Annotated in this window: 109 protein-coding genes and 2 pseudogenes (2 of these 111 running past the window's edge); 63 read left to right on the plus strand and 48 right to left on the minus strand. The window is 40.6% G+C overall.

All coding sequences use genetic code 11. The features are described from left to right. On the minus strand, positions 1-30 hold the start of the coding sequence (locus EHS11_RS00890) for a pirin family protein (protein ID WP_135762529.1). It extends 678 nt beyond the left edge of the window; only the first 30 of its 708 coding nucleotides appear in the window; its start codon is at positions 28-30; the stop codon falls past the left edge of the window. A 203-nt stretch (positions 31-233) separates the two neighbouring features. Here EHS11_RS00890 and EHS11_RS00895 point away from each other — a divergent pair, with 203 nt between their 5' ends. The 4 genes from EHS11_RS00895 to EHS11_RS00910 are packed head-to-tail and all read left to right on the plus strand — an operon-like array spanning position 234 to position 5,833. After that, on the plus strand, positions 234-1,802 hold the full coding sequence (locus tag EHS11_RS00895; RefSeq protein ID WP_135762530.1) for a methyl-accepting chemotaxis protein: 1,569 nt from the start codon (positions 234-236) through the stop codon (positions 1,800-1,802). A 9-nt stretch (positions 1,803-1,811) separates the two neighbouring features. After that, a complete protein-coding gene (locus EHS11_RS00900) occupies positions 1,812-2,498 on the plus strand; it encodes a hypothetical protein (RefSeq protein WP_135762531.1) in 687 nt (228 codons plus the stop codon). A 13-nt stretch (positions 2,499-2,511) separates the two neighbouring features. Continuing rightward, on the plus strand, positions 2,512-5,169 hold the full coding sequence (locus EHS11_RS00905; protein ID WP_135762532.1) for a TonB-dependent receptor: 2,658 nt from the start codon (positions 2,512-2,514) through the stop codon (positions 5,167-5,169). A gap of 1 nt (position 5,170) precedes the next feature. Then, positions 5,171-5,833 carry a hypothetical protein gene (locus EHS11_RS00910; protein ID WP_135762533.1) on the plus strand — a complete coding sequence of 221 codons (663 nt, stop codon included), beginning with the start codon at positions 5,171-5,173 and terminating at the stop codon, positions 5,831-5,833. 229 nt (positions 5,834-6,062) lie between these two features. Here EHS11_RS00910 and EHS11_RS00915 read toward each other — a convergent pair whose 3' ends face one another. The 7 genes from EHS11_RS00915 to EHS11_RS00945 are packed head-to-tail and all read right to left on the minus strand — an operon-like array spanning position 6,063 to position 13,334. Further along, positions 6,063-6,419, minus strand: coding sequence for a nucleotide pyrophosphohydrolase (locus tag EHS11_RS00915; protein WP_135762534.1), 357 nt, complete (start codon positions 6,417-6,419; stop codon positions 6,063-6,065). Next, positions 6,406-7,551: an SGNH/GDSL hydrolase family protein gene (locus EHS11_RS00920; RefSeq protein WP_135762535.1), complete on the minus strand. Its 1,146-nt coding sequence runs from the start codon at positions 7,549-7,551 to the stop codon at positions 6,406-6,408. The genes EHS11_RS00915 and EHS11_RS00920 overlap by 14 nt, the downstream gene beginning before the upstream one ends. A 5-nt stretch (positions 7,552-7,556) precedes the next feature. Beyond that, complete coding sequence (locus tag EHS11_RS00925) at positions 7,557-9,053, minus strand: MBOAT family O-acyltransferase (RefSeq protein ID WP_135762536.1); 1,497 nt, start codon at positions 9,051-9,053, stop codon at positions 7,557-7,559. Positions 9,054-9,059: 6 nt separating this feature from the next. Continuing rightward, the gene (locus EHS11_RS00930) at positions 9,060-10,346 is read right to left on the minus strand and encodes a hypothetical protein (protein ID WP_135762537.1); all 1,287 of its coding nucleotides are present in this window, start codon (positions 10,344-10,346) and stop codon (positions 9,060-9,062) included. 36 nt (positions 10,347-10,382) lie between these two features. Continuing rightward, positions 10,383-10,976, minus strand: coding sequence for an LIMLP_18675 family protein (locus tag EHS11_RS00935; protein ID WP_135762538.1), 594 nt, complete (start codon positions 10,974-10,976; stop codon positions 10,383-10,385). Then, positions 10,973-12,061, minus strand: a complete 1,089-nt coding sequence (locus tag EHS11_RS00940) for a glycosyltransferase family 4 protein (protein WP_135762539.1) — start codon at positions 12,059-12,061, stop codon at positions 10,973-10,975. The genes EHS11_RS00935 and EHS11_RS00940 overlap by 4 nt, the downstream gene beginning before the upstream one ends. After that, positions 12,045-13,334, minus strand: a complete 1,290-nt coding sequence (locus EHS11_RS00945) for a glycosyltransferase family 87 protein (RefSeq protein ID WP_135762540.1) — start codon at positions 13,332-13,334, stop codon at positions 12,045-12,047. Before EHS11_RS00945 ends, EHS11_RS00940 begins: the two co-directional genes overlap by 17 nt. A 61-nt stretch (positions 13,335-13,395) precedes the next feature. Here EHS11_RS00945 and queA point away from each other — a divergent pair, with 61 nt between their 5' ends. From queA to EHS11_RS00975, 6 genes are all read left to right on the plus strand, one after another. Continuing rightward, a complete protein-coding gene (queA, locus tag EHS11_RS00950; RefSeq protein ID WP_135762541.1) occupies positions 13,396-14,439 on the plus strand; it encodes a tRNA preQ1(34) S-adenosylmethionine ribosyltransferase-isomerase QueA in 1,044 nt (347 codons plus the stop codon). Positions 14,440-14,501: 62 nt separating this feature from the next. Next, a complete protein-coding gene (locus EHS11_RS00955) occupies positions 14,502-15,827 on the plus strand; it encodes a hypothetical protein (RefSeq protein WP_135762542.1) in 1,326 nt (441 codons plus the stop codon). Continuing rightward, positions 15,817-16,308: a FlgO family outer membrane protein gene (locus tag EHS11_RS00960; RefSeq protein WP_167884303.1), complete on the plus strand. Its 492-nt coding sequence runs from the start codon at positions 15,817-15,819 to the stop codon at positions 16,306-16,308. Before EHS11_RS00955 ends, EHS11_RS00960 begins: the two co-directional genes overlap by 11 nt. 89 nt (positions 16,309-16,397) lie before the next feature. After that, positions 16,398-18,653, plus strand: a complete 2,256-nt coding sequence (locus EHS11_RS00965; RefSeq protein ID WP_135762543.1) for an aconitate hydratase — start codon at positions 16,398-16,400, stop codon at positions 18,651-18,653. A 190-nt stretch (positions 18,654-18,843) separates the two neighbouring features. Then, positions 18,844-20,445: a lactonase family protein gene (locus tag EHS11_RS00970; protein WP_135762544.1), complete on the plus strand. Its 1,602-nt coding sequence runs from the start codon at positions 18,844-18,846 to the stop codon at positions 20,443-20,445. A 22-nt stretch (positions 20,446-20,467) separates the two neighbouring features. Continuing rightward, positions 20,468-21,952 carry a hypothetical protein gene (locus EHS11_RS00975; RefSeq protein ID WP_167884304.1) on the plus strand — a complete coding sequence of 495 codons (1,485 nt, stop codon included), beginning with the start codon at positions 20,468-20,470 and terminating at the stop codon, positions 21,950-21,952. Here EHS11_RS00975 and EHS11_RS00980 read toward each other — a convergent pair. Continuing rightward, entirely contained in the window at positions 21,835-23,934 is a 2,100-nt protein-coding gene (locus EHS11_RS00980; protein WP_135762546.1) for a hypothetical protein, read from the minus strand. The two genes, EHS11_RS00975 and EHS11_RS00980, sit on opposite strands and share 118 nt — an antisense overlap. 147 nt (positions 23,935-24,081) lie before the next feature. On the opposite strand from EHS11_RS00980, the gene EHS11_RS00985 reads away from it, so the two are divergent. From EHS11_RS00985 to pnuC, 4 genes are all read left to right on the plus strand, one after another. Then, positions 24,082-24,759 carry a class I SAM-dependent methyltransferase gene (locus tag EHS11_RS00985; RefSeq protein ID WP_135762547.1) on the plus strand — a complete coding sequence of 226 codons (678 nt, stop codon included), beginning with the start codon at positions 24,082-24,084 and terminating at the stop codon, positions 24,757-24,759. Positions 24,760-24,962: 203 nt separating this feature from the next. Next, complete coding sequence (locus tag EHS11_RS00990; protein WP_135762548.1) at positions 24,963-28,658, plus strand: LamG-like jellyroll fold domain-containing protein; 3,696 nt, start codon at positions 24,963-24,965, stop codon at positions 28,656-28,658. Positions 28,659-29,303: 645 nt separating this feature from the next. Then, entirely contained in the window at positions 29,304-30,500 is a 1,197-nt protein-coding gene (locus EHS11_RS00995) for a metallophosphoesterase (protein ID WP_135762549.1), read from the plus strand. 38 nt (positions 30,501-30,538) lie between these two features. After that, positions 30,539-31,183: a nicotinamide riboside transporter PnuC gene (gene pnuC / locus EHS11_RS01000; RefSeq protein ID WP_342775406.1), complete on the plus strand. Its 645-nt coding sequence runs from the start codon at positions 30,539-30,541 to the stop codon at positions 31,181-31,183. A gap of 136 nt (positions 31,184-31,319) precedes the next feature. Here the strand turns inward: pnuC and EHS11_RS20440 are convergent. The 8 genes and pseudogenes from EHS11_RS20440 to EHS11_RS01040 form a co-directional block, all read right to left on the minus strand. Then, a pseudogene (locus EHS11_RS20440) lies at positions 31,320-31,454 on the minus strand (nucleotidyltransferase family protein); the annotation flags it as partial. A gap of 12 nt (positions 31,455-31,466) precedes the next feature. Further along, the gene (gene cutA, locus EHS11_RS01010; protein ID WP_135762551.1) at positions 31,467-31,799 is read right to left on the minus strand and encodes a divalent-cation tolerance protein CutA; all 333 of its coding nucleotides are present in this window, start codon (positions 31,797-31,799) and stop codon (positions 31,467-31,469) included. A gap of 28 nt (positions 31,800-31,827) precedes the next feature. After that, complete coding sequence (locus tag EHS11_RS01015) at positions 31,828-34,326, minus strand: C1 family peptidase (protein WP_135762552.1); 2,499 nt, start codon at positions 34,324-34,326, stop codon at positions 31,828-31,830. Next, positions 34,323-34,868 carry a hypothetical protein gene (locus tag EHS11_RS01020; RefSeq protein WP_135762553.1) on the minus strand — a complete coding sequence of 182 codons (546 nt, stop codon included), beginning with the start codon at positions 34,866-34,868 and terminating at the stop codon, positions 34,323-34,325. Before EHS11_RS01020 ends, EHS11_RS01015 begins: the two co-directional genes overlap by 4 nt. Positions 34,869-34,964: 96 nt before the next feature. Continuing rightward, positions 34,965-35,216 carry a hypothetical protein gene (locus EHS11_RS01025; RefSeq protein WP_135762554.1) on the minus strand — a complete coding sequence of 84 codons (252 nt, stop codon included), beginning with the start codon at positions 35,214-35,216 and terminating at the stop codon, positions 34,965-34,967. A gap of 12 nt (positions 35,217-35,228) precedes the next feature. Beyond that, a complete protein-coding gene (locus EHS11_RS01030) occupies positions 35,229-35,591 on the minus strand; it encodes an LBF_4227 family protein (protein ID WP_135762555.1) in 363 nt (120 codons plus the stop codon). 3 nt (positions 35,592-35,594) lie between these two features. Continuing rightward, the gene (locus EHS11_RS01035; protein ID WP_135762556.1) at positions 35,595-35,879 is read right to left on the minus strand and encodes a DUF883 family protein; all 285 of its coding nucleotides are present in this window, start codon (positions 35,877-35,879) and stop codon (positions 35,595-35,597) included. 2 nt (positions 35,880-35,881) lie between these two features. Then, on the minus strand, positions 35,882-36,607 hold the full coding sequence (locus EHS11_RS01040; RefSeq protein ID WP_135762557.1) for a response regulator transcription factor: 726 nt from the start codon (positions 36,605-36,607) through the stop codon (positions 35,882-35,884). A 64-nt stretch (positions 36,608-36,671) separates the two neighbouring features. On the opposite strand from EHS11_RS01040, the gene EHS11_RS01045 reads away from it, so the two are divergent. Continuing rightward, positions 36,672-37,085, plus strand: coding sequence for a DUF4279 domain-containing protein (locus EHS11_RS01045; protein ID WP_135762558.1), 414 nt, complete (start codon positions 36,672-36,674; stop codon positions 37,083-37,085). Here EHS11_RS01045 and EHS11_RS01050 read toward each other — a convergent pair. Then, a complete protein-coding gene (locus EHS11_RS01050) occupies positions 37,039-37,401 on the minus strand; it encodes an STAS domain-containing protein (protein WP_246047488.1) in 363 nt (120 codons plus the stop codon). The genes EHS11_RS01045 and EHS11_RS01050 overlap by 47 nt on opposite strands. A gap of 150 nt (positions 37,402-37,551) precedes the next feature. Here EHS11_RS01050 and EHS11_RS01055 point away from each other — a divergent pair, with 150 nt between their 5' ends. Next, on the plus strand, positions 37,552-38,520 hold the full coding sequence (locus EHS11_RS01055) for an amino acid--tRNA ligase-related protein (RefSeq protein ID WP_135762560.1): 969 nt from the start codon (positions 37,552-37,554) through the stop codon (positions 38,518-38,520). A gap of 468 nt (positions 38,521-38,988) precedes the next feature. On the opposite strand, the gene EHS11_RS01065 is transcribed toward EHS11_RS01055, so the two are convergent. Then, on the minus strand, positions 38,989-39,630 hold the full coding sequence (locus tag EHS11_RS01065) for a hypothetical protein (protein WP_135762561.1): 642 nt from the start codon (positions 39,628-39,630) through the stop codon (positions 38,989-38,991). Positions 39,631-39,731: 101 nt separating this feature from the next. Between EHS11_RS01065 and EHS11_RS01070 the strand changes: the two genes are divergently transcribed. The 4 genes from EHS11_RS01070 (at position 39,732) to EHS11_RS01085 (ending at position 42,168) form a co-directional block, all read left to right on the plus strand. Then, positions 39,732-40,319, plus strand: a complete 588-nt coding sequence (locus EHS11_RS01070) for a DUF6935 domain-containing protein (RefSeq protein WP_135762562.1) — start codon at positions 39,732-39,734, stop codon at positions 40,317-40,319. A 7-nt stretch (positions 40,320-40,326) separates the two neighbouring features. Then, complete coding sequence (locus EHS11_RS01075; protein WP_135762563.1) at positions 40,327-41,268, plus strand: hypothetical protein; 942 nt, start codon at positions 40,327-40,329, stop codon at positions 41,266-41,268. A 163-nt stretch (positions 41,269-41,431) separates the two neighbouring features. Then, complete coding sequence (locus tag EHS11_RS01080; RefSeq protein WP_135762564.1) at positions 41,432-41,707, plus strand: hypothetical protein; 276 nt, start codon at positions 41,432-41,434, stop codon at positions 41,705-41,707. Positions 41,708-41,781: 74 nt separating this feature from the next. Continuing rightward, positions 41,782-42,168: a hypothetical protein gene (locus EHS11_RS01085; RefSeq protein WP_135762565.1), complete on the plus strand. Its 387-nt coding sequence runs from the start codon at positions 41,782-41,784 to the stop codon at positions 42,166-42,168. Here the strand turns inward: EHS11_RS01085 and EHS11_RS01090 are convergent. After that, the gene (locus EHS11_RS01090; protein WP_135762566.1) at positions 42,165-43,196 is read right to left on the minus strand and encodes a zinc-dependent alcohol dehydrogenase family protein; all 1,032 of its coding nucleotides are present in this window, start codon (positions 43,194-43,196) and stop codon (positions 42,165-42,167) included. The genes EHS11_RS01085 and EHS11_RS01090 overlap by 4 nt on opposite strands. Positions 43,197-43,283: 87 nt before the next feature. Between EHS11_RS01090 and EHS11_RS01095 the strand changes: the two genes are divergently transcribed. The 3 genes from EHS11_RS01095 to EHS11_RS01105 all read left to right on the plus strand — a co-directional run bounded on the left by EHS11_RS01095 (position 43,284) and on the right by EHS11_RS01105 (position 46,005). Further along, positions 43,284-44,087, plus strand: a complete 804-nt coding sequence (locus tag EHS11_RS01095; protein ID WP_135762567.1) for an SDR family NAD(P)-dependent oxidoreductase — start codon at positions 43,284-43,286, stop codon at positions 44,085-44,087. 88 nt (positions 44,088-44,175) lie between these two features. Continuing rightward, entirely contained in the window at positions 44,176-44,931 is a 756-nt protein-coding gene (locus EHS11_RS01100; protein ID WP_246047489.1) for a DUF1295 domain-containing protein, read from the plus strand. A gap of 51 nt (positions 44,932-44,982) precedes the next feature. Then, entirely contained in the window at positions 44,983-46,005 is a 1,023-nt protein-coding gene (locus EHS11_RS01105; protein WP_425460523.1) for an SAM-dependent methyltransferase, read from the plus strand. Here EHS11_RS01105 and EHS11_RS01110 read toward each other — a convergent pair. Beyond that, positions 45,984-47,522, minus strand: coding sequence for a DEAD/DEAH box helicase (locus EHS11_RS01110; RefSeq protein ID WP_135762570.1), 1,539 nt, complete (start codon positions 47,520-47,522; stop codon positions 45,984-45,986). The two genes, EHS11_RS01105 and EHS11_RS01110, sit on opposite strands and share 22 nt — an antisense overlap. A 103-nt stretch (positions 47,523-47,625) precedes the next feature. Here EHS11_RS01110 and msrA point away from each other — a divergent pair. Together msrA and msrB are read left to right on the plus strand one after the other, a co-directional pair. Beyond that, positions 47,626-48,228, plus strand: a pseudogene (gene msrA, locus EHS11_RS20370) (peptide-methionine (S)-S-oxide reductase MsrA); the annotation flags it as partial. Then, positions 48,217-48,711 (plus strand): peptide-methionine (R)-S-oxide reductase MsrB, encoded by a 495-nt coding sequence (gene msrB, locus EHS11_RS20375; RefSeq protein WP_210413606.1) that lies wholly within the window; start codon positions 48,217-48,219, stop codon positions 48,709-48,711. The pseudogene msrA and the gene msrB, both read left to right, overlap by 12 nt. A 39-nt stretch (positions 48,712-48,750) precedes the next feature. Here msrB and EHS11_RS01120 read toward each other — a convergent pair whose 3' ends face one another. Next, on the minus strand, positions 48,751-49,536 hold the full coding sequence (locus EHS11_RS01120) for a hypothetical protein (protein ID WP_135762572.1): 786 nt from the start codon (positions 49,534-49,536) through the stop codon (positions 48,751-48,753). Between the two features lie 6 nt (positions 49,537-49,542). Continuing rightward, positions 49,543-49,749, minus strand: coding sequence for a hypothetical protein (locus EHS11_RS01125; protein WP_109022266.1), 207 nt, complete (start codon positions 49,747-49,749; stop codon positions 49,543-49,545). Positions 49,750-50,055: 306 nt separating this feature from the next. Here EHS11_RS01125 and EHS11_RS01130 point away from each other — a divergent pair, with 306 nt between their 5' ends. Continuing rightward, entirely contained in the window at positions 50,056-50,427 is a 372-nt protein-coding gene (locus EHS11_RS01130; protein WP_167884306.1) for a DUF1564 family protein, read from the plus strand. 44 nt (positions 50,428-50,471) lie between these two features. Here EHS11_RS01130 and EHS11_RS01135 read toward each other — a convergent pair whose 3' ends face one another. Together EHS11_RS01135 and EHS11_RS01140 are read right to left on the minus strand one after the other, a co-directional pair. After that, on the minus strand, positions 50,472-51,050 hold the full coding sequence (locus tag EHS11_RS01135; protein ID WP_135762574.1) for a hypothetical protein: 579 nt from the start codon (positions 51,048-51,050) through the stop codon (positions 50,472-50,474). Then, entirely contained in the window at positions 51,034-52,098 is a 1,065-nt protein-coding gene (locus tag EHS11_RS01140; RefSeq protein ID WP_135762575.1) for a KamA family radical SAM protein, read from the minus strand. Before EHS11_RS01140 ends, EHS11_RS01135 begins: the two co-directional genes overlap by 17 nt. Before the next feature lie 66 nt (positions 52,099-52,164). Here EHS11_RS01140 and efp point away from each other — a divergent pair, with 66 nt between their 5' ends. From efp to EHS11_RS01165, 5 genes are read left to right on the plus strand one after another with little or no spacing between them, the layout of a single operon-like run. Continuing rightward, on the plus strand, positions 52,165-52,731 hold the full coding sequence (efp, locus tag EHS11_RS01145) for an elongation factor P (RefSeq protein ID WP_135762670.1): 567 nt from the start codon (positions 52,165-52,167) through the stop codon (positions 52,729-52,731). A 2-nt stretch (positions 52,732-52,733) separates the two neighbouring features. Next, positions 52,734-53,360 carry a methylthioribulose 1-phosphate dehydratase gene (gene mtnB, locus EHS11_RS01150; RefSeq protein ID WP_135762576.1) on the plus strand — a complete coding sequence of 209 codons (627 nt, stop codon included), beginning with the start codon at positions 52,734-52,736 and terminating at the stop codon, positions 53,358-53,360. Further along, a complete protein-coding gene (locus EHS11_RS01155; protein ID WP_135762577.1) occupies positions 53,357-54,085 on the plus strand; it encodes an SDR family NAD(P)-dependent oxidoreductase in 729 nt (242 codons plus the stop codon). Before mtnB ends, EHS11_RS01155 begins: the two co-directional genes overlap by 4 nt. Positions 54,086-54,087: 2 nt before the next feature. Further along, positions 54,088-54,825 carry an SDR family NAD(P)-dependent oxidoreductase gene (locus tag EHS11_RS01160; RefSeq protein ID WP_135762578.1) on the plus strand — a complete coding sequence of 246 codons (738 nt, stop codon included), beginning with the start codon at positions 54,088-54,090 and terminating at the stop codon, positions 54,823-54,825. Positions 54,826-54,828: 3 nt separating this feature from the next. Then, a complete protein-coding gene (locus EHS11_RS01165; protein WP_135762579.1) occupies positions 54,829-56,664 on the plus strand; it encodes a hypothetical protein in 1,836 nt (611 codons plus the stop codon). A 6-nt stretch (positions 56,665-56,670) separates the two neighbouring features. On the opposite strand, the gene corA is transcribed toward EHS11_RS01165, so the two are convergent. From corA to EHS11_RS01180, 3 genes are all read right to left on the minus strand, one after another. Beyond that, a complete protein-coding gene (gene corA / locus EHS11_RS01170) occupies positions 56,671-57,627 on the minus strand; it encodes a magnesium/cobalt transporter CorA (RefSeq protein WP_135762580.1) in 957 nt (318 codons plus the stop codon). 3 nt (positions 57,628-57,630) lie between these two features. Next, positions 57,631-59,406, minus strand: coding sequence for a M61 family metallopeptidase (locus EHS11_RS01175; protein ID WP_246047491.1), 1,776 nt, complete (start codon positions 59,404-59,406; stop codon positions 57,631-57,633). A gap of 139 nt (positions 59,407-59,545) precedes the next feature. Then, positions 59,546-59,890 (minus strand): VOC family protein, encoded by a 345-nt coding sequence (locus EHS11_RS01180; RefSeq protein ID WP_135762672.1) that lies wholly within the window; start codon positions 59,888-59,890, stop codon positions 59,546-59,548. 66 nt (positions 59,891-59,956) lie between these two features. Between EHS11_RS01180 and EHS11_RS01185 the strand changes: the two genes are divergently transcribed. Next, positions 59,957-60,235 carry a TIGR04454 family lipoprotein gene (locus EHS11_RS01185; protein ID WP_135762581.1) on the plus strand — a complete coding sequence of 93 codons (279 nt, stop codon included), beginning with the start codon at positions 59,957-59,959 and terminating at the stop codon, positions 60,233-60,235. 35 nt (positions 60,236-60,270) lie between these two features. Here the strand turns inward: EHS11_RS01185 and EHS11_RS01190 are convergent, their stop codons facing one another. Continuing rightward, positions 60,271-60,495, minus strand: a complete 225-nt coding sequence (locus tag EHS11_RS01190; protein ID WP_246047502.1) for a hypothetical protein — start codon at positions 60,493-60,495, stop codon at positions 60,271-60,273. Positions 60,496-60,600: 105 nt separating this feature from the next. Here EHS11_RS01190 and EHS11_RS01195 point away from each other — a divergent pair, with 105 nt between their 5' ends. From EHS11_RS01195 to EHS11_RS01240, 10 genes are all read left to right on the plus strand, one after another. Then, complete coding sequence (locus EHS11_RS01195; RefSeq protein WP_135762583.1) at positions 60,601-61,527, plus strand: DMT family transporter; 927 nt, start codon at positions 60,601-60,603, stop codon at positions 61,525-61,527. Between the two features lie 84 nt (positions 61,528-61,611). After that, the gene (locus tag EHS11_RS01200; protein WP_135762584.1) at positions 61,612-62,739 is read left to right on the plus strand and encodes an Lsa36 family surface (lipo)protein; all 1,128 of its coding nucleotides are present in this window, start codon (positions 61,612-61,614) and stop codon (positions 62,737-62,739) included. Positions 62,740-62,830: 91 nt separating this feature from the next. Then, positions 62,831-65,383 carry a methyl-accepting chemotaxis protein gene (locus tag EHS11_RS01205; protein WP_135762585.1) on the plus strand — a complete coding sequence of 851 codons (2,553 nt, stop codon included), beginning with the start codon at positions 62,831-62,833 and terminating at the stop codon, positions 65,381-65,383. Between the two features lie 102 nt (positions 65,384-65,485). Beyond that, positions 65,486-68,035, plus strand: a complete 2,550-nt coding sequence (locus EHS11_RS01210) for a methyl-accepting chemotaxis protein (RefSeq protein ID WP_135762586.1) — start codon at positions 65,486-65,488, stop codon at positions 68,033-68,035. A gap of 57 nt (positions 68,036-68,092) precedes the next feature. Next, a complete protein-coding gene (locus EHS11_RS01215; protein ID WP_135762587.1) occupies positions 68,093-68,614 on the plus strand; it encodes an SRPBCC family protein in 522 nt (173 codons plus the stop codon). Between the two features lie 66 nt (positions 68,615-68,680). Then, positions 68,681-69,688, plus strand: coding sequence for an ArsR/SmtB family transcription factor (locus EHS11_RS01220; RefSeq protein ID WP_135762588.1), 1,008 nt, complete (start codon positions 68,681-68,683; stop codon positions 69,686-69,688). Continuing rightward, positions 69,672-70,991, plus strand: coding sequence for an adenosylhomocysteinase (gene ahcY / locus EHS11_RS01225; protein ID WP_135762589.1), 1,320 nt, complete (start codon positions 69,672-69,674; stop codon positions 70,989-70,991). The genes EHS11_RS01220 and ahcY overlap by 17 nt, the downstream gene beginning before the upstream one ends. A gap of 64 nt (positions 70,992-71,055) precedes the next feature. Beyond that, complete coding sequence (locus EHS11_RS01230) at positions 71,056-71,355, plus strand: indolepyruvate ferredoxin oxidoreductase subunit alpha (protein ID WP_135762590.1); 300 nt, start codon at positions 71,056-71,058, stop codon at positions 71,353-71,355. Between the two features lie 62 nt (positions 71,356-71,417). Continuing rightward, positions 71,418-75,143 (plus strand): methionine synthase, encoded by a 3,726-nt coding sequence (gene metH / locus EHS11_RS01235; protein WP_135762591.1) that lies wholly within the window; start codon positions 71,418-71,420, stop codon positions 75,141-75,143. 8 nt (positions 75,144-75,151) lie between these two features. After that, entirely contained in the window at positions 75,152-75,439 is a 288-nt protein-coding gene (locus tag EHS11_RS01240) for a hypothetical protein (RefSeq protein WP_135762592.1), read from the plus strand. On the opposite strand, the gene EHS11_RS01245 is transcribed toward EHS11_RS01240, so the two are convergent. Continuing rightward, complete coding sequence (locus EHS11_RS01245; RefSeq protein WP_135762593.1) at positions 75,436-76,269, minus strand: hypothetical protein; 834 nt, start codon at positions 76,267-76,269, stop codon at positions 75,436-75,438. The genes EHS11_RS01240 and EHS11_RS01245 overlap by 4 nt on opposite strands. Before the next feature lie 83 nt (positions 76,270-76,352). On the opposite strand from EHS11_RS01245, the gene EHS11_RS01250 reads away from it, so the two are divergent. Further along, positions 76,353-77,660, plus strand: a complete 1,308-nt coding sequence (locus tag EHS11_RS01250; RefSeq protein ID WP_135762594.1) for an ATP-dependent 6-phosphofructokinase — start codon at positions 76,353-76,355, stop codon at positions 77,658-77,660. Here the strand turns inward: EHS11_RS01250 and EHS11_RS01255 are convergent, their stop codons facing one another. The 3 genes from EHS11_RS01255 to argB are packed head-to-tail and all read right to left on the minus strand — an operon-like array spanning position 77,661 to position 80,901. Next, positions 77,661-78,257 (minus strand): hypothetical protein, encoded by a 597-nt coding sequence (locus EHS11_RS01255; RefSeq protein WP_135762595.1) that lies wholly within the window; start codon positions 78,255-78,257, stop codon positions 77,661-77,663. A gap of 12 nt (positions 78,258-78,269) precedes the next feature. Next, positions 78,270-80,015: a SpoIIE family protein phosphatase gene (locus EHS11_RS01260; protein WP_135762596.1), complete on the minus strand. Its 1,746-nt coding sequence runs from the start codon at positions 80,013-80,015 to the stop codon at positions 78,270-78,272. A 13-nt stretch (positions 80,016-80,028) separates the two neighbouring features. Next, positions 80,029-80,901 (minus strand): acetylglutamate kinase, encoded by an 873-nt coding sequence (gene argB, locus EHS11_RS01265; protein ID WP_135762597.1) that lies wholly within the window; start codon positions 80,899-80,901, stop codon positions 80,029-80,031. A 56-nt stretch (positions 80,902-80,957) separates the two neighbouring features. Here argB and EHS11_RS01270 point away from each other — a divergent pair, with 56 nt between their 5' ends. Then, positions 80,958-81,776: a carbon-nitrogen hydrolase family protein gene (locus EHS11_RS01270; protein WP_135762598.1), complete on the plus strand. Its 819-nt coding sequence runs from the start codon at positions 80,958-80,960 to the stop codon at positions 81,774-81,776. On the opposite strand, the gene EHS11_RS01275 is transcribed toward EHS11_RS01270, so the two are convergent. Continuing rightward, positions 81,754-82,662: a LysR substrate-binding domain-containing protein gene (locus EHS11_RS01275; protein ID WP_135762599.1), complete on the minus strand. Its 909-nt coding sequence runs from the start codon at positions 82,660-82,662 to the stop codon at positions 81,754-81,756. The genes EHS11_RS01270 and EHS11_RS01275 overlap by 23 nt on opposite strands. A gap of 71 nt (positions 82,663-82,733) precedes the next feature. Between EHS11_RS01275 and EHS11_RS01280 the strand changes: the two genes are divergently transcribed. Continuing rightward, positions 82,734-83,747, plus strand: coding sequence for a YeiH family protein (locus EHS11_RS01280; RefSeq protein WP_135762600.1), 1,014 nt, complete (start codon positions 82,734-82,736; stop codon positions 83,745-83,747). Between the two features lie 40 nt (positions 83,748-83,787). Here the strand turns inward: EHS11_RS01280 and EHS11_RS01285 are convergent, their stop codons facing one another. Together EHS11_RS01285 and alr are read right to left on the minus strand one after the other, a co-directional pair. After that, positions 83,788-84,681, minus strand: coding sequence for an alpha/beta fold hydrolase (locus tag EHS11_RS01285; RefSeq protein WP_135762601.1), 894 nt, complete (start codon positions 84,679-84,681; stop codon positions 83,788-83,790). Between the two features lie 8 nt (positions 84,682-84,689). After that, positions 84,690-85,820, minus strand: a complete 1,131-nt coding sequence (alr, locus tag EHS11_RS01290) for an alanine racemase (protein WP_135762602.1) — start codon at positions 85,818-85,820, stop codon at positions 84,690-84,692. Positions 85,821-85,878: 58 nt separating this feature from the next. Here alr and EHS11_RS01295 point away from each other — a divergent pair, with 58 nt between their 5' ends. The 6 genes from EHS11_RS01295 (at position 85,879) to EHS11_RS01320 (ending at position 92,352) form a co-directional block, all read left to right on the plus strand. Continuing rightward, complete coding sequence (locus EHS11_RS01295) at positions 85,879-87,075, plus strand: aminotransferase class V-fold PLP-dependent enzyme (protein WP_135762603.1); 1,197 nt, start codon at positions 85,879-85,881, stop codon at positions 87,073-87,075. Further along, positions 87,072-87,992: a bile acid:sodium symporter family protein gene (locus EHS11_RS01300; protein WP_135762604.1), complete on the plus strand. Its 921-nt coding sequence runs from the start codon at positions 87,072-87,074 to the stop codon at positions 87,990-87,992. Before EHS11_RS01295 ends, EHS11_RS01300 begins: the two co-directional genes overlap by 4 nt. Positions 87,993-88,051: 59 nt before the next feature. After that, entirely contained in the window at positions 88,052-88,213 is a 162-nt protein-coding gene (gene rpmG / locus EHS11_RS01305; RefSeq protein WP_135762605.1) for a 50S ribosomal protein L33, read from the plus strand. 9 nt (positions 88,214-88,222) lie between these two features. After that, positions 88,223-88,690, plus strand: coding sequence for a TraR/DksA family transcriptional regulator (locus EHS11_RS01310; protein WP_109022300.1), 468 nt, complete (start codon positions 88,223-88,225; stop codon positions 88,688-88,690). Positions 88,691-88,907: 217 nt separating this feature from the next. Beyond that, positions 88,908-90,857: a hypothetical protein gene (locus EHS11_RS01315; RefSeq protein ID WP_167884307.1), complete on the plus strand. Its 1,950-nt coding sequence runs from the start codon at positions 88,908-88,910 to the stop codon at positions 90,855-90,857. A gap of 148 nt (positions 90,858-91,005) precedes the next feature. After that, positions 91,006-92,352, plus strand: coding sequence for a hypothetical protein (locus tag EHS11_RS01320; RefSeq protein WP_167884308.1), 1,347 nt, complete (start codon positions 91,006-91,008; stop codon positions 92,350-92,352). 172 nt (positions 92,353-92,524) lie between these two features. Here the strand turns inward: EHS11_RS01320 and EHS11_RS01325 are convergent, their stop codons facing one another. From EHS11_RS01325 to EHS11_RS01340, 4 genes are all read right to left on the minus strand, one after another. Beyond that, the gene (locus tag EHS11_RS01325; RefSeq protein WP_135762608.1) at positions 92,525-94,423 is read right to left on the minus strand and encodes an LruC domain-containing protein; all 1,899 of its coding nucleotides are present in this window, start codon (positions 94,421-94,423) and stop codon (positions 92,525-92,527) included. Positions 94,424-94,593: 170 nt separating this feature from the next. Then, a complete protein-coding gene (locus tag EHS11_RS01330; RefSeq protein WP_135762609.1) occupies positions 94,594-95,298 on the minus strand; it encodes a DUF4842 domain-containing protein in 705 nt (234 codons plus the stop codon). After that, complete coding sequence (locus EHS11_RS01335; protein WP_135762610.1) at positions 95,295-96,404, minus strand: hypothetical protein; 1,110 nt, start codon at positions 96,402-96,404, stop codon at positions 95,295-95,297. Before EHS11_RS01335 ends, EHS11_RS01330 begins: the two co-directional genes overlap by 4 nt. 387 nt (positions 96,405-96,791) lie before the next feature. Then, positions 96,792-97,517 carry a ubiquinone/menaquinone biosynthesis methyltransferase gene (locus tag EHS11_RS01340; protein ID WP_135762673.1) on the minus strand — a complete coding sequence of 242 codons (726 nt, stop codon included), beginning with the start codon at positions 97,515-97,517 and terminating at the stop codon, positions 96,792-96,794. A 16-nt stretch (positions 97,518-97,533) separates the two neighbouring features. Between EHS11_RS01340 and EHS11_RS01345 the strand changes: the two genes are divergently transcribed. Both EHS11_RS01345 and EHS11_RS01350 read left to right on the plus strand, forming a co-directional pair. Further along, the gene (locus tag EHS11_RS01345) at positions 97,534-97,989 is read left to right on the plus strand and encodes a MotA/TolQ/ExbB proton channel family protein (RefSeq protein WP_135762611.1); all 456 of its coding nucleotides are present in this window, start codon (positions 97,534-97,536) and stop codon (positions 97,987-97,989) included. Positions 97,990-97,993: 4 nt separating this feature from the next. After that, positions 97,994-98,398 carry an ExbD/TolR family protein gene (locus tag EHS11_RS01350; protein WP_135762612.1) on the plus strand — a complete coding sequence of 135 codons (405 nt, stop codon included), beginning with the start codon at positions 97,994-97,996 and terminating at the stop codon, positions 98,396-98,398. A 5-nt stretch (positions 98,399-98,403) separates the two neighbouring features. Here the strand turns inward: EHS11_RS01350 and EHS11_RS01355 are convergent, their stop codons facing one another. After that, positions 98,404-100,398: a PAS domain-containing sensor histidine kinase gene (locus EHS11_RS01355; protein WP_135762613.1), complete on the minus strand. Its 1,995-nt coding sequence runs from the start codon at positions 100,396-100,398 to the stop codon at positions 98,404-98,406. Continuing rightward, positions 100,395-101,522 (minus strand): PP2C family protein-serine/threonine phosphatase, encoded by a 1,128-nt coding sequence (locus EHS11_RS01360; protein ID WP_135762614.1) that lies wholly within the window; start codon positions 101,520-101,522, stop codon positions 100,395-100,397. Before EHS11_RS01360 ends, EHS11_RS01355 begins: the two co-directional genes overlap by 4 nt. Before the next feature lie 82 nt (positions 101,523-101,604). Here EHS11_RS01360 and dinB point away from each other — a divergent pair, with 82 nt between their 5' ends. The 3 genes from dinB (at position 101,605) to EHS11_RS01375 (ending at position 104,314) form a co-directional block, all read left to right on the plus strand. Further along, entirely contained in the window at positions 101,605-102,693 is a 1,089-nt protein-coding gene (gene dinB, locus EHS11_RS01365) for a DNA polymerase IV (protein WP_135762615.1), read from the plus strand. Between the two features lie 4 nt (positions 102,694-102,697). After that, the gene (locus EHS11_RS01370; protein WP_135762616.1) at positions 102,698-103,402 is read left to right on the plus strand and encodes an alpha/beta hydrolase; all 705 of its coding nucleotides are present in this window, start codon (positions 102,698-102,700) and stop codon (positions 103,400-103,402) included. 150 nt (positions 103,403-103,552) lie between these two features. Further along, positions 103,553-104,314, plus strand: a complete 762-nt coding sequence (locus tag EHS11_RS01375) for a DUF547 domain-containing protein (RefSeq protein ID WP_210413602.1) — start codon at positions 103,553-103,555, stop codon at positions 104,312-104,314. 6 nt (positions 104,315-104,320) lie between these two features. Here EHS11_RS01375 and EHS11_RS01380 read toward each other — a convergent pair whose 3' ends face one another. The 3 genes from EHS11_RS01380 to EHS11_RS01390 all read right to left on the minus strand — a co-directional run bounded on the left by EHS11_RS01380 (position 104,321) and on the right by EHS11_RS01390 (position 105,817). Beyond that, entirely contained in the window at positions 104,321-104,734 is a 414-nt protein-coding gene (locus EHS11_RS01380; protein WP_135762617.1) for an OsmC family protein, read from the minus strand. Between the two features lie 88 nt (positions 104,735-104,822). Continuing rightward, positions 104,823-105,458, minus strand: a complete 636-nt coding sequence (locus EHS11_RS01385; RefSeq protein ID WP_135762618.1) for a peroxiredoxin — start codon at positions 105,456-105,458, stop codon at positions 104,823-104,825. A 152-nt stretch (positions 105,459-105,610) separates the two neighbouring features. After that, positions 105,611-105,817 (minus strand): copper-binding protein, encoded by a 207-nt coding sequence (locus tag EHS11_RS01390; RefSeq protein ID WP_135762619.1) that lies wholly within the window; start codon positions 105,815-105,817, stop codon positions 105,611-105,613. A 219-nt stretch (positions 105,818-106,036) separates the two neighbouring features. Here EHS11_RS01390 and sthA point away from each other — a divergent pair, with 219 nt between their 5' ends. The 6 genes from sthA (at position 106,037) to EHS11_RS01420 (ending at position 111,430) form a co-directional block, all read left to right on the plus strand. After that, positions 106,037-107,440 carry a Si-specific NAD(P)(+) transhydrogenase gene (gene sthA / locus EHS11_RS01395; protein ID WP_135762620.1) on the plus strand — a complete coding sequence of 468 codons (1,404 nt, stop codon included), beginning with the start codon at positions 106,037-106,039 and terminating at the stop codon, positions 107,438-107,440. A gap of 122 nt (positions 107,441-107,562) precedes the next feature. Next, the gene (locus EHS11_RS01400; protein ID WP_135762621.1) at positions 107,563-108,060 is read left to right on the plus strand and encodes an RNA polymerase sigma factor; all 498 of its coding nucleotides are present in this window, start codon (positions 107,563-107,565) and stop codon (positions 108,058-108,060) included. A gap of 3 nt (positions 108,061-108,063) precedes the next feature. Next, a complete protein-coding gene (locus EHS11_RS01405; protein WP_135762622.1) occupies positions 108,064-109,137 on the plus strand; it encodes a FecR family protein in 1,074 nt (357 codons plus the stop codon). An 83-nt stretch (positions 109,138-109,220) separates the two neighbouring features. Further along, positions 109,221-109,781: a HAMP domain-containing protein gene (locus EHS11_RS01410; protein ID WP_135762623.1), complete on the plus strand. Its 561-nt coding sequence runs from the start codon at positions 109,221-109,223 to the stop codon at positions 109,779-109,781. A 115-nt stretch (positions 109,782-109,896) separates the two neighbouring features. After that, positions 109,897-110,739: a PIG-L family deacetylase gene (locus EHS11_RS01415; protein ID WP_135762624.1), complete on the plus strand. Its 843-nt coding sequence runs from the start codon at positions 109,897-109,899 to the stop codon at positions 110,737-110,739. A gap of 190 nt (positions 110,740-110,929) precedes the next feature. Further along, entirely contained in the window at positions 110,930-111,430 is a 501-nt protein-coding gene (locus tag EHS11_RS01420) for an anthrone oxygenase family protein (RefSeq protein WP_135762625.1), read from the plus strand. A gap of 40 nt (positions 111,431-111,470) precedes the next feature. Here EHS11_RS01420 and EHS11_RS01425 read toward each other — a convergent pair whose 3' ends face one another. Genes EHS11_RS01425 through EHS11_RS01435 form a run of 3 tightly spaced genes read right to left on the minus strand, consistent with a single transcriptional unit; the run spans position 111,471 to position 112,940 of the window. Then, the gene (locus EHS11_RS01425; protein WP_135762626.1) at positions 111,471-112,397 is read right to left on the minus strand and encodes a HipA domain-containing protein; all 927 of its coding nucleotides are present in this window, start codon (positions 112,395-112,397) and stop codon (positions 111,471-111,473) included. 4 nt (positions 112,398-112,401) lie between these two features. Then, positions 112,402-112,719, minus strand: coding sequence for a HipA N-terminal domain-containing protein (locus EHS11_RS01430; protein ID WP_135762627.1), 318 nt, complete (start codon positions 112,717-112,719; stop codon positions 112,402-112,404). After that, positions 112,716-112,940 (minus strand): helix-turn-helix transcriptional regulator, encoded by a 225-nt coding sequence (locus tag EHS11_RS01435; protein WP_135762628.1) that lies wholly within the window; start codon positions 112,938-112,940, stop codon positions 112,716-112,718. The genes EHS11_RS01430 and EHS11_RS01435 overlap by 4 nt, the downstream gene beginning before the upstream one ends. A 196-nt stretch (positions 112,941-113,136) precedes the next feature. Between EHS11_RS01435 and hrpB the strand changes: the two genes are divergently transcribed. After that, positions 113,137-115,343 carry the 5' portion of an ATP-dependent helicase HrpB gene (gene hrpB, locus EHS11_RS01440; protein WP_135762629.1) on the plus strand. 286 nt of this gene lie beyond the right edge of the window, so only the first 2,207 of its 2,493 coding nucleotides appear in the window; its start codon is at positions 113,137-113,139; its stop codon lies off the right edge, out of view.

Genomic DNA, 115,343 nt, shown 5'->3' on the forward strand with positions numbered 1-115,343 from the left:
TTCTTTCCCTAAATGTAGTATTTGTTTCATATTTTTGTCCTCAAATGGTTAGACATTAAATAATTTAATACTTAACTATTTTTTGTCAAGCAAATCCTTTAGATTTATTTCGGTAATTATTCGACAGGTAATAAAACTAACGAATGTTAAATTTGTTTTCTGGCTCGGACAATTAATAAATTGACGTCTCATTGTGATACGGTGGATTACTCTTAGAGACAGCTTTGCCAATAATGAAAGAACAAGAAAAACAAAAGATAAAAGACTGGTCGTTACTCGGCCCGGTTTATGTAAATCGTGTACGGTTTTCACTCGCATCTTTTTATATAGTTGCAGTGATCGGATCTTATCAAACGGCGACTGCCTTGCAAAACGCCATTTATTTTGTTGGAATCACTGCCATGTTCATTTATGGATCCATTCAAGCTTCCTTGTTCAATAAAGGAAAACTGAATAAGATCTTTCCTCGAATGTTTTTGTTCTTTGATATCTCCGTTTTGTTTGCCGTAACTGCTTCCGGACTTTTCACTGGAAAAGAAAATGCTGCAGATTTGATCAAGGCCCCTACTTTGTACGCTTTGTACTATTTTTATATAACTTATTCTGCTTTCCTTTTTTCCAAGAAGACTCTTCTCGCTTGTACATATTTTTCCGCGCTTTGTCTGGTTGCTCTACTTGCGATTTGTTTTTCCGTAGGTGTTGAGTTTAAAGAAGCGATCGGAGTCCAAAGTATGAAGGGAACCATTGCCATTTCCAATGAAATATTCAAGATTTTGTTTCTAATTGCATTCGGTTATTTGGCAGGTTCCGTTCTGGATCTGTTAAATCGAATGAGGGAAGAAGCGGATGTAAAAACCCATGAGTCAAATCGTCAAAGAGTGACAATGGAAAATAAAAATACCATTTTAAAATCCGTTGGTGAGATGCTTGCAGGATCGGTTTCCGTTATCAATGGCGTTGTTCAGAACTTTAACACTCAAATTTCAAATCAAGCATTGAGTATCAAGGAAATGTCCGAACTTATGTTATCCTTTTCCGATAGCATTCAAACTTCCGTTGGAAATATAAACAACCAAGATGATCAGATTAAAACTGCAAATGCCAATTCGGATTCTTTAAAAGCAAATTTAATCTCTGTTAGTGATTCTTGCTCTACTTTGTTTAATAAGATGAGTGATTTTAGAATTTTGGGCGATTCTTTGTCCGAATCCGTAAGAGATCTTGATCAAAGGTTGATTTCTGTGAGCGAGTCTCAAAAACAAGTCAGTGAAGTGAATCAAATTATGGCTGAGATTGCTGATCGTACGAATTTACTTGCATTGAACGCTTCGATTGAGGCTGCAAGAGCAGGGGAACATGGTCGCGGATTTGCAGTTGTTGCGCAGGAAGTTGCCAAACTTGCGGACAACTCGAATGAGAATGCCACAAAAATCAAAAATATCATTCAAAAATCAAACAAATTCATTCAAGAAGGCGTTGAACTGGCGTTAAAGTCTAGAAATCAGTCCAGTGAGCTCCAGAAAGGATATCATGAATTATCTTCTGTACTTTCGAATTTAAAGGATAAAATCGAGATTCAGAAAAATACCAATTTGGAAATGTTGAGTTCTCTTACAAAAATCAGCGAACTTTCGAAAAGAATTGCGGAAGAAGCCAAATTGCTTTCCAGCGACAAAGATGATATGTTAGGTGTTGTTGCAAATATGGAAGCTAGTGTTGCTGAAGTTGTTAAGAATGCGGATATTATTCGTGAAAATATTTATAAATTAGAAAAGCAAGCAAATAACCTAGCAGAAGATTGAGTTTGCTAAATGCCTGTTCGTGATGGAAAACCCTATGGAAGCTTTCGTAAGATGCTTGTTCCCAGAGGGGAATTGCCAAAGGAAGCTATCCGTTTAAAAGAAAAATTGGAAACTCTTCGAACTAACTTTGCGAATGATACGTTGGCTCATTCGGAGATATTGATTCGCTTTGTTCTTATGTACATGGAAGAACGAAAAGGAAGACTTTCTTTTTTAAAAACAGGAAGACCTTTGCCCGACAGGTCGGACTTAAATTCTTTTCTTATGGAAGTTCGGTTTTACGGGATGCCCGATACTGTAAGGCAAACTTTATTGAATTGGAATCTGGGAAATTGGGATTTGCGTTTGATTGATAGACTTCCTTCTTCATTTGAAATGCTGACTTCCCAAGCGGAAGGTTACCGGTTTGTTACTATCGATTGGGATAAGGCATTGCAAGGGGAAATGATAGAAGACATTAGAGATGTTTGGGAGCATGTACTTCATGATTTGGCTCATGCCTTTATGTTCTTCCGGGAAGAATATGAACATGAAGGCCAGGTTCTTTTTTTCAAGGAAGTGTTGTCCGATTATCCTATTTACGAAGAGAGAACGAAACGAGACGAAGTTTTCCGTTCTAAATTCGAATATTGTATTTCCGATATGAATTCTCATCCGGCACATTTGCGCTTGTATCTGCGAGCTATCCTGCGTTAAATCAATCTACTGCATGAAAAAGACTAAATTCATTCTTATCTTGTTTTTTGTCTTTTTCTACTTCCAAGAAATTTATGGTGAAAAGCAGCTAGATATAAAGTTCCAATTGGTTCGATCTTCTTCCGGGCGTCCGATCGCAAATGCCACTGTAGTCGCAAAATATGCAAAAGCCAGCGGAATCACCGATGGGGAAGGAACTGCGGTTCTTTCGTTTCCCAGCCCGGGGTTTTATGAGATTAGAATTGTTGCTGGCGATCGGATAGAGACTTCTACAAAGGAAATTAGATACTCGGGCCAGGTTATTCTGATTTCTATTCGGGAACAGGAATCAGGTGGAATCATTGTTAGTGGGGAAAGGGATAAAACTCCGCTTTCCAGATACGGATTGCAACAAGACGAGATCAAACGAATTCCAGGAGTTGCGGGAGATTCTTTAAAAGCACTACAGACTATACCGGGTGTGGTGATCGGCGTTCCTGTCGGAGTACTTCCTACCGCCTTTACCAATGTAGGTGCAAATGCAGTGTCCGGGGTTCCTTATTCGAATAGCGAAAGAGGAGATCTTTCTTTAAGAGGCGGTGGTACCAGACAGAATCAGTATTTTTTTGACGGGTTTCCGTTATCTTATCCTTTTCACTTAGGCAATCAGTCTTCCGTATTGAATAATAATTTAATCCGTTCTTTTGATGTTTATACCGGTGCATTCCCGTCTAGGTACGGTTTTGCGACAGGGGGCATTATTTCAGTTGAGGGAACCGACCGGGTAGAGCAGAACAAAACAATTGTTAATATGAATTTCTTTCTTACTGATGCTTATAACCAGACCAAAATATCTCCTTCCATATCGATGATTACATCCGGGAGAAAAAATTATCCGAATTTTGTTTTATTGAAAACTTATCCGGACGCTATTCCGCAGGATGCTAAATTTGCAGAATACCATGATTTTCAATGGAAAATGATTTGGGATATCAGTAATGAACAAAGATTGTCAGTCCAAACCTTCGGAGGAAGAGACAGACAGGCATATACAAAACAACAGGCAAGTTATGAGAGAGATGGTGCTGACCCGAGACCTCCGACGGGACTTGACAGATTGTTTCGGACAGACGGGATTCGCCATATCTGGAAGGGAAAAAGCTTCAGAAATACATTGTCTTATTCCAGAACCGAGTTTCGTGAATTCTTCGAGTTAAGAATTACGAATCCGGCTACGGCGGAAAATATTTTCGGACTTCAAAATAGAACCAGTGATTATCTTACCTTTGCAGAAGAACGTTTGGAATTGGATGTTCTGGAAGATTATATAAAGTTTGAAGGAGGAGTGCAATTTCGCTCCAAAGAAACAAACTTGAAAGGTGAAAATATAACATCTACTAATCGACTGTTCAGCCAAATCTTCGACAATCTAATCAATTCGAGTCCTCAATTTCGTTCCATTATAGATGGGGATCGCATTCGTTATCATGAAGCGGCAGGGTTCGCCGAATTCCAAGGGAAGTGGCATGGCTTTCGATTGAATCCCGGAGGAAGGGTTGATACATACAGTGGCAGCGGAGAAGTAAATCTTTCGCCAAGGATTACCGGTGGTTATGTGTTTGAATCGACCAAAACTTCTATTTTAGCAGGACATGGTATTCATTATAATTCGCCTGTTTCCGTCGAACAACTTTCCAAACGTGCCGGAAATCCGAATTTATTTATGGAGAGGTCGGAACATAACTCACTGGGTGTTGCCCAAGAACTGCCAAAAGGATGGAGTTTAAAATTAGAGGTATTTCATAATATATTTCAAAATATAATCGTGGCCGATTCTTATGCAATCGATCCTTATTCTCTCAACAATGACTTACGTCTTTTTGTCCGTGATCCTTCGAATGCGATTAACTCTCCTTTAACACCACGTAATTTAAATTATTCCAATTCAGGTTATGGGTTTTCGGAAGGGATAGAGTTCTTTGTCAAAAAGACAAAGGATCCTAGGGAGGAGTCGGGGGCATTTGGTTGGATTTCATATACCAATTCGCTTACCAAACGAAATAACAACCAAGCTCGTTTATCATCCGATGAGCAAAGAGATAGATCACTTGAAAACAGCCAAAGGACAATTCTCGCTCAAACAAAAATCGGGACGAATTACCTTAATTATTATGATAACAATACAACCGAATTTATTTTTAATAATGATCGGATGGAACTCTATGATTTGCATAGATCCCATATTCTGAACATTGTGTTCGGATATAAATTCAGTCCTGAATGGCAAATTGGAGGAAGATATCGTTATTTTTCCGGTTCTCCTTTTACTCCCATCACTGGTGCGAATCGATTAAACCAAGCAGCCACTTTCGGTGCGAATTTGTACATTCCTGAGTATTCAAAAGCATATAATAGCGATGTCTATGCTCCTTTTCATCAGTTCGATTTAAGATTTGATAAGTTTGATAATTACAGTTGGGGATATATCAATGTGTATCTTGAGTTTGTAAATTTTTATGGAAGAAGAAACCAATCAGGACAGAACTTTGATAATTTGCGTGCTTATGAAAGAGGGGTAAATCCCGCTCCCGTTTACGATACGGTAAACTCTCCTTATGTGCAATCGGAGGATCCTCGGGGACGTATTGTATATTTGCCGATTGTGAATCTTGGAATGGAAGTTAGGTTCTAAGATGCTGCAAAAGTACCGTTTATGTTTTTTAATTTTTATTTTATCTGGTCCTTCCTTTTATTGCGGTGAAGAGGGAGAAGTTAAAGGGAAAGAAAGAAACCAAACCCAGACTCAATTTTTGATTCTTATATCTGCGTTTCGTGCCGAAGGAAATTGTATAAAAACAACCAAACAATCATCAGTTGAAATTGTCACTTGTAGCAGAAAACAAAGAGGTATTTGCAATATCAATCTGTCGCTAGTGACTCAATCAGAAGTGACATTTCTATTAAACGAAACAAAAAAAATCTCAGACCGCACTACTGATTGCCAAGAGAGTATCTTACAATCTGGTTTATTATTTTTAAAACCCACTACGCAAGAGGAGGAATCCAGCATAAAAAATCTAATTAGCTATCAAACTATTGATTCTTGTGAAACCTCGGGATTTTCTCTTTCGCTGGCTTCGCAAAGATTGGCTACTTATGAGGAATTGGTTTTTATGGATTCATCCGGAGGAAGAATCGGACTTGCCGCCGCAAAAATTTCCGCTAACGGATTTTTACCAAAAGTAAATAGAGATTTTGCAAACAGTTGTTTGGAGAAAGAGTTTACTGCCGAGGAACGAGAGTTATTTGGTCTTGTAAGAAACGGAACGGTAATCTTGGAAATAGAAAAGAGATAAATTACTGCAAAAAGGCGAACTTTAGTAAGAAAATTTTTTAAAGATTCGAATGAGAGGTGGAAGGAATGGATAGATTGTGATAGGGGGGTTTTGTTGCGAGCCCACGAACCAACACCCCCAACCCCCCGCGCCTTACCTTAAGATCAGCTTTTTGCTGATGATTCTTCGAATACTTCTTCGCTTCTATTGGCACAGAAGAAGGGGCCTTTATCACCCTTGCGTGAAAATATTATGTCTTATCCTTTGATTGCAACTTTTCGTTTTCTTTATGTCTGTTTCCATCCCGAAGAGTATTTTTCTCTAACGTTTTTTCGATGCAATCTTGCAAAGACAGCCCCATCTGGTTGGCAAGACATGTGAGAACAAATAAAATGTCGCCGATTTCGGAAGGGATATGTTCTTTGGATTCTCCTTTCTTAAAAGACTGATCTCCGTATGTTCGTGCCATAAGTCTTGAAAATTCTCCGACCTCTTCAACTAACACTGCCAAGTTGGTGAGCTCTGAAAAATAACGAACTCCGATGGACTGAATCCAATCGTCGACTGTCTTTTGCATTTGGTTTAATGTAAGTTCATTTTTTCCCAAGATGCACCGCCAATTTTTTGCTAAGCGCAAGGGAAAAATTTTCCATTCCCAATCGGTTCAAATGGATTAAATCAAAACAATATTTTCCATTGTCTCCCGTTCCCAAGCTGTCTTGCATATCGATTTGATCTAGTTTTTGATAAGGAGCAAGCGCATGATTCAGTCCGTTTTGCCAGACAGTCATTCTTCCTGTTTCATTGAGTGCGCGGATTGCATTTGAATAAGGGGCGAAGATATCAATGATATGAATATTTCTTTTGGCGACTAGTTCATACATTTTTTGCAATCTTCGAAAGTATCGTTGTGTGCTCTCGGTTTCTTCCGATGACTTTGGAACTGAATTTGCGACAGAACATGTCTCAAAGATCATTCTTTTATGATCCGGATTGGATTCTTTGGGAAGAGGGAAAGAGGAATCCGGTTTTGTTTTGGCGAGGCAATCTTCTATACTGCTGACCTGGTAAGGTCCGAGAGATTCAATAGTTCCGTTTTCATAGTCCCATGGATTTAGATTGGGATTTTTACTCCTGCGGGAAATGGATTTGATCCTTTCGTTGAAATTGATAAATAGATCTCCCAAATCTTTTCTATAAGCAACAGACTTGAATGCCAGATAAACATAATTTGATCTGGCAGGGGTATATTCGAATTCTTTGATCAAAGATATTGCACGGAAATTACCAAGTTCGGATAACATCGCGAGAGTGGGATCTACTGTTTCAGTTCTATCCACCCAAGCCATGCCAGGTTCCAGAATATGAAGTACATATTTTACATTTTTAAATTCATTCAGATATTTTTCCAAGATACGGTGTTGAACAACCAATTCGGAGCCTCGGATGGCAATGGATTGAACTTTCCATCCTTCTTCTTTTAGTTGCTCATTCAGAATTCTTACACTCAAACCTTCAAATGCGACTGACGTACCTACGATCAGAATGTCGGGATTCAAAACTTCTCGATTGCCTAACACATGTTCTGTGACTCTGTTGATATTTGCTGCGTAGGAATTTTTCTTCAATAAAGGTTTATAAACACCCAGTTGGAACAGGACTTCGATGAATAGGAGGATTCCTAAAGCCAGAAGGAGTCGTTTATCAATGAGAAATGCTTTTAGTTCTTTTAGATTCATAGGTTTTAAAATTGAAAGTATAAGAAATTCTGACTTTCAGTGACTCCGAATAATAAGAGTAGATAGATATTGACAATAACGAATGCGGTGAATTTGAACGGATTGCCCTTTAAGATAGAAGGGATTTGTCTTTTGGAAAATACGTAGCTTGCAATGAAACAAATTAAAAGTAAAATACCGTAATGGTAATTGTCCCAACGCCATAGAGGCTGTTCTGAATTTTGAATGAATACTAAGCTCTTCATCATGCTAACCGCTTTTTCCATGGATTCTGCACGGAACATGATAAATCCAAACGCCAAACAGAACATTGTAAATACTCGAGCGAATAGGTCGTAAGCCTTCCCTCCTTTTTCATTTAAGGTTGCAGCGACGCCAGTTCCGCTGTAAAATTTATGTCCAAGCAACATAACGCCTTGCCAAACTCCCCATGCCACATAATGGTAGGCGGCTCCATGCCAAAGTCCTGCAAATAACCATGTAATCATAATATTGCGAATGTACGTATATATGGAACCTCTTGAACCTCCCAAAGGTATATAGATATAATCCCGAATCCATGTAGAAAAGGAGATATGCCATTTGGACCAATGGTCCGCAATATTTCTGCAGGACATGGGAAAGTTGAAGTTGGGGTTGAATTGGAATCCGAATAATCTCGCCACACCGATTGCTATATCCGTATAACCCGCAAAATCAAAATAAATCTGCCAGCCGAAAGCAAGAGCGCCCGTCCAAATTTCGATCGGATTTAAGTTTGCATAATTGCTGAAAGTGGAGTCTACCACCTTAGCTAAGTTATCTGCAAAAACGATTTTACGGGTAAGCCCGATCAGAATCAGACAGAACGCTTCTTCGATATTGGATTTGTAGACGATAAGTCTGTGGTCCAAATCCCGAAAGAATGTTTCCGCACGAACGATCGGACCTGCAACCAGTTGAGGAAAGAAAGCAACATAAAGTGAAAAATCCAAAAAGGATTTTCTCGCTTCCGTTTTTCCGTTGAATACATCAATGGTATAGCTCATCGATTGGAATGTATAAAAAGAAATCCCAACCGGAAGTATAATGTTTTGATTTTCAAATCGGAAATCATTCCAAACATTGATATCGTTGATAAGTCCAAGTAAAAAATTCGTATATTTGAAAAAACCCAATGTTCCCAGATTTACCAATAATGAGATAACCAGATAAATTTTTCTTTTGAAATGACCCGCCTCCGATTTTTCAATCAACCTTGCGGCAAAGTAATCCACCACGGTTGAAAAAAGCAAAATGGAGACGTAGGCATTGATTTTATAATCACAGAAAAGAGTATCGACCCAATATCCGAGTCCTGTTGTTTCGCGGGCATCGCATTTAATGGAACTTGGTTGCCAAGCCATATAAAAATAATAGCTGGCCAATAGAAAAAACAATCTTTGCCATCGGTTTTTCAACAGATTTCCTATAATGATTGTTATGGGGAAAAAAATTAAAAATTCAAAAGAATTAAATAACATTGATATTTACCTATTATAGATCTTTTCTTCTGCTAATTTCAAAACGGGTCCTTGGATCCCTTCCACATAGCCGAATTTGGGACCGATGGAGCGGGGGAGAGTGGAATAAGTGAAGTTCGTCAAAAAGTAAAATCCGCATAATAATGCATAGGTGCAATGCAGTACGGAGCGGGAAAAATAAGGTAGCCTCGGGAAACTTAAGGATTTCAGAATATAATAATTGAATATCCATAATCCTATGGTAGTGCCTACCCAGAATTCGAAAAAATAACCTTCCCACCAAGTATAAAATCCGATCGAAGGCATTAACCAGAATATCATAATTAAAATTTCAGTTCGAAACTGGCTCCACAAAGTACGGAAATTCAAAAATCCGATACCCAAACTAAAAATCCAGAACAAAAGATGAAAGTTGAAAGCAGCGGATTGTTTGGCCCATAAATTGGAAAAATCCACTCGAAACTTGGGAATCACAGTTTGAAAGACCAAAAAAGCATCTCCGATTCCCCGATAAAAATAATGAATATAATTTTTATCACCCACAGATGTTCCCCACCTGTCAATCGCCGCATACAAAAACATCCAAAAAGAAAAATGAGACTCATTGGGGTTTCCAAGGCCTTTTTTCAAAATGACGAATCCCACGAAAAGATATGAGATGATCGTTGCGGCACCTAACGTGAATAAGTAGATGAAAATGGTCCGCATCTTCTGGCCGAAATATCGGTTCTCTGTAATCAATATAGCCATTGGAACCATTCCGAAATGGATCACATTGGATTGGTGGAAATAGATGGAAGAGAGCTGCAGAAACCATAGAAAGAACAAATGCCCGGTTTTTAACCCTTTCCTGATAAAATAAACCGTGAATAAAAACAGAAGTGCCATTAGGCAGGAATGGATCATCGGCGTGTCGTTGTGAAGACTGTAAAACCAAAATGCCTGGCTGAATTGAATCACCAAAGCTAGAATGACGGCCAATAGGAAATCATCATATAATTTGTAAAAGAGCCAGATGAAGGCACCTAAGAAAAATAAGGCGAAACTTAAAATACGAAGTCGGAGAAAAAACATAATATCCGTCGTAGGATAAATGTATTGGAGCAGCTTCCAATAGAGAAGTCCCGAAGATTCAAAACCGAGATGATGCGGATTGTAAAAAGCGGACTCCAGGCGATTTCGTTGGATATTCAAAGCGTAAACGCAGGAATCCCAATCAAAAAATTGGGACAAATACCTCAGATGAAAGAGTGCGAGCACAATCAGAATGAGTATAACGGATATTTTACGCAAAATTTTTTGTTCCGGTATTAAAATTCAAATTTGGATTTAAGCTCTTTTCAGGATTTGGTCTAAGATTTGTTTGTTTTTCCCATAGGGAAAAAAATAAGGTGAATACCCTAAAGTCTGTCCGTTTTTTTTCCAAACGATCCGATTGAGTCCGAGTATGTTGAGAAGCCCGGAGTGATTCCATTCCAAATTCAGATTTTCGGACTTGGTTGTGAACTTGATTAACTTTTTTCCGAATCCTGAATTTTGAATCATCCATACTTCATCTTTTACAAGCACCAAACGTACGTTCCATCGGGATAACAAAACACCTAAGTCCCAAAGAAGGGAAAGAGAAAGATACAAAAAAACAAAAACGGATAAGTATTGATAATATTTCACATTATCCAGAAAACTGATCTTTAAAATTTTCGTTATCTCGAGAAGTCCTACGAACCAATACAAAAAATCATTCAGATAATGTACGTTCTTTGCAAAAAAGTATAAGAAAATTCCTGAGCAGAGGAGAATCAGAATGTTTGGAATCGGATTGGAATTTATTTCTTCGTAAATCGAAGTTCCGAAAAAACGATTTTGTCTTCGGATCAGATATTCACTGATTTTGAATTTTAGTCTTTTTAACTTATATTTCATTTTAATAAAACCTCTTCGAGTAATTTGGCTGTATGATCCCAAGACCATTTTGTTTTTGAAAATTTCGGAGATCTGGATCCCATTTTAAGATTGGAAAACAGTTGAAAAGCATTGGTCCAACCTTCCGGAGAAGAAGAAGGCACATATAAGTCGGACGAGTCGGAAAGAATCTCACGAAAGACGGGAATATCCGAGGCAACACAACGTTTGTCTTCAATCATCGCTTCCAAAAGAGGTAGCCCGAATCCTTCGTGATGGGAAGGAAAGAAGAACGCCTTGCATTCGTTAATTGCCTGTCCGAGTACGTCATCACTCGGATTTTCCATAAACTGAATTTGGTATTTTTCCAAAGATCCGTCGGTGAGTGTTTGAAAGAGTTTGTCGCCTTCTTCTCCCCAACCTTTTCGCCCGAGTATCAATAAAGAATGTTTATCTTTCGGATTTGTTTCTTTGAATTTCAGGAATGCATCTATCAGTCGTTTTATATTTTTTCGCGGTTCCAAAGTCCCGACCGTAAGAAAAAAAGATTTAGGTAAGAGTCCTTTTTTCGTTTTGAAATTCCGTTTTGAAACTCCCGGATATACAACCAAACACTTATTGGCCGCCTCTGGCATGTAGGAAGAGATTTCGTTTTTCGTATTCTTTGACAAACAAAAGATTTTATCTGCATTCTTCAAAGTATATTTGGAAAGCAATTTGTGTTGCCAAAAATTCCACTTTGCCATCGTTTCCGGTGCGGAAATAAAATTCAAATCATGATAATTTACAAAACCGGGAATGGGAAGTTTGCGTATGGGTAACATTTGCAAGGTTCCCCAAAACCGGTCCATATTGTGTTCTTTGATTCGTTTTGGCAATATAAAATTCAGGTAGATCGGTCCGGGATAGGACTTTGATTCATAGATCGTTTTTACGTTCGGGAAGTTTAGAATATCGTTGAAAACGGGATGGACCGGCTTATTGGAAAAAAGATAAAAATGGACTTTGGAATTTCTTTTTACAATGATCCGCAAAACTTCCGCTAAATAGCGGGAATTGCCGGTGATTCCGTAAGCAAGAGGCCTTGCATCAATTCCTAGATTCATAATCCCTTAATGATATGGATATGATGAAAAGATAAAGACTTACACCTAAGTAGAAAAGAATGGAATACATCAAAAGTATATTTTCCATAAGTCCTCCCACAAAGGATCTATGAGTGAGAAGTACAAGCGCAATTGTAATCAGAAACCAAATTTTTTCCGCCCTCGTCCATCTATGGTTCTGCTTGTGAAGAATCAAAAAATAAATGGGAAAGATACAAATCACAAAACTATGAATCCAACTGATTCCGCTGAACAAACAAGATGCTAAAAATAGAAGCGAGGTCAAGTGCCACTTCAAGTCCGGTTTTTTCAATAAATACAATATGGGTAATCCGAACAGAACAATGATTCCGTTTTGGATCCATTTGATCGTATACAAGGACAGATCTACAAAGGGGAGTCTGTAGAGAGGTTGGTTGACAAAGTCGGCTCCGTGATAAAAATACTTTGCTAAAGTGGAAGACAGACTTTGGTTGTTTTTCCAAGACCTTGCGAGAGGGTTCGAGAGTGCTTGTCCCAAGACTTGTGTGAACCATTCTTTTGTCATCGCGATTGTATAATCGAAACGGTAGAGAAGAGGAATGGCATTCCAGAAAACAAGTCCTGCTAAAAAATACAGAACAGCTTTGAATCTTTTTTCATAGAGAAAGATCACAACGAAAACGATAGGAGTTACTTTTATGACTGTGGCTAGTGCAAGTAGTATCCCTGACAATAGATCGTTTTTACTGACAAGCGCTGACAAAACCAGGAAGATAAGCAGTAATCCCACTTGGTTGTTTTGAATATGGCTTTCCAGATAACGGAAGTTAGCTAAAATCACCAGCACGAATACCCAAGGGCCTACTTTGGATTGGTTTTCAAAAAATCGGATTTTGGATAAAATATAAAAGATCCCCACAAGACAGAACCAATTCAAAACCGAATGAAGCCCGGAAGCAAACGAAGGATCTAAGTTCCCGAAAGGGATGAGTAAAAAGGAAAAAAGAGGAGGGTAGATATAAGTCCCCGTTTGGTTTTGCAACGAGTCCAAAAGTTCCGCGTTTTCAGGTAAAAAAATTTCCTGCCAATCTTTTAATTTTTCCGTCAGTTTGGTAATAGTATCGAATTTATATAGGTTTTCCTCCGTTTCCCATCTTTGGCTTGCGTGGTAATAATCCAGAAAATCCGATTTTTGTTTGTTTCGGGTAACACCGCTCATCAGGAAAAATAATAGAAAACTTATAAAAACAAATTTCCCGATGACTTCGGAGTTCCAAACTGTCTTGAACATGGTTTTCCAACCAAGTTTAAGCAAATCTTTATTCTAGCAAGGTTTTCCTTTCCTTATATTTATGGATGAATTTCTAAATGACTATGACTTCTTTTTGCCAGAATCGCAAATTGCGAAGTATCCCGCAGAAAATAGGGATGAGTCCCGACTTCTCGTTTTAAACCGGGAAAAAGATACAATTAGCGAACATTCCCAATTCAAAGAGATCGAAGATTATCTTAAGGAAGGGGATGTGTTGGTTTATAATGAAACCAAAGTTTCCAAAAGAAGGGTTTATCTTTCTACCGAATCCGGTCGGATACATGAGTCCGTTTTTTTGGAAACCAGAGATTACCACTCTAAAGAATGGATATGCATTTTAAAAAACAGAAAGAAACTGAGATTAGGTGACATTCTTTTTCCGGAAGGCTATAAGGAAATCCTGTTCCGCTATCAGGGCGATTCGGAAGATCTTTCTATTTTGGTTTCGGAGAATTCCATTTATGATTCCGATTTTTCTCAATGGGGAAATATTCCTATTCCTCCTTATTTGAAAAGAAAGGCGGAAAAATCGGACGAAGATCGTTATCAAACCATATTTGCGGCTAATCCTGGTTCTGTGGCGGCACCTACCGCCGGTTTGCATTTCTCACTGGAATTACGTAAAAATTTGGAATCAAAAGGCATTGTTTTTGTCCCCATAATTTTACAAATCGGGTATGGAACCTTCCAGCCTTTGCAACAGGAACAGTTTCAATTAAAAAAATTGCATAAGGAGTCGTACGAACTGTCCGAGATTTCCGCAAAAATTTTAAATCAAGCCGTAGCAGAAAAAAGAAGAGTGATCTCTATTGGAACTACCACACTTAGGGTATTGGAATCGGTTTTTGATTTTAAGTCTCAAATATATAAGGCAGAAAAAGGAGAAACTGACATATTTTTGTCACCGGGAGATCAAATCCATTCTTCCCAAGGACTTATCACAAATTTTCATCTTCCGAAATCCAGCCTGCTCTTACTTGTTAATTGTTTTGGAGGAAACAATTTAGTTATGCGATCTTATCATTATGCTTTGGAAAGAAATTTCCGATTTTATTCTTATGGAGATGCAATGTTTCTGTTTTGAAAAATGAATTTACAATTCGTCCAATTTGTAAAAACTAAGAAGGCAATTAAAATCATTTGATCATGTTTTCCCCTCAATCTTCAGTAATCGTGTCTCTCCTTTCAGGAGCAGGGCTTGTGGCAATCGTGTCCCTTGCCCCTGTACGACAATTCGATGTGATAGATTTACCTTCTCCCGAGATTCGGTCGAGCCAACCTATGTCCGATACTCCATTGTTTGATGATTCTTTGGATTCGAGTAACCGCCGGCTATACGGAAATTCCGATTCCATCGAACCGAACCCCAGTGAATTCAGTTTGCACGCTCCTATATCGGAAGAATTATTAAATAAAAATAACAAATGGGAAAATTCGGGCCTCATCGGAGAGTCCGAAGGTTTATCTTCTTCGATTCGCAATCGTACCGACTGGGACTTGTATTCCAACCGAGTGGGGGAAAGAAAAGTTTTTTTCCAAAAAGACGGGCTTGTTATGCGGGGCTTCGGCTCTTCTTCTTCCTTACAAAACTGGACCCCGTTCCGAAGGGATTCTTATCTGACGGATCGTTACGGACTCAGAAGAAACGATTCTTATGAGATTCAATATTCGATCACATCTAACATAGGTGCGGTGGTCCAAGGCGGTGCCTATGATCATTTTGACGACAGAACACGCGAACAGAGAAATGTGGCGATGGCAGGGGTTTCCGTGAAAACCGGCAATTTCTTTAACGCGCGTATGTTGACGGGCGATTCCAATTATGTGGTCAACACGCCGGTTTCCAGTTTCAATTATAATCCTCTTAGTCCGAACCGACCGAATGATATTTCCCGTAGGGAAAGAGACGATGTAAAACAGGTTTACGAATGGCAGGCGAATTTCACCCCTTCCGATTATTTCAAATTGCAGACTTCGGTTTACAACCAAAGGGCGGAAAATTCCGTCAATCTTTCCTCACCTGACGGCGGCAAGGTTTCTGTTTTTGCCGGGAACCAGAGAATTCAGATGAATGTACGTTATAATTATCTAAATAGCAGAAATAATTCCAGTAGCCTACTTACCGGCCACTCTTTCAGTCCTTCCCAGGATCTTGCTTCCCTGGGAGTGATTGTATTTCTTGATCCGTCTCAAAGATATTCTATCTATTTGGGCAATAATTTTTACAATGTCTTAAACGATCCTTTGAATCAAGTGAAAGACGCCAGCGGGAGATCGCCGACTACGTTTACCGCTTCTTTCCGCGGGAAAAATCCGAATGCAAGCAGATCCAGTTTCTTTTTTAACGTTCAGAACCAATTTTACAAAGATGGAACAATGCTTGGTGCTCCCGGTATGATGCAGCTCGGCGGGTTACAAGGGAAATCGTTTTATGAATATGCCACCTCACTGGGGTTAGAAGTTGCCTTTTAGATTTTTTATTTTTTGTCTCTTCGCTTTTGTTCTTTCCTGTAGTTTCGATGATCGGGAGTCCCGTCCTCCGAAACTTACACCTCCTTTGGAACAACTTGCCGTTTCCCTTTCCGAAAAAGGGCTGATGTTTAACAAACAAAGACTGATCGTTCTTACCTTTACCGGCACGGACGGTGGAAAAAACCAATACGGTCCTCTTCTTTCTGAAAAGCTGACCACCGAATTGGTAAAAAAGGATAGATTTCACATCTTGGATAGAATGGTTCACGAAAGGGCCCTCAAAGAAAAAGGACTCAGTTTGGAAACCAACGGAGATATGGCCACCTTGCGGAAGATAGGTGAAGAATTGAAAGTGGATATCCTTGTCACGGGAATTGTCAGTGCTTACCAAGACGGGCTTTTTGTGAATACCCGATTGATTGAAATCAAGTCGGGACTGATCCTGAAAGCTGAGGAAGTTTTTGTTCCGATAGATCTTTGATTCCCTGTCTCAATCCATTTACCATTCAAATTTCAATTTTTGGATTGATTCCATCATTTCCCAAGTCATAAAGGTAACAAGAGGACAAGATGGCATTCGATATAGAAATGATCCAGGCTCGCTACTCCAAAATGGACGCGGCAATTTCCGCGGCTAGAAAGATAGTAGGCCGACCACTTACACTGACTGAGAAAATTCTTTATTCCCACCTTTGGGACGGCAATCCAAAACAAGCATTTGAACGCGGCAAAGATTATGTCGACTTCGCACCTGATCGTGTTGCGATGCAAGATGCTACGGCACAAATGGCTCTATTGCAATTTATGCAAGCAGGTCGCAAAAAGGTGGCTGTTCCTTCTACGGTCCACTGTGACCATTTAATCACTGCTAAAGAAGAGTCCGGTGTGGACTTGAAATTTGCAGTGAATGAAAACAAAGAAGTTTATGATTTTTTATCTTCCGTAACAAATAAATACGGGATTGGTTTCTGGAAACCCGGTGCCGGGATCATTCATCAGGTTGTGTTGGAAAATTACGCATTCCCCGGCGGGATGATGATCGGAACCGATTCACATACCGTGAACGCAGGCGGATTGGGTATGGTTGCCATCGGAGTCGGAGGAGCTGACGCTTGTGATGTGATGGCGGGTCTTGCATGGGAATTGAAATGGCCTAAAGCGATCGGGATCAAACTTACCGGCAAGTTGAACGGTTGGACTTCCGCAAAAGACGTAATTTTAAAAGTAGCAGGCATTCTTACTGTAAAAGGCGGAACAGGTGCCATCGTCGAATATTTTGGTCCGGGTGCCGAATCCCTTTCTTGTACGGGAAAAGGTACGATTTGTAACATGGGTGCTGAGATCGGAGCAACGACTTCTACTTTTGCCTATGATGCTTCCATGGAACGTTACCTTCGTTCGACAAACAGAGCTGATGTGGCCGACCTTGCCAACAAATACAAAGAACATCTGACTGCCGACAAAGAAGTGTATGCTGACCCGAGCAAATACTTTGATCAAGTGATCGAGATTGATCTGAACACTCTTGAGCCTTATGTAAACGGTCCGTTCACTCCGGATCTTGCGACGCCTATCTCAAAATTGAAAGAAGAAGCTGAAAAAAACGGCTGGCCTCTCAAAGTAGAAGTGGGACTCATCGGTTCTTGCACAAACTCTTCTTATGAAGATATTTCCCGTGCGGCTTCCCTTGCAGAACAAGTAGCGGCAAAAGGTCTGAAGACAAAGGCTGAATTCACAATTACTCCCGGTTCCGAACTTGTAAGATTCACGATTGAACGTGATGGTTTTATCGATACTTTCCATAAGATCGGCGCAAAGGTTTTTTCCAATGCATGCGGACCTTGTATCGGTATGTGGTCAAGGGTAGGTGCGGACAAAAAAGAAAAGAACACAATCGTTCACTCTTTCAACCGCAACTTCCAATCCCGCCAGGACGGAAACCCAAATACATATGCATTTGTCGCTTCGCCTGAACTGACAACTGCTCTTGCAATTGCTGGAACTCTGGCGTTCAATCCTTTGACTGACAGTCTTGTGAATGAAAAAGGCGAAACTGTAAAACTTGATGCCCCTACGGGAGAAGAACTACCTAGCAAAGGATTTGCTGTGGAAGACGCAGGATTTGTCGCTCCTGCCGCAGATGGATCGGGAGTGCAAGTGATCGTTGATCCTGCTTCTACCAGATTGCAATTGCTAGCCCCTTTTCTTGCTTGGGATGGTAAGGATCTGAAAGGTTTGAAACTTCTCATCAAAGCCAAAGGAAAATGTACAACGGATCATATTTCAATGGCAGGCCCTTGGCTCAAATTCAGAGGACATTTGGACAATATCTCCAACAACCTTTTGATAGGTGCGACCAATTTCTCCAACGGTAAAATCAACGAAGTCAAAAATCAACTAACAGGAAATTATGAGCCTGTGCCTCAAACGCAGAGAGCTTATAAGGCAGCCGGAATCGGTTCCATTGTAGTGGGAGATGAAAACTATGGAGAAGGTTCTTCCAGAGAACACGCCGCTATGGAACCGAGACATTTGGGGGTAAGAGCCGTCCTTGTAAAATCGTTTGCCCGTATCCACGAAACAAACTTGAAAAAACAAGGTATGCTTGCGCTTACTTTTGCAAATAAGGAAGACTACGATAAAATTCTGGAAGACGACTCAATTGACATCATAGGTCTTACTTCATTCGCAGAAGGAAAATCGCTCACCCTTTTCTTGAATCATAAAGACGGTTCCAAGGAAGAAATTACCGTGAACCATACTTACAATTCTCAACAAATTGATTGGTTCAAAGCGGGAGCTGCCCTCAATTTGATGAAAGCTTAAGACATAATCAGGATGGACTCCAATTTGTAGCGGATTGTCTCTACTGAACTTGGTTCTCTAACCCCTTTGGTACAATGTGCTAAAGGGGTTTTCTTTTCCCTCTTCATTTTCGTAGGAAAAAAATTGCAAATTATCTTGTATTTTGCTACGATAGGAGTTCCTAGATGTTATTCTACAAGGAGGGAGACAAATGAAATCAAAAGTAATCTATCTTCTGCTTGTCATTTTCTCTTCTTGTAAATTTCCTCAATTGCCTTCACCGGAAACGATGGACTTGTTATTTTTATTGCGTCTTCGGGACCAAACACCTGATACACGAATTACAATTATCTATGACGGAAAAAGTTACGAATCAGGTTCCGTGATTGATTTTGGAATTAAAAATGCATACTCGTTTAATTCCTTTCCGGCCGTTTTGAAAAATACCGGAAAATTACCATTCACTATCTCGACGGACGGATCTCCTTATACTTTAGAAACTACATCAATAGGTACTTTTACTATCAAAGCGGATGAAACAGTTCCGACTACATGGCCTGTCGGCTATGAACAGAAAGTTACTCTTAGCATCATACCGGATGCCGAACCGAAGAATCTATGGAATCTAAAACTTAACATCTCATCTCCAACGGCGGTTACGTTTCCATTCGGAATTTCCTTATTCGCAAAAGGGGGTACTACTGGCAAGATGATGTTTGTGAGTGCAGCAAGTTCCATTTCGGCTGATGATGGCGTCTTAAGTTATATTGTAGATACAACGAGCGGAACATTGTCCGGAAAACAACAGATCCAGGTTGGTAACGGATGTACGCCGGCAAGACTCGCTTCTTCCTATGGAAATAAATTTATCTATTTTACAAAAACTGACGCTACGCCTTTTCATTTAAAAGGTGTAAGTATCAATAGCGATGGAACTTCCTATACTGCTCTGACCAATTCTCCGTTTACTACTTTACTCAATATCTCGTTTCTAAAAGGAATACCTAACGCAGATCAGCTTTTTTACCGACAAACGGATTTACATACTGCTCAGATAAACTCAACCACAGGAGATCTATCCAATTTTGCGGGGGCTTTCGGGTTTAGCTGTGGGGGAAGTGTTCGGTTTACTTTAAGCCCCAAGGGAGATTACCTTTTTTCACTTCCCTCGGTTTCCACCACCAATGATACGCAAGTGTTTCGGGTGGATACAAGTGGTACTCTTACAAGTACTTATTTGGGAGGAGATTCCGATGCTTCCAACCGTTTGACCTTGCATGCAAAGTCAAAAACCAATGATTATTTATTTTCAGCCCCTCATACGACAACTCCGGGTGTGAACAATTTGAAGGTGACCAGCTTACTCCGAAGAAAGGTGAAGTCCGACGGAACTTTGGATTCGGTTGACAAAGATTTTTCACTTACTACCGAAGGTGCGCAATATTTGCATTTTGAAGGCCATCCCAACGATAAATTCTTTTATTTGGGAGGGGTGATTTCCGGGAGTCCGGATCAGGGAGTGATCCAGATCGTAAAACACGATTTGGAAAATGGAAACCTAACACCAGTTTATCCTAGTATCAGGCCTACCGGCGCTTTAACCATAGATAGTATCCGGATATCTCCTGATGGGAAAATATTGGCAGCTGCTACCACGGTTCAAATAGGTAGCTGTGCTTCCTTCTTATGTGTTAAGAACATACATATGTATAAGATAGGAGCTGACGGAGGTTTAACTGAACTTGGATTTACGGCCATTCCTTCCTTGGGAGGTAGTAACTTCGGCATAGAATGGGGAGCAATCTCCAATTAATCGATTCAATAAATTCCGTTGGGTGTATTTCTCTTCGATTCTATCTTTTATTTACATATACTATCTACTTCATATTGATACCGGTCTTTTGGATTCGGATATCTTGTTCCATCTAGGAATTGCTCGGGATTATGATCAAAGTGCCTTGATTTCAGTCATTCCATCGGCAGCCGAATCGGTTTGGTCGGAAGGATATGGGGATACTCATTTTTTATACCATCAATTATTGAGATTTGTATCCGCCTCGGGGATCAAACTTTGGATTTCTCTCCTTACATCTGTTTGTTTGTTTAGTTATCTGATTTATGCAAAAGGAAAAAATATACGGGAGATTTTGTTTTATTCCGGACTTTTCCTTTTCGGGTCTTATGTATTTACCGGCAGATTGTTGTTTGGTAAGGGTTTGCTTGTTTTCCTTCCTTTATTTATTGCATATCTGATTGTTTGGGATCGAAAAAACAAACTGGCTGTTTTGTCTTTGGCTTGGATTCTTGTTTGGACGTATCCTCTTTCTCCTTTGCTTCTTTTGTATTCTTTTGTTTCAAACAGTTTCTCTTTTATGGAGAACTACCGGATTCGTAAAAATACAAATCTTTTTTCCATGCTCGGATTTCTAAAAGAATACTCTTTGTTTTATCATGCTTTGATCGGATTTTGTTCGGGTCTTTTCATCCATCCTTCTTTTCCAAATCAGTTTCATGCGTTTTATTTGGAGTGGTGGGGACAGATTTTCCCGCCGAACGATGTTGAGAAAATTGCAGAGTGGTTGGCTCCAGGCAACCTTTTGTTTTTTCAAACATTCTTTGTTCTTATACTGATTTCCATCTTTATGAAAAAGGACGGAGATCGGGCGCTTTTAGTTCTTTTTGCGATCGGTTTTGTTTCTTCCTATTTTACCACAAAGAGTATCGAATGGACTGTGCCTATCGGCTTGCTTTGGTTAGGTTCTTCTGCGTCTCTTAAGGAAAAGATACAGGATGATAAGTTTGCGATAGTTTTCGGATGTTTGTTTTTCTTTTATGCGGGACACTTGGCACAAGGCGCGGATTACCAAATCAAAAAAAACAGAGAAGAAAATGATCTAACATCCGTTTCTCTGGCTTGTGAAAAATTGGAAACGGGGACCAGGCTTTGGGTTCGATGGGATGATTTTCCCTCATTTTATTTCAAATGTCCAAAGCTCATTTATCCTTTTGGTTTAAATCCTATCTATTCCTTTGCAAAGAATCCTACGCGGTACCAAATGATTTTTTCTTTTTGGAAAAACGAAGGAGACGATCTATCCGAACTTCCTTATTATTTGGGCTATGAATATGTAATCATTGATTCCAAAAAACACGGAAGTTTCCTTTTATCAATGATGCAAAACCAACCGAATTGGAAAATAATTCATTCCTTAAATACATTTTTTCTGTTTAAAAGAGAAAAAACAAATGCAACGATCCATCCTGAAAAAACCAAAACCAAACCTATGAACTTGGAGATTCCCAAACCTTGGGGAAGATAAACGGCTTGTGATTTTTCATTCTGCAAACAAACTAGAATTTGATTAAACTGCGTTCTGTATAACTTTCGATTTGATTCCGATTTCAAAGAACTGAAGTAGGACTTGGGAATGACTGTCGGCTTACATGCTTGTGTTTCTTGTTTTCCTTCCAAGGTATCCACAATGATGTGTCGCTTCGGATCATAAATATAAATGACAGGCACTTCCTTTTGTATTTCAGCAATAGGCATTTGATTCCAAAGAGGATTTATATCCAAATAAACGATTGATTGGTTCGCCGGTGCCTGAGCTAGCAAAAACGATTCTATAAAAAAATCTTTAGGTGAATTTGCCGTTTCTTCTCCTAAAGTGGCTGCCAATGAAACCAGTCCTATGACTTTTTTTACACTTCCGATGTTTTTAGATTTAGTAATCTTTAATATACTTAAATGTTCTGAGAAAGGGATTTTTTCTTTCAAAAAAGAAAAATTATTTCTAAAGCTATCGGTTTTCGTAATTAAGAAATCGATATTTCTCTCTTGTAAAAACCGAATGGATAATTCGGGATTTGGAAAATTCAAAGAGTAATCCGCTCTCGGATCGGAGAAACCCCAGTTGAAATCGTTTTCATTCTGAATCGGAAGGTATAGTCTTTGCACGAAAGGAGTCCAACTGGATTCCACCATAAGCCCGTTATCCGATTCGAAATCGGACTCATAGGTCCATGAGAGGACTAAATGAGGTGAGCGGTTCCAAGGCGCGGAAACTGTAGTTTCCGTATATATGTTTGATTGGGGAGGTATGTTTTTTCGTAAAAAAGAAACGGATTCATTGATTGTAGAAGAAGATAGAGGAGAGCCAAAGGATCTGGGCCCGAGCAAGACCAAAGCAAGGATGCCAATTCCATATAATATATATTTGGTGGAAATGACGGATCGGTATTCCCAGGAGCCCTTGATTGCCAATAGATAAAAGATACCTAAAAAGAGATCCCAGGAACGGTAGAAATGGATCTTGGTAAAAGAAAAAAACTTAACAAAAGATACATCCTGGGTCATCAGTAGAAAAACAAAGAATACAATGATATACGGACCGTTTTCTTTTAAGTTTCGAAAGGACAAAAAGATTCCTATCAAAGATAGAAAAGGAATGATTCTTGCCGGTGTCATTAGAAATTGTTTTAGAACCGAATCACCTTCGATTTCACCGAACATTGTTTGTAAAAAAGGATAGTAAGCAAATAATGTTTCTCCCAGGTTTTCATTTCCTTGAAAAATCGGTCCGTAAAGAGACGGGATAGCCAGAACAATCGGCAAGAAAATAAAAACCCAACTTTCCTTTCTTTTTAATGAATCACTTTGCAATGAAAACAAAACCAAAAGTATGAAATAACAAAATAAAAAACTCAGATAATGGGTATAACCCAGAAGACTTAGACTCAAGAGAGAAAGGATCAGATGTTTTGAATGATAACCTTTCGTATAACGAATCCAACTTCCCAAAACAAAATAGGTAAGTCCTGAACCGAGCAAGGAAGGGAAATTTCCTCCCCATATGCCTGCAAAGGAAGCACCAAGTACGGGCGATCCTGAAAAACTTGCATATAAAAAAAGGGAAACGAAAGCAAGATCCTTCGGAAGAAATGCGGATACGAAATAAATATAACCTAATGAAAGTATAATGACAGTTGCTATAACTGCGAAGCGTAAAGAAAGGTCCAAATCCCATCCCAGCAGGTGAGGAACAGAGCCAATGAATGAAAAAGCGGGAGGGTAAAACCGAAAAGCAGGAAACCCGCCAAACCAATCTTTAACGTATCCTTCCGCTAAAAATCCCCTCCCTAGTTTTGAAAAAATACCTATGAGAACTTTGTGCCCGGGCCCATCCCAACTGACCGAATCATCCAGATAAAATAGGGAACGAAACCGGTAAATAAGCAGTAGAGTGAAGAGGATATAAACTGTGATTCTTTTTGTTTTCTCACGGTCCATGAATATTCCCATGGCAGAAGTCTCCGAGGATGTCGTAAACTTCACAAGTGAAAAACGGATCTTTCCCGCCTTATTTCGTGGAAGGATTCCTATAAATTTCGGATTTTCAAAAACACGAACCTGGAAACATATATACAATTAGCAAATATAATCATAGATATGAAATCCTTTCTAAAAAAAACAAAATCAGGCTTTGGAAAAAATGGAAAGGCATTCGATGAAACCTACTGGTCCGAGATATACGGGAACGGACTGGATGTAGACGGATCGTATAACGCCAAACAACACGCTCAGTATTTACATACTTTGTTCCAACTAATGGAGATTCCCGTGTATAAAATAGCTGACTTCGGATTTGGCAAGGCGATTCTGTTAAGGGAATTCGTTCGTAGTTTTGCGCCTGTTAAAGTATTTGCGGTGGATGCTTCGAAAGACGCTTATGAAGATCTTTTAAAAAAGGATTGGGTGAAAAAATCGGACAAATTTCACATTTATCATTCCCCTTTGGAATCTTTTCAGTTGGCAAAATTGGAAAGAGAGCCTGTGGAGCTTGGAATTTGCAACTCAGTGATTCAATACCTTCCCGATTCCGCATTGGATCATTTGTTGGAAAAATTGGCCAAGTATTGCAGTTATCTTTATTTTACCGTTCCGACAAAAGAAGATTATGCGGTGATGAAAAAGGAAATGAACTTCATAGATCCTTATGCTTACCAGAGATCCGCAAAACAATATCGCAAATTATTGTCCCGTGACTTTGAAATTGTAAGCTATAATCTTCTGCAAAGCAAATGGTTGGGCGAAAAAGGTTTTAAAGAGGAAGTATTTCGAATTTAAGTTTGAACAATTAGTTTCCGGCTCTGTCCAAAATACGGAATTTGTTCACACTAAATAACCCCGACGTCAAAGTATTTTGTCTCTTGAAATGGGTTCTCCCCGATCAGTATCTTATTCTTTCGATAAAGGATAAAGAAGCGGCTGAATAATTTATTTACTCAAAGCCTATCTTTAGACAGTGTTACAGAATATAGGAATTTAATATGAAATCCAAAGCTTATTCCTATCTGGTTTTCATTTGTTTTTTTTACTCCTGTATTCCTGCGCTTGATCGCAGCCCTCTGGAGGTTTTGAGTTACCTGCGCCTTGGACCGAAAGATTCTTCCTCCCATTCTATTGGCGGAGTGGTTTCTGGATTGGACTCCAATACAAGTATTACATTAACGAACGCAGGCGAAGCTATTACGCTTAACTCCGATCAAAACTTTTCCTTTCCTACAAAATTGAAAACGGCGATGAATTATTCCGTAGAAATGACGGTGAATTCCGCGTCCGGACTTACTTGTTCCATCGCAAACAATGCAGGAACTGTGCAAACTACTGATATCACAAATGTCAGCGTTACCTGTGGTTTGGGTCCTGATTATTACGAAGTAGGTGTGAATGTTACCGGTTTAACGGGGACCTTTCAGGTTCAAAATAATGCAGGCAATACAAAGAGCATCACTTCTTCGGGACTTAATAAATTTACAACGAGAATCAGAACAGGGAGTGCTTATAGTGTTTCGATTCTAACTCAACCACCGGGACAACATTGTTCCTTTGAAGATTTTACGCTCTCCGTCGGGACGATACCAAGTGCCAATGTGACTATCTTTATCAACTGTCAGACGGGCTACTTGTTGGCAGGAGCTTTGCACAGTGTTGCCAGTTCGGATTTGGGAACTTCGCTTCAAGAAAGGCTCACTTTCGTCCGCACTGTGGCAGGTTCTTTTCCTACAAATGTAGGCGGGCCGGGGCCCGCTTTTGCTTACACTGATGGCCCTGCTTCTACTGCGAGATTCTCCGTTCCCACTGGAATTACAACTGACGGAAGTTATATCTATGTTGCAGATTATTCCAATCATCTCATTCGCAAGATCAGTATATCTACGGGAGTGGTTTCTACTGTTGCGGGAGGAAATACGGGAGGAGGGGTGACTTGTCCCGGGGCGACTACAGTCAATTGTTTGGACGGTGTAGGAACTGCTGCAAGATTTTACAATCCGATCGGTCTGACTACAGACGGAACAAATCTTTATGTGAATGATTATTTGGGACATCGCGTTCGGAAGATTTTACTTGCAACGGGTAACGTGAGTACGATCACAGGAACCGGAAATGCCGGAGCTGCGGACGGAACAGGAACGGCCGCCAGTTTCAATTCCCCAACCTCACTCGCTATCTATGACAACCATTTATATATTGTAGACAGATCGAACTTTACTATTCGAAAAATGAATCTTACCACGTCGGTTGTAACTACAATAGCAGGTTCTGCAGGAATTTCCAGCCACCAAGACAATGTGATCGGGACAAATGCAAGATTTATAATTCCTACAAGTGTTGCTGCATTTAACGGATATTTATATGTTTCGGATATAGGCGGGCATAGAATCCGGCGGGTTGAACTTTCTTCCGGTAATTATGCCGTCACAACCATTGCAGGGAACGGAGTAGGTGCCACTAAGGACGGAATAGGAACCACCGCACAATTTTTCGACCCGGCAGGGATTGTCACGGACGGAACGGATTTGCTTATCGCTGAATTTTCAGGCCGTACGATCAGACATTTGCGTTTGTCCGATAACAAAGTTACCACCGTGGCTGGAAACATAGCAGGTGGTTATGCGGATAATGCAGGAACCAACGGACTTATGAACGAGATCGGTTATATAACGACTGACGGATTGAATATTTATTTTACAGATCAAACCAACGGGTCGATCCGTCGTTTGGAACCTTCCATGATCGCCAAATATACGTTTGATGGTAATGCGAATGACAGCGTAGGCTCCAATCATGGAGGTCTCGTCGGAACACCTGCACTTGCTTCGGATGAGAATGGAAACACTACAGGTGCCTATGATCTGAACGGAGCTTCGCAATACGTTAACACATCAGCACTCACAACAACGGACACAATCAACCTTACCATTTCCGCCTGGGTATTTCACCGAGGTTCCCCATCCACTCAGTTTATATTTTATAATGGAACTGGAAATACGAATGGATATGGACTTACCATCAATGCGACTACGAATTCGTTAAGTGTCTCCCTGGGTGGAGTCGGTGCGACTTCAGGTACGGCACTTGGAATTCCTTTGCATACTTGGACTCATGTCGCTTTGGTTCGTAATGGAATCAATTGGGAAATTTATATCAATGGCAAGGCACAGGGTGTTGCTTATACTGTGAATCCGATCGCACTTACGGGAAGTTTTAAAGTGGGGGATAGTGGAGGTGGGTATTATCTCAACGGTAAAGTGTCCGATGTTAGATTTTTCAAAGGAGCTTTGGACGAAGCTTCCCTTCAGAAACTGGCGACCCAAGTACCTTCCGGGTTAGTTGCCTATTATCCGTTTACGTCTAACCTAAATGACTTGAGCGGCAATGGAAATCATCTGAGTTTAAGCACAGGAGTAACAACGTACGTCAATGACCGTTTTGGCCAAACCATTTCGGCACTGAATATGAATGGAAGCACCCATTTTGAAAAGGCATCACCCGTGGGAATTCCTACTGGCAATTCGTCCAGAACCAATTGTGCTTGGGCAAAAACAAATTCAGTAGCAGGACAAAACATTGTAAGTTACGGAGTTGCTACTGTGGACAACGCAAACGGTATTTTCGTAAACGGAGCTAATATACTAAACTACGCTTTAGCTGACGATCTTTTCGGAGAACATAACAATATATTACACAGATGGATCCATATTTGCGGAACCTACGACGGGACAACTGCTTCCATTTATTTCAATGGAGTGTTTGTTTCTTCTTCTCCGAAACCATTGTGGCTTACCAGCCCTTCCACTGTTTTGCGAATTGGTACGAGGGTGGATGTGTTGGAACATTTCTCCGGAATTCTTGATGATATTAGAATCTACAATCGGGTTTTATCTTTAAATGAAATCCGTGCGATGAGCGGATATTATCCCGCACAAGTCGCCGGCCTTCAATTCCATTTGCAGGCGGATTCTTTTAGCGCAGGACCCGTCACTTCCTGGGTGGATACCAGTCCGAATAATATTTCCGGCAACGGAGGAAATGCACTGACTTCCTTTGTGGGAACATTCAACTGGATCGCGACTGGAATCAATTCCAAACCGGCAGTTCAATTTACGGGAACTCCCGGAGAATATCTTTCCAAGACAACAGCACCTTATTATGGTCTGAGCTCGGATGATTTTTCTTTTTTTATCGTCCAAACAAGAGGAGCCACTACAGGTACACAAACGGCTGTTAATCTAGGTCCGGCGACAGGGGGAAAACAATTTTATTTCGATGATCCGGTCGGACTCAGTTGCAATACAGGTGTTCCCGTCGCTTCCACTTTCGCACTTCATAATGCAGGAACCGCTTGTCTTGCGAGAAGTAACACTGGCTTTAGCACTCTCGGGCAAGGCAGAATCTTTTCCATGCATTACGATTCGGTTTCCGCAATCACCAGTCCGTTTTATTGGGATACGAACGGCGCGGAAGGGGTTACGATTCCACCGCTAAATACTTTTACCGCTCCGAGCGCCGGTGTATTGACTGGAATTTATATCGGGAGTTTGCCCGCAGGTCTGCAACCATATAACGGAAATATTGCGGAAGTCTTATATTTCAACCGTGTATTGACTGCCACCGAGAGGGATCAAGTCCACTGCTATCTGAGCGCAAAATATAATATCCGTGTGGCAAATGACTGCCAATAAGCAGTTAAACGCTGGCTCCCATAATCAAAGTTTGGCGCCCTCCCTGCGGGACCGGGCTACTTCGGGCTCCGCTAACGCTGCGGTCGCATGCGACCAAGCCCTACGTATCCCTGGTCGGGAGATCTAGCTAAAATTCGGATACAATCGAAGTTTGAGTGGCAAAAAGGCGAACTTATTTGAATAAAATTTTTATAAAAAGGAACATCACTTCACAAGTTGAAGGTGATATGATAAAAGGAATGCATTGGGTGGCGGGAGGTTAACCACCCGTAGATCAGCTGCGCTGATGGTTCTTCGAACACTTCTCCGCTTCTATTGACACAGAGAAGGGGGAATACCAAAATCCCATCTTATAAAGAAAGACTACTTCGAACAAAAAGAAAAGATACGAGTGTCTCACGATCCTAACGTAGATAAAGTATCTCTCTACTCTTAAAAGCAAGTGAGATGTTTCTCGCGGTGGCGAAGCCATGGATGGCTGAAGCTTTTTCGTCGGAACAGGATGTTCCGCGAAAAAGAGCGGGAAGCATCGAACGCTTGTAACTATACTATCGAAATCCAATCTCCCTCGCTCACACTAAAAACTTCCTCACTGTTTTCGAAATTTTCGTCTCCTAAGATAGTCTAAATACCAAAGGAAGTTTCATGTCACGTTTTCTTGTTTTTATTTCGGTTTTTACATTGATTTTGGGAAGCGGTTATTCATATACGGGAGTGCGCCTGGTCCAAGGTCTGGGCATCACCGGTTTGAACCTCGCGCTGTTTTGGATTCTGATTGTTTCACTTGTGTTGATCATTCCTGTTTCTTATTTTTTCAGTCAGACGGTAAATAAGGAAAAATACCAATCCATCTTATCGTATATCGCATTTACCAGCCTGGGATTTTTTACGATTCTCTTTTCTTTGGTTCTTTTGAAAGATATCACTACTCTCGGTATTTACGTCTTAAATCCGGTTGTCGGTTTGATTTCCCCCGACTTTTCCTTTACTGAAACTTTTTCTTTTTTGCCTAAGTGGAGTTATACGAACTATGCATTTGCATTAGGAACTATCGGTGCAGCGGGAACTCTCACAGGTGTGGGATTTTTCCAGGCACATCGTAGACTAAAAACAATTCATGTGGAGATTCCCGTATCAGGACTTCATCAGGACCTGGATGGATTTACCATTGTGCAAATTTCAGATATCCATATAGGACCGACGATCAAAGGAAAATTTCTCACTCATGTCGTGGAAAGGGTAAATCGTTTGAATCCTGATTTTGTTGCGATCACAGGAGATTTGGTCGACGGGAGTGTTGCGAGTTTAAAAGGTCATATCCTGCCTTTGAAGGATTTAAGATCGACTTACGGTAGTTATTTTATTACTGGCAATCATGAATATTATTCGGGAGTTCTTTCCTGGATCGGAGAAGTGGAAAAATTAGGGATCCATGTTTTGCTAAATGAAAACCGCCTGATTAAACATAAATCCGCAACTCTTACAATCGCCGGTGTGACGGATTTGAAAGCGGGTAGTATTCTACCGGAACACAAAACCGATCCGAAAAAGGCCATCATAGGAGGGGAAAATTCCGATTTCAAAGTTTTGTTAGCCCATCAACCGGACAGCATCAAAGAAGCATCGCAGTACGGATATGACCTTCAATTGTCTGGTCACACTCACGGAGGACAGTACTTCCCCGGAAATATAGTGATTTATCTGGCTCAGAAGTTTGTGGCGGGACTCCATCGTTATAAAGAAATGTGGTTATATGTTAGTCGGGGAACGGGTTATTGGGGTCCTCCGCTTCGTTTGGGAGCGCCTTCTGAGATTACAAAATTGACTTTGCGAAAGGCATAGTCCCGTTAATTTCGGATTTCCGCATGGATTTGTTGTCTTTGAACTATGTTTTATTTTCCGTCTTGGATTACCCGATCAGTCTTCTGGAATGTTTGGGCATCGTATCTGGTATTTTTTGCGTTTATTATGCATCCGTCGATCGGATTATCACTTGGCCCATCGGGATCTTCAATTCGATCTGTTTTTTCTTTTTATTCTACCAAGTACATCTTTATTCGGATATGTTGCTTCAGATTTATTTTTTTGCTTCCAGTATCTACGGTTGGATCTATTGGAAAAAAAGAAAGGGAGTTAAACCTCCTATAACGGACTTAAGTTGGAAAGTCAGGAGTTATTTGATTCTCTCCATTTTGGCTTTCAGTTTTCTTTTGGGTGAGCTTACAAAAAAACTTCCTATTTTCCTTCCCGCTTATTTTACAGAACCTCCATCCTTTCCTTATTGGGACGCCTTCACTACAGTAGCAAGCGTTATTGCCAATTTTCTTTTGGCAAGGCGGGTTGCCGAATCTTGGTACATCTGGATCAGTGTGGATGTGGTTTGTATTGTTCTTTATTATCTGAAAGACATTCGTTTGGTAACGATAGAGTATTTTGTTTTTTTAGTGATCGCGGTCTACGGATCTTATATCTGGTACAAAGAATCACGTACTGTCGCTTTTACAACATCAAATAACGAAGCATAAGGCGAAGTTATCCGTTGTTGTTGGCATTAATCAAATAGAGTTTTCTCTTTTTCTATAATTCTTTTAATTTGCAAGTTTAGTAATAGTACAGGATATTTTTTTCTGAACTCTTGAGAGCGCTTGTTCGAAGCCTCGCCGATAATTTCAATGCTTCTGACAAATGCTCGCTTAAGAACATCATCTGACAAAAAAGATCTTCAAGCATAAAGATAAGATTCATGTAGTTGTCAAAATTCTTCTTACCGGATTTGAAGGTCACTAAAAAGTCAAGCCGATTGTGATCCTAGCCCGCGTTTCGTTTGATTTTATCCGCCACAAATGCTTTGTACTCGGGAGAACCGAAACTTACATCCAATCTTATGATTTCCGGAGCTATATAAGGATGATGTTTCATAATGTATTCTTCAATGGCAGTATAATGTTCCGCTTTCGCTTTGATCAGGATTTTGTTTTCCGTATCTACTGTAATTTTTCCATCCCACATATAGAGCAGTTCCACTTCCGGGAAAATGGTCGCCGAAGTAATGATTCCTCGTTCCAACATCACTGTTAGATGTTCTTCCGCCATATCACGGTCCCCTATTGTGGTAAATACTAAAATATCTTCTGTTGCCATAATTCCTCTTTTCCAATCGTTACAGGAATCAATCTTTTGAAAAGCCGTATTCCATTTCTTCGGATTGGTCTCCCACAGAATTCAACCGAACGATGGAACTTTCTTCCATTTCTCTAGCTAAGTCGAATTGAAAGCCGCTTGTTTTCAAACCTGTACTGCCGGGAGTCCATTTTCCTCCGTACTGTTTAGTTACCTTATCATTCACTTTTAAAATCGCAGTAAAATCCTGGTTGGAACCTGTGATCGCAAGTGATAGGTTTTGCGGTCCTAACTTGGGATCCCAATATAGGCCTGACCAATTGCCCAGAAAAGTTTTTGGAATCTCATCCAGGCTTAAGGCTCTCTTTTTTACCAAACCCGGTTCCTTGTTGAGAAACACGGATACTGCATTGGAATCTTTTGATTCCGATCCGAATTCCGATTTGGATCTTACGGAATATAAAAACAAATCGCCGGGACTTCCCGGAAAGTTTTCGGAAAACTTTGTCAGTTTGCCTGATACTTGAATGAGAAATTGAAAGTCCGAATTCTTACCTTTGGAGTTGGAATTAACCTGTTTTCTGTAAATATAATACTCATTAGAGTCTTTGACCGGGTTCCATTTCAAAAGAACTTTCTTTTCTTTTTGGTTGATTTCGGCTGTTACATTTTCGGGAGGAGGGAGGATCGCTCCTGCGGATCTTTTGGAAAGTTCCGGATCGATATGTCCGAAAGCAAATTCACTCGGTTCCGCATAGCCTGTATTATTTGCTGCAATGACTGTATAGGCAAAGGAAGCTCCATCCCGAATCTGGGGGTCCCCGTCTTCATAGCTTGCCTTTTCCGTGTCGAAAGGCCCGGAAGGATCTCCCGCTTCATTGAAGCGGTAAATAAAATAAGTCGTCGCTCCGGGTGCGGAATTCCAACTCAACTTGATTCGGTCGGAATATTCCCCTGCGGAAGCAGTCAGGTCGGTAACCTGACTTGGAGTTACTTCCGTGTTTGCCACATCCACTCCCAAACTATCGCTCCAATCTCCCACCTTAGAACCGTTTACCGTCGCACTCACCCGATAGGAATTTGTTTTCTCTACAACAGGGGACGGATCTATGAAACCGGTTGATTTCACTTTACCGATCGTTTTCCATTTTCTGGTATTTTCAATTCTGGACACCCAATACCCGTTGGCGCCTTCGATGGCAGACCAACTGAGGGAAACTTTGGGAGAGCCGTTGGCTAAATATGCTTTGGCAGTCAGTCCGACTACTTTTCCCAATTTTCCTTGGTTGTTCGGTACAGCGGCGGTAAATCCTTCCACATCTTTGGAAGGAGAAGATCTTTCTTCGCTTGAGATCGAAATGATTCTATAGATGTAAGTCGAGTCCGGGCTGACATTTGAATCGGCAAATGTAGGTAAATTCGAATATGCTAAATCTGTATATTTGCTTTCCCCGCTGTCTTTTCTTTGAATAAGATAGGATACTGCACTGTCGCTTGCAAGCCAAGTCAGGACGATCATGGAATCGAATTCTCCCCGGGAAGCTTTGATATCCATAGGAGGACTCAACGGTTTTATAACGGGAGAAACTACCGTAGGCTGCTCTTGGATTGTGGTTTTCGGATTATCTATCAGCGCATAAGTTTCCTGTCCTACTTTGGCAAGCATTGCATATGAGATCCATCCGAAACCTTTGTCTCCCCAATCTTCTCCCCAGGAGTTTTGTATTTTAAATGCTCCCTTTTTTCCTGATTTGGAAGTTTTGGAATCATCATAGCCCACTATGGTCATCGCATGACCGCCGTAACTCTGTCCGCTGTTGGAATCGTAAACTTCGGATCCTTTCAGTTTGTAAAAACCGTCATCAATGATAATTCCGAATAACACCACATTGCCACCGGCAAGCACCCGTTTGATTTCGTCCGGATTTTTGAAATTCAATCTTGAAAAGGACCGGATTTTGTAATTCAACGCTTCTTTTTTTGCAGATTCATTCGGTTGGGTTCTATAATCTTTGTCGGAATAAGGCATGCTGCTCCAGGGAACTACTCCGTTTGCTTGTAAAAACTCCAAAGTTTTATAATAATAAAGTCCCGCGTCTTTTCCCCCGTTCTGCTGGTTGTAAATAAATGCCGGAGAAAAAACATTATCACCTTTCCCTCCTTTGAAAGGAGGATCATACTTCGAAGATTTTCCACCGGTAGCCAAATAGGATTTGATCGCATAACCGGTTGCCCACGCAACACAGCTGTTTTGTTGTCCTTGGCTTCCCACGGGAGGCATTTTGGAAGAGAGATCCGCTTTGGAAGGAAGCTCGTCGAAATTATTAAAATCTCTTTTTAAAGGAATGGAATCTTGGATTTCTTTCGGAGTGGGCAAATACCCGCAATTGAAAACTCCGGGTTTGCAATCGGAGGACCGAACGGAACTAGGATCAAATGTCCCTTCGGAGAATAGGGGAGTAAAAGAAATAAGTAAATAAGCAAAGAGGAAAGCTGGTGCTCGTAAAAATGCGGATTTTAACGGATTTGCCTGTTGTGTTTGTTTCATAATTCGATCCTCTTCATTATTTGAATGATTTCTTTTTTCTTTTTGAATTCTTTCTTTTCTAAATCTTTTAATACGTAAAAAAAACGAGACTTCCTTGTTCCGACTCGGATGGAAAAAAAATTATAACTGATTCCTGTGATTTTTTTTTGGGGAGTGATTTCATAAGTAAAACTGAGTGCGTCCTTTCGGAGGAGATCATCTAATAATTTTGCATATGTGTTTTGATTGATTCTTTTTGTTATTTCCGTCGGTTCTGATTTTTGGTTTGTTTCCTTTCTTGAAAAAAAGAAACCTTTTGCATTTGCTTCGATTCTAATTTGTTTTGCATAATGAAATTCCGGGGCAACAGGTCCTGAAGTTTCATCCCAAATGACTTCCGCTGTTTTCCAATGACCTTGTTTTGTTTTCAGCTCGGAAGGAATCATTGAAGTTTTGGGAGAGGCAAACAGACTGGAGATGGAAAATATAAATAAGAAAAAAACGAATCGGTGAACGCAATGAATGAGTTTTGAAATTTCTTTACTGAATATTAAATTTTTCATTGGGGTGAAGAAAACGAGCCCAATCGTACATAGTGTTTCAGTATTTGCAATATTTTTCCGGTAAGATTGATAATTTCTTAAACAGGAAAAATGAAATTAAGTGGATGTACTATCTTCTTCTTTTTTGGTAAAGTAGGATTGAATTCCTTCCTGGAATTTATCTAGAATCCCTGATTGTTTTACAGTTCTTCCCACTCTTTGCCAAAAATGAATTTTTTCTTGGAATTCTTTCCATTCCAATTTCAGATCCAGGCGACGGATTTTAAGTAACATTCGAAGCTCTTCCATATTCATATCCTTCGGATCTTTTTCGGAATAACGTTCGTGGTCTTTGAGTGGGTTGAACATGGATTGACCGATTTATTTTTTCTGTTTTAAAACCAATTCAACAAGTGCAAATGCGATGATAAAAAATAAAATCCCGGTGCCTAAGCTTGCCAAAATGGGATCACCGTTTGACAGAAACTTTTGCAAGCTAAGGAAAATCGCATAAGAAAAATAGAGTAGTGCGATAAATATAAAAAATAAGGCGGAAAAAATCCAGATAGAAGAAAAGATCAGATTCCTAAGGAATACGCTTACATTCTTTTGGATGTAAATTGCCATAACCTCCCAATAAGCCACAAGCTTATCCAGGAGGTCGTAAAAAGCACCTTTGAGTCCTCCTTTTTTGCGAGGACCCTTGCTGGTGTTAGATGTTCGTGATTGTGAGTGATTTGCCAAAATTTACTTTTTTTTGAAAAACCAGCCCAAGGCGAGCCCAAGGCCAAGACCAACACCAAAACCGATCACTGCCGCTTTTTGAGGATTTTCTTTTACATAAGTTCCTACATTGTCTATGACTTCTTTGGCGCGTATGCTTGCTTCTTCGCTTGCTTTGCCCAATTTTTGTTTGATGTCTGATACTTGTTCCATGTACTTCTCCTTGGCTCTACGCTCAATTTCCTTGGCTTTTTTCTCGTATAACTTAATTTCGTCGATTAAGTTTTTTTGCGATTTTGACTCTTCCATACTCAATCAGGGACAACAATATTTTCATAATTATCGGTAAAACGATAACCGATTCCCCAAATAGTTTCAATCCATTCCGGTTGTGCGGAATTTTTTTCCAGTTTGGAACGGATTCGTTTGATATGACTGTCGATCATCCTTTCAAAACCATCCCATTCCACACCCCAAACGGACTCCAGAATCATCTCACGAGAAAAAACTTTGCCGGGTGAGCCAGCTAATAGTTGTAAAATGTCGAATTCTTTGCGGGAGATATTGATGATGTTTTCATTTAACGTGACACGACGTCTGATGGAATCAATCTTGAGTGCGCCTCGCATGATTTCCCCAGCCTGACCCACGTTAGGTTTGATCCCGATCTTCTTATCCCATCTGCGAAAGAATACATCAACTCTGGTTTTCAATTCCCGTACTGAGAAAGGTTTGGTGATATAATCGTCCGCACCAAGTTCCAGTCCCATAATCCGATCAATCTCCTCTGTTCGAGCAGAAAGAATAAAGATAGGAGTGCTTTCGTCTGACTTTCGAATGGTACGACATATATCCATTCCATCAATGTCCGGTAAGGATAAATCCAAAATCACCAAATCTGGATGATTTGATTTATAAAATTTTAACCCTTCCTCACCATTTTCATACATGGCGGTCGTATAATGCGCTGAATCGAGAGATTTACGGATCAAATTGCCAATGTCCGGATCATCCTCTATTACCAAGATATTTTTCATATTTTTCCCTTGAAGTTCTATCTTAATTTGGTTCTTCTGGGAGAAAAAAAAAGTAAAAAATTCAATGGAAACGCAAAGAGAACCAAAATCATGGGCAATGCTCGCTATCTTCGGCCCGAAGCTTCGTCCGGAGGAGATTTCAGAGCGATTGGCCATAGAGCCGGATTACTTTCATAGCCGTGACACAAAAGACATACAAAATGAACCGTTAGAACCCCATTGGCAGCTCAACTCCAAACTAAGTCCCGATTCTCCTTTGAATGATCATATTTGGGAATTGCTGAAAAGAGTGGCATCTGTCCGACGTGAATTGAAAGAAATTACTTCCAAATATGACGCATGCTTTTATGCATCCGTGGAATTCGCAAGTCCCGATACGAAAGGAATTCGATTGGAAAAGAGAATTATGCTCTTGTTAGGTGAGCTTGGGATCAACCTGGAAATTCTTCCCTGGGAAGGAGAGGATTTTCGAATTTAGTCCGAAGCATCCCGTCTCTTGTCTGAAAAAACAATCGGGTCATTCCGAATCTTTGTAAAAAATAATAAGAGGAAAAAGGGAGTCCCTGTAAAACCAATACTCTTTTTTTTGCACGAAGGTCTTTCGCCAATCTTAGGATCTGAGTTAGAAAAGACAGAGGGATATAATTCAAGCTTGAAACATCCAATTGAATGTGGGAACGGGTTTGAAAAAAAAGCATGGCAATGATGGAGGAAGTTTCTTCTTCTACCGCAGTATCAAACTCTTTGGATTGAATTTGAATTTCATATGCGTTTTCAATTTCACGAACAGACAAATATTTTGTGTTCTTAGCCACGGTTAAAGGATGTATCGGAGACTTCGTTTTATGGAAATCAAAAAATATGTTTTTTGATTATTTTACCCTTTGTATTTTCGAACCTTAATGGTTTACCGGAATCATTGTTTATTAAAAAGTAATATTTTTATGAAGCCTATCCCATTCGAAAATCAGATTTTACGATCCCGTTTTTTAAGATCTACCAGATCCTTTTTGGAAGAATCCGGATTTTTGGAGATGGATACTCCTTGTTTTAAACCGGTAGTGGGAATGGAACCGTATTTGGATCCTTTTCTTGTTTCTTCTCCCGATGGAAGAGAAAAAGGATATTTGATCACTTCCCCCGAATATTCTCTCAAACAATCGTTAGCAAATGGATTGGAGCGGATTTATGAAATCACCCATACATTTCGTTCGGGAGAAGAGGGCAGTCCTTATCATAGTGCTGAGTTTTTGATGTTGGAACTATATGTGAAGGGCTGGAACGATAAGGACTTGAGAGATTTCAGCAAAGAATATTTCAAAAGATTGGGTTCTGATTTTTCGGAATTACAAGTTGCGGATTTTTTGACCGGGGATTCTTCCTATGAAGAAATTTCAGTGGATGATATTGTAAAGACACATACGAAACGAGGATTGTCTCGCAAGGAATTGATTGAGACGATATTCGATCATCGTTTGACTTCAGCAAAGGAAGATGAGCTTGTTACCTGGCAGTATGAAGATCTTTTCTTTTTGGTTTTTTTGAATTTAGTAGAACCAAAATTAGGTGATAAGATTGTTTTTCTTTACGATTATCCTCCGGAATGCGCGGCATTGGCAAAAATCGTAGACGGAAAGGCAAAACGATTCGAAATCTATTGGTCCGGTCTGGAATTGGCAAATGCATTTTGGGAATTGACTGATTCGAAAGAGCAAAGAAGCCGATTTATCGAAGAACAAACATTAAGAGAAGGATTGGGCAAAGAGATATTTCCCATAGACGAAGATTTTTTGTTTTCGTTGGAATCGGGAAAATTTCCCGATTCTTCCGGGATCTCTCTCGGACTGGATCGGATTTTCATGAGACTGGTCGGAGGAGAAGGACTAAAGAGTTTTAGTCCGTATTACGGATGATTCCTTTCCTGTTATACAATCTAAGTTTAAAATTTCACTTTGTCGCAAGGCTCGTCTCTGTAAGAACCTGAACTCCGGATAATGTATCTTTTACGGGACAGATCCGATTGGATATCTATCTTGTATCGGTGCATATAAGGAAACCAAAACTCCCAGACAACTTGCAAGTCCACCTAGCACTAATTCTACTGGGTTCGGTCCTTGGTCCGTTCCGCCTAAGATCTCCGGTTCGTCAATGACCCATTTGCGGTGGCGGGATTGAAGGTCTAATTTTAACCCTTCTAAAATTTACGAACTCACCCCGCAAGAGGGATGCGAAGGGCGCGGGAGCGGTCGCCGCAGGGCGACCGAAGCGAACGCGAAGCCCGGAGCCAGCCCGGCCCCAAACGAAAGTTTGGGGACTTGCCCAATCTGTCCGATCAAAAAGTTGAAGAATCCGATCGGATAAAATTCGACTTTGTGATTATCTTAATAACATCTTCCGCCGGAAGTGATGTCTACCGACCAAGAGCCGCTTGCATCTTTTACGAGCATAAAGTCAATGTCTTTGCATTGAACGGTTCCTTCCGCATTTGTGCGGTCTACGTCTCCTTCGTAACGGTAAAATCCACCACTCGAACCTTTGTTAAATGTTCCATCGTCAATCAGGATTTTGGACCATGTGTATTCGGGATATTTGGAAGCGAATGCCTGGAGTGCAAGTTCTTTCACCTTAGGCTTGCTAGGTGCTTTGTCTTCCGCCCCTGCGAGAGTTTTCACATTTCCCACACCGATTTCTGAGAATACCCAAGACTTTCCTTTTTGAGTATAATTGGCTCCTGCTTCGTATTCCCGGCTTGTACCTTTTTTGGAAGCAACTACCTGGAAAGGAACTTTCAGTTTTCTTTCTATGAGTTTTCCTTTTTTATCCGTTTTCTCAAGAATCACAGGATCTCCCGCAGACTGAAGAGATTCAATGGTTTCTCCCGGATAGGTCTTCGACCATTTTGCACGTAGATCTTTTTCGGCTTGTTCCGCTTCGATGAAATCAGGGGTTCCGGAATTCACTTGGGCCAAAAGGGAAAGAGAAACAAGAAGGATGGGAATGGAAATTTTAAGATGGGTTTTCATAATGTAATCCGAAATACTACAACTCTTGAGCAAGGTATGCAAGAAATAAATTACCATCTTTGTTCTGGACAAGGAAGGAATTTATGATAGGTTTTCTTTTCATGAAAAAACCAGTTTATCTTGTACTTGCCGTTTTTTTTTCCTTTGGGTTGTCTGCGCAAAATTTGACCCCTAGGCCGGAGGTAGTAATTCCTTCTGCGCCTTTATCCATTGCAGAATTCGAATCTTTGCAAACAAATCTTGCCAAAACTCCGGAAGGAGCCGCGTCACTTATGGTAATTGCCATCCATCTTTATGGAAAGGACCAAACTCTTGGCAACCAAACACTCATTAGTTCCATTCTGATTAAAAACAGACAAAAATCAAACAAACCTACCGCTTACAAGGGAGAGGATTTGGGAAATAGAGACAGATATCTGGTCGGTCAATTGGATAAATACAAGATGTTGGCAAATGCATACTTCAAAGGTTCTGAGCCGTCTAACGGATATTCTCCGAGTATACCATTGACTGTGGAAACATTTACAAATCCTTATTCCGGCGAAGAATCCTCCGGTAGGATCAAACTTTTTGTAGCTACAAGAGGTGCCGCGAGCTTTCGTCCGATTACAGTTGAGAAGGATAGTGATGGACTTTGGAGAGCAAAGGAATTCAGTTCTCTTTGTGTGGGTATGATGCCTGCCAAATAAGGAAGGAATGAATCCAAAAAAAAATTGGTTCGAGAGTCATTTCAAAACTACAATCATCATCTTCGTCATAATTATTTCCTTGGTTACTGTCGGAGCGGTGGAGCTTGCTTTAAGTAAATTATTCGGATTAGGAAATCCGGTTCTCTATGACAATAGTCCGATATACGGATTCCGCCCCATGCCCAACCAGAAACTGCAAAGATTTTTGGGAGCTGAATTGGTATTTAATAATTTGGGACTCCGTTCTACAGAGGACTGGGACAAAGAGAAAAAAAATAAGATCTTGTTTTTGGGAGATTCGGTCACTTACGGAGGATCTTATATCTCCAATGGAGAGCTGTTCAGTCATCTGGTATTCCAAGATCGCAAAGATTATGTATCCGGAAATGCAGCTGTCAATACCTGGGGTGTAGAGAACATTCATGCACTCATCGTAGAAGAAGAATTTTTGCCAGCCAACTATTATATCACTGCCTTGATTGAAGATGATTTTTACCGCGGGCTTGTCCGTTTGCAGGGACTTCCTTATTATAATACCGAGCCTGGTTCCGCTTGGGCGGAGTTATTTCATTATTTCGCCTATACTCAAAATAACAAACGTTATCTGCCATGGCAAAGTCTTGTCACGGAAGAACATATAACAAATATTATATTGAAGTCGGTTTTGAAATTGAAATCCATGGATGTTTTTCTAAAAGCAAAAGGATATAAACATAAAATTTTTATCCTTCCCACCCGTAATCAAGTTGTAAAAAAATCTTCCAAAGACCCGAAAATTCAAAATCTGATTTCGGAAAATAAACTGGAAGTTGTTTATTTGCTGGATGAGTTGCAGGAATCGGAAGGAGGAAATCTGTTTCATGACGAAGTTCATGTCACAAAAGAAGGGCATAAAATTTATGCACAGATCCTTTCTCGGAAATTAACCGGGTTTTTGCCTGATAAGTAAGCGTTCTGTCGGCTATACAAATGAGTGAAGGAATTGTATTTTTTTAACAAAGCATTCGCCCGGATTTTCAAAAATAAATTTGAGAATTCCTTCATGTTCAAAAAAAAGAGAGGAGAAATTATCAATAAATAGTGATTCTAGCGGAATCTAGGAGATTTTCTCAATGAAGAAATCAATTTCACTTATTCTCTCTATTGCCGCTTTAGCGGCATTTGTAGCATGTAGCTCAGGTCCTAAAAAAGAAGCGCCTGTAGCAGTTACCGGCAAAGGAACTGTATCCGTTCTTAAAGAAGGCGGATTTGTTATCGAGTCGGAAGGTAAAAAATATGCAGTGTCCAACCCTGACAAATTGGACAAAAAATTCAAAAAAGACAAAGCTAAAATCGAGTTCGCAGGAAATGCAACAGGTGAAGCTTTAGAAATCACTACTGCAAAGTAGGATTTTGGAAAACCCCGGGTTCGCTCGGGGTTTTTTTGTTTTTACATTTCTTTTTTTGTTCTTATAGTGAGTCCATGGACTCAATTCTTTTTTTAAAATCCGCTTCTATCTTCTATCACATCGGTTTTGCCATCTTTCATATTTTCTTTTGGAAGATATTCTCTTGGAAAAAGTCCTTACAAAAAATCAATATTGCCGACAAGGCCATATTACAAATTTTGAATCTATGTTTGATTCTGGTATTCTTCTTCTTTGCAAGTCTTATGTATTGGATTCCTACGGAAGTCCTCGAATCAAATTTCGGACTTTTGATCGTAGGTTTTATACTTCTGTTTTGGGCTTTACGATTTATATACCAGTTTATTTTTTTACCGCAAAATAATCGTTTGGTGCTTGGTTTGAATTTGATTTTCTTTTTGGGGATTTTGATCCACTCTGTCTTTTTTTGGAATCTTCTTTAACTTTGCCATTCGATTACTACTTTTCCGAAATGTTGCCCGCTTCGTAAATAGGCAAAGGCTTCCGGCACTTCGTCCCAACCGAAGGATTTGTCCACGACAGGTTTCATTTTGTTTTGAGAAATGGCGGAATTCATTCTTTCAAAATCCGCTTTACTTCCCACGATCACTCCCTGGACTTTCACACCTTGCATAAGTATGGGATAGAGGGATAAAGTCGATTCACCACCAGCTAACACTCCGATCAGCGCAATGGTTCCGTAAGGGCGTACTGCCATCATGGATTTTGGCAGAGTTCCCGCTCCTCCCACTTCAATGATCAAATCCGCTCCTTTCATATCGGTGTGTTTACGGACATCTCTTTCCCAATTGGAACGGGTAGAATAATTGATACCTTCGTCGGCACCCAGTTTTTTGGCACGGGCCAATTTTTCATCGCTGGACGATGTTACTATGACTTTTGCACCTAACATCTTTGCAAATTGTAATGCAAATAAGGAAACTCCACCGGTTCCAAGGGTAAGAACCGTGCTTCCGGGTTCGATCCCTCCGAATGTAACGACTGCGTTGTAAGCAGTAAGCCCGGCACATCCCAATGTTGCCGCTTCGGCATCGGTAAGATGTTCAGGAGTTTTTACCAGGCCTTGCGCATCGAATACCCTGTATTCCATCAAACAACCATCATTCGGTCCTCCCAATGTACTGCGTAAACTGTCCATATCGGGAATTCCATCCTGCCAGCTCTGTGCAAAAATAGGAATGACTCTATCTCCTGTTTTCCACTTTTTTACATTTGTTCCTACGGATTCCACAACTCCGGCTCCATCCGAACAAGGAACAAGAGGAAGTTTTTGTCTGGGATTGTACTGTCCGATGGCCATTAGATAATCGCGGTAATTGAGTGAAGTAGCTGTTAGTCGGACTAAAACTTCGTTCGGGCCGATGTTTTCAGGCACGACTCTGTCTTTTATTTTCAGATTTTCCAAACCAAAACCGTCTGCGATTTCCCAAACTCTGTTTCTGATTGCCATTAAGATTCCTTATAAAAATTCACTGGTCAAATTTTGCATTCACTGATAGTCTTTGTCCAGATAGTTTTATTTGAATTAGAGGATGAGATGAAAGATTTTTGGAACAATAGGGTGGTAGTGATCACCGGTGCGTCGAGCGGGATAGGTCTTGCTCTCCTTGAAAATTTAAGTCGTTACCCTTGTGAAATTTTTGCACTTGCCAGAAGAGCAAATGATATTGAAGATCCGCCGTCAAAACATCCCGCTTGCAAGATCATTCGTATCGGTGTGGATTTGCAAGATACATCTTCCGTGTTGGATGCACTTGCTATTTTGCATTCACATACATCCGGTGGTGTGGACGTTCTTTTTAATAATGCAGGGATCACAGCTCACGGACGTTTTGATGAATTGTCTTTGGAGGTGTATCGCAAAACGTTCGCTACGAATTTTTTCGGTCCCATCCAACTCATCCAAGGTCTTCTCGGAGGACTGAAAAAAGCCAAAGGAGTGGTAGTGACTACTTCTACGGTGTCCGCTTTGTACGGAGTGCCGGGACGCGCGGCGTATTCTTCTTCCAAATCCGCTTTGCATGCCGCAATGGAATCTATGCGTATCGAATTAAAAGAAGAGGGTGTCCGTTCTTCTTTGGTATGTGTTCCTTATACGGAAACCAATCTGCGCAAATCAGGATTGGATGTTAAAGGAAACGTATTGGATGAGGGACAGGCGAAGGCTAAATTAAAAACTCCTAAGGAAGTAGCTTTCCTACTGATGAAAGTGGCGAAAGACAAAGAGGCAAGGCTTGTAACTTTTGATTTTTCCGGATCTTTTATGAAATGGATGAGAAATCTCGCCCCTGGAATTTTGGAAAAAATTCTATATAAAAAACTTTATCACGACTTTCATTAAACCGGAGCTCGTCTAAGTTCGCAAGAGGTTTGGATTGAATCCTTTTGTGAACTCATATATAACAGCTGTTTCATTCTCTTGTTTCTTCATGTCTTTGATGTGGTTTTGGGGTAAGTCTCGGAACAATTATGCAGTCATTGACGTGGGTTGGGGACTGGTGATAGCCGGAATCGCTTCTATTTTTGCCGCTCTGGGAAACGGAACCGTTTATGCCAAACTTGCCATCCTTGTTCCTGTTTGGATTTGGGCGATTCGCCTTTCGGGATTTTTATATTGGACTCGCATTCGCACAGGACACCCTGAAGACAAAAGATACTCTGATTTCCGCAATGATTATGGAGATTGGGTGCATCGAAAGTTTTTTACCAATGTATTTTTACTCCAAGGATTTCTGGCATTGTTACTTTCCGGTCCTTTTATTGTCGCATCCGAATGGCAATGGAATCCGTCTTCTTTCGAATTTGTATTTCCTGCTACAGGCGGGATTTTGTTTTTGATCGGAGTCTTCGGAGAAGGTTTGGCGGACAAACAATTGCATTCATTTTTGGAGGCGCCGACTAACAAGGGAAAATTGTGCAATGTAGGACTTTGGAAATACAGTCGTCATCCCAATTATTTTTTTGAATGGGTGATTTGGCTCGGGATAGGCATCATTCCTCTAGCAAGCGGTTTTCGTTGGGCTCCGGTTTCTTTATTCTCTCCTCTTGTCATGTTTGTTTTGCTTCGGTTCATATCCGGAGTTCCTTTTGCGGAAAAATCTTCTTTGTCATCCAAAGGAAATATTTTTCGGGGGTATCAGAAAACAACCAATGCTTTTTTCCCCTGGTTCCCGAAGGAAAGTTAAACAAATCAATTTTCGGATCATAATTCAAATACAAAGGAAAATTCTTTGAACATCAATTCACTTCTCGAAAAAGATTTATTCCCCGATTGGCTGATTCGAATTCGCATTCGCCAACTTCTTGATATGCGATTGAAACAGGAAGTGAAAGGCGATGCGGAAAAACAATTAGCACATAAATTGAATTATGTGAAGGAATTGAAAAATTCCCCGATCGCAGTTCATACACATGATGCAAACGAACAACATTATGAAGTCCCGAGCGAATTTTTCACTTATGTGATGGGACCGCGTATGAAATATTCTTCGGGATACTGGCCGACGGCCGAGACTAGCTTTTCCGAATCGGAAGAAACGATGCTCGCTTTGACGGTTGAACGTGCCGAGTTGAAGGACGGAATGAAAGTATTGGATTTGGGTTGCGGCTGGGGATCTGTTTCCCTCTATGTAGCCGAAAAATTTCCCAAGTGCAAAGTAACAGGGGTATCGAATTCCCTAAGCCAGAAAAAATTCATTGAGGCCCGCGCGAAAGAAAGAGGTTTGAAAAATATAACCATTCTTACTCAAGATATGAATGTGTTTACCACAAAGGAAAGGTTCGATCGGATCATTTCCGTGGAAATGTTGGAACATATGAAAAACTATGAACTGTTATTTGAAAGATTGTCCAAGTTTCTGGTGAACGACGGTAAATTCTTTGTGCATATATTCACTCATAAAACTTTTGCTTATCCGTTTGAAGTAGTGGATGATACGGATTGGATGGCGAAGTATTTTTTCACCGGCGGACAGATGCCTTCGGATGATTTGTTTTTGTACTTTCAGAAGGATTTTCTAATTGAAAAACATTGGGTAGTGAACGGTACCAATTATGCTAAGACGAGTGAAGCGTGGTATGAAAATCTATTGAAGAATAAAGAGAAGGTAATAGAAATCTTGGAGAAAACACACGGCGAGAAGAACAAAACCAAATGGTTTGTCTATTGGAAAGTATTCTTTCTCGCCTGTGCCGAACTATGGGCTTATCGAAATGGAGAAGAGTGGCTGGTCAGCCACTACTTATTTCGAAAACGCTGAGGTTTGCCTCCGCGATCCCCACCGGATTTAGAAGCAGGGGTTGATCTGGATGATCCGCTACCGCTGCTTCTTCCACCGTAAGAAGAACCACCGGAACTGTTGGATCTGCCGCCTCGGCTTCCTCCACCTGTTCCTCCTCGTCGTTTTGCACCACCGCTACCACCGGAAGGAGCAGATTCATTCCACTCGGAAGGTAGTTTCCCGATTTTCTCAGGCCCTGAAATTTTTACTCTATCAAGGATTTGAGAAAGGATTTTCAGAGAGACATCTTTTGAGTCTTGAGATTCGGAAAGTTTAGCAAAAAGAGCTTCCGCTTCTTCGTTGATTTCCGTTTCCAAAAGCTTAGTGATGAAATCTTCACTTCTTTTAGCTTGGACTTCCTTTTTGGTAGGAAGGGCAGCAATTGTAAGTCCTGTTCCGGAAGTACCTTTCAATCTGTGTAAAGCTCTGGATTCTCTCGTTGTTACAAGAGTGATCGCTTTACCGGTTTTTCCTGCACGGCCTGTTCTTCCGATTCTATGCGTATAACTTTCGCTATCGAAAGGAAGATGAAAGTTGATCACTAGAGATAGGTCTTTTACATCTAATCCACGTGCCGCAACATCGGTCGCTACAAGAATTCTGATTCTGCCGTCATGAAGACTTTTCAAAACCAACTCACGTTGTTTTTGGCTTAAGTCACCGTGAAGTGCTTCCACAGGGTATCCTTTGAATCCGAGATTCGCTTTTAGATCGTCGGCTTCTTTTTTAGTTTTAGTAAAAATGATCGCCTTATACGTGTTTTCGTAATCTAAAATACGAACTACTGCATTGTCTCTTTCTTGTTCATCGATGATGTAATACACTTGTTCGATGTTTTTCGAAGATTTTTCGGTCGCTGCAATTTTTACATGCGCGGGTTGGTTGAGGTATCTGCCTGCTAGTTTTTTGATAGCATCCGGCATCGTAGCCGAAAACAGGAGAGTTTGTCTTTCTGCAGGAAGAAATCCGAAAATGGATTCGATATCTTCCAAAAATCCCATATCCAACATTTCATCCGCTTCATCGAGGATGACCATATTAGGTTTGAAATTTTTTAACTCTTTGCCCTTGAGTAGATCCAATAATCTACCAGGAGTTGCCACGGCAACTTGTGCACCTTTGGTGACTTGGGAGATTTGTTTGGAATAAGATGCACCACCATAGATAGTAGTGGTTTTGATCCCGACGTTTTTACCTAAGCGGTAAAGCTCGTCTGATACTTGGAGGGCAAGTTCTCTTGTTGGTGTCAAAACGAGAACTTGCATACCGCTTTTCACATCTATGCGATTTAAGCATGGAAGTCCATAAGCTGCGGTTTTACCGGTTCCTGTTTGTGCCTGTGCTATCAGGTCTTTTCCTTCGAGAACGAGAGGCATGGCCTGCCGTTGTATGGGGCTTGGCGTCTGGAAACCAGCTTCTTCAATCCCCGAAAGGAGCTCTGGGCGAAATCCAAAGGATTGGAAGTCGTTACCGGGCTCGGTTTGATTCGTTGTCATGAAAATAGGATACGATAAAAAAACGCCTTTAAAAAGAAAGGTAAAAATAGGAAAAAGTCCAGATCAGCGCCGACCAACGCCAAGCTCGCTGTCTAATTTTTGTATGCATAATTTAGATCTATTGCCTTCCAAGCTGAGGATTGTCTTATTTTTACTGATTGGTTATTTCACTTCGTGTGGAATCATAGCAGGGCCTGAAACGGAGAAAGCAACGTTTGCAGGGGGGTGTTTTTGGTGTATGGAGCCTCCTTTCGAGGTTTTGCCGGGGGTAGTCAGCGTAATATCAGGTTATACCGGCGGGAAGGAAAAAGATCCTAGTTATGAAGAGGTTTCCAGTGGATACACGGGCCATAGGGAAGCGATTCAAATTACCTACGACCCGAAACAAATTTCTTATGAAACTCTTTTAGAAGTTTTTTGGAGAAATATCGATCCAACTGACCCGGATGGTCAATTCGTGGATCGGGGAAGCCAATACAAAACTGGTATTTTTTACCATAATCCGGATCAGAAAAAAGCAGCTGAAAAATCATTGCTTGCGTTAACAAAACGTAAATTGTTTAAGAAAAAAATCGTAACGGAAGTGATAGGGTTTGATCGGTTTTATCCTGCGGAAGGATATCATCAGGATTTTTATAAAAAAGATCCGTCGCAATACAAAAGTTATCGTTCCGGGTCGGGCAGAGATCAATTCATCGAGTCTGTTTGGGGAAAGGAAAAAACCGTTCGTTTTTTAAAACCATCTCTTGATGAAATTCAAAAAAAACTTTCCAGCTTGCAGTTTGAAGTGACTCAAAAAGACGGAACGGAGCCTCCCTTTGAAAATGAATACTGGGATAATCATAAAGAAGGAATCTATGTAGATCGTGTTACAGGCGAACCGTTGTTTAGTTCCGTTGATAAATTTGAGTCAGGTACCGGTTGGCCTAGTTTTACCCGGCCTTTAGTAGCAGCATATGTAGTGATGAAAACGGATTCTTCGCATGGAATGGTTCGTTCCGAAGTGAGAAGCAAGTATGGTAATTCTCATTTGGGTCATGTGTTTGATGACGGGCCGAAGCCCACAGGGCTTCGCTATTGTATCAATTCGGCTTCTTTGAAATTTATTCCCAAAGAAGATTTGGAAAAGGCCGGTTATCCTGAATTCCGTAGACAGTTCAGTGATCCAGCCGGATCAAAAGTTAATTAAGAAAAGAAACAAAGCCGAATAAGGTCGAACAGGATTGAATTAAGCCCAAAGATTGAGTAAAAACTCCTCGTCTTTTCTGAGAGAGATGAGTTTGTATTTTAGTTCGTAAATTTCTTCCCGACTGATTTCTTTTTTCCAACGAAGTTCTCTCTTTAGAGTTTGTAATCTTTGTTGGAGATTCAACAGCTCCAAAATAGTTTCGTCTAACTCAAATTTGTATAAATTCGTAAAGAGGGAATAAATCTGACCTGGAATGTCCATCATCAAAAGCTCGGAGACGGAGAGATCATCAATAATTTTGATTGCCCATACATGCAATGTGAGTGTGCAAATTCTTTCTAATTGGGAAACTTCTTCTTTCACGTTGCGTGAAACCTGCTGTTTGAAAAAACGAATTCTTTTTTCCAAATAACTACTTAGCTCTTTTTTGGGGATGGATTTGTCTTTGTATCTTTTCCATTCTGATTGGAGAGAATCCCAGATTCCTTCTCCATAGAATACAGAGGCATTTTCCAGCAATTGGATCGATCCCGGTTCGTGAATTTTAAATCTGTGACGCAGAGAATCTGCATCTCCTGCAATCATATTTACGGGTGCTACAACTTCAAGCTGGTTCAATGTTTTGCTGACACTATCTACAAAACTTGCCTTCATTTGATCAGTTGAATGTGCCAGCAGATAAAAATTGAGATCGGAGGATTCGTTAAAATCACCTCTTTCTCTGGATCCGTAGAAAAGAATATGAAATGGTTTATGGGATGTTATTAGTTCCAGATCATCTAGAACATGTGCGTATAGATTGGGATTAAGTGCTTCGTATTCCATTTTGATTCACTCGAAGAACAATTTCATTCTAGAAAGATTTTCCAGAATGGCTTTAAAAGCCCGATCACGTTCTTCTGTGCCAGGGAAAGGAAGGGATTTGACATTATTTAAATCTTGGTAAATGATTTCTATCGTGGGCTGGCCACTGTTTTTCTTGATGGAAGCTATAAAATCGAGATTAATGACTTCGGATTCTCCTAATTTCAACCACATAAACTAATCTTTGTCGATTCATTCCTAAAATTGTTCAAGAACATTCTTTTGCCTAATCTTTTTTCAGAGATTTTTTTGGTTCTGAGGAAAAAAGGGAACCAAAGGGGAAAATCTGTAACCCCAGCTTTTATGGTTATAGATTTCTTCGAGTTTTTAGAATTTGAACGTGTTTCGAAGCGGCTTTCTTCGGGCGACGCTGAAGTTTCAGTCAGGCTGGTGCAGTCTTTCCTGCAGTGTAGTACCTCTTTCTTAATTTCAAGTGGCTATGATCTGAAAAGGGGAAATCCTAGAATCACCTATTCGACTGTGATTCGAAATCTTTTAGAGGATTCCGCTTATTTTATCTATCATGGTTTTTTCCCGAAGAGCCGGGGGAAGGCAACTCGCACATACCAAAAAGAGGGCCTGGATCTAAAAAAAGTATCTTTTCGTGTCGATGAGAGGTGTTTGATCGAGATGGATTTAATGGCGAGCGCTTTGTCCGTTTCACGTAGCCATTTGCTTGGGTTGTTATTGGAATGGCGGGAAATGGGCTGGTTGGCGATGATCCGTGAGTTTGGAATTGTGAGAGGTACCCCATTTCTCCGCTCCATCCGGCTCACCCAAACATATGACCTTAAAACAGATCATTACCCCGCTTTCAAAACCGAACTTCTCCACAACTCGGACTCTTCATAAGAAAAATGAGAAGATTTTCAGCTTGAGCGAGCAATGGCGAGTAATCAAAAAAGCTCGAGATAATTCGACACATGTTGGTGAAAATAATCCCCAATTCCATTCTTTTCATCAGCCGCTAGTTGATTCATTTCGGTTTCTGCAACAATGAGGTAGCCTTTATAAATTCCTTCCCAACGAAGATAAACCTTCGCAGGCGAGATGTCTCTAATGAGTATGGTGGCTTTTCTTCCTTGCCAAGAAAAATAGGAAACCTTTGTGGTGTTTGTTGAAGGTAGATCGGAATTCAAATAAGGAAAGGATCTTTGGTTATCCTGATTGGTAGAAGAAATTTTAATCCAGACAATTTCCCCTGCTTTCGGATCTTTATATTCTATTTTATAAAAATTCCCACTTTCGTGCAAGCTTCCGGATTCCAATAATAAAAATTCCCTTTTAGAGAACCAAACGGAATCATAAGTTAATCTAAGTTTTGTGATCGGCTTTGCTGTTAATTGTCTGCTATCGTTATGATTCTCCTTAAGGTCGTTCGTTTCGGATATTTCCGATGGTTGAGAAGATTTACACATTGCAAGAAAAAACAAAAATGATACCGCAAATATTGGCAATCTAATGAGTAACTTCATATTCCCCTCCATTGAAATTTTTAAACAGATAGGAACTTTCTTTCTTTTCTATCAAATAGTTCGGTCCGAGCAATACTTTCCCACCACCACCAGTCAAATCTTTCACATAGTTGGGAACAGTAAGTCCCGACATTCTTCCTCGAATATCATACATTAGGCGAATGCCGTCTTCGATAGGAACCACAAAACCCGAACTACCGTAAACTTCGTCACATTGGTGCAAATAGTACGGTTTGATCCCAAATCTAACTAATTTGTAATTTAGCTCTTCCAGAATTTCCACAGTATCATTCACATCCTTGAGTAGAACTGACTGATTTAGAAGTGTTACATTCCCTTTCTGAATCAATTTCGTGACGGCTACTTTTACTTCTTGGGTAAGTTCTTTCGGGTGGTTGAAATGAGTGACAATGTACAATGGAAAATATTTGGAAAAAATCCCGCAAAGAGAATCGGTGATTCTCATCGGCATAGTAACCGGGTATCTCGTATGAATTCTCAAATGATTGATATGATCGATTGCACTTAGTTCACCAAGTAGATAATCAATATGTTGGTCGGAAAGAGTCAAAGGATCCCCACCGGAAAGTATTACTTCTTTGATCTCGGTATGATTTCGGAAGTATTCCAGAGCCTCTCGCCATTCCTCTCGATTCGGAGTTTCTGTAGGTTTGGAGACTTTTCTTTTCCTCGTACAAAATCTGCAATAAACAGCACAAATATGGGAAATATACCAAATGGCCCTATCCGGGTATCTATGAGTTACTCCTTTGATCGGCATATGTATTTGCTCGGCCAATGGATCTTCCCACTCATTTTCAGCACGGACTAACTCACTCGATCTTGGTAATACTTGTTTGCGAATGGGACAAGTCGGGTTCGTGGGATCGAGCAGTGAAAGATAATAAGGAGTGATTGAAAACGAAAATTGTTCCTGCGCAGCTTGGAAAACGGATTCTTCTTCCGCTGAAAGGGTAATGTGGTTTTTCAATGTGGCAAGATCGGTGATTCGATTTTGCATTTGCCACATCCAATCTTCCTGGCTCATCTTATGACCATACTTAGATTGACATTATGGCAAGTCCCCTGGATTTTGTTTTACGAGATTGAAATTATGACATTAGGCATTACAGAAGTTAAGAAGGGCATGATCCTTAAAATCGAAAACGAACTTTATTCCGTGGTTAAAACCGAATTCGTTAACCCAGGCAAAGGATCTGCGTTCATTCGTACCAAACTAAAGAACGTTATCAAAGACTCTTCCATAGAAAGAACATTCAAAGCTGCGGAAAAACTAGAAAGTGTTGAATTGGAAAAGAGAAAGATGCAATTCTGTTATGCAGACGGGGACGATATCATTTTCATGGATGTGAATGATTTTGAACAAATTCCTGTTTCAAAGGATTATGTAGAAGATATTCTTCCTTTCATGAAAGAAGAAACTCCGGTAGAAGTTTCTTTTTACGAAGACAAACCGATCGGGGTTATCCCTCCCAACTTTGCAGTATTGGAAGTCACTTACGCAGAAGAGGGACTCAAAGGAGACACAACCGGTCTCGCACTGAAGAGAGTCACTGTAGAAACAGGCGGGGAAGTCAATGTCCCTATCTTTATCAAACAAGGGGATATGGTGAAAATTGACCTTCGCGACATCACTTATGTGGAGAGGATCAATAAATAGGATTGGGTGACCAAAGTTTTATTGGAGAGCTGGTTCGACTCTCGCAGTTGTATTACCAAAGGCAGTGGATGTTTGCCACTGCCGGCAATCTATCTGTAAGGTCTGAAAAAAAACATTCCTTTTGGATTACCGCTTCAGGCAAACACAAGGGAGAATTAAACAACAACGACTTCGTCGAAATAGACATCTCTTCCGAGTCTATGATTTCAACGACAGATGGAAACAAACCATCTGCAGAAACTTCTATTCATCATTCCATATACAATCATCTCCCTGACGCAAATTCCATACTTCATGTTCACACTCTCGAATCAAACTTACTTAACTTTCAACTAACTCCTGAAGAAGGTTACCGGTTGATTCCGATCCCTCCTGTCGAGATGATAAAGGCTTTTGGAATTTGGACGGAGCGGCCTAATTTGCAAATGGCAACTTTTTATAATTTTGGTGAAGTGAAAAAAATCGCGGATACCATTTCCTTATTTTTGAACAAACATCCCGATTATTCTCTTCCCTTTGTCTTAGTGGAAGAGCATGGACCTACGGTTTGGGGAAAAACAATTACCGAGGCCAATCGGCATTTGGAGGCAGTCGCGTTTCTTTTTCAAGTAATGGCTCATCATAAATGAACAAATCCAAAAAAATATTTATTTTTGGCGCAGGATCGGGGATTGGGCAGGCGGTTTTTAACGAATTCAATTCGGATTCTGCGAACAACCAAAAGATAGAAGTATACGGTTTTTCAAGAAGAGGGCAAAGCCTATCAAACGAATTTATACCAAATACCAACCACAAATTCGACCTTACATCGGATGCGGATTTCGATCTTTGGGAAGCAACCTGGCAAAAAGAGTGGAAATCCTGGCAATCGGGTAAAGAGGAAACAGAATTTGTCGTCTACTTTGCGCAAGGTGACGGTATTTTTTCACCTGTCGAAGATATAAATCTGATTGAAATTCAAAAACATTTTAGTTTGAATCTATTTTCTTCTATGAGAGTATTAAAAATTATGAGTCCTGCTTTGAAGTCATCTCTTCCCGCGACAGTAGTTTTTTTTACTTCCACGGCTGCAAAGCAAGGATTCCCCAATTCTACAGTTTATTGCGCCTCCAAACATGCTGCCTCAGGACTTGCCAAAGCACTGAGAGAAGAATGGAAACCTTTCGGAACAAAGGTAATCAATGCCTATTTTGGTGCCATTGCAACTTCCATCTGGGACAACCGTCCGGAGTTTTCTAAAGAAGACATGGTCAGTGTGAAAGATGCGGCTATTTTTCTTCGCGATCTAGCTTTTCTTCCTAAAACGGTGTATCTGGAAGAGTTTTATATGACTCCTAAAAAAGGGATATTGTAATTATGGAAGTTCATGAAACAATCATCATATTAACAGGTGGTAGTGGGGGAATCGGCCGGGAGATCGTGAGGTCGCTTGTATTGTCCGGATTCTCCGTTTGGAATCTGGATAAAAAAAGACCGGAAGCCCCTGTATTGCAAGAGACCTTCAGGGAAATCGATTTATCCGAACCATTATTTGTTTTGGAAAGAGCTCTCACCAAGATTATCTCCGAATGCAAGGAGAGCGGTGAGATTTACGGATTTGTTCACTGTGCCGGTTATGGCGGGCCTTATCATAAAATAACGGATGTCAATTTGGAAGAGTGGCAGAATATTTTCCGCATCAATATGGATTCTCTTTTCCTTCTATCCAAATTATTACTTCCAAAATTCAAAGAATCCGAGTTCGGACGTATCGTTTCGATCGCATCCTCTCTGTCTATCGTAGGATCTGCACTATCGGTCGGATATTCCGCTTCCAAACATGCAATGGTTGGATTTACCAAATCCATCGCTGACGAATGGGGAGAATTCGGGGTCACAGCAAATTGCATTAGCCCGGGTTATGTGGACACTTCCATGGGAATCCAGGAAGACCAGATAAAAGGTCATCGCCAAATGGTTATCAGCAAAACTCCCGTTAAGCGAGTTGCAGAACCCGCGGAAATTGCAAGAGTAGTCAACTTCCTGATGCAAAGAGAATCCGGATATATTTCCGGTGCCAATTGGTCCGTAGATGGAGGGATCACTTCCATTTAAGTTATGCGAATCCATCCTCCGAAAGATGCATTTTTATCTATCACCTCCAAAGAAATGATTGGAAGGGCGTCCGGTATTATACTTCAGAAAGAAGCATTGGTGATTATGAAAGCGATCGAGGCTCTTTCCACGAAAGACCAAATCGAAAAAGGAGCACTTTTCCAAATCAACGAATCTTCGGTAGAAAAGTTAAAGATATCTTTGGAAGTATCCATTGAACATCTTTGGGAGTTGATCGATTATGGAATCGTTACACAACTTTTCGAGATTCGTTACAATCATGGATTAGGTTCGATCGACATATATCCGTTTTGTGTCTCTGTCCCTGACGGACTTTCTATTGAAGACACGTTTCATTGTTTGCTTAAAAAATCTTCCGATGCGATTAAAAAGTATGCAATTGATAAGAAACAATTGGGAGAAGAAGACTGGAGATCCATTTTAATAAAAATCTCCGATCCGCAATTTATAAAAGAGGCAACTAACGGAGATGATATTGATCATCTGCTATTGCCGAAAGAATTTCCTTATCCTCCTTCGCCGATCATGCTTAGAAAGTCGAAGGAATTGCTTTTAGAAGAGTTGGATGCCGAGACTAGACTCATCGTTCTTCCCAGCATAGGAATTTTTTCCATTCTTGATAGCCAGGCACAACATTTCATTTCGATTGCGAATGAATTGTTTTTGGCAAAGGTTGAACCGATTGCCAGATCATTTGATCCGGGCTTACGGGATCGTATTGACGAGATGAATGCCGAAATTAAAGAATCGCAAGCTTTCTCGGGCAATCAAGAGATTGAAATCATTAAAAAACGGATGAACGTTTATCTTGCTTATGAAGAGATTTTAAAGGAGAAAGGTTATTTCCTCATAGTCAAAGTAATTCGAAAATTATGCGATATCGCTTCTATTTATCAGGAGAAAAGCCAAAGAACGGAATTGGATAAATTATTGAAAGTTTATCTGACAATGCTTGAAAGCACTTTCGATTTCGATTCCAGACTGCTTCGCATCAACCTGGAAAAAGATACTAAAAACGATATGACCATTGTAGAGCAATTAAGGAAGAATCCGAATGTTCTTTCGGCGGAGTGGTTGGACTCCGAAGCAAAGATGGCTATTTTTGCTTTAAATAACATTGCCAGTCTCAAAGAGATCAATTCGCTTATTTACGAAAACTATCGTTTTACTACGGAATATATACTATATTTTAAGGCCCTCGTTGAAGCCAATGAGGTCGATGTAAAACCGATTTTTAAAGACGAAAATTTTGTGAAAATATACGGAAGAAATTTACAATCGGTATATTTTCATTATATTCCCTGGTTTTATAAATTATTTTATATTTTGGGCGTTACTCCTATTGTTAATAGTGGTTATGCGAAGGCGAAATCCATAATCACCTATGCTCAGATGGATCGTCAGTTTCAATATGAAAAAAGAAGGGAAAGTTTCTTCAGAAAGAAACTAAAAGAACGCGAAGAAAAAATCGAGAAAGATAAAAAAATCCAGAACAAAAGAGTACTTATCCAGGCCATTGAAGAAGCGTTTTTCAGCAAACGGATTCCTCCTACCGTAGAATGGATTCAAGCGAATTATCCTATCTTCAATTTGGAATTATTGGAAAAGATGATGCCTGATTTTGCTTTTCTCAAATTTCCGAATAAACCGCTTGCAGATGACACAATCATTTCTTTTCCAGATTCGGCAGAGTTTGAAGCTAAGAATGCGAAGCTAAAGGGACTATTGAACCGTTGGATACGAAGAGAAGAAGCGTTCGAAGAAAAATACGAATCCAAATTAGTTGAGATTCGTAATGCGATTCATTCCGTACGTTGAACCGGATCAAAACCATTTTTTGAATCTAAAATACAAATACATTGTAATTCCCGTACCTATCATCAGCACCAAAGAATAAAAATATCCCCATTCCCAATCCAGAGAAGGAATGTGTTTAAAGTTCATTCCGAATATTCCGGCGATAAGAGACATCGGCAACATGATCGCAGTCATAATCGTAAGTGTTTTCATAATCTCGTTTGTTTTTCTACTGGAGATTGCGATATGAGCTTCCAGGGCCGACGAAATGGACTCTATGTTGCTATCAACTAACTCCAGTATTTTGATAGAGTGGTCCCTTACGTCCCGAAAGAAAGCGTCTGCTTCATCACTGAAAAAACTGCTTTTGATGGCTTCCACATGTTCCAAAACTTCTTTGTTTTGAATCAGCCATTTTTTCATGCTTTGCAGACTTCCCCGCAAGCTGTAAACATAGTTGATATCCAGTCTTCTTGTGTTATTGAATATTTGATCTTCCAAATGTTCTATCTTCTCTTCAATCTTTTGGACGATTGCCAGAGTATGATCCGTCTCTATATCTAAAATCTTATGAACGATGAATTCGTAACCTTGCGCCAAAATGCGATGATTTGCTTTCCAGTTTTCAATTAAATCGCTGATCGTTTCGCGATAATCAAGAGTGAGCGAGATGATTTGATTTTTCGTGAGAATAAAATTGAAATTCCGCGAAACAATCTGGTTTTTATCCAAATGAAATCCTTTATAAATAAAAAAGATGTAATTCGGAAATTTTTCCAACTTGATTCTACTGTTTGGGTTGAGTATGTCTTCGATGGTAAGGGGATGGATCTTGTGTTTGCGGAATAACAGTGTGAGTTGCTGTTCGTTTTCCGCCGTTATGTGGATCCAATGTTTTCCTCCTTTGGACAGAGGTAGAGGCTTATTGGGAAGAATTTCTTCCTTTGTGGAAGGTGAAAGAATGTAATTCAGTATACTCGCCATTTATTAGCTCACTCCGAAAAATGAATTTTGAATTTGTTTGATTTCGGGTGGGACGATACTGCTAAAAGAAAGTTTTTTGTTTTTATAACTTCCTCCCACTTCCATAACGATTTCTTTCGTTTTTCCGTATCTGGACAGAAGTACTACTATCTTCTCTTTCGGTTGAAATTGTTTTTCCAATTTTTGGAAGCCGGAATGGTTCATTCGTTTTCCGTTGATCGCTATGATTTCATCTTCCAATTGAATATCCGGAGTTATGATATCCTTTCCGTGAATGATTTTCTGAACAAAGACGTTTCCGTTCTTTTCTTTGATTCGAAATCCCAGGTCCGAACTCCAATCGGAGTCCGTTCGGAAAACACCGATCCATTTTAAATATTCTTCTACGGGAATCCTTGCGGGTTTGATCAAATAGGTGTCGAATTCCGGTTTTAAATCCACTCCTGTCGCTTCAAAAGCCGTATCAAAAAACTCCTGTTTGGTGAATCCTCTTTTCTTTTCGATATGAAATTTTTTGTACAAAGCCAGCATGATACTCTGAAAGGAATTCAATCCGTCGGTTTCCTTTCGAATGAACAGTTCCATGCACAAAACAAGGACTCCTCCCTTTGTATAATAAGAGATATTCAGATTATGGCTATTCGCATTTCTTTTGTAAAATTTGTTCCAAGCTGTAAAGGAAGATTCCTCCAAACTCATCCATTCTTCCGCGTTCGTTTCATCTAGTGCAAAAATATCAGTTTGGATTTTGTTTAGGTAATCTTCTTTTGTAATGAAACCGGAGAGATAGAGAAAATAGATATCGTAAAAACTGGTAATTCCTTCCGCGATCCAAAGTTCTTTTGTTAGGTTTGGCCTTTGATAGTCGAAAGGTCCGAGTGCAATAGGTCTAATCCGTTTGATATTCCAAAGATGAAAGTATTCGTGAGCTAATAATTCCAAAAGACGTTTGTATTCCTCTTCGTCATGGATCTGATCAGGGCTGAAAAAATTAATACTGGAAGCCCTATGTTCCAATCCTCCGTATGCATTTTGGCTCAGATTCAAAACAAAAAGATAATATGGATTCGGGTTGTCCCCCATCCAAGTGATTTCCGTAGATGTTATTTGCTTTAGATCTTTTGCTAATTTTTCTTTAAAAGAATAGGGCACATCCCCTTCAATCAGAAGTTCGTGCTGGCAGGACTCCACCTCAAAGAAGACGGAGTTTTTGTTTGTTAGATGGAAAGGAGAATCGAACAATTCGTCAAAATCATTTGCATGAAAGGAATATGGGGAATTGTTTTTAGGAAGCGACGTATACACATTGGAAAATATTTCCGAAACCTGAAATTGGACATCTGCAGGCTGCGACAATCCGTTCTCAGGATAAAGAAAAAAACCGGCAGGGTTGATAAATCCAAACTCAGTGTCCAAATAATTTGTTCTGACCGTATAATCTTCAAATGCATATATGGTATAGGAAACAGTAACTGATTTTTTTTCGGAAAAGACTTTCCACTGATTTAAATCCGTCTGTTCCCAACGAACGGGTTCTTTTGTTTTCGAATTAACGGCGCCAAATTTATGTAAGTGGGTAGAATAATCCCTGATCATATAGGAGCCCGGTGTCCAAGCAGGCAAAACAAGATTTATCTCTTCTTTATCGGATTCTATCCTGAGGTTTACTTCATAGTAATGTTTGTGTAAGTCCTTGATTTTTACTAAAAAGGAAAATTCTTCCTTGGACTCTTTTTCTTTTTCCACTGGAACCGGATTTGATTTTTTTTCCTTTGCCATTTAGTGCAATGTTTATGTAATTTTCCCATTTTGCCAAATGTTTTCTTGATACTGAAAACCGTTTATAATTTAAACTTTTGCAACACGTCCTCCAATCTTAAACTAATATTTGTCATGTGAGAAGAGTTTCCGGTCATTCCTATAAATGCAAAGGATCGGGGAAACTGCTGAGACCTAGTTTATTCCCGTCAGGATCCGAAAAATAAATTGTGAATTCGGTTCTTTCCCGGATGGAGACTGAATTTAGAAATGATTTCCAATTTAGCCAATTCTTTTCCTTGTAAAGAAAAACCAGAGCGCGGGGAGATTCTTTTTCTCCCTCTTCTATCATAAGAATCGTATCTGAAATTTGAAACCAAACGGACCGGATTCTTTCGGAATCCGAATATAGGTTTTCTTTTAAAAACACACAATCGGGGATTTTTTTGTAAAAATCTCCCAGATCCCGAACAGACTTAGTACCAATCGCAATGTGATGTATCATTTTTTTGTTTTCAAATCCATTTCCTTGAAGGATTGTATCAAGAAACATAAATCCTTGGAGATTTTCATGAAAAAATTACTTGTTTTTGCTCTCTTTTTGGGCCTTTCGCTCACAAATTGTAAATCGAAAGTTTACTCTCAAGAAGAATGCGATGCGGCTCTTACTTCAGCTTTCGTAGCAATTGAAGAAGAAGCAAAAAAGAACCCGCAAGCAGCACCGTTACTTGCAGGATTACAACAAGGCAAGATTAAAATGGTTGAGCAGTGTATGGAAGGAAAATTCGATCCAAACTGTTTGAAAAGTTCCCCAGGTCTTGCAGGCATTATGGGTTGTGTAAAAAAATAACCTGATTTCTGTGACCTCTAGGCTTCGCCTCGAGGTCACTTCTCTTCTTCCTCTAAAATAAAGCCTTCGGGCTCCAAATAACATCCGTGCAAACGATACGGCCCCGACTCATAAAAAAAGATTTTCTGAGCATACTGTTTTCCCTGCAATATGCATCTTTTGCATAGATAGGGAAGGATGGCCCAATCTTCACATTCTTCCGGGCGAAAGGCAGGCCAAACTCTCAGAAGAGGTTTGGAAATTTCTTCTTCTTTTGCCATATGATCTGTCACAGACCCGAAAGTACATAGAAGAAAGATGATCCAAATTCGTTTCATTCTATTTAATGTATCGGGGAAATCACCCGTTTCCAGCATGGAACTATCATGGATTGGAACTTAAAAATAAAAAAAGAAGCGCAAGGAGCAATTCTCGTTCTTATAGGAGCGATTCTTTTTTCTGCCAAGGCCGTTGTCGTCAAACTGACTTATCAATATCCTTTGGGCGCACTCACTTCCTTATTTTTCAGAATGTTATTTGCTTTTCCTTTTTTGATTTGGATTGCATTGTCGGAAGAAAAAAAATTAGGCCCTTCCAAACTAACAAAAAAAGAGTGGTTCTCCGTATTTTTTATGGGCATTGTGGGGTATTATCTTGCCAGCTTATTTGATTTTTTAGGGTTACAATACATCACTGCAGGACTGGAAAGAATCATTCTTTTCGTTTATCCTACGTTAGTTGTTATCCTGTCTTTTTTATTTTTGAAAAAGAAAATCCGTTCCAGGGAAATATTTGCGCTTTTACTCACTTACGCCGGTGTTGCCATCGCATACAGTCAGGACTTGAAAGTAGGAGCAGCCGAGGATGTTTCTCTCGGTGCATTTTTTATTCTATTGAGTGCATTGACATATGCAATCTATCTGATGGGGACAGGATCGTTGATTCCGAAATTGGGGGCAAAACGATACACTGCCATAGCACTTGCGATTTCATCTTTGGCGGTATTCATTCATTTTGCGCTTTTTGGAAAGTGGGAAGAGTTAAATCAGCCTTTGTCTCTTTATCTGCTGACCTTTTTTATGGGAACGGTAAACACTGTTCTCCCCGCAATTTTTGTTTCGGAAGGAATCAAACGGGTGGGTTCTAAGGAAGCGGCGATCATTGGATCTGTCGGACCTATGTCAACTTTGTTTCTAGCATATTGGTTTTTGGGCGAAAAGATTACTTTTTTCCACACAATAGGTACATTTTTCGTTTTATTTGGAGTCTTTTGGATTAGCTCTGGAAAAAAAGAAAAAGTTCTGAATGATTAGGAAATAAATTTTCGTTCATTTGTTGATCGATGTAGGGGATAATAAAGGCAAAAGCTAGGGTTTTTTGCTAAGGTGCACTAAATTATGAAACGAACCGGATTTATATTTTTAATCGTATTTGGTATTATTCTAAAAACGCAAAACCTACAAGCTCAATTTACTTGTGAAGGAAAGTCTTGCGCTTATCTGCCCTCCAGCCTCACAAGCCTAACCAACGATACATACTATCGTTTTCAAAAAGAATATTTGAACGAAGTGATGAAGACGAATACGGAGGCGGGATTTCTTGCCAACCTAGGCGGCTCCATTGTCGGTACGGGTCATGTTAGGCGATTTCAGGTAGGGGTGGGAGTTTCCGCCGCAGGTTATAAAAAAGACAATATAACCGTAGGCGATACCGGTTTGAAACTACCGGAACTTCCCAACGTAGGGGGATCGATCATTCCTTCTTTCAATTTGGATTTCAACCTGGGATGGATTCTGGGATTTGACGATCAGCATTATATGCGCAGGTTTTCGGTTTATTTGCATGGAGTGAACTCCGCCATTTCTCAAAAACAATTGGAAGGTCTTTCCAATAATAAAAACTACGAAGGTCGCATAACAATTAAAAGTTACGGAGGGATGCTTCGTTACCAGGTTTTTGAGAAGGTTGGATTTTTAGCCAATGTCATTACATGGAATGGGGTGAACCTCGGAGTCGGGCATCATGTAATGAATGAAAATTTCAGTCTCAGTTATTTGGAAGGGAAAGCGGCAACGATCGAAACAAACGGCGTAAAAGGAAAGTGGGGTGGTGATACCAATTTTGAATACCAAACAAAAGTTAGAACCACACATGTGGATCTTCGCACCGGAATCGGTTTATTCTGGTTTTTAAATGTAATTGTAGGTGGTGGATATAGCTGGAACTCGGGCGATAGTCAGATTTCTCTTTCCAGAACGGGACCTTTTTTGATCCAAACAGCATCCGCTAGCATCATTGACCTGCCTCGGGAATACCAAAACCAGATCAGTCCCGCTTTACTTTCTGCAAGTGACTCGGGTACTTTGGGGCTTTCTGCGCACGGCAGCGGCAATTCCAGAAGAAAGATTGGCTATGGGATCGTTGGCTTGGAAATCGACGTATTTTTGTTTAAAATCATAGCTGAAGGGATCTACGGTGGCCAGGATTTGTATTCGGGGAATCTGGGTGTGAAAGTTTCTTTCTAGTTTTTTTATTATTTCCTATCCATTATTTTATCTTAAAAATCGTTAAATTTTATTTCCCATTCTCTTTGGATTTAGAGACTGGGAAGTAAGTATGTTCAAACGTTTTTCTCGCAGCTTCTTCCTTCTTACAGAAATCATAAATCTCATCATCCTGATTCCATTTGCCTTTTGGTTTGTGGTTCATTTTATAGAGCCGACTCCCACTCAGCTCAAAATCTTGTTGGGAGGGATCATTGCTGCCGTCATTGTCGCCCAGATATTACAGTTGTTAGTGAGTGTGCAGTTAAAGCCGATCAAAATCTATCTGGATCTGCTGGGAGAAGGTAAGGAAATCCCGATTGAGATATTCCTAAATGCAAGGAACAGGCTGGCGAATTTTCCTGCTCGAATAGTCGTAGTTAGTTCCTGTCGGTGGTTTTTCGGAATGATCATTGCCTCCGGTCCTTTTTTTATGGCGGAAGAATCTACCGTTTCCCAAAAAGTGAACTTTGGCGGGATTCTGATTTTCACAGCTATTATCAGCATTCTTATCACATACATTGTTGCGAACATCCTTCTTCGAAATTTATACATGAAGGAGTTATTCGTTCCTCCCCGAAATTATCACGGGGAGAGTTTTAAATATCAAAATCTAAGAGTTTCATTGCCTATTTTGATTTCTGCAATGATGCAGCTTCTCTTGATCGCACTCGTGCTCATCAGTTTTAATTCCACTAAGAACGCAATAGACAGTGCATTTCAAAATCAATTGTCCAATATCAATTCGAACAATTCGGTTATTATCGAAGGCTATTTCAAATCCAGAGAGACTGACATTCTTGATTTTGTTTCCAACAAACAGGTCATCCAAATAGCAAAAGAAAAACGATGGAAGGAACTAACTCCTTATTTGCAAAAAATTTATAGTGATCCTATGGCATTGTATGAAAATAATTTTGTAGGATCCGCAGAAGGGATTGTTGTAGCGAGTAGATTGCCGACCGGTTTAGGTAAAAATCTGTATGATGGGCCAGCCGAAGCAGATAGCTTTAAATTTACCAAAGACCAACAGGCGGTTTTCAGTAAGGCATTTCGTTCTCCGGTCACACAAGAATCCGTGATTCTGTTGACGGCTCCCATCAGAGACGAATCGGGAGAGGTGATTGCAGTTGCAGGATTTCCTTTTTTTGCCGGAAAATTCGTGCAATCCGTGGTCGGCGGGCTTAAGTTAGGTGGGAAGAGTGGATATTCTTTGCTTTTGGATCGTGATTTCGTCGCGATTTGGCATCCCAACGAAAAATATACTTTGTATGATTTCAAAAAGGAATCTCTTGCAGATAGGATTTTGAATGCTTCCGAAGATTCATTTGTAAAATATTCGTTTAACGGCTCTCACAAAGCATTGATGCGACAATACAATGAAAAATATCAATTTTACTTCGTAACAACCATCGGTGTGGATGAAATAGAACACAATGCGATTATTTCGATGATTTGGCTTTCCGTCATAGGAATTTTGAGTTCTACGTTTATCAATCTATTTGTCATCTTGATCTTGAAAACCAGACTCTCCGGTTTGTCTACCGTCGAAATCATTTTGGAGAGAATCAAAAAAGGCGATTTAACTGAAAAAACCCATCCTGATTCGGTTGATGAACTTGGTAAATTGCAAGAGGGTTTGAACAATACGATCGATCAGATTGCGGACGTAGTGGGTGCAAACCAGATGATCTCGGAAGATTTGGCGTCATCCGCCGAACAAATGTCAGTTGCCTTGGGAAGTCTTTCCGCAAATGCCCAAACACAGGCTGCATCTGCGGAAGAAATTTCTGCATCCATTGAAGAAATCTCCGCCGCGGTTCAAAATGTAGACGCTCAATCGGATGTACAGGCACAGAAAGTGGAAATTCTGAAAACTCAAATGAATCACTTGTCCAATATCATACAGGCAATGGGAAGACAGGTTGGAAAAGCCTCGGAAGATGTGACTGAAATTACAAATGAGGCGCAGAAAGGACAGGCTTCTTTGGATTTTATGCGTAATAGCATTACAAAGATCAGCGAGAGTTCTCAGGAGATCGGGAGTGTGATAGAAATCATCAACAATATTTCCGAACAGATCAACTTGCTTGCGTTAAATGCTGCAATCGAAGCGGCAAGAGCCGGGGTTTACGGAAGAGGGTTCGCAGTCGTTGCGGACGAGATTGGCAAATTGGCTGATAAAACGGCCCAGTCAATACAAGACATTGATTCTTTGATTCAGGCCAATGAAAAAGAAATTACCAATGGAACGGAAACCATTGAGGCTACGATTTCTCTGATTCAGGCGATCATCAAAGGTGTGAATTCATTCCAGGATTTGACTCATTCTATCGAGTCCAACACTAAGGAACAATTGGCGATCAACCAGAAAGTGATTACGGAAGTGGATAGTGTGAATGAAATCAGCAGAGGCATCAAACTTTCCATGGAAGAACAAAAGATCGCAATCGGTGAAGTGGCTCAGGCGATTTTCAGTATTAATGATCTGACTCAATCCACTGCAGCAGGTTTGGAAGAAATGACCGCTACATCCAACGGAATGGCGAATTTGGCGGAAACTTTAAAACGGAAAATTAATTTTTTCCAATTGAGTAAATCGGTTCCTTTGTTTCGTAAATCATAACATCGACTAAAAAACCCGAAGATTAATCTTCTGAAATGGTTCGGTTTTAAATGTTGCAGAACTAATTAGAACCATTCCCATTGACCTTTAGGTTCACTGGAAATGAAATTATACAAACAATATTCTCTTAGAATCCTTTTGGCTACGCAAGGTCTTTCCCTTGGGGTAGTCGTTCCTCTCGGTACGATCTTTGCTTATTTTTTGATCAAACCGACCAAAGAACAATTCATAACGATCTTAATTTCAATCCTTGCTGCTTCGGTCGCTGCTCAAGTAGTTCATTTCGGATTTATCGCAAAGTATTTAAAAGAAGTAAAAAACTATCTGGTTCAAAGGGAAAATGGAGAAACCATCTCTTCCGAAACCTACCTGAAGGTATGGGACACTGCAGCCAGAATTCCCATTATATTTGCCATAGGCGGAGCGGTTCAATGGATCATCGCTGCCATTATCATTTTAGTTCCTTTCCTTTTGATGGATGTAACTACAAAGACACAAGCATTCTATTTTGAAAACATAATGATCTTTCTTGCTTTGATCAATATTCTTTTGGCATTTGTAGGAGCGGAAGCAGCATCTCATTTTCTGTTAAAGAAAGATGCGTTCGAAAGAGGATTTGCAGAAAAGGAAAATCCTTTTTATCGAAGATTGGGCAAAAGCATTCCCATCATGTTTTGTCTCTCGATCATCATGCTCAGCGACGTATACATGATGGTTTCTTTTAAGATCAATGCCAATTCCCTGGAAAAGGCATATTCGAACCAACTTTATAATTTCAACTCAAGCAATGAAGCCGCCATGAGCGTGTTATTCGAGTCACTTGAAATCAGTATCACCGAATTTGCGGGAAGCAAAGAGGTGAAAGATGCATTTGCCACCAAACAATATGGAAAACTAACACCTACTCTTAGAAGGATCCTGGAAAATCCAGCGAGCTTCATAGAAAATACATTTGTTACCAGCCTGGACGCCGGTTATCCGGTTGTCGCAACGGGTTCTCCCAAAGGGGAGGGTCTTGGATTCAAACTAATCACGAATCCTTTGATCAAAGAAAATATTGATAAAGCCTTAAATGGAGAAATTCATTTTGGAATCGCAGAGGCTTCACCCATAACCAAAAAGATCGTTATTTTTGTTTCTGCACCGGTGAAAGATGATAAAGGCAAAACGATAGGGATCGTAGGATTTCCTTTTCTCATCGGGGATGCATTGAGTACTTTCCTGAAAAATGTTCATATCGGAACCACTGGTTATTCTTTTCTCTTGGATCGCGCCGACAAAATGGTTTGGCATCCGAACCCCAAATACTTGTTATTCGATCTAACCTCCGACCCGAATTTTCAGGAATTGGCGAAAAACGCGGGGGAGACCGATGCGTTTACAAATCCTTGGGAAGGATCTGTCTTTCTTCTTCGTAAAAAATTGAATCCGAAATACGGATTTCAATTTTACTCTACCATTGATTTGGATGAGATAGAGATGGAATGTTATGATGCCTTGGACGGACTAATGTATCTCAGCATCAGCGGTGCACTTGCCATTGCACTGTTTATGTATGTTTTATTTTATTTTCGTTTCAAACCGCTTCGTTCGATTGAAAAAACTTTGGAAAGAATGGCAGAAGGGGATTTACGGGACAATGCCCATTTGCAATCTTCAGACGAATTCGGAAAACTCTCACAGGGTTTGAATCGTACAATCGCACAGGTATCGGAAGTGGTGCAGGTAAATCAGTCTATCTCGGATGATATGGCGGCCTCTGCGGAAGAAATGACAGTTGCATTGAATAGTTTGTCTTCGAATGCACAGACTCAAGCTGCCGCCGCAGAAGAAATTTCCGCTTCCATTGAAGAAATTTCCGCCGCCGTACAGAACGTAGACGCACAAGCGGAAGATCAATTTAAAAAAGTGGAATTCTTGCGCAAACAGATGTCCGAATTGTCGGAGATCATAGAATCCATGGGCAAGGAAGTAGGGGAAGCCTCTGCCGAGGTGAATCATATCACCAACGAAGCCAAAACAGGACAGTCCTCCTTGGATTCCATGCGCAACAGCATCACTAAAATCAGCGAGAGTTCCCAAGAGATAGGAAGTGTGATTGAAATCATCAATAATATTTCCGAACAGATCAACTTGCTTGCGTTAAATGCTGCAATCGAAGCGGCAAGGGCTGGGATTTACGGAAGAGGGTTCGCCGTTGTTGCGGATGAGATCGGAAAATTAGCCGAAAAAACAGCTACTTCCATCAAAGACATAGACGAACTCATTCAAGCGAATGAAAAGGAAATCACTAACGGAACCGTAACCATCGAAGCGACCATTTCTCTCATCCAAAGAATCATCAAAGGCGTGAATTCTTTCAATGCCATGACCGAGTCCATCGAGAGAAATACCAAAAACCAACTAACGATTAATGTAAAGGTAAGTGATGAAGTGGAAAAGGTGAATCAAATCAGTCGAGGCATCAAACTTTCCATGGAAGAACAAAAAAATGCAATCGGAGAAGTGGCACAGGCGATTTTCAGTATCAACGATCTGACTCAATCTACTGCGGCAGGTTTGGAACAAATGACAGCTACATCGAATGGAATCTCCAATTTGGCGGATACCTTAAAGAAAAAAATTAACTTCTTTCATTTGCATAAGTCCTGAAGCCTATTTGAAATAATTTCTTGACAAATTTGATATTTAGAATTTTATACTTGTCTAATGAAAGTTATTAAGTTTATTCTTTTGGGTCTCTTATCCCTCATCTTAGTGTTTCTACTAAGCGGGTTCTTTTTACCTTCGGAATACGGTTTGGAAAGAACGATATTCGTTCAGGCAAACAAAGAAAAGGTTTTCGATCTTGTAAATGATGTGGAGAAAAATCAACTTTGGTCTCCTTGGAGAGCAAAGGATCCGGAAGCAAAAATTACTTTCGGAGAAAAGAAAGCGGGATTAGGTGCCTCTTATAGTTGGGTTGGTTCTGTTTCCGGTTCGGGCAGTTTGACTATCACCAAGTCGGAACCTTTTCAAACAATTGAAAACCATTTGGACTTTGGCGATATGGGAAAGGCCGAGGCTTATTGGAAGTTTTCTCCGAAGGAAAAAGGTATGGATGTTACCTGGGGTTTCACAGGCAAAGCGGAAGGATATTTCGACCGTTACTTTGGAGTTCTGATTGAACCGTTTTTGGGGCCGGATTACGAAGCGGGCTTAAGCAAACTCAAGGCGATTGCAGAAGAATAATTTTTAAAAAATCGTTGTCAAAAGCTGACATATCAAGATTTCTTGATATGTAGATATCTTTTGACAATGAAACTGGGAACATACCCCCAACGATCGGCTGGTCCGAGACATATTTTACCTGCGTTGAAGGCAGTTTCGGATGAAACCCGCGTCCGTATCCTTCATATTCTCAGTTTTGGGGCTTTTTCCGTAAATGAGATCGTAGAAATCTTGAGTATGGGACAGTCTCGGATTTCCCGCCATTTGAAAATACTTACGGATGCTGGTCTGATTTCTTCCCGAAGAGAAGGGTCCCTCGTGTATTCTTCCCTTCCTGAAGACCCTTCTAAAGCAAACGAAGGTAGTACAGAGATCTTTTCAAACGATTTGACCCACCTCATTCTTTCTTATAAAGAAGATCTTCCCGACAGAGAAAAAGACCAAAGAATGGTGAGTTTGATCTTGGAAGGAAGGGAAAAAAAATCAAAGGTGTTTTTTGACAGAGTTGCCGCCGAATGGGAATCCATTCAGGAAGAATCACTTAACCCGAAATTATACAGATCCTGGATCATCGACAATCTACCGACGAACAGCCATCAGATTGTGGATCTGGGCTGCGGTCCTGGAGGACTCATCCCTTATTTGCTTCCCAAATCCAAAATGGTAATCGGGATTGATTCCTCTCCGAAGATGATCGAGCTTGCACATAGTGCCTACGGAAATAATCCAAGCGTAAAATTGGCCCAAGCACAATTGGAATCACTTCCCTTATCGGATGAAGTATGTGAAGCAGTGGTTGGTTCCATGGTACTTCATCATATTTCCCATCCGCCCACCGTGCTAGAAGAAATTTATAGAGTTTTAAAACCGGGCGGGGTATTTTGCATGGTGGATTTAGAGAAACACAACCAGGAGTTCATGCGGGATAATTTTGCAGACTTATGGCTTGGGTTTGACAAAGACGTTTTGGAGTCATGGCTCATTAACGCAAATTTCGAGATCGAATCGGAAAACCAAATTCAAACGGATTCAATATTTAAAATATTAACAATCAAAGCAAGGAAGAAAGGAGGACAATATGTCCACAGCAACTAATACAAAATCAGAAAGACTGCCTTATAAAGTCAGAGATATCTCTTTGGCCGATTGGGGTAGAGAAGAAATCATTCTCGCTGAAAAAGAAATGCCAGGTCTCATGGCACTTCGTGAAGAGTTTGGAAAAACAAAACCGTTGAAAGGCGCGCGAATTGCAGGATCTCTCCATATGACGATCCAAACCGCTGTTCTTATTGAAACATTAATCGAGTTAGGCGCTGAAATTCGTTGGTCTTCTTGTAATATTTTCTCTACACAAGATCATGCCGCTTCTGCCATCGCGAAAGCGGGAATTCCCGTATTTGCTTGGAAAGGCGAAACGGAAGAAGAATACTGGTGGTGTATCGAACAAACTGTTTTCTTTGACGGAGACAAAGGACCGAATATGATTTTGGATGACGGTGGGGATTTAACTCATTATATCCATGACAAATACCCTCAATTCCTTTCCGAAATCAAAGGTGTTTCCGAAGAGACAACTACAGGCGTAAATGCACTTTACAAAAAATTGAAAACAGGTGATTTGAAACTGCCTGCAATCAACGTAAACGACTCGGTTACAAAATCAAAATTTGACAATCTTTACGGTTGCCGTGAGTCACTTGCTGACGGTATCAAAAGAGCAACAGATATCATGCTTGCCGGTAAAGTAGCACTTGTTTGTGGGTATGGCGATGTTGGAAAAGGTTCCGCAGCTTCCCTTCGCAATTTCGGTGCAAGAGTTGTAGTAACTGAAATCGATCCGATCTGCGCTCTTCAGGCAGTTATGGAAGGATACCAAGTTTTAAGAGTAGAAGACATCATTGAAAATGCAGACATCATCGTAACTGCAACTGGAAATGACGACATCATCACTCTGGAGCACATGAAGAGTATGAAAGACGGCGCTATTCTTTGCAATATCGGCCACTTTGATACTGAAATTCAAATGTCACGATTGAACTCCGAAAAAGGTGTTACTAAAAAAGAAATCAAACCTCAAGTTGATAAATACACTTTCCCTGACGGCAAAGCAATTATCGTACTTGCGGAAGGAAGACTTGTCAACCTTGGTTGTGCAACCGGACATCCTTCTTTTGTAATGTCTACTTCGTTTACAAACCAAGTACTTGCTCAAATCGAACTTTGGACAAACAAGTATGAGATCGGTGTATATCGACTGCCAAAAAGATTGGATGAGAAAGTTGCTGCTCTTCACTTGGAAAAACTAGGTGTAAGACTTACCAAACTCAATGCAAAACAGGCAGAATACATTGCGGTTCCGATCGAAGGCCCTTACAAACCGGAACATTACCGTTACTAGAAAAAAGAAATCTCACCTGGCATTCGCTAGGTGAGAAGTACCGAATCTTATAAAGGAGGATTTCATGACTTACGTAGTAACTGAACTTTGTGTTGATTGTAAATACACTAGTTGCGCGGCAGTTTGCCCTGTGGAAGCTTTCCACGAGGGACCGGATACTTTATATATTGATCCGGATACTTGTATTGATTGCAACGCTTGCCAATATGAGTGCCCTATTGATGCGATTTTTCCCGATTATGATGTTCCGGATAAACATAAAGAGTCCATTGCTGTCAATCAGTCGGAAGCGACAAAGTTCCCTGTGATTGTTAACACCAAACCACCGCTTAAAGGTGCTAAGTGTATCGATCCGAGTAAATAAAATTTTTCACGAGGGAAACTCCCTCGTGTTGTCTAATAAGTAATTATAATAAATATAACACAATGAAATTTGAATATACCAACCCGGCGGGCAACAGACTCGTACAACTCATTCAGGAAAGAATCCTCATTTTAGATGGGGCAATGGGTACTATGATCCAAAGGCATTCTTTGCAAGAAGATGACTTTCGGGGAGAAAGATTCAAAGACTGGACTTTATCCGTCAAAGGCAATAATGATATGCTTGCAATGACCCGCCCTGATATTATCGAAGCAGTTCACTTGGAGTATTTGGAGGCCGGATCAAATATCATTGAAACGAATACGTTTAGCTCCAATTCCGTCTCTCAGGCGGATTACAAGATGGAATCCGTTGTACGCGATCTCAATTTAGCAGCTGTTCTGTGTGCGAAAAATGCGGTTAAAAAATACACGGAAAAAACCGGCAAAACAGATATATTCATTGCAGGTTCCATCGGACCGACCGTAAAAACGGCTTCACTTTCTCCCGATGTAAATAATCCTGCGTTTCGCGCGATCACATTTGATCAGTTAGTTGATAGCTTTTATGAACAGATTACAGCTCTTATTGACGGGGGAGTGGATCTTTTGTTACCCGAAACGAATATCGATACTTTGAACCTGAAGGCATGTATTTTTGCCATTGAAAAGATATTTGAAGAAAGAAATATCCGAATCCCTGTGATTTTGTCTGTTACCATTACCGATGCGTCCGGTAGAACCCTTTCCGGTCAAACGGGTGAAGCATTTTATATTTCCGTAAAACATGCAAGACCGTTAGCTGTTGGCATCAATTGTGCGTTAGGTGCAGGGGAGATGCGTCCGTATATAGCCGAGCTTGCAAAAGTTGCGGATTGTTATGTTTCTTGTTATCCGAATGCGGGACTTCCGAATGCATTCGGAGGATACGATCAGACCCCTGCCGAGTTCGGTTCCTGGATGGAAGATTTCGCCAAAGCGGGATTTTTAAATATAGTAGGCGGATGTTGCGGAACAACGCCGGATCATATTCAGGCTGCGGCTGCGGCGGTTTCTTCTTTCCCGCCGAGAGAACTCATTGTACAGCCGAAACTCAGTGCGTTCTCGGGTCTTGAGCCTTTGAAGCTTACCAAAGAGCAAGGTTTTATCAATATCGGGGAAAGAACGAATGTAACAGGTTCTCCCAAATTTAAAAAACTGATCTTGGACGGAAAATTCGAAGAAGCTGTGCAAGTTGCCTTACAACAGGTGCAAGCCGGTGCCAATATAGTGGATATCAACTTTGATGAAGCGCTCCTGGACGGGGAAGGGTCTATGACCAAGTTCCTCAATCTCATCTCGGGAGAACCGGAGATTGCCCGCGTTCCTTTTATGATCGATTCTTCCAAATGGTCCGTTTTGGAAGCGGGACTTAAATGTGTCCAAGGCAAGCCGATTGTAAACTCCATTTCTTTGAAAGAAGGGGAAGAAGTTTTTCTAAAACACGCCAAAACCATTCAAAGATTCGGTGCCGCTGCCATCGTAATGGCATTCGACGAACAAGGGCAAGCTGCTACAAGAGATGAAAAAATAAGAATTTGTAAAAGAGCCTATGATTTGCTCGTTTCCAAACTGGATTTTGATCCGAACGATATTATCTTCGATCCGAACATACTAACGGTTGCTACAGGGATTGAAGAGCATAATAATTATGCGGTTGATTTCATTGAGGCCACCCGCGAAATCAAAAAAGTTTGCCCTGGTGCAAAGGTTTCCGGCGGACTTAGCAATATATCTTTTTCCTTCCGTGGAAACAATCCTGTCCGGGAAGCGATGCACTCCGTATTCCTATATTATGCGATCCAAGCCGGAATGGATATGGCGATTGTCAATGCGGGGATGCTTGAAGTTTATGAACAGATTCCCAAAGATTTTTTGGAATTGATAGAAGATGTACTTCTCAACCGAAGACCGGATGCTACGGAAAGATTGATTGATGCCGCAGGTACGTTTCACGGAGAAGCAAAGGTTCAGAAAAAAGACGATGCCTGGAGAAGCGGGAATGTCGAAGAGCGTTTAACGCATGCTCTAGTCAAAGGGATTGATGAATTTGTAACACAAGATACGGAAGAGGCGCGAAGCAGTTTTTCCAAACCGTTGGAAGTGATCGAAGGTCCTCTTATGAACGGAATGAAGGTGGTAGGGGAACTCTTCGGTGCGGGCAAGATGTTTCTTCCCCAAGTGGTAAAAAGTGCAAGAGTAATGAAAAAAGCCGTGGCATATCTACTTCCCTTTATGGAAGAAGAGAAAAGAAATCAAAAGGATGAGTCAGCTCAAGCTAAGTTTCTTATTGCTACTGTGAAAGGTGACGTTCACGATATCGGAAAAAATATCGTAGGGGTAGTGCTTGCTTGTAATAATTATGAAGTGATTGATTTGGGAGTTATGGTTCCCGTTGAAAAGATTTTAGAAACGGCAAAGAGGGAAGGTGTAAAGGCAATCGGTCTTTCCGGGCTTATCACTCCTTCTTTGGATGAGATGGTTCATGTGGCAAAAGAGATGGAGAGACTCGGTTTTCAAGTCCCTCTTCTTATCGGAGGTGCGACTACTTCTCCCGCACATACCGCAGTTAAAATTGCGGAACAATACTCTCAACCTGTCATTCACGTATTGGATGCTTCCCGCGTCGTAAATGTGATGAACGGTGTTTTGAATCCTGCAACAACGGATAGTTATGTGGCGACTGTGAGAGAAGACCAAGCACGCATTCGGGAAGAATTTTACTCAAGAGAAAATGAAAGAAATCTTTTGAGTCTTAAAGATGCAATTGCCAATAAAGCCAAAATCAACTGGGAGAACTACAATCCTCCGAAACCTTCTTTCACCGGAATCAAAGAGATAACAGACGTAACACTGGAGAAGCTGGTTCCTTATATCGATTGGTCTCCTTTTTTCCTTGCTTGGGAATTAAAAGGCAGATTTCCACAAATCCTAAAGGATCCTGTGATTGGAAAAGAAGCAACCATTCTCTATAATGATGCAAAAGTCATGTTGGAAAAGATGTTGAAAGACGAGAGATTGAAACCGAGGGCAGTAGTGGGTATATTCCCCGCACATGCAGTAGGCGAAACTCTGGAAGTGTATTCTGATGAATCTAAATCCGTTTTGCTTGAAAAATTTCCGATGTTACGTCAGCAGATTACAAAATTAGTCGGACAACCTAACTATAGCTTGGTTGATTTTGTTGCTCCTAAGGAATTCGAAAAGTCGGATTATCTTGGATTTTTTGCAGTAACTACTGGCCATGGTGTGGATGAAATTGCCAAGGAATATGAAAAAGATCACGACGATTATAATTCCATTCTTGTAAAAGCGCTGGCAGACAGATTTGCGGAAGCATTTGCGGAGTACATGCATCATTGGATGCGAATTGAATGGGGATTTGGTAAAGATGAAAACTTATCCAGCGAAGATTTGATTCGTGAAAAATACCAAGGCATCCGTCCGGCTCCCGGTTATCCGGCTTGTCCCGATCATACGGAAAAACCGAAGATCTGGAAATTGATGGATGTGGAAAAACATACAGGCATTATACTGACGGAAAGTTGTGCGATGTGGCCTGCAAGTTCCGTGAGTGGTTATTATTTTTCCAATCCCGAATCCAGATACTTTGCTATCGGTAAAATAGGCGAAGACCAAGTGATTGATTATACGGAAAGAAAAGATATGGAAAAATCCGAAGTCGAAAGATGGCTTTCTCCTTATTTAAATTATGATCCGACGAGGAAGCCTCTTCTGTCTAAATCATAGGTAATACTATGAATCATGATCATGGCTGGAATTTTCAAGGGGAAGTATCTCTGGATAAGGGATTTCCTTTTCATTCCAAATTAAAGGATTGGATCGGTGAATATACAAATCTCCCAGAAGGACTTTCTATTTCCATATTTGAATCCAGATGTGAAGAAGCAAATTGTCCTGTGGAAGAAACCAGACTTTCTTGGAATACGGACAAGGGAGAGGATAGTTTGCGGATTGGAAGATCAAAAGAAAAGATTTCCAAACAGGACTTTTACTTAGCTTGGAAAAAGAAAACTTCTAACTAAAACTTTTCGGAAGCGCGGACAGGCAAAAGATATTTTAGACCCAAATTTCCCTGGATTTCAGGAGCCCAGAGATCGTCCAATGTACGGCTCGCTTCGCGGGCATTCAAAGGGACTTTTACCATACCTTCAAATACCAAATTGCTATTGGAGATACTAATCCCAGGTGTAACATAAATTTGGCGCCCGATGAAATTTGTTTTGGAAGGATCTTGGACTTTTAAAGCAGTATTGAAGTTTTTAGAAAAGGAGTCGGAATCAAAACGATGAAGTTCCGATAGTTGCAAAAACAATTCCCAACGGGAGTTTTTCAGAAAAGAAAAAATATTACGGTTCAAACGATAACTGAGACGCATCTTTGTTTCCGAAACGTCGATGTAAGTCAGTCCTCCTCCATTCAATGACATACCGAAACTAAGCCCCATATCAAAGCTGAATCCTCTTCTGAATGTAATGTATGTTACATTGGGTTGGTAGGACAACAAAGCTGAGTTTGCAGATCGGTTTACTACATCAAAACTCCCTTCCGGGTTTCGATAAGGATTGATACTGGAAAAAGGAATGACCGGAGAAAAAATTTGAATCCCGGAAATAGGATCGGTTTGGTCTTTGTTTGCACCTACTGGCAATCTTCCCAGTTCCAATTCCGCCGGAAAACGAAAGGGTATGGACAAGGATCTCGCCTCACTATAGTTTGGTGAAGTATTGACTTGGAATAACCCGGGTCTTGGGTCGGAAAAAGAATAACTGGAAAAAAAAGGCAGCCCTTGCGCCAATAGAGCGACCGTCAAAAAGGGTATCAAAAAGATAATGATGACGGTCAAATTTTTCATCTATAGGAATATGACCGAAAAATCTTAAGAATTGCAATGAAATTTGCTTTCCCTACTGTGTTTTTTTGATAAAACTCTGGGAAATGAATCAAAACGATACCAAAGTAGAGCAATTCGGTGACTGCCTTTATTCCAACCCTGCAGGGTATGATTATTGGACGGATGAAAAGTCAGTTGTACTTTTCCAGACTGTATTTTCAGGGCAGGAAGAAGCCATCCAAACGGTCAGGAACAGTCCTATCTTTTTTGAACAAGCAGGTCCCAGGGAAAAAATTTATTTCAATCCTCCCGATGTAACAGCCGGCATTGTAACATGCGGTGGGCTTTGCCCCGGGATCAACGATGTGATTCGCGCGCTTGTGATGGAGCTTCACTATCGCTATAAAGTGCCCCGCATACTGGGTTTTCCCTTTGGTTATGAAGGTATGGTGAAAAAATCGGGGCATCGACCGGTTGAACTGACCCCGGACAAAGTGGCTCATATTATGAATTTCGGAGGATCTATTTTAGGTTCTTCCCGTGGCAATCAGTCCACAAACGATATGGTGGACACCTTATGCCTGTATGGTGTGAAAATGCTTTTTTGCATTGGTGGGGATGGAACACTTAGGGGAGCCGAGGCCATTCAGGATGAAGTGAAAAAAAGAAAGGAAGAGATCGCTGTGATCGGAATTCCCAAAACCATTGATAATGATATCAATTACGTTCAAAAAACATTCGGATTTTCGACTGCTTTTAGTAAGGCGGTGGAAGCCGTCAATTGCGCCCATGAAGAGGCAAAAGGCGCTCCTTTCGGGATAGGTCTTGTCAAACTGATGGGAAGACATTCCGGTTTTATTGCAGTGAATGCGGCACTTGCTTCCAAAAACGTAAACTTTGTTTTGATTCCTGAATCCGATTTTGATTTGGAAGGGAAGGGTGCGTTTTTTGAAACTTTGAAGGATAGAATTCAGAAACGGGGTCATGCGGTCATTATCCTTGCCGAAGGAGCGGGACAGAAATTTTTTGAAGACAAAGGGGAAATGGATCCGTCCGGGAATAAAAAACTTTCGGACATCGGTCTTTTTATTAAAGATAAAATTTCGGATTATTTTAAAAGAGAAAATCAAACGATCAATTTGAAATACATTGATCCGAGTTATATCATTCGATCCGTCCCAGCTACTGCGGAAGATTCGGTATTTTGCGGATTTTTAGCGCAAAACGCAGTACATGCGGCATTCGCCGGAAAGACCGGTTGTGTGGTCGGAATATGGAATAACGTATTTACAGTGATGCCTATCACTCTTGCCATTGCCGAGAGAAAAGTACTCAAACCGGAAAAAAGTACTCTTTGGAGATCGTTGCTTGCTTCTACCGGACAACCAAACTCGATGAAGGCGATAAACTGATTATCTATTTTCTACTTTCTTTTGGAATTTTAGGATATTGTCGCGGATTTCTTCTTCTTTTTGGTTGAGTTCGTCAAAGAATTCCGAATCGATCATGACGGCAGGTTTTTTGATAAACTTGCTTTCGTCGTAATTGTCGATTTCGTGAAGTAGGTCTCCGATATTGGATTCTACTTTTACCAGGTTTTGAATGGTCTCAACCACCTTCTTATTGATAAATAGGATCTCTTTGAAGCGAAGGATATAATGTTGGAAACGATTGTCCCGGATCATCGCTTGCCTTTGCATTTCTTTCACGACTTCCCTTTCCTTCAATACTTCTTTTTTTTCCATCAGGATTTGATTTTTGAAAGTTGAGATTAGATTTTCCGTTTCCAAGCGATAGTGATCAAAACTGGTTTCATGCGATCTCTGCATCTCTTCCAGTTTTTTTCTGAATTCTTTTTCTTTGAGTTTGTCCTGTTCTTTTCTGAGTTTATCCGATTGGCTCAAAGCTTTTTGGACTCTTATATCTATAACTGCATCTAACATTGCTTTATTGAGTTTGTCCAGACGTAAAGCTACCGCCATAGAATTTAGAACTTTGGTAAATTTCATAATCAACACCTATTAGTTTAGACGAATGATAAAGAGAGTAATATCATCATGCGGCTCTGCATCTCCGATAAATTCGCTTACTTTTTGTAAAATCGCCTGCCGGATAATTTCAGGAGGATCGTTGATATGAGAAAGAACTACGGACTCCAACCGTTCCTCTGAAAAAAGTTCTTCTTTGGAATTCATCGCTTCCGTTACCCCATCCGTATAGAGTACAAGCAAATCCCCTGGTAAGTAAGCCATCGTATGCTCCGAGAATTCGCAATTGCTGATTCCCATAGGTTGGCCTTTTCCGGAAAGGTGCTGGATCTTATGATGTTTCTTTTGGTAAAGAATTTGCATATTATGACCTGCGGAAGAGAACATGATTTCTTTTTTGGTCATATTGATTCGAACAAGCATCGCAGTCACAAACATGAGGAAACCGGACTTGTTTTGAATCATTTCATTCGCCCGCGTCAATGCTTCTTTGGTAGAAGTGGTTTTTGAAACTTCCTGTTGCAATACTGTCTTGGAAAGTTCCATAAACAATGCAGCTGGTGTCCCTTTTCCGGAAACGTCCGCGATGATACATGACACTTCGTCTTTGCCATGGATCACCATATCGTAAAAGTCTCCTCCGATTTCACGGGAAGCTTGGTAATAGGTATCAAATTCAAGAAGTGAGTATTGTTTCGGAATGATCGGCAAAGAATGTTTTTGGATCATTGCAGCAACTTGCATATCACGATCGATATTTTTCAAACGGTCACTTTGTATTTTTACCTGCAAGGCTCGGTAAGCTTCTCCTACTTGGTTGGAGAGAGTGCGCAGGATCTTGATGTCCATCTCGTCAAATCTGGTTCTGGATGTTTTGTCCGATACGGCAAGAGCACCTAACCATTCTTTGTTTTTGAGAATGGGGAGTAACATCAAACTATGTTGAAAAATTCCGTTTTGTGTGAGTAAGATTCCTTGGGGAGACTGTGCGGTGATGATCTTGTAACCTTTATTCATCCACTCGGAACGGTCTGCAAATAAAACCGTTTGCACTTCTTCATCCAAATACTGATCCGAAAATCCCTTGGATTTGGATCGGGGAAGTCCTTTCTGATCGATTTTTTCGAATTTAAGCGCGACTCGATCTACCTGTAAAACTTCCGATATGGTCTTTACCGCGAGATCCATAAATTCTTCCGAGTTTTGGATATTGGAAAGTGCGTTTGAGATTTGGTATAAACAATTCAATTCGTTGGCGCGTAAGTTCAGTTTGTCTATGAGAAGCCTGTTTTTAACTGCAATCGCTGCTTGATCGGAAAGATAACGGAGTATCCTAATATCAGTTTGGTTGAACTCCCTATCGTCTTGGGAATTTACCGCTTCCAAAACTCCTTGCACTTCTCCTTGGGCGATCATAGGAACACAGAGTAGGTTGCGGGTTACGTATCCTACCGTTTGATCGATCGCTTTGAAAATACGAGGATCGTTGGCCGCGTCGTTTACGATCTCAGGCTGCAAGGTTTCAAGAACCATCCCTGCAATTCCTTTTCCCCTAGGTACTGTTAGGTTGGAGAGGGATTCTTCCTTTAAACCGCTTGTTGTATTGAATACTAAAACGTCTTGTTCTTTGTCATAAAGTAGTAACGAAGACCCTTCCGTATCTAAAACGTCTCTGGTGATTCCCATAATCTCGCTTAAGAGAGTTTCTAAGTCTGCCGTAGAATTGATTCGACTTGCAATGTCGGAAATAAGGCGAAGTGTTAACTGTTTTGTAGGCATAACTTTCTGGTGATTATTCGATGAGACTGCCGATTCCTTGATTTGTCAAGACCTCAATTAGTACGGAATGAGGAACGCGTCCGTCAATGATATGAGCTCGCTTCACTCCGCCTCGCATGGCATCCAAACAACATTCCACTTTGGGAATCATTCCGCCGGATATCTGGCCTGATCTGATATATTCGTCAATCTTTTGTTTGTTGAGGCCCGTTACCAATTGTCCGTCAATCAGAATGCCCGGAGTGTCCGTTACTAATATTAATTTTTCAGCGGATAAAGATGCGGCAATTGCTCCCGCCATCGTATCTGCATTGATATTAAGGGTTTTTCCTTCTTTCGAAACGGAAACGGGAGAGATGATTGGAATGAAATCTTCCGCTTGGAGGGTACGAATCAGGGAAGGATTGACTTCGGAGATTTTTCCCACAAGTCCCAAGTCCAGGCTTTGCAATTTTCCATTCTCATCTTCAAATTCCATCAGGTACTTTTCCGCGAGAGTGAGCCCGCCGTCCTTTCCGGAAAGACCGACTGTCTTTCCCCCTTTTTCCTGGATGAGCGAAACGATTTGTTTGTTCACTTTTCCAGTGAGCACCATTTCCACCACCTCCATCGTAGGTTCATCTGTTACCCGATGCCCTCTGACGAATTGGGTGTTCAAATTGAGCGATTTAATCAACTGATTGATCTCAGGACCGCCCCCGTGAACCACAACCGGATTGATTCCTAAATACTTTAATAAAACGATGTCTTCAGCAAAGGAGGCTTTTAAGTCTTCTTCTATCATGGCGGCACCGCCGTATTTGATTACGATGGTTTTGCCTGAATATTTGATCAAATAGGGAAGGGCTTCTAGGATATGATTGATTTTTTCCAGTTGGAGTTCCATATTTCCTCTATATGGTCATTGAAAATATACCGTGATTTCTTAAGGATCGTTTTTTTATGAAAGATATCTATAAAGCAGCAGTCATCCAAGTTTCCAGCAATGCAAGGGTGGCAAACAACCTAACCAAGTGCAGACAGTACATAAAAGAGGCAGTGGATGAAGGGGCGAAGCTCATTGGCCTTCCTGAAAATTTTTCTTTCATGGGAAGCGAGGAAGAAAAAAGAAATCTATTGGGAGAAATCGAAATTGAAACAATACAATTTCTTTCAGAAACCGCCAAGGATTTTCAAATTCATCTTTTGGGAGGAGGATTTCCCACTCGTGCGGAAAATGAAAAAGTTTATAACACCGCTTTGCTATTTGATCCTTCGGGAACGGAAATATTCCGGTATTACAAAGCGCATCTTTTCAATGCGGAAGTAGGAGACGGTTTTAGTTACAACGAATCCAAATCCACAATGAGCGGTGGGAAAATTCCTGCCGTGATAGAAACGGAACTGGGCAAAATTTCTTCTGCCATTTGTTATGACATCAGGTTTCCCGAGTTATTCCGAGATCTATCCCGGAACGGTTGCGAAATTTGTTTTTTGCCTGCTGCATTTACGACACCTACCGGAGAGGCTCATTGGGAAGTGCTACTTCGTGCCCGTGCTATTGAAAATTTTATGTTTATCTTGGCACCAGGTCAAACAGGAGTTCATGATCCACATGGAAAAAGAAAAACATACGGACACTCTCTCATCATTTCTCCTTGGGGAACCATACTTGCCGATGCGGGGAAAGAACCGGGTTTTGCAATTGCGGAAATCAATCTGGAGAAGTTAAATGAAATCAGGCGCTCTTTTCCCGCACTCAAACATTCGTTATTTCTGTAGATTTACTTTCGGTTCTACAGAATTCGAAGAACTTTAAAAACAGTTCGGATTTATATTTTTTATCATGCCATACCATCTGAAGAGGGCGATTCCAGTTTGTATAAGTATAGTTTATTTTAGAGAGTAGTTTCCAATTCAATTCTCTTTCCACTGCCGATAAAGACAAACAGGAAATCCCAAGACCTTCTTCGACTGATTTTTTGATGGCTTCCGTGTTTCCCAATTCTCTTTTCTTTTTCGGATTCCAACCTTCCGATGCCCATTTGTATTCAATCCATTCTCTTGTACCCGAACCGGGTTCTCTCAAAATCCATGTTCTGTTTTCCATATCTTTTTTGGAAATAAGCTTCTGCTTCGCATTACTCTTGTAATTGTCTATTATGATCATTTCGTCGTTGTAAAAGATTTCCGTTTGAAAAGGTCCTTCCTGAATCCTTCCTTCCACAAAACCCAGATCCACATGTGTGTCTTGGATTCCGATAAGCACTTCTTTGCTATTTTTGATTTCAAGTATGATTTCTGTTTGCGGGTGCAAAGATTGGAATTTACCTATCCACTTTGGAAGCAGGTAATTACCGATTGTGGTTGATGCGGAAACGCGTAGACTTCCGGAAAGTTTTCCATCCATATTCTGTCTCAAACGGGATAGCTCGGAGAATCTGTCTAAAATTTCGGAACAGAGGGGGAGAGCGTTTTTACCTACTTCATTCAAACTCAATTCCCTTGAGGTTCTATCAAATAGAGGGGTACCTATACCCCGTTCCAGTTCTTTTAATGCCATACTAATCGCAGATTGAGAAAGAACCAATGCCTCTCCTGCGAGTGTGGTGCTTCCAAATCTGGCGACCGATGCAAATATCTCTAATTGTCTGATTGAAATGGACATATCAATAATATTGATATAAAGAATAAGTTCTATTTATTTTCCTTATCTTTTTTTTTTGATAAAATGGAGGAATGGAAAATTTTAAAATTACATACCTCCTGGGCATTTTGGTCCCCATTTTATTAGGAATTTTTGGTATAGTCTTGGGGGATTTCCCTAAAATGAAAGCACTCGGATTGAGTGCTTTGACTATCTCTCTATTATTCGGTTTTATTTTGGGAAATGTTTCTTCATCCTTTTTCTCAAACACTTTTGGGAATGGAGTTCAATTGATTGCAAAACGGTTTCTGAGATGGGGGGTGATTCTATATGGACTCCAACTCACCTTAGGTGACGTTTTAGAGATAGGTGGAATCGGTTTTTTATCCGATATATTCATCTTACTCACAACACTTCCGCTCGGGATCTGGTTCGGAACCAAAATTTTGAAAATGGATAGGGATACAGCCATATTAACAAGTGCTGGTAGTTCTATTTGCGGAGCAGCTGCGGTGCTTGCCACCGAAGGAACTTTGAAAAGTGAATCTTACAAAAGTTCGACGGCTGTGGCTACGGTCGTAACTTTCGGAACCATCTCGATGTTTCTGCTTCCTGCTTTATATCCTTTGTTGGGAGGAGGACCGAATCAATTCGGAATATTGGTAGGTTCTACAGTGCATGAAGTCGCACAGGTTGTAGCTGCTGGAGCAAGTGTTTCTGAGAAAGTTTCCCAAACTGCAGTGATTGTTAAATTAACGAAAGTTATGTTACTTGTCCCATTTCTAATCGGTTTGGGTTACTGGAAAAAAACTCAATCTGAAAAAGGCTCCTCTGGTTCGTCCCAAGTAACTGTTCCTTGGTTTGCAGTCGGCTTCGTCATTATGATTGCAATCAACTCCTTGGGAATCCTTGGTGATTTTGCCAAACAAGGATTACTAAGAGTCGATTTGCTTTTTTTATCTTCCGCGATGGCAGCACTCGGATGGGAAACCAAATTGGTAAAGATATTTCAAACCGGATCTAAGGCATTTATTCTGGCATTGGTACTTTTCCTTTGGTTGCTTTTCGGAGGAATCGGCTTTGAGTATCTGGTCCTATTTAGATAGGGCCAGATTTACATTGTACATGAATCTGAGCGGAGCATGTTTAAAAAAAAGATTTTTTCAGTCGGGATTGTTTTTTACTGATGAAAAAATCGGTGACTACTTTTTCAAATGCATGTTTTTTCTCTAAGTATACAAAATGCCCGCATTCTGCAAAACGAATTGCTTTTACGTTGGGGGTGGTTCGTTCCAATTCCTCCACATCCTTTCCGGGAATGACAGGATCGTCTTCTCCTCTTAACATCAAAACGGGTACTTCATTGCCGAATACGATGGGACGGATGTCGGCCCGATCCAACATTTCCAGAATCAGAAGTATATTTCTCGGATTCAGATGTTCAAACTGAGGATAATATTCTTCAAGGAAGGATTTGATTTCAGGATTGGAATGAAATCCTTTGGAATCATAAACTCCGAAGGAAAACCCGAAGTTCAATAATTTGGGAATGGATTTCCCTAGCTTGAAACTCATATCAAAGAACATTCCCAGATTGGCCCGAAGGCCCAAAATCCCCAATTTTAAAGGACCTCGTACGGGTCCGTGCACATAAGGAGCGATACAAACCACTTGTTTGATTCTACCGGGAAATAACGCGGCAATGGCAAGGACCGCCATTCCTCCTGTAGAATGACCTACGAGAGTGAGGTCTTTTTCTCCTGCGGATTCCCAGATTGCATTTGCCTGTGCTTCCAAAAACTCTTGTAAGGTGAGTTTCTTTTTGTAATCCAGAATTTCCGCCGGGTAATGTCCGATCAGATCCAGCTCGATTACTTCTCCGAATTGTTGGAAGAAAGGGATATTCAATTTCCAATAATCCGCCGCAGAACACCATCCTCCGATGAGGACGATTTTTTCCTTTAATTTGGGTGAGGCGGCCGGGTGTTTTACATAAGTAATGCGATGGTTTTTCCATTCATAACTCTGTCTGGGTATCATATTTTCCTCTAATCAACGATCGTTCTTGGAAAACGATCTAGTATTTTTGTAACAACTTCGTAATTGATGGTATTGGTCCAAAGAGCATGATCATCCGCTGTGATGATTTCTTTTCCAGATCGGCCGATGATGATGACTTCATCATTCAATTTTGCATCCGGGATATGGGTGATTTCGATCATAGTCATATTCATACAGATCCGGCCAAGTATTTTTGCTCTTTCTCCGTGGACGAGCATATAACCGTGATTAGATAGTTTTCGATCCAGTCCTTCGTAATAACCTACTGGAATTACTGCAAGTCTTGTCGGATAAGTGGTTTTGTAAGTGGAACCGTAACCTACAAAAGCACCGCTCGGAAGAGATTGGATGTGTTGGATTTTGGTTTTCCAGGTAAGTGCAGGTCTTAACATCCCGAATTCCTTTCCCATTTGAGAAAGGGAAAGTTTTGTTTCCAAACTCGGCCAAAGCCCGTACATGGAAATCCCGACGCGAACCATATCCATCCTCGCCTCGGGAAATAACATCGCTGAGGCGGAAGAAGCACAGTGACAGATCAAATCTTTAAATCCGAAAGAACGGAACAGTTCTATTCCTTCTTGAAAACGATTCAATTGAAACATCGAATAAGAATGTTCCGTAAAATCTTCCGTACTGGCAAAATGTGTGGCAAGTCCCGCAAGAGGTAATTTTTTATTTTTGATTTCGGTGGCAATTTCTTTCCAATGAAGGTAAGATTCTCCTAGTCTGGACATTCCCGTGTCCAATTTGAAATGAATCTTGGGAGCGGGCGATAATTGGGAAAGGAGTTCCATCTCTTCCACCCGTGAAACCAAAACCCAAAAGTTCGAATCAGCTAATTCTTGTAAGCGGGGCCTTAGGTCGGGAACGGAACCCATAATCATGATCGTGGGTTTTGGAAAGGATTTTCGTAAAAGGACGGCTTCTTCCAGGGAATTGACCCCAAGCAGATCGGCACCTGCCTCAATTACCACACCGGCGGTTTCCAAAAGACCGTGGCCGTAAGCGTTGGATTTTACGATTCCTGCAAACTTGGTTTTTTCCCCGAGAAGTTTACGGTAGAGGGATATATTATGCGAAAACGCGGATCTGGAGAGAGTTACACTGCATGCGAGCATGGCTCTTCCATAATTTTTTACTTTTCTCGCCTGTCGCTACAGATATTTCTTTCTTTCAATGACTTCTTCTGAACCAAAATTACCTACTTTTCCTGTTCCGCAAGACTGGGAGGAAGTTTCTAAGCTTTACCCGATTCAAAATGACTCCATTTGGTTGAATTTTTGCGGAATTTCTCCCGTCTCTAGCTTTGCCGCCTCAGTGATGGCGGATTATTTTGATGAATATTCCCGATTTGGAATTTTTGCCCCCAGATACTCGGAACCGAAAATCAGAGTGATTTTGCAAGAGCAATTGGCAGGACTATTGAACTGTTCTCCTAAATCCATAGGACTGATTCACAATACTTCGGAAGGGATCAATCTCTATTCCCATAGCATAAGGCTAAGTCCCGGAACCCGCATACTTGTTTTGGAAAACGAATACCCGAGCAACGTCTATCCTTGGGAACATTGGAAGGAAAAAGGAGTAGGTATTTCATTTGTACCTACGGGAAATACTCCGGATGAATTTTTAGAAAACCTGGAAAAAGAAATCAAAACAGGGGATGTCTCTCTTCTTAGCCTATCACCTGTTCATTGGTGTACCGGAATGCCTTTGGATCTCGTGGCAATTTCAAAAATTTGCGAAAAAGCGGGAGTTCGGTTGATTTTGGATGGAAGCCAGGCATTCGGTCATATTCCGATCGACCTCGGCCAAATCAAAATCGAATTTGCGGCATTTGCCGCCTGGAAGTGGTTACTCGGTCCTTTGGGAGTCGCTGCCATTTATATTTCTCCTGAGGCTTCCAAAGACTTTCGATTGATCTTCAAAGGAGCGGGGAGTGTAAAAAATGACTCTCAATATTTGCCTTATCGGGACGAATTGAAGCCTGCTGCGGATCAATTCGAACATAGTACCGCCAACTTCAACGATTGGATTTATTTTTATGCCTCCTTGCAAATGTTATCCGCCATCGGGTTTGCAAAAGTACAAAGCCGCGTCTACGAAATTTCGGATTTAATCTCTGTTAGACTTCGTAATCTCGGTTTTATTCTGGACAGTGATTCTTTCCCGGAAGCAAAGTCCGGGATCATCGGTGTCAAAGGGCATAAGTCGAAAGAATTTACACCGGATGCGATCAATGTTTTTTTCAGATCCAAAAAAATCTATACTGCGGTCCGTATGGGAAGACTTAGAATCGCCCCTCATATCCCGGTTACGGAAATGCATGTGGATATTTTGGAAAAAACATTCAAAGAGTATTTAAACAAGTGAATCAAATTTTAGAAAGAATCGTAAATGCTTTCCCTTGGATCCTTTTGGGATTTTCCATTTTATCTTTTCTATTCCCCGTTTATTTCGTCTGGTTCCAGGGACCATGGATCACTTATAGTTTGGGCGGGATCATGTTGGGAATGGGTCTGACTTTAAAATTGGAAGATTTTGTCCGGGTATTTAAGATGCCTCTTCCTATCTTACTCGGTACAGTTTTACAATATACAGTGATGCCGTTCTTAGGTTGGTCGATCGGAATTTTATTCAATCTGCCGGAGGCATTTGCGATCGGTTTGATTTTAGTCTCCTGTTGTCCCGGTGGAACCGCTTCGAATGTCATCACCTATCTCGCCAAAGGTGATCTTCCTTTGAGTGTAACTTTGACTTCCGTATCGACTATGTTAGCTGTAATTATCACTCCTGTTTTGGCATCCTTTTTGATTGGAAACCGTCTGCAAGTGGACACTTTTTCCCTGCTTTTGACCACATTCAAAGTGATTTTGGTTCCGGTTACTTTAGGAGTGTTCTTACAAACATTATTTCCTAAATTTTCAAACGCGGCAAACCGGTATTCCCCGGTATTATCCGTAATCCTTGTAGCAATGATCGTATCATCCATATTAGGTGCAGGAAGAAAACTGATTTTGGCCTCGGATTTTAGGATTTTTGCTTCCGTTTTTCTTTTGCACGCGGGAGGTTTCGGGCTTGGATATTTTTTGACCAGAGTGTTTTACCGTGATTCAGTCCTCCGGAGAACCATTTCCATCGAAGTGGGAATGCAAAATTCAGGACTTGGTGCAGTACTTGCCAAATCTCATTTCGCAGACCCTAGCACGGCAATTCCCAGTGCGGTTTCCAGCCTGATGCACTCTCTCATCGGAAGTTTTCTTGCCGGATATTGGAGAAGAAAAAACTAGAATAAAATCCGATTATGCTCCTTGACTGAAATCCCGCGCGTTACGTAATGGCATAAACTATGAGAGAAATCATAAAACTCACTTGTGTTCCGTGTGAGATTCCAGGTCGTTCTAATTATTTCCAAACAAAAAATAAGAAGACCAAGACTGAGAAATTACTCACTAAAAAATACTGCAAATTTTGCAGAAAACATACTGATCATAAAGAATCTAAAGTCTAAACATATAGAATGCCAAAACAAGCCGCTTCAAAGTCAGTAGAAAAGGGAGTCGATAAAAAGTTCATTGAAGAAGTACGTGAACTTCTTCAAGAGAAAAAAGATTCCCTTCTCATCAAACTCAATCAGTGGGAAGACACCAGTTCTCCTTCCGGTTTGAAGGAAATGGGCGACATTGCGGATATAGCTTCTGAATTGAATTCTGAGGCTCTTAGTTCGGTTTTAACGGAGAATGAGATTGATACTCTGAAAGAGATCGAACTCGCTCTGGAAAAGATTGAGAACGGCACCTACGGTATCTGTGAAGGTACTAAGAAAAAGATTCCTGTTGCTCGTTTGAAAGCGATTCCATGGACACGTTTCACCATTGAATACGCAGAACAGATGGCAAAAAGCAGATCTAGAGCTGGTGGATACGGACGTATGGACACTCTTTCTTCCTATCCTACTTCTTCTATGGATATGGATTCTTTAGATTAAGAATCCACTTTTCCTCAACACTTCAATCCTTTTTAAATTTCATTTGCTTTCCTTCGCAGGGATTTTATTCCCTTAAGGAACTGTGCAGTTTCTAAATCGGCTGAAAAAACTCCCCTTCGAAAATCTAATTTTCTTTTTTTCATTCTCCTGTTTATTGTTTGGTTTATATCGATTTACCTTTCCGGTTCCTAAAAATTGGTATTTCCCCGCTTTTATCTTGCAATTTGCGATTAGTTTTTCCGCGCAAATGTACAGCAGAAAATCAGGAAGGATCATTACCGCTGCCGCAGCCATTTTGATCTCCCGTTTGACCTGGTTTGTAGAACCGAACCTGCCTTTCCACCTAACAGATGCTGTAGGTTTGTTTCTCGGATCCATTTTAGGAATTTGGTTTAGAGAAGTTTTGCTTGTTTTATTCGGAAGGGCGGAAGTGGCTTTGCCAAAACAATCGGATCACCTCGTTACCGGATGGTTTTTAAGAAATCCTTTGGCTCTTAGACAAGGTTCTATTTTTTTACAAACTCCTTTTTATTTTTTATATTGGCTGATTGTTCTGCTTTTATGTTCTTATTTTGCAGGGTTCGGGTTTTCATTTTTGGAAGGACTTGGTACTCTTGAATTTTTTTATTATCCGAACTTCAGCTCCCGCGAATATCTGTCGTTTCCCGTTTTGATTTTAGTCGGTGTAGGCTTTCCTTTACTTTATTTTTTCGCCGAAGAAAGATTTTCCATAAGTAATTCCAGGGATACGACCACCAAACATCTGATATTTGGAATTTTCATCGGCTTTTTCATTCAACTGATTATTTTATCCATTCAACAGATTTACTCTCCGGGTTTTTTATCCCAAGGGTCGAATTTTTCCATCGTAGCAGGGAGACTTCCGGGGTTATTTGTCGATTCCGGTTCTTCTTCCTGGTTAATCCCGGGAATTGCTTCTTTTTTCCTGGTATTTTCCTATCAAAAGTACAAACAAACCAAAGAAAATATCTGGCGCCTGATCATTGTTATATTGGTTTTTGCGGTAAGCATTTTAGGAATGAAACAGGCAAAGGCATTTTGGGTGATCTGGCTCGGATTTCTTTTTATATCCTTTGTATTTGTAGTCACTTCCCGTTATTTGCATTCCAAACTCAGCCTTTGGATCACCAGGGTTTCGGTTCTATGTTTGTTACCGTTACTTGCCGTGGCAGTTCTTTGGGGATTTTCCAAACTGAAATCTCCCGAACCGATTGCGAGTCTTGGCGTCAGATACATGAGTTTCCAATCGGAATTTTTACGATCCAAAAATTTTAGCGCATTCTATGCGTTAGATGAAAATCGTTCCGAATTGTATCGTATTTCCTGGCAGGGCTTTCAAAAGAAATTATGGTTCGGCAACGGACTTGCTTCTCTTCCGGTTGTTTTAAAAGACCCGAAACTTCCTCGTACAAAATTGAACGGTGGACTGATCGATCTTCCTCCCAATTTTTTCCTGGCATGCCTTCATGATTTGGGAATTTTCGGGACCATCATTCTTTTGGGACTTGTCGGTTTGTTTGTTTGGGAAAGAAATAATTATCTCAATATGGCATTATTATTTTTACCGTTTTTATTCGGGATGCAAGTGCAGCATTGCGACGGTGCATTTATAGCCGTGTTTTTGCTTTTTTATCCGCTTGGTTCAGTCGCAGTCGGAAATCAAATGACGCGAAATTCGAATTGGTTCCGTTATATGGTCCTCATTCTATGTTTGGGTTTGCCTTTGCATTATCTGATATTTTTTTCGGGAGACTTTATCAAATCGGGGATAGGAGCCGATTTCCGAAAGGATGAGTTGGGATTCTTTCAAACCCAAGCTACCAAATTTGCAAGCGGCAATGAACGGGAAGATGAATTTCACGGCAAAACTTGGGAGTGGAAACTCACTAAGGAAACTAGTCGGAGGAGTGGAGTATTTCAAGTCCGTGCAAAGGAAGAAAACCTGCAAATGGAAATGATCTGGCTCAATTCGGAAAGAAGGTTGCTCTTGAAAACTCCAGTCTCTCCCCAATCAAACCGTAGTTATATCTCGAGGGGAAGTTTCCCTCCCGGAGCCGAGTTTGTAAGATTAAAGTCAAAAACAAATACGGAACTTTTTATTTCTAGGGATTATTTTGATTACAAGAATCAATTCGGTTTTTTGTAATCAGTCGACACTCGCGTTAAGTAAATATTTTATTTCTAATAGAATTGCAAAATGATTCGGGTTGAATTATAATACCCGAATGCCTTGTAATGATCGTAATTATTTTTTTTTCGTTTTTTCTATCTTTGTTTGTTTCAGTTCTTTTTCCTTGGGCGCGGAAGATTTAGAGTCTTATAAAGAGAGTTGTACTGCGAGTCTCAAAGAAAAAACTTTTTCCGAACTCATACGCACTTTAGCCTTTAAAGAGGCGGAAGAATTCTGCGATATTCAATATGCTGACAATCCCAAAAAAGATTGCAGAGCCTCTGCCAGATATTGGTCGGCTGTGAAAGAGTTTTCGGAACAAAGATTCGAATCTTCTCTGGATAAATTCAAGACCGCAAAACAAATACTAGGTGGCAAGGATGATCCCAAAGACTGGCAAAAGAGGCCCGGTTGGGGAGCAACGGACGATATGATCCGATATTTGGAAAAAAGATCTTCTCTAGGTAAGACGGATGCCGAATACAAACAGAAGGTCGCATTCATCTATCTCAGTGAAACGGATGCAGAGCAAGGTGGAAAAAGATTTCAAAGCAAACTCGATCCTTGTACGATCGGGCATTTGAATCTTTCCATGGGCTTGGTTGCCCGTTACTTGGAAACCTTTACGAACGGGCGATTTTCCCTGGAGTTTGAAAATTTAATTTTCAATACAAAAGTTACAAAGCTTGAAACCAAGATGGTTTCTTTGACCAGTTTGCAACCTTGGACAGAAGACTTTGCCGTTCAATTGGGAGAGATCAATCGGAAATTCGATACGCTTTTGGTTGTTTTTCCTCAAGTAGGAGGAAGAGCGACCGGTGGTTCTAATTTTTTTCCCATTATCCCGGGAGTGTTAAACGGTGAGATCAGAGGAACGATTTCATTGCCGGCAGGTTGGGCGACTGTTTCCAATTACCCGCAAATTTTTCATGAATACTTACATACTGTGGAGATGATGACCGGAATTGAATCCACTTCACATGGCAGCGCACAGCAAGCCAGAATCGAAGCATTTACAGGCTTACCCAAATCGGGAGAGAGCGATTGGGCAGAGTGGTTCTTCCGGAATACCATTTTGGAAAAAGTGAATCAAGCTTCCGAGAAAAAAGGAGGGTCAGGATGGAAAACCGTTTTCGGTCGTTCTGCATCTTTTCCTTTTTTGCTTTCCGACGAAAGCATTCGCAAATTGTACCGATTGAAGAATGAAAAGGGAGAAGATTATGTGAAAGAACTTCGCAACAAAGCGGAAGAATACAATAAGCAGGCTTATAAACTTTATAATTCTCAAAAAAATAAGGAAGCCGCAGAACAGTCGTTCTTATCAGCTACTACTTTTCCCTGGACATTTCTTTATATCAAAAACGCAAAATGGTTTATAGAAAATTCCTCACTGAAGAAGGACTCAAAAGAAATCATGTTGGAAAAACTAAAAGAATTAAAAAAAGAATATTATCCGACAGAATCGGATTGAGTTTAGTTTTTTACCCACGGGAAAATCAGAAAGCGGGATTTCCAAAGAGAATTTCTGAAACCGATTGCCCCTGTTTCGGTAGATCCGTAAATTTCGCTGAGCAGCTCATAATACAAAAAACCCTCCCCGATGGTTTTCGGGAAGGGTTTCTTCGGTAGGAAAAGTCTTTTAATTAAGAGGCAGCGTTGGCTTTAGATCCTCTTCTTTTCATAAAGAATCCTAGAGCTGCACCGATTACAATCAAACTGGCTGACACTTCAAAGATGTTCTTACGAACCGCTTTGATTAGGTAAGCCGAGAATCCGTTTTCAGTGTAAAAGTCTTTGATTTTTACTACATAAGTCGGATTGGTAATTTGAGTGTACCAATCTTTGTGTAAAGTTCCGTTTGATTCGGTCCATGTAGTGAAGTAAGCATAACCTGTGCTGGATGCTTTTCTGATGTCGGAACCTCCGGTGGGATGGTTAAAAACACCTGGAACAATGATCGCCCAAGGAAAACCTTTGGAGTCAATGTATTTGTCTTTTCCATCGGAACCGAAAACGTAACCGGGACGATAAATTTGTCTATAGATACCGTTGGTTTTTTGATTGATTGCAAGGAACCAATTCAAATGACCACCGACTAAATTTTTACTTGTATTCAAATCTACCGGCTCATCGAAAGTAATGGTTACATTGGAAGTCACACCTCGAACGAAATCCGTTGCGTGAAAGTTTGCATTCGGAGCAGGCGAGTTTTGTTTTCCAAAAAGTGTTTTGTCGGAACTAGGAAGGATAAGAAGTCCTTTCTTGAGTCCTGCGGAAGAGATATTGCCTCCCGTGCAATCCCCGCTTGCACCTAATACATATTTGTTGGCAGAGGCACATCCTGTCCAAGCTTTATTGGAACCATCCACATAATTTACTTGGAACGTTGCTCCCACGGGAACATCGAGAGAAAGACGCAATTCATGATGGTGTCCTGCTCCTTTTCCTACATGAGTGAATGCTCCTCTGATCGTCTTCACTTTATTATTTGATGTTTTGTCCATTTCGGTGCTAAACACAGCAGTATAGTCGTTTAAATCCGCATCGCCCGCATTCGGGAATAAGTCTTCAAATGCGATCGTATAACGACCTGATCGGGCAACAAAGGCAAGTTTCGGATCGCTTGGAAATTCGTCGAATTGGTCCGCAACCCCGTCACAATCAGCATCAATGGCTTGAACGCATCCATTGGAAGGTTGGAAATTATTTGTATTTAAATTTGCCGTCGGAGCAACAACTACGGTTCCAGAAGATGTTCCACCGTTTGTTGTAGGAGCGGGGACTTGAACTGGAACAGTTCCTGTTACTTCTTGTACTTCTCCCGTAGTAGGATTCACACCGATCACACTGATCTGTACTTCCGTAACTGTAGGCGGAACGGAAACCGGAATGGTGGCAGTTCCCTGGCTGTTAGTTGTTCCTTGTCCAAGGATATTGGTTTCTCCGTTGGATTGGGTTTCGGAAACGGTTACAGGTGCGTTTGCAACAGGGCCGTTTTCATTTTGCAAATGAACCGTTACAGGAACAGTTACGTTGGTTTCAAAATTGAAGCTACCGCTTCCATTGGTTTGGCTTACCACAGTGGTAGTCGTATTATTGGTAACTGTAGTATCCGCTACAGCAGGTGCAGTGACTACTTCCGGAGTTGGAGTCGTTATTATACTGGTTTCTTCTTTGGTGGAAGTGGAAGTCGAGCTGGAAGAATTCGTAGAACTTGAACTTTCCGAACTGCTTGTCTGATCGCTTGCAGAACTGCTTCCACTTGTTGTGCTGCTACTATCACTTGTAGAAGAAGAATCGGTCGCAGTCGATGATGATGTCGTAGTTGAGCTGCTGTCTGTGACTTGGCTTGTCTCTGTAGCTCCTAGAGCGACCACAGTGAAAGCTTCATCAGTTGCTGCTGCGCTGGTTGCTGCAGTTGAGGGAGCTGATGCATCTCCGGATCCTCCCAAGAACGGAAAGAGAAGGAGTCCGCCCTTCTTTTTGTTCGAACAATCGATCAAAAGTATGGGGATTGTTAGTATAATCATCCACTTTTTCATAATAGTAAAACCTACCTGTTGCTTAAGTATGACGACAATTTGTCTAAAAAATCAAATTTATTTTCACTTTTTCATAATTTTGTGATGATTTTTGCTACAAAGGCAAAGAAAAAGGGAACCTCTTACGAAATTCCCTTTTTCTCTGCAAATTTTGAAGAAGTCGATTGTGTTTATGTGGTCATAGAAAGAATCATTTTCCTTCTGAGATAGAATCCGACACTTGCGCCGATTGCAATCAACGAGATTGCCAATTCCCAAAGATAGACCCGAACGGAATCTATCAGAACTGCGGTAAACGGTTTAGGCAAATAATTGGATTTGATATCCACTACATAGGCTGCTTGTGCCGAAGTCATAGATTGTTCGAACCAGTTCCTGGACTTGGTCCCTTTGGAACTAGCCCATTCTTTGAAAGCAGGGTAGCCTGTTTTTCCTTGGTTGTTCGGATCCAAGATATTGGTGACTTCTCTAGGAAAATTAAACACTCCCGGAACAATGACTCCGAAAGGAAATCCTGTAACACGATCAATATAAAGATCATATCCGGAACTATCTTCGGACGATTTCACAAAGCCGGGACGGAATATCTTTTCCCCTGTTCCGCTCACTGCTAGAAAATAATTCAAATGCCCGCCGGAAAGGTTTTTAGCTGCGGCAAGATCTACTGGTTCAGAGAAAGTGATCGTGAAATTCGCAGTCATTCCCAATACGAAGTTTAAAGCTCCTCCTACACCGGGGGAGTTTTTGGAATTATAAAGAGTATTCTGGGAATTGGGAAGGATTAGAATTCCTTTTTTCAATTGGGCGGATGTCAAAGTTCCTCCCACACAATCTCCCGTGTTTGCCGCAGAGGCAAGTGCCAGAGAACAGTTCATGGAGAAGAAATAGCCTGCCCGTTATTTCCCACATAAGAGATCGAAAGATCTGCCGATACAGGAACATCCAGGGAAAGCCTTAGGTCATGGTTGAATCCTGCCCCTTTTCCTACATGTGTGAAAATGCCTCGAATTGTTTTTGCCTTACCAGTAGGAGTGTAATCGATTTCAGTTGCGAAGACTGTTACATGGTCGTTTAGGTCCATATCATTGTTTGGATTCGCAGTTGCGTTTTGAATGTGAGAAGATCGATAGTAATCTTCCCATGCGAGAGTGTGACGCCCGGTCCGGGTAGTCCAGCCAAGTTCCGCATCTGTTGGAAATTCGTCATCAGCATCCAAAACTCCGTCGCAGTCGGAATCCAGATTTTGCAAACATCCTGCTACAGCTCCGAAGTTTACAGTATTAAGATCGATTTCAGGGGCGACAACAACCGTTCCGCCGCCGTCTCCATTACCGGATCCACCGCTCGAACCTCCGTCGTTGCCGGAACCACCACCTACGTAGGTCTCGGGCACTTGGATTGGGATACGGCCGGTAATCTCTTGTGCCTTTCCTGTCTTGGGATTGATACCGTAGATAGTAACGATGACTTCGCTGACGGAAGGATGGACAGTAATTCGAACAGTCACCAAACCATCGTTGCCCGTTAGTCCTTGGGAAAGGAATTGGGAGATCCCGGGAGTGGATTGGTCTTCCGATGCTTTTACATTGATCCCGGACAATACACCTTCTTCGTTGGAGACTTTGATAGTGATATAAGTGCTGATCGTATTGTCCCAAAGGAAAGTATCGTCCATCACTTGAAAATGAATATTGGAAAGAACCTCTGTTGATCCGGTAGGCGTTGTGAAAATTCCGTCTCCCGAACTTCCGCTTCCTCCGTTGCTGCCGCTTTCGGAACCGGACTCGTCTCCGGTCAAAGGAACTACGGTAAAGCTATCTCCTGATTCCGCTTGAGAAACGGTTTCCGAAGAGGCTGATACGGAAGCAGTTCCACCTCCACCACCTAACATAAGTAAAAATAGAGGAATCCCTTTTTTCTTGGAAGAACATGATGCTTGTAAGCCAATCATGAGGGTGATAATAAGTAATTTTTTCAACATAGTGATCCTCGCATGGGACGCGACATAAAATACAATTGTAATTTATTGCTTAATTACAAGATCGTAGATTTTCGGATAAAAATCAAGGGGAATCATGAAAAAAAGGACAAAAATACAAATTGTAAAAAATGGGAAAGAAATTTCATGACGGTAATAGTAAAATAAGAGAATCTGCACTGTTTCTTTTTATTTCGTATAACATATATTAGTATTGAGGCAGTAATCGCCGATTATGTCCATATATCATCTGTCAGTTTTGACATTTTTTTACGTATACGTACTAAAATTTTTTTCAGGAAGAATGAATTCCTTAGCTCTTTCCCTTATGCGAAACTTAGACTGACATAAATGAAGCAGAATTGTCTTATTTAAATTCTCGTTCTGGTTTTACTTTTTTGCGACATGGCCGACTGCATTTCCAAATACAAAATTAGTAAATCGAACGGAATGAAATCCGAGCTCTTCCAAAATTTTTTTTAAATTTTCCTGATCAGGATAAGATTTTGCGGAATGAGGAAGGTAATCGAACATTTCATGTTTGCTTCCGTAAAGCAAATACCCGAAAATCGGAACGATTCTAAAGAAATAAAAATCGGCAAAATATTTTAAAAATTTGGGCCTGACTCTTCCCACATCCAAGTTCACAAAGACTCCTCCCGGTTTCAGAACCCTTTTGATTTCCAATAAACATTTTTTGAGATCGGATACGTTGCGTAGTCCGAAACCCATTGTAACGATGTCTATGGAATCATTTTTTAAGGACTTCAAGTTCATTGCATCACCCACTTCCAGTTTGACACGGTCGGCGAGAATCAGCTTGGATTTTGCGTAAGAAAGCATATTTTCCGAAAAATCAATACCTGTTACCGACTCAATTGATTTAACTCGCGCTAGGCGTTCTGTGATATCTCCTGTTCCGCAACAAAGATCGACTGCGTTTTTGGGATCCGAAGATTCTTTGAGAGCTTCCTTTACTACCCAGTTTTTCCAAGATCTATGTAGAAAAAAACTATTCCAATCATTGAATCTGTCATAGGCTTTTGCGATATGATCGAAATTTGATTTTACATATTCCGGTTTCTTTTCTGGAGAGGGGAGTTCGTATTGGTTCATAGGGGTTGTTTCTTCCATGAATTGGTCTTTTTCTGAGACGGCAAATTTCATTTTATTTATTTTATGCAGTTTTTCGATTTCTTCCGTAGCTCTTTTTCTTTATTCCCTGTCGCGCATTCTCAAACTTTCCAAATTTTTGAAACAGAAGGGAGCGGTTTTACCCAAAGAAGAAGAATACGATCTGATCGGTTCTTCCATAGAGCGGGTGTTAGATTGGCTTCCTTCCTTGGCATCTATTTCCATGTTGCTCGGACTTTTAGGTACTGTAATGGGGATCTATACTTCTTTCGCGGAGATGCAGATGGCGGGCAAGGCAACCATTGACGTATTGGCAGGTGGGATCAAAGATGCTTTGGTCACTACGATCTTCGGGCTCGGGGTTGCGATCCCTTCTCTTTTTTTTCATCAGATTTTAGAAACCTTATTACAAAAAACGAATGAAGTTTATTTTCAAAAGAAAATAAACTCTTAAACAGATGAAGCTGAAACGGATTCGTAAGAGAAAACAAATAGATATCAGCAGTTTAATCGATGTTTTGTTTATCCTTTTGATTTTTCTGATGGTATCGGTTCGGTTTACCGAAACCAAATCTTATGTGGAATTGGATCTACCTAAATCCGAGAATAGCAGAGTGGGGGACTTTGACTCGCAGATTGTACTCTCTTTGGATCCGGGCGGACAGTGGTATTGGAACGGAGCCGCCAAAACAAAAGAAGAATTGATTTCGGCAATTCAATCGGGCAAGAATCTCACTTCTGAAACAAAGGTGATTCTGGAAATCGATAAGTCTTCCGCATTCGGTGATTTTTTTGAAATCATCAATCATCTGAAAAATAAAAATATCAATCAAATCGAAATTGCCACCAAGCTCCAAAGATAGTCCTGTTAGCCAAGTGATTGGATAAAATCGATTAAAAATTTGAATTTTCTTTCTTTTGCTTTTTCTATCAAAATGTCTTTTCCTTTCCAATTGGAAAGATCATCTTTCAGTATCAGAATCAATTTGGCATAGTCCTGAATACGGATCAGATGCAAAATTTCCTTTTGCCTGTCTTCAGGAAGACTTTTTATATAATCTAGGATCATCTTGTTTTCGTTAGGTTCTTCTTGTTTGATCGGTTTTAGATCGTTGGAGTTTGTGGGGCCGATCATTTTGGAAGGCAATTCGGAATCTTCATTGATTCTGATTCTTCTCAAAGGAATTTTAAAAGAGAAAATAGATCCTTTATTTTGTTCGCTCCTCACTCCGATCGTCCCTCCCAAAAATTCAACTAACTGATGTGAAATGGCAAGCCCGAGTCCCGTTCCTTCCTTATAAGATGAGCCTTGTTCCGTTTGTTGAAATGCTTCGAAGATTATGTCTAATTGATTTTCGGGAATTCCTATCCCGGTATCTGTTACCGAAAAAAGCACTAAGTCGGAAGTTTGGGAATCTTTCCCTTCCTGAATGGAAATATTGAGTTTGATCTCGCCCGCTTCGGTAAATTTAAGGGAGTTCCCGAGAAAGTTAACAAGAATTTGGCGAATTTTCCGAATATCACCGTCGTAGTATTTTCCCAGAATCGTTTTGGGATCTTCCAGATAAAAACTGAGTCCCTTTTCCAGAAAACGATAGGCGAACATGGAAAATAAATTGTCCCAAAGTTGGACTAAAGAAAATGTTTCTTTGGATTCGGTCATTTTTCCCGCTTCGATTTTGGAGAGATCAAGTATATCATTGATCATGCCCAAAAGATGGACTCCGTTTTCATATAAAGAGTGCACATAACCTTTCAGATGGGTCGGTAGATTGGGATCCTTTTCCAAAATTTGGGAAAAGCCGATCACCGCGTGAAGAGGAGTTCTCAATTCATGAGTGATTTTGGAAAAGAAAATGGATTTTGATTTGGTTGCCAAATTCGCTTCTTCCACCGCTTTTTGTAACTCCAGGTTTTGGTGTTCGATCATTTGGGAGTATTCGTTTAACTTTTGTTCTGCTCTTTTCCTTTCCGTTATGTCAAAAATAGTCGCCCGACTGATTGTGAAATTTCGATCTTTATCATAAGAAGCCGTTGAATTCAAACTAACGATAAAAATGGAGCCGTCTTTGCGGATATATTCGTATTCCACATCCTGAACGGAACCATCTCTTTTGAAATCTTCGTAGATGGCATAGTAGCGGGATTTGCTTTTGTCCGTAAGAATTGATTCGAATTTCATCTTGCCGATCATTTCTTCTCTGGAATAACCGAGCCAGGCCAACTCGGTATCATTGATGGATACGATCATTCCTTCCGAATCCTGGGAGTGATATCCGCATGGAGCATTATTATAAAGATCTAATATTCTTTCGTAGGATTTAAGCAGGTTTTCCTCTGCCAGTTTTCTATTTGTGATATCGTTTCCTATCGATAAAACCTGAAAGGGATATCCGTAAGCGTCTTTTAAGATCCGGTTGGACCAACTGATGGTTCTTCTGTCTTCGTTGGGAAGGAAAACATCGTATTCCTGCCGGATGAACTGTTCCGGAAGATGGAAGATATTCCATAATTGGGATTTCATCACGTTGACATTTTCAGGTTGGATATTGAACAGATCGATGACCAGATCTTTGCCTTCTATCAGATATCTTTTGATCCCGAAAAATTCTTCCGCATAGGGGTTTATGGAATGGACGATGAAGTTGGGATTCCAACGGATGATGATCGAGTTGGCCGTCTCGTAAATATCCTGATATTGTTTTTCTTTTTCGATTAACACCCGTTCTATTTCTGTGGATTTGTCGATGTTTTTTTCAAACAAAAGGATTCTTAGTTTTTTTTCCTTTCTGAATTTAACAAAGTAATAGATACTTACTAAAAAGAAAAAAAACGATATATAAGCAAAAGGCAAAAAATTCATTCCAGTTCAATCACAAGCATTGTCATATCATCTGCAATTGATCCGTTCGAATATTCCAAAACCTGGTCTTGTAACGAATCGAGAAACGAAGGTCCTTCCAATTCCAAAGAATTTTGGACCATCTCATAAAATGCGAACTCTCCCAAATACTCCTCTTCTTTGTTCGGAACCTCGAACATTCCGTCCGAAAATAAAAACAATCTGTCTTTTTCCTGCAAAAATATTTCATTATTTTCGGTCATCAGTTGAGGAAACATCATCAGACAAAAACCTTTGGTTCCGAGTTTGATCAGTTCATTCCCTCGGATCAGTATCATCGCATGGTGTCCCGCCATCGAGTAGGATAAAAGTTTATTTTGTGCATTATATCTCAGATAAATACCGCTGATAAAATGGGTGTTGATCATTGGGCTAAGTGTATTGTGTATCCAATGCAAACATTCGCTAGGTGAAAGAAATGCTTTGTTCATCGTCTTGAATGTGATGATTGCCATAAGAGAAACCATTGCCGCGGCAATTCCGTGACCGGTTACGTCGCCGAAAAGAATGTCCAAATCTTCGGAAGGAAGCAGATCATAAGTAATCAAGTCGCCGCCTACCAGATCCATCGGCTTGTAGGATGAATAAATTTTATAATCTTCGGAGGGAGGGAAATGAAAGCTAACAAGGTTTTGTTGGTTGGACCGGGCGAGTTCCAAATCCTTATGGATCGAATGCAAAAGATTGATTCTTTCCTTTTCCAATTGTTTGATTTTGATATGAGTTCGGATCCTCGCCAGAATCTCCGCCTCTTGAAAAGGTTTGGTAATATAGTCGACTGCGCCCGTTTCAAGTCCTAAAACTATATCCTTCGTCTCATTCAATGCGGATAAAAAAAGGATGGGTAAGTTTTTGGTTTTTTCCTCCGATTGCAGTTTTTTGGCAACATCCAAGCCGCTGATGCCGGGCAATAATATATCCAAAAGAATGAGATCCAGCTCCAAGGCATTTGCGAGCTCCATCGCATACTCTCCGTCATACGCCACTGCCACTTCGTAATTTTGTTTCAGAAGTATATGAGTGATGATTTCAACGTTGGTTTCGTTATCATCCACAACCAGAATCTTGGAACTCGTTTGTTTCACTTTTCTGAATCTTCAGTCATTAAAAATATTTTGGCAAGATTTTTTTGAGTGAATAATCAAGAGAGTAAGATAACCTGGAAAAGTGAAAAAAATTATCCATATTGATATGGATGCATTTTACGCTTCCGTAGAGCAAAGAGACAAAAAGGAATGGAAAGGGCTTCCCGTAGTTGTGGGAGGATCACCCAATTCGAGGGCTGTAGTTTGTGCTGCAAGCTATGAAGCCAGAAAGTTCGGAATCAGATCAGCTATGCCTTGTTATCAGGCATTCAAACTTTGTCCCGATGCGATTTTCACTCCTCCCCGTTTTGATGCTTATAGAAAAGTATCTTATGAAATTCGGGAAATTTTTTCCGAATATACGGATATTATCGAACCGTTGTCTTTGGATGAAGCCTATTTGGATGTAACTGAAAATAAAAAAAACATCCCTCATGCCACAACGGTGGCAAAAGAAATTCGGGAAAAGGTTTTCCGCAAAACAGAACTTACATGTTCTGCGGGAGTTTCCTCCAATAAATTTCTTGCAAAGATGGCGTCGGAAAAAAACAAACCTAACGGTTTGGCTGTTATTTTACCCGAAGATGCCGAAACATTTTTAGCAAATTTGAGTCTTTCTAAATTTCATGGAATAGGTAAAAAAACTTTTGAAAAAATGCAAAGCATGGGTTTGCAATTCGGAAAAGATTTGCTAACACTCAAAGAAGAAGAACTTATTGCCCATTTCGGTAAAATGGGAAGAAGTTATTTTTATATGGCAAGAGGTTTGGATGATAGACAGGTTGTTCCTTACCGTGATCCGAAATCAATAGGAGTCGAAACAACTTTTGAAAAAGACACGGATGATTTCAATTTTTTATATACTGTTCTGGATGGAATTTCGAAAGAAACCGCAAGACGTTTGGAAAAGAAAGATAGAAAAGGAAAAACTCTGACTTTAAAAATCAAATATGCGGATTTCACCGGTGTTTCGAGAAGCATTACATCGGAGAGAGTTTTATTCTTGGCTTCCGACCTATTGGAACAATCTTCGTCATTACTTGCTAGTTTATGGAAAGAAACTTCCGAACAACCGAAAAAGGTTCGTTTGATTGGAATTTCAATTTCCAATTTGAACGGAAACAACGATTCGGAAAATGACGACGGGCAATTAAAATTATTTCAGGAATGATTCTATGTTAGATGATGCGGAAGATCAATTAGAGACTTTAGGCCCTTTGCAAGTTTTACGGGTGTCAGGTGATCCGGACGCTCCTACAATTGTTCTGTTTCACGGATATGGGGCAAGTGCATTCGATCTTTATCCGATTCATGAGGTCCTCGCAACGGATCAGAAGTTCAATTGGATTTTCCCACAAGGTCATTTAAAGATCCCCATCATGCCCGGTTATGAAGGCAGAGCATGGTTTCCCATTGATATGCAGGCTTTGCAGGAAGCCATGCAAAATAGGGATGCATATTATTTTACCCATCGCAACCCGGAAGGATTGGACGTGGCAAGACAAGCGGCACTCCTTATGATCCAGGCTTCCGGTGTTCCCTGGAAACAGTTGATTTTAGGAGGCTTTTCTCAAGGGGCTATGCTTGCAACTGATATCAGTTTGGTGAACGAATCCACTCCGCACGGTTTGATGCTTCTCTCCGGGACTCTGATTAAGGAAGACATTTGGCAGAATCTTGCTTCGAAAAAGGCGAACCTTCGTTTTTTTCAAACTCATGGAGAGTCCGATCCGGTATTGGGCTTTAAAAACGCCAAAAGATTGGAAAAACTGCTAAGAGATGCAGGCTTGTTAGGCGAGTTTATCGGCTTTCCTGGAGGACATGAAATACCGCAAGTGGCCATCCAGGGAATGAGCCGTTATCTGAATAGTATATCTTAGCCGGAAGTCGGAAGATATTTGTTTCAGGTATTGCCTTTTCCCGGTTAAACTGCAAGTAAGGAAAAACTGAAAACAAATGAGCGGATTTGGGACAAGAAAAAGCTTGCTTAAGAAATTCTTAAAAGGAGAATTTGAGAGGCGGTTTACAATATGACCCTTAGACAGGTTTGCATCATCGGATTTTTCTTTATATCTCCTATGTTAGTTGCCGAGGACTTTGACCAAACTCATAAGACCTGGGACGCTCTTCTAAAAAAACATGTTTCGGGCGGCCTTGTAAATTACAAAGGGTTTCAGCAAGATTCACAAACGTTAAACGGTTATCTGGATACCCTTTCGAAGGTTTCCGAAGCGGACTATTCCAAGTTCAATGCTCCGGGGAAACTCGCTTTTCTTATCAATGCATACAACGCGTTTACAGTCCGTTTGATTTTGGATCATTACCCTCTTAAAAGCATAACGGATATAGGATCTCCCTTTTCATCTTTAAACCTGGCAAGAGGAACTCCTTGGAAAAAGGAATTTTTTCAATTATTGGGCAAAACAAGAACTCTGGATTGGATTGAACATGAAAAATTGAGAAAGGATTTTAAGGAGCCGAGGATACATTTTGCAATCGTGTGTGCTTCTATCGGTTGCCCGAGTTTACGTTCGGAAGCTTTTATAGAAAAAAGTTTAGAAACCCAATTGCAGGAAGCAAAGGTCGGTTTTTTGCAAAACCCCTCTAAGAATTCTTATGATAAAACTAAAAATCTTCTGAAACTCAGTCAGATATTCAATTGGTTTCAAGACGATTTTACCAAAAAATCAACTCTGATCGAATTTTTACAAGATGGGTTCAAAGACAAAATCCGAGCAGATGCCCTGATTGAATACAATGATTATAGTTGGAAACTGAACGAACAAAAATAATGCTTGTTAAACGATTTCGAATTCGTAGGTAATGTTAGCGGTTTTTTCCAAGGTTTTTGCCACGGAACAGTATTTTTCCAAACTCAAGTCGATGGCTCGTTTGACTTGTTCCGTTTCAAAAACACCTTTCACTTTGAACTTCATATGAATGTTTTTAAATAAATTCGCTTGATCCACTTTTTCTCTTTCCGCATCCACTTCGACAAAGTAGTCCGCAATTTCTATTTTGTGTTTTTGCAAAATCATAATCACATCGATACTACTGCAACCTGCAAGGCCCATAATGAGTAATTCCATCGGTCTTGGTCCGGAATTGGAGCCGCCGATTTCGGGGGACGCATCAATTGTAATTTTATTTCCCGTCTCGTTTTCCGTTTCCAAAACATAAGGAGTGCCTACCCGTTTGAGCTTAATCTTCATAATGATAAAAATTTTACGAAAAGGATTTGTGTAAAGAAAAAGAAAGGCGGTTCAAAGATTCGACACGCCTTTCTTTTCTATGAGTGGTTTATTTGTTTGGTTGCGGAGTGTAACGCAAGTAAGGTTTCACTGTTCTGAAACCTTTTGGAAATTTTTTCTTGGCATCTTCATCGGATACGGAAGGAACGATAATCGTATCTTCCCCGTCTTTCCAGTTTGCAGGCGTCGCTACGCTATAAACGGACGTTAATTGAAGAGAATCGATCACACGCAAAAGCTCGTCAAAATTTCTTCCTGTGGAAGCAGGGTAAGTCAAAGTCAATTTTACTTTTTTGTCAGGACCGATTACAAATACGGAACGAACAGTCGTGGTTTCGCTCGCATTCGGGTGGATCATATCATAAAGATTGGAAACTTTTTTGTCCGAATCCGCGATGATAGGGTAGTTTACAGTCGTTTTTTGAGTTTCGTTGATATCGGAAATCCAACCTTTGTGAGAATCTACCGGGTCAACGGAAAGAGCTAAAACTTTCACATTGCGTTTTTCAAACTCAGGTTTGATTTTTGCAACGTAACCGAGTTCGGTTGTACATACTGGTGTATAATCTTTAGGGTGAGAGAAAAGGATTCCCCAGCTAGTGCCAAGGTATTGGTGGAAGTCGATAGAACCTTCTGAGGTTTCGGCTTGAAAATTAGGTGCTTCGTCGCCAAGTCTGAGTGTCATGGGATGGTCTCCTGTAAGTAATTATACCAATTGTTCAAAATCCTCATTCTGATTTCAATGATTATTTCAATTTATTGAACAAAAAATCTACCTTAACGAATGCATGTAAAATGATTTATGCAAATTGATCAATTCAGTTGCGGTGCGTCGATTTAGATTTTTTCCCTCAATTCATAACCTTCTTCCGAAAGAAGAAAGTGGATTTGTTTCCAATCCTTCTCACTTAAAGGAGAATCCACCGTAACTGTGTTATTATCCAGATTGGGGCTTGCAAGGATTCCTTTGCCTGCGAATGTTTTTTCGACAGCCACCAAACAGTAGTTATAATTAATTCTTTCGATTTGATATAGTTCTTTCATCGTTTTCTCCTTTTGATTTAAGATGTTTCATAGACAATCCTGCAAAACCGAAATCCAGTTTCTTTCTTTTTTCCATTCTAAAGTTTCCCATAATGGGAATGTCAAGAGTCGATTTTAAAAAAATGAACCTTACCCTGGAGAAAAGGTAAAACAAATTTGCTGAATTGCTTGTCGTGACATCTCTCTATCCGATAACGGAAGTACATCAAGAATTCACCTATGTCCATTAATCGGTTTGATATCATTGCCCTCGGCGGCGGCCCGGCAGCTCAGAAAGCTGCCATCCAAGCAACTAAAATGGGGAAAAAAGCAGCCCTCATCGAAAAAGATCCTTATCTGGGAGGAGGTTGTGTACATTGGGGCACGATTCCTTCCAAATCTTTGCAGGAAACCAGCAGGTTTTACCGCAATTTGCATTTATCTACCGTGCATGGATTACGCACTCCCCAGGTGAACCAGCTCAGTTTACAGGAGTTAATGCATAGGGCATCCACAGTCATTGAAAAAGAAGAAGATGTAACCCGGGAACAAATGATCCAAAACCGGGTTACCACTCTTACAGGCTGGGGGCAAATCCTGGATCCGAATCATGTGGAAGTAACAGATGCTACCGGGAGAAAAAAAGTTTTTGAGACAGATTATATTCTGATAGCAACAGGTAGCTCTCCCAGACGTCCCACAAATGAAAACATACCTTTCGAAGACGGACTAGTCTATGATAGTGACGGATTGTTTTCCATTGCAAATATGCCTTCCTCCATCGCCGTCGTCGGAGCGGGCATCATCGGATCGGAATACGCCACAATCTTTTCGCATATAGGAATCAAAGTCCATCTATTTGATTCGCAAGACAGGATTCTAGGATTTTTGGATCGGGAGATTTCGGAGTCGATGTCCCAATACATGAAAAAAGCGGGTATAGAAATTTATACAGGACGTTCCATTACAAATTACAACAAACTGGGCGATGGCAAAGGAATCGAGCTCACAACTGACAAGGGAGATGTGATCCAAGTCAACCAGGTGCTGATTTCACGGGGAAGAGTGGGCAATGTGGAGAACCTGGGATTGGAAGCCTTAGGAATAGAAGTGAACGATAGAAAACAAATTGTCGTGAATGAAAATTACCAAACCAAGGTTTCCAATGTTTATGCCTGCGGGGATGTCATCGGTTTTCCCAGTCTTGCATCCGTATCCATGTACCAAGGACAGTATGTCGCAAAACATATATTTGGTGGAGCTCCCCATCCGGTGAGTGCGGAAGACTTCCCGATCGGAATTTATACTCTGCCCGAAATTGCAACCATAGGTCCCACGGAAGAAGCACTAAAGGAAAGAGGCGTGGATTACGGTGTGGGGATCGCTCGTTTCGATACGATTACCCGTGCTCAGATCAGCGGAGATCAGGATGGAATGGTGAAAATTTTATATGACAGATCGACCAGAATGGTTTTGGGAGTTCATATTATTTCGGACAAAGCAACCGAATTGATTGCTCTCGGCCAATGCATCGTAAGCTTGAAAGCACCTATTGAGTATTTTACCGAACATATTTTCAATTACCCCACTATGATTGGCGCGTACAAAAATGCGGCATTTCATGCACTGCAGAAAGAAAATTAAGTTTTTCTGAGAAAATCCCTTTCGTTATTTGTCATCATAAACAGAGAGAAAGATTAGATTTTACTTGTCAGGGCATGGATTCTCAGAACACATTATCTCTTGTGTCAGAGAATCAAATCTCGATGAGTCAAATTTACGAAAAAAATCATAAAAGGATTTATGATTTTCTCTACAAATATACTCAAAATGCGGATACGGCAATGGATTTGATGCAAGACAGTTTCTTGAGCTTTCATAAACATTATAGTGATGCTGGTCTCACGGAAGAGAAATCCCTTATGGTTTTGTACACCATAGCCCGCAATCTTTCCATTAATTTTGCCAAAAAGTTTTCCACTACGAAAGAAATTTATTCGGAAGATATCGATCTCCACAGTCACAACCCCCGTTTGGAAAAACAGGCGGTGTACCAAGACTTGGAGGACAGATTGTACAGTTTTCTCGGGGAACTGAAAGAAGACGAAAGAAGTGCTATTTTATTAAAGAATGTGGAAGGTTTTCAACTCACTCAAATCGCAGAGATTTTGAATGTTTCCGTTTCCACTGCTTCCCGTTTGGTTATACGCGCTACAGAGAAAGTAACTGCCATTGCATTAAGAGAAAATTTGGTACCGGATTAAACCATGAAGAAAGATCTAGACCCAAACAAATTAAAGCAGCTGGAAACCCGGTTGGCCAACCTCTCGGGATCAACTCTGAATCGGGAGTTTCTTTCTTGGGAAGAGCTTTCCAAAAAAGAGTCTAAATTTCCGGATTTGTATACTCCACCTAAGACAGCTCAGGTGATCGCATTTCCTGGCAAATTCAAGTGGGCATTGGGAGTAGGTGGAACAACCTTACTTGCCGCTGCCGCTTCTTTATCTTTTGTATTCTTTTTAAAAAAATCTTCTTCGGGCGCTGACATTCCATCTGAAATAGCGAAAGGATCCGCTGCCGCTCCCCCTGTCTTTTTTTCAGAATTATTAGGCGAAATTCAAACTTCCAAAGGAAACAATTTTCTTTTGCATCCCGGTGAAACCGTACAGATTGCACTGAAGAAAGGGGATAAAATCCGGCCTGGAGACAGAATTTTGACTGCGGACAACGGTTCTGTCGATCTTGATTTTGAAAATAAAACCTGGATCCGAGTTGCTTCCGCTTCTCTTGTTCAATTAACAGATCTTAAAAAGTCGGATTTTTCCGCCATCCAAACCATAGGGATTGAAAAAGGAAAGGTTCTTGCTACAGTCGGAAAGCTGAAAAAAGATTCGGTCTTTCAAATCGTATCGGGTTCTTATTCCACCATTGTCCGAGGAACAACATTCAGTGTTTCTGTGGATGAAGGCGGAAAACAAACTGTTTCCGTTCGAGAGGGCTCCGTTGAAATTAAAAACAACAGACAAGACTCCGAGGAAAAAAGTATTTATCTGGAATCCTCAAAACAGGTTTCGGTTTCTTCCGACAAGGCGGAACCAGTGATTTCCCTAGGACCAAAAGAAGAAAAAGAACTCAAAGCCTTACACACCCAAGTAGATCTTGCCCGTGAAAACAAACTATATGTAGAGTATTCCCGATTGGAATTGATCAGACTAGAGGATGGTACCGAACTCCATGGTGTCATTTTAGGCCAATCGGATACCCATCTCCAATTTGAAGGAGCGGACGGAAAAATCGAAATCCCCATCGTGAAGATCGTTGAAACGGAAAAAATTAGATAAAACTGAATAGTTTTTTGACAATTTCCGTTTCTATGGCATTCTGATTTGTAAAGATTTTGCATACTGGGGAGTCCCATCAATTCATGTCCAACGACAACAAAAAAGCTTTCAGATTCCGTTATATTATTGATAAAGAATTTCAATTTAAGTTTCTGCTCCATTACTCTTTGTTGTTTATCTCCGGAGTTACAGTCACTTTAGGGTTTCTTTATTGGCTCAACAAATCCAAGTTTGACGGTGGTGCGGTCTTCCGATTGAGACAAGATTCGCAAATTGTGTATTGGAAAGTCGAAAACGAAGATGCAGCTGACGGAGCGGAAAAGTTCAAATACGTTCCGAGGGAAATTTACCTGCCCAATTACGACCATCAATTGAATATGTATACAATTCAATTTGACGCGGTCGTGACCCTATCTGTTTTATATCTGGCATTGATTACTATTTTTTCCGTTTTCAAATCCCACAAAATGGCAGGACCAATCTATAGCATCAAACGATCTCTCCAGAAGATTGCTTCCGGCGATCCTATAGAAAAGATCCGAATTAGAAAAAACGATGAATTTCAGGAGCTTGTGGATGTCCTTAATGAAGTGATCCACAAACGTTTGGCAATCCTCGGTAAAGAACCGACTGACAAAAAATAAATCCTCATTCTTAAGCTCTAAGATACTTTATTTGCCTAAAGTATCTTAGAGAACTTCATAAAAAACTTGCGCCCTGTCTTGAATTTTATCTAATATCTTAGTAAATTTCAATATTATGAAAGTCTTAAAAATCATTCTTTCTTCCTTACTGGTTTTGATATCGCTTGTTCTTGCAACTGCGTATTTTTTCGTTCGATCTTTGTTCCAAGAACCGAGTGCCGCAGAAGTAACATCCTTAAATGAATCCTTAAAATCGAAACGTATCTTAGGAGTTTTTGCCCACCCGGACGATGAACAGTTGGTGAACAGCGTATTCGTAAGAGCCAAAAAATCGGACCCAAACGCATTTACCGCACTTGTCACCGCTACCAAGGGAGAGGCTGGTCATCAGGTTCCCGTGGTTGCAAGGCAAAAGGATTTGGGCTTTATCCGAAAGGCAGAAGCACTTAAAAACGGTTATGCGATGGGAATCGATGAGCAGGAAGTTTGGGACTATCCCGACGGAGGGATTCCCGAAGTTCCTATCGAAGAGCTAAAAGAAAAAATAAGGCAAACAATCGAAACTTATCACCCGGAGATTCTGCTTACATTCTGGCCGGAAAGTGGTGCTACAGGTCATAAGGATCATAGAAGAATGGGCCTTGCTGCAAGTGAAGTTGCGAAAGGATTCAAGTCCCAAAACAAAGGAACTTATTTTGGTCCCCGCTATATCGCGTATGTAATCACTCCGAGAGACGCCTTCCGAACATTAGGCGGAGAGATAGGAAAATTCGTTGCTGAGAATCAGCCGGCGCCTACGCATTCCTTGAGAAGTGAAACGGAATCAAAATTGAAAGGTTGGGAAATTCATGCTTCTCAAGGAGATTATGTAAGAGAAGCATACGGAATTCCAGCAAGAGTTTTGTACATGATTTGGGACAAAGAGTATTATTACGTTGTTGATTTGGAAAAAAAATAAACGACGAACCTGCGTCAATTTTTGTAAAGCATGTCTTGAGATAGAAGTGTTAAGTTTGTTTGTGCCTTTCCATACAATCGATCCAAAACCTCATGAGACATAAGATCGATTATGGGAAGTTCCATATTGCTTCACGTAATAATCTACTCGAAATAAGATTCACAAATCCGGAAGAACCGAGGTAAGATAAATGACATTGGAAACCATACTGTTCCTCATCACCGGTACGCTTATCGCACTTCTGACTGGATTATTTTTCGGTTATTCCGTATCCGTAAATTGGGCGCTACATCGTCTGAAAAATTCCGAGTACGTACGGGCCATGCAGGAAATCAACGATGTCATTCAAAATCCTCTTTTTCTACTGACATTTCTTGGGCCGGTGATTCTTCTCCCTCTCTTGACATTTCTATATGGAAATCCTCCGGATCATCCTGATTTTGTTTTGCGGTTTTATCTGCTGGCTGGGGCTTCCGTATTCTATATTGTCGGCCCGTTCGGTTTGACCATCGCAGGCAATGTTCCCTTAAACAATAAACTGGCAAAGTTTAATGAGGAAAGCGCAACCGAAAAGGAAGTTGAGGCCGAAAGATCGGAGTTCGAAAAACCATGGAATCGTTTGCACACGATTCGCACAGTGGCTTCGGTGATTGCGCTCATCTTGTTTTTTGCAGCCATCCTATTGCCTTAGAATTTGCGTTTGGCGGGGGCTGCAACCACCAAAACAAATATTAGGTAAATAAAATCCTATACCGTTTTCGAATCAGTTCCGAATATTCCGAAAGTATTTCGTTACAGAACGGATAATTGGAAATTTGAGACACCAGCTTCTCTTCCATAGATCGGATTCTCTCGAGGATTTTTCCCAATGCCGTAGGATGGATTTTCAAAGATTCACCGAAAAACAAAATATCATTTCTTTGGATTTTGTTTTTTTTGCCGTTCAGACTAAGTGCCAGCTCTTCAGGATCTTCTTTATGAAAGATCGCGATGGAAAGCAGATCATATGCCGGGGCCAATCGAATGTTTCCGTCTTCCTCTGTTAGGAGGGAAAAATTTTTCAAATGCATATCCGAATTTCCGGTAAGATAGGAAAAAACCACAAGCTCGAAAAAACGAACCGTTTCAATCCCGGGCGCATTTGTATATTTACGAATTAACTTTGCAATCCCTTCGTAAGATCCCTTGTATTTATCTTCCGTTAATCGTTCTGACAATTGACAAAAATCTTCCTGTGCCAACTTATGGCGGTTATAACGGTCAAAACGTTTGCTTAAAAAGGAAAGTTCTCCCGATTTAAGTGGGATCAAAGAAGAAATTGCCGTGTCGATTCCGAATTCTTTTGCAAGCAACATAGTTAGATGTTCGTTTTCAGGAAGATTTTGAAACTGTAATGAAGGAGGTTTTAAAATATAATCCCCCATAAATCCTACAATCGTAAGCCTGGTTGTATTTTTATCCTGAAGCTTCAATTCCAAAGAAATCTTCGGTTGTACGCCGGGAACAGTGACCCTCGAAAGTACATTCTGTTTTGCTAATTCTTGGATCTCGGAAAATTCCAAAGTAAGAGAAGGATAAGAAGCTTTACCGAAAAGTTTTTTCGCACAAATGGTATGAAATGATTTTTCGGAAGGTTTCGCACAAAAATAACAATACATACTTTCATTCTTCTCCGACAACACTGACGGCTCCGATACAATCCTGGCATACGCTCAATAAAAGAGAAAGCCGATCTCTCGGATCAAGTTTCCATTCTTTGATTGTAATTTCGAGAAGCCATCCTTCCGGGATCAATCCGTCAAAAAAAGGAAATAGGATTTTAGAACGATAGATTTCTTCTCTTTTGGGAAGAGTAAAACTGACGGAGGAAGAATCTGTAAGTCGAAGGTATTCCGAATCATATTGGAAGAAATATCCTTCTTCATCTTCTCCCACAAACCCGGCTAAGGTGCTCTGAAAATAAACTTTGCCCCTTCTCATGAATTCTCCCATAATCTTTTGATGCGTTTGGGAACCATTTCATGACCAAATGCGGATAGAACTTGGTTGAGTTTATCCAACTGGATGCTTTTTTTTCCTTGTTCCAAGTCCCTTACAAACCTAAGCCCCACACCGGCCATACGAGCCAAATCCTCCTGGCTCATTTTGTGTTTTTTGCGTTGGTCTTTTACAAATTGAGCCAGATTTTGGTCTTCTTCCATTATTATACCTGATCGGGTATAATAATAAATATATCAAACATTTTATACCCGATCAGGTATAAAATCGTGTATCTATAATAAAACTATACCCGATCGGGGCGAAAATCTATCTACCTCCTTCCCGGACTTTCCCCAAAATAGTAAATTTAGTGCGCGGAAGAAGCTGGTCTTTGATTTTATGTAGAACAAAAGAAAGATGCAAAACACCTCCGAACGATACCCCATCCAAGACAATCTGGATGACATTTTAGATTCACTGCAAAAAAACAATCTAACCTTACTTGAGGCCCCTCCCGGTTCCGGTAAAACCACAGTTTTGCCGATTGAAATTTTGCGTTCGGGGAAATTCGAAAAAAAGATTTTGATCTTGGAACCTCGTCGTTTAGCAGCGCGTAATGCGGCGATCCGAATGAGCCAGGTTTTGGGGGAAGAAGTCGGCAACACGGTCGGTTACCGGATTCGATTTGAATCCAAAATCAGTAAAGATACGAAACTGGAACTTGTTACCGATGGGATTCTTTCCAAGATGTTAGTCGAAGATCCCGAACTTTCCGATTATGGTTTGGTTGTATTTGACGAATTTCACGAGAGAAATCTCGATTCCGATTTTTGTTTTGCACTTTGCAGGAGAAGTACCGAGATTTTCCGACCTGATTTGAAAATTCTAGTAATGTCCGCAACTCTGGAAGGGACCGATTGGGGAACCAAAGGAGTTCGCGCAAATCAAATTCAAGCCAAAGGCAGAATGTTTCCGGTTACTATCCGTTATACGGGATCTTCCCCAAGAAGGGTAACGGATCGGATCGGTGAATTGGTTCCACAGATTCTTTCCCAATCGGAAGGAGATGTGCTTGTTTTTTTCTCAGGTGTCTCGGAGATTTATACAGCCGAACGAATACTAAACGACAATTTTGCCAATAAAGGGATTTCGAATGTATTGATACTGAAACTTTACGGCGAGATGCGTTTGGAAAACCAAGTGGAAATATTTTTGCCGCCAAAACCGGGACAAAGGAAATTGATTCTTTCCACAAATATTGCGGAAACTTCTCTTACTATTCCCGGTGTAAAACTGGTAGTGGATACCGGATTTTGCAAAAGAATGATTTTTGATCCCAGGTCGGGACTTTCCCGTTTGGAGAAAAAAAGAATCAGTCTGAATTCCGCCAAACAGAGATCAGGTCGTGCAGGCAGGGAATCGGAAGGAACCGCCATCCGGCTTTGGTCAGAAGAAGAGGAAAAGGATTTTCCCGTCTCTCACCCTCCCGAGATTTTGGAAGCGGATGTGTCCGGTTTGGTACTACTCTCTAAAAAATGGGGGGAGGAATTAAACGATCTACCTCTTCTTGACAAACCGTCATTAGGCGTCATCAGGGAATCCATTTCCATCTTGCAGGTATTAGGTTTGCTTGATCGGAAGGAAAAAATTACGAATCTGGGGATCTCTGCTTTGCGCCTTCCTCTTTCCACAAGGCTTTCCGGTATGTGCTGTATGTTCAACGGAAGTGATCTTCCTCTTGCGGAATTATCCGCCCTACTTTCCGAAAAAGATATCTTGGGGCATTCGGAAACCAACCTTAGATTTTTATCCCGATGGGAGGCATGGCAAAAGGGAAATGTATCGAATTTCGGCTTAAAATCCAGAATCGAACAAAGCATCCGGCAAATAGAAAAGATCCTGAATGATTTACCCAAAAAACCAAAACAAAATCTATCGATTCAGGGTGCATTGAGTTTTGCTTTTCCGGATCGAATCGCAAAACGAAGAACAGCTGACTCTAACAAGTATAAACTATTCAACGGGAAAGGAGCGATTCTTGCAGATACGGGAGGCATGCATTTGCCGGAATGGATACTTGTCCTGGATTCGGATGGAGACGGAACGGAAGCAAAGGTTCGCCTTTATTGTGAATTGAACGAAGAGGAAATATTAAAACTTCATTTTGAAAAAATTTCGGAACACTTAAGTTCTGTTATAGAAGAAACGGAAAGAAAAACAAAATTGATTCGTTTCGTTCAAAATAAATTTTTGGGAGAGATAGTTCTTTCCCGTTCGACAAAGCCTACCAAGTTTTCCAAAGAAGAAAAAGGAGAAGCAGTCGTATCCTTTTGGAAAAAGGAATTTTTTTATCCCTATTTCGAAAAGGATGATAAAATTTCTTCTTTTCTAAATCGTATCCGGATTTTAAAAGAAAGCGGATTTTCTTTCCCAGAATTTTCGGAAGAAAAACTCCAGGAAGAAATAAGAAGTTGGCTTTTACCGTTCTATTCTCTGGAATCTGCTTCCTTGGATCCTTACAAGCCGGATTTTTTGCAGGCATTGTCTTCCCGATTGACATATTCCGAATCGGAAGTTCTAAAAAAAGAAACACCAACCCACCTAACTGTACCTAGTGGATCAAC

The sequence above is a fragment of the Leptospira ilyithenensis genome, from assembly GCF_004771005.1.
Taxonomy (GTDB): Bacteria; Spirochaetota; Leptospiria; order Leptospirales; family Leptospiraceae; genus Leptospira_A; species Leptospira_A ilyithenensis.

Coding starts and splice junctions, on each gene's coding strand:
- EHS11_RS01380 (WP_135762617.1), bottom strand. CDS start 104,734: ATGAAGATTAAGCTCAAACGGGTAGGCACTCCTTATGTTTTGGAAACG.
- EHS11_RS01250 (WP_135762594.1), top strand. CDS start 76,353: ATGAATCAAAACGATACCAAAGTAGAGCAATTCGGTGACTGCCTTTAT.
- EHS11_RS01205 (WP_135762585.1), top strand. CDS start 62,831: ATGTTCAAACGTTTTTCTCGCAGCTTCTTCCTTCTTACAGAAATCATA.
- EHS11_RS01125 (WP_109022266.1), bottom strand. CDS start 49,749: ATGTGGTTGAAATTAGGAGAATCCGAAGTCATTAATCTCGATTTTATA.
- EHS11_RS01415 (WP_135762624.1), top strand. CDS start 109,897: ATGAAAGTCTTAAAAATCATTCTTTCTTCCTTACTGGTTTTGATATCG.
- EHS11_RS01420 (WP_135762625.1), top strand. CDS start 110,930: ATGACATTGGAAACCATACTGTTCCTCATCACCGGTACGCTTATCGCA.
- EHS11_RS01020 (WP_135762553.1), bottom strand. CDS start 34,868: ATGAAAAATTTAATATTCAGTAAAGAAATTTCAAAACTCATTCATTGC.
- EHS11_RS00935 (WP_135762538.1), bottom strand. CDS start 10,976: ATGAAATATAAGTTAAAAAGACTAAAATTCAAAATCAGTGAATATCTG.
- EHS11_RS00985 (WP_135762547.1), top strand. CDS start 24,082: ATGAAATCCTTTCTAAAAAAAACAAAATCAGGCTTTGGAAAAAATGGA.
- EHS11_RS00955 (WP_135762542.1), top strand. CDS start 14,502: ATGTTTTCCCCTCAATCTTCAGTAATCGTGTCTCTCCTTTCAGGAGCA.
- EHS11_RS01270 (WP_135762598.1), top strand. CDS start 80,958: ATGAAAGATATCTATAAAGCAGCAGTCATCCAAGTTTCCAGCAATGCA.
- EHS11_RS01070 (WP_135762562.1), top strand. CDS start 39,732: ATGAAAAAACCAGTTTATCTTGTACTTGCCGTTTTTTTTTCCTTTGGG.
- EHS11_RS01405 (WP_135762622.1), top strand. CDS start 108,064: ATGAAGAAAGATCTAGACCCAAACAAATTAAAGCAGCTGGAAACCCGG.
- EHS11_RS01085 (WP_135762565.1), top strand. CDS start 41,782: ATGGACTCAATTCTTTTTTTAAAATCCGCTTCTATCTTCTATCACATC.
- cutA (WP_135762551.1), bottom strand. CDS start 31,799: ATGGCAACAGAAGATATTTTAGTATTTACCACAATAGGGGACCGTGAT.
- metH (WP_135762591.1), top strand. CDS start 71,418: ATGAAATTTGAATATACCAACCCGGCGGGCAACAGACTCGTACAACTC.
- EHS11_RS01255 (WP_135762595.1), bottom strand. CDS start 78,257: ATGAAATTTACCAAAGTTCTAAATTCTATGGCGGTAGCTTTACGTCTG.
- EHS11_RS01375 (WP_210413602.1), top strand. CDS start 103,553: ATGACCCTTAGACAGGTTTGCATCATCGGATTTTTCTTTATATCTCCT.
- EHS11_RS01190 (WP_246047502.1), bottom strand. CDS start 60,495: ATGGCAAAAGAAGAAGAAATTTCCAAACCTCTTCTGAGAGTTTGGCCT.
- alr (WP_135762602.1), bottom strand. CDS start 85,820: ATGCTCGCATGCAGTGTAACTCTCTCCAGATCCGCGTTTTCGCATAAT.
- EHS11_RS01075 (WP_135762563.1), top strand. CDS start 40,327: ATGAATCCAAAAAAAAATTGGTTCGAGAGTCATTTCAAAACTACAATC.
- EHS11_RS00905 (WP_135762532.1), top strand. CDS start 2,512: ATGAAAAAGACTAAATTCATTCTTATCTTGTTTTTTGTCTTTTTCTAC.
- EHS11_RS01260 (WP_135762596.1), bottom strand. CDS start 80,015: ATGCCTACAAAACAGTTAACACTTCGCCTTATTTCCGACATTGCAAGT.
- EHS11_RS01400 (WP_135762621.1), top strand. CDS start 107,563: ATGAGTCAAATTTACGAAAAAAATCATAAAAGGATTTATGATTTTCTC.
- EHS11_RS01330 (WP_135762609.1), bottom strand. CDS start 95,298: ATGAACTGTTCTCTGGCACTTGCCTCTGCGGCAAACACGGGAGATTGT.
- EHS11_RS00895 (WP_135762530.1), top strand. CDS start 234: ATGAAAGAACAAGAAAAACAAAAGATAAAAGACTGGTCGTTACTCGGC.
- rpmG (WP_135762605.1), top strand. CDS start 88,052: ATGAGAGAAATCATAAAACTCACTTGTGTTCCGTGTGAGATTCCAGGT.
- EHS11_RS01080 (WP_135762564.1), top strand. CDS start 41,432: ATGAAGAAATCAATTTCACTTATTCTCTCTATTGCCGCTTTAGCGGCA.
- EHS11_RS01175 (WP_246047491.1), bottom strand. CDS start 59,406: ATGGCAAAGGAAAAAAAATCAAATCCGGTTCCAGTGGAAAAAGAAAAA.
- EHS11_RS01285 (WP_135762601.1), bottom strand. CDS start 84,681: ATGATACCCAGACAGAGTTATGAATGGAAAAACCATCGCATTACTTAT.
- EHS11_RS01350 (WP_135762612.1), top strand. CDS start 97,994: ATGAAGCTGAAACGGATTCGTAAGAGAAAACAAATAGATATCAGCAGT.
- EHS11_RS01295 (WP_135762603.1), top strand. CDS start 85,879: ATGACTTCTTCTGAACCAAAATTACCTACTTTTCCTGTTCCGCAAGAC.
- EHS11_RS00945 (WP_135762540.1), bottom strand. CDS start 13,334: ATGTTCAAGACAGTTTGGAACTCCGAAGTCATCGGGAAATTTGTTTTT.
- EHS11_RS01180 (WP_135762672.1), bottom strand. CDS start 59,890: ATGATACATCACATTGCGATTGGTACTAAGTCTGTTCGGGATCTGGGA.
- EHS11_RS01210 (WP_135762586.1), top strand. CDS start 65,486: ATGAAATTATACAAACAATATTCTCTTAGAATCCTTTTGGCTACGCAA.
- argB (WP_135762597.1), bottom strand. CDS start 80,901: ATGGAACTCCAACTGGAAAAAATCAATCATATCCTAGAAGCCCTTCCC.
- EHS11_RS01280 (WP_135762600.1), top strand. CDS start 82,734: ATGGAAAATTTTAAAATTACATACCTCCTGGGCATTTTGGTCCCCATT.
- EHS11_RS01200 (WP_135762584.1), top strand. CDS start 61,612: ATGAAACGAACCGGATTTATATTTTTAATCGTATTTGGTATTATTCTA.
- EHS11_RS00940 (WP_135762539.1), bottom strand. CDS start 12,061: ATGAATCTAGGAATTGATGCAAGGCCTCTTGCTTACGGAATCACCGGC.
- EHS11_RS00990 (WP_135762548.1), top strand. CDS start 24,963: ATGAAATCCAAAGCTTATTCCTATCTGGTTTTCATTTGTTTTTTTTAC.
- EHS11_RS01140 (WP_135762575.1), bottom strand. CDS start 52,098: ATGAGCCAGGAAGATTGGATGTGGCAAATGCAAAATCGAATCACCGAT.
- EHS11_RS01220 (WP_135762588.1), top strand. CDS start 68,681: ATGAAACTGGGAACATACCCCCAACGATCGGCTGGTCCGAGACATATT.
- EHS11_RS01435 (WP_135762628.1), bottom strand. CDS start 112,940: ATGGAAGAAGACCAAAATCTGGCTCAATTTGTAAAAGACCAACGCAAA.
- EHS11_RS01195 (WP_135762583.1), top strand. CDS start 60,601: ATGGATTGGAACTTAAAAATAAAAAAAGAAGCGCAAGGAGCAATTCTC.
- EHS11_RS01045 (WP_135762558.1), top strand. CDS start 36,672: ATGGAAACGCAAAGAGAACCAAAATCATGGGCAATGCTCGCTATCTTC.
- EHS11_RS00970 (WP_135762544.1), top strand. CDS start 18,844: ATGAAATCAAAAGTAATCTATCTTCTGCTTGTCATTTTCTCTTCTTGT.
- EHS11_RS01165 (WP_135762579.1), top strand. CDS start 54,829: ATGCGAATCCATCCTCCGAAAGATGCATTTTTATCTATCACCTCCAAA.
- EHS11_RS00965 (WP_135762543.1), top strand. CDS start 16,398: ATGGCATTCGATATAGAAATGATCCAGGCTCGCTACTCCAAAATGGAC.
- EHS11_RS01310 (WP_109022300.1), top strand. CDS start 88,223: ATGCCAAAACAAGCCGCTTCAAAGTCAGTAGAAAAGGGAGTCGATAAA.
- EHS11_RS01025 (WP_135762554.1), bottom strand. CDS start 35,216: ATGTTCAACCCACTCAAAGACCACGAACGTTATTCCGAAAAAGATCCG.
- EHS11_RS01390 (WP_135762619.1), bottom strand. CDS start 105,817: ATGAAAGAACTATATCAAATCGAAAGAATTAATTATAACTACTGTTTG.
- EHS11_RS01095 (WP_135762567.1), top strand. CDS start 43,284: ATGAAAGATTTTTGGAACAATAGGGTGGTAGTGATCACCGGTGCGTCG.
- EHS11_RS01215 (WP_135762587.1), top strand. CDS start 68,093: ATGAAAGTTATTAAGTTTATTCTTTTGGGTCTCTTATCCCTCATCTTA.
- EHS11_RS01240 (WP_135762592.1), top strand. CDS start 75,152: ATGAATCATGATCATGGCTGGAATTTTCAAGGGGAAGTATCTCTGGAT.
- EHS11_RS01135 (WP_135762574.1), bottom strand. CDS start 51,050: ATGAAGTTACTCATTAGATTGCCAATATTTGCGGTATCATTTTTGTTT.
- EHS11_RS01035 (WP_135762556.1), bottom strand. CDS start 35,879: ATGGAAGAGTCAAAATCGCAAAAAAACTTAATCGACGAAATTAAGTTA.
- efp (WP_135762670.1), top strand. CDS start 52,165: ATGACATTAGGCATTACAGAAGTTAAGAAGGGCATGATCCTTAAAATC.
- EHS11_RS01055 (WP_135762560.1), top strand. CDS start 37,552: ATGAAGCCTATCCCATTCGAAAATCAGATTTTACGATCCCGTTTTTTA.
- EHS11_RS01430 (WP_135762627.1), bottom strand. CDS start 112,719: ATGAGAAGGGGCAAAGTTTATTTTCAGAGCACCTTAGCCGGGTTTGTG.
- EHS11_RS01120 (WP_135762572.1), bottom strand. CDS start 49,536: ATGGAATACGAAGCACTTAATCCCAATCTATACGCACATGTTCTAGAT.
- EHS11_RS01245 (WP_135762593.1), bottom strand. CDS start 76,269: ATGAAAAATTTGACCGTCATCATTATCTTTTTGATACCCTTTTTGACG.
- corA (WP_135762580.1), bottom strand. CDS start 57,627: ATGGCGAGTATACTGAATTACATTCTTTCACCTTCCACAAAGGAAGAA.
- EHS11_RS01345 (WP_135762611.1), top strand. CDS start 97,534: ATGAATTGGTCTTTTTCTGAGACGGCAAATTTCATTTTATTTATTTTA.
- EHS11_RS01100 (WP_246047489.1), top strand. CDS start 44,176: ATGTCTTTGATGTGGTTTTGGGGTAAGTCTCGGAACAATTATGCAGTC.
- EHS11_RS01230 (WP_135762590.1), top strand. CDS start 71,056: ATGACTTACGTAGTAACTGAACTTTGTGTTGATTGTAAATACACTAGT.
- EHS11_RS01015 (WP_135762552.1), bottom strand. CDS start 34,326: ATGAAACAAACACAACAGGCAAATCCGTTAAAATCCGCATTTTTACGA.
- EHS11_RS01335 (WP_135762610.1), bottom strand. CDS start 96,404: ATGTTGAAAAAATTACTTATTATCACCCTCATGATTGGCTTACAAGCA.
- sthA (WP_135762620.1), top strand. CDS start 106,037: ATGTCCATTAATCGGTTTGATATCATTGCCCTCGGCGGCGGCCCGGCA.
- EHS11_RS01110 (WP_135762570.1), bottom strand. CDS start 47,522: ATGACAACGAATCAAACCGAGCCCGGTAACGACTTCCAATCCTTTGGA.
- EHS11_RS01355 (WP_135762613.1), bottom strand. CDS start 100,398: ATGAATTTTTTGCCTTTTGCTTATATATCGTTTTTTTTCTTTTTAGTA.
- EHS11_RS01155 (WP_135762577.1), top strand. CDS start 53,357: ATGAACAAATCCAAAAAAATATTTATTTTTGGCGCAGGATCGGGGATT.
- EHS11_RS01160 (WP_135762578.1), top strand. CDS start 54,088: ATGGAAGTTCATGAAACAATCATCATATTAACAGGTGGTAGTGGGGGA.
- queA (WP_135762541.1), top strand. CDS start 13,396: ATGGATGAATTTCTAAATGACTATGACTTCTTTTTGCCAGAATCGCAA.
- EHS11_RS01185 (WP_135762581.1), top strand. CDS start 59,957: ATGAAAAAATTACTTGTTTTTGCTCTCTTTTTGGGCCTTTCGCTCACA.
- EHS11_RS01425 (WP_135762626.1), bottom strand. CDS start 112,397: ATGTATTGTTATTTTTGTGCGAAACCTTCCGAAAAATCATTTCATACC.
- EHS11_RS01370 (WP_135762616.1), top strand. CDS start 102,698: ATGTTAGATGATGCGGAAGATCAATTAGAGACTTTAGGCCCTTTGCAA.
- EHS11_RS01325 (WP_135762608.1), bottom strand. CDS start 94,423: ATGAAAAAGTGGATGATTATACTAACAATCCCCATACTTTTGATCGAT.
- EHS11_RS01385 (WP_135762618.1), bottom strand. CDS start 105,458: ATGACACTCAGACTTGGCGACGAAGCACCTAATTTTCAAGCCGAAACC.
- EHS11_RS00925 (WP_135762536.1), bottom strand. CDS start 9,053: ATGTTATTTAATTCTTTTGAATTTTTAATTTTTTTCCCCATAACAATC.
- EHS11_RS00910 (WP_135762533.1), top strand. CDS start 5,171: ATGCTGCAAAAGTACCGTTTATGTTTTTTAATTTTTATTTTATCTGGT.
- EHS11_RS00900 (WP_135762531.1), top strand. CDS start 1,812: ATGCCTGTTCGTGATGGAAAACCCTATGGAAGCTTTCGTAAGATGCTT.
- EHS11_RS00920 (WP_135762535.1), bottom strand. CDS start 7,551: ATGAATCTAAAAGAACTAAAAGCATTTCTCATTGATAAACGACTCCTT.
- EHS11_RS00995 (WP_135762549.1), top strand. CDS start 29,304: ATGTCACGTTTTCTTGTTTTTATTTCGGTTTTTACATTGATTTTGGGA.
- EHS11_RS01275 (WP_135762599.1), bottom strand. CDS start 82,662: ATGTCCATTTCAATCAGACAATTAGAGATATTTGCATCGGTCGCCAGA.
- EHS11_RS01065 (WP_135762561.1), bottom strand. CDS start 39,630: ATGAAAACCCATCTTAAAATTTCCATTCCCATCCTTCTTGTTTCTCTT.
- EHS11_RS01090 (WP_135762566.1), bottom strand. CDS start 43,196: ATGGCAATCAGAAACAGAGTTTGGGAAATCGCAGACGGTTTTGGTTTG.
- EHS11_RS01410 (WP_135762623.1), top strand. CDS start 109,221: ATGTCCAACGACAACAAAAAAGCTTTCAGATTCCGTTATATTATTGAT.
- EHS11_RS01340 (WP_135762673.1), bottom strand. CDS start 97,517: ATGAACCAATACGAACTCCCCTCTCCAGAAAAGAAACCGGAATATGTA.
- ahcY (WP_135762589.1), top strand. CDS start 69,672: ATGTCCACAGCAACTAATACAAAATCAGAAAGACTGCCTTATAAAGTC.
- EHS11_RS01040 (WP_135762557.1), bottom strand. CDS start 36,607: ATGAAAAATATCTTGGTAATAGAGGATGATCCGGACATTGGCAATTTG.
- EHS11_RS00980 (WP_135762546.1), bottom strand. CDS start 23,934: ATGGGAATATTCATGGACCGTGAGAAAACAAAAAGAATCACAGTTTAT.